Origin of the sequence: Alkalihalobacillus sp. R86527, from assembly GCF_042466185.1 — a bacterium.
In the GTDB taxonomy this organism is placed as follows: domain Bacteria; phylum Bacillota; class Bacilli; order Bacillales; family Guptibacillaceae; genus Guptibacillus.
Map to the genome: position 1 here is coordinate 1,093,608 of NZ_JAXHBW010000001.1, position 115,343 is coordinate 1,208,950.

115 protein-coding genes and 1 other annotated feature (2 of these 116 cut by a window edge) are annotated in these 115,343 nt (G+C 39.5%); of the genes, 88 read left to right on the forward strand and 27 right to left on the reverse strand.

The window, feature by feature from the left end; all coding sequences use genetic code 11:
- The 5 genes from leuS to SJY16_RS05545 all read left to right on the forward strand — a co-directional run.
- Positions 1 to 493, forward strand: the 3' end of a protein-coding gene (gene leuS, locus SJY16_RS05525; protein WP_377888098.1) for a leucine--tRNA ligase. It extends 1,922 nt beyond the left edge of the window; 493 of the gene's 2,415 nt are visible here — the last part of the coding sequence; its start codon lies off the left edge, out of view; the stop codon is at positions 491 to 493.
- A gap of 241 nt (positions 494 to 734) precedes the next feature.
- On the forward strand, positions 735 to 1,043 hold the full coding sequence (locus SJY16_RS05530) for a rhodanese-like domain-containing protein (RefSeq protein WP_377888099.1): 309 nt from the start codon (positions 735 to 737) through the stop codon (positions 1,041 to 1,043).
- Between the two features lie 27 nt (positions 1,044 to 1,070).
- Positions 1,071 to 1,415: a rhodanese-like domain-containing protein gene (locus SJY16_RS05535; RefSeq protein ID WP_377888100.1), complete on the forward strand. Its 345-nt coding sequence runs from the start codon at positions 1,071 to 1,073 to the stop codon at positions 1,413 to 1,415.
- A gap of 160 nt (positions 1,416 to 1,575) precedes the next feature.
- Complete coding sequence (locus SJY16_RS05540; protein WP_377888102.1) at positions 1,576 to 2,190, forward strand: lytic transglycosylase domain-containing protein; 615 nt, start codon at positions 1,576 to 1,578, stop codon at positions 2,188 to 2,190.
- A gap of 123 nt (positions 2,191 to 2,313) precedes the next feature.
- Positions 2,314 to 3,540 (forward strand): DEAD/DEAH box helicase, encoded by a 1,227-nt coding sequence (locus SJY16_RS05545; protein WP_377888103.1) that lies wholly within the window; start codon positions 2,314 to 2,316, stop codon positions 3,538 to 3,540.
- A 37-nt stretch (positions 3,541 to 3,577) separates the two neighbouring features.
- On the opposite strand, the gene SJY16_RS05550 is transcribed toward SJY16_RS05545, so the two are convergent.
- On the reverse strand, positions 3,578 to 4,834 hold the full coding sequence (locus SJY16_RS05550; RefSeq protein WP_377888104.1) for a BaiN/RdsA family NAD(P)/FAD-dependent oxidoreductase: 1,257 nt from the start codon (positions 4,832 to 4,834) through the stop codon (positions 3,578 to 3,580).
- A gap of 196 nt (positions 4,835 to 5,030) precedes the next feature.
- On the opposite strand from SJY16_RS05550, the gene SJY16_RS05555 reads away from it, so the two are divergent.
- Positions 5,031 to 6,668 (forward strand): putative polysaccharide biosynthesis protein, encoded by a 1,638-nt coding sequence (locus tag SJY16_RS05555; RefSeq protein WP_377888105.1) that lies wholly within the window; start codon positions 5,031 to 5,033, stop codon positions 6,666 to 6,668.
- Between the two features lie 55 nt (positions 6,669 to 6,723).
- Here SJY16_RS05555 and SJY16_RS05560 read toward each other — a convergent pair whose 3' ends face one another.
- Together SJY16_RS05560 and SJY16_RS05565 are read right to left on the reverse strand one after the other, a co-directional pair.
- Positions 6,724 to 6,978, reverse strand: coding sequence for a hypothetical protein (locus SJY16_RS05560; RefSeq protein ID WP_377888106.1), 255 nt, complete (start codon positions 6,976 to 6,978; stop codon positions 6,724 to 6,726).
- Positions 6,979 to 7,054: 76 nt separating this feature from the next.
- Complete coding sequence (locus SJY16_RS05565; RefSeq protein WP_377888107.1) at positions 7,055 to 7,480, reverse strand: DUF6884 domain-containing protein; 426 nt, start codon at positions 7,478 to 7,480, stop codon at positions 7,055 to 7,057.
- A gap of 115 nt (positions 7,481 to 7,595) precedes the next feature.
- Between SJY16_RS05565 and SJY16_RS05570 the strand changes: the two genes are divergently transcribed.
- Positions 7,596 to 8,300: a pseudouridine synthase gene (locus SJY16_RS05570; RefSeq protein WP_377888108.1), complete on the forward strand. Its 705-nt coding sequence runs from the start codon at positions 7,596 to 7,598 to the stop codon at positions 8,298 to 8,300.
- Positions 8,301 to 8,487: 187 nt separating this feature from the next.
- On the opposite strand, the gene SJY16_RS05575 is transcribed toward SJY16_RS05570, so the two are convergent.
- The gene (locus SJY16_RS05575) at positions 8,488 to 8,685 is read right to left on the reverse strand and encodes a DeoR family transcriptional regulator (RefSeq protein ID WP_377892074.1); all 198 of its coding nucleotides are present in this window, start codon (positions 8,683 to 8,685) and stop codon (positions 8,488 to 8,490) included.
- A 390-nt stretch (positions 8,686 to 9,075) separates the two neighbouring features.
- Here SJY16_RS05575 and SJY16_RS05580 point away from each other — a divergent pair, with 390 nt between their 5' ends.
- Both SJY16_RS05580 and pepV read left to right on the forward strand, forming a co-directional pair.
- A complete protein-coding gene (locus SJY16_RS05580; RefSeq protein ID WP_377888109.1) occupies positions 9,076 to 10,173 on the forward strand; it encodes a potassium channel family protein in 1,098 nt (365 codons plus the stop codon).
- A complete protein-coding gene (pepV, locus tag SJY16_RS05585; RefSeq protein ID WP_377888110.1) occupies positions 10,170 to 11,579 on the forward strand; it encodes a dipeptidase PepV in 1,410 nt (469 codons plus the stop codon). Before SJY16_RS05580 ends, pepV begins: the two co-directional genes overlap by 4 nt.
- A 42-nt stretch (positions 11,580 to 11,621) precedes the next feature.
- Here pepV and cysK read toward each other — a convergent pair whose 3' ends face one another.
- Positions 11,622 to 12,551 carry a cysteine synthase A gene (gene cysK / locus SJY16_RS05590; RefSeq protein WP_377888111.1) on the reverse strand — a complete coding sequence of 310 codons (930 nt, stop codon included), beginning with the start codon at positions 12,549 to 12,551 and terminating at the stop codon, positions 11,622 to 11,624.
- Between the two features lie 221 nt (positions 12,552 to 12,772).
- Here cysK and thpR point away from each other — a divergent pair, with 221 nt between their 5' ends.
- The 5 genes from thpR (at position 12,773) to SJY16_RS05615 (ending at position 17,508) form a co-directional block, all read left to right on the forward strand.
- On the forward strand, positions 12,773 to 13,315 hold the full coding sequence (thpR, locus tag SJY16_RS05595) for an RNA 2',3'-cyclic phosphodiesterase (RefSeq protein WP_377888112.1): 543 nt from the start codon (positions 12,773 to 12,775) through the stop codon (positions 13,313 to 13,315).
- A complete protein-coding gene (locus tag SJY16_RS05600; RefSeq protein ID WP_377892076.1) occupies positions 13,299 to 13,667 on the forward strand; it encodes a CidA/LrgA family protein in 369 nt (122 codons plus the stop codon). The genes thpR and SJY16_RS05600 overlap by 17 nt, the downstream gene beginning before the upstream one ends.
- A 4-nt stretch (positions 13,668 to 13,671) precedes the next feature.
- The gene (locus SJY16_RS05605) at positions 13,672 to 14,355 is read left to right on the forward strand and encodes an LrgB family protein (RefSeq protein ID WP_377888113.1); all 684 of its coding nucleotides are present in this window, start codon (positions 13,672 to 13,674) and stop codon (positions 14,353 to 14,355) included.
- A 78-nt stretch (positions 14,356 to 14,433) separates the two neighbouring features.
- Positions 14,434 to 16,572, forward strand: a complete 2,139-nt coding sequence (gene pulA / locus SJY16_RS05610; protein ID WP_377888115.1) for a type I pullulanase — start codon at positions 14,434 to 14,436, stop codon at positions 16,570 to 16,572.
- A gap of 138 nt (positions 16,573 to 16,710) precedes the next feature.
- Positions 16,711 to 17,508: a phosphotransferase gene (locus SJY16_RS05615; protein WP_377888116.1), complete on the forward strand. Its 798-nt coding sequence runs from the start codon at positions 16,711 to 16,713 to the stop codon at positions 17,506 to 17,508.
- Here the strand turns inward: SJY16_RS05615 and SJY16_RS05620 are convergent.
- A complete protein-coding gene (locus SJY16_RS05620; RefSeq protein ID WP_377888117.1) occupies positions 17,492 to 17,770 on the reverse strand; it encodes a YtzH-like family protein in 279 nt (92 codons plus the stop codon). The two genes, SJY16_RS05615 and SJY16_RS05620, sit on opposite strands and share 17 nt — an antisense overlap.
- Positions 17,771 to 18,168: 398 nt before the next feature.
- Positions 18,169 to 18,264 carry a cytochrome bd oxidase small subunit CydS family protein gene (gene cydS / locus SJY16_RS05625; protein WP_377888118.1) on the reverse strand — a complete coding sequence of 32 codons (96 nt, stop codon included), beginning with the start codon at positions 18,262 to 18,264 and terminating at the stop codon, positions 18,169 to 18,171.
- A 147-nt stretch (positions 18,265 to 18,411) separates the two neighbouring features.
- On the opposite strand from cydS, the gene trmB reads away from it, so the two are divergent.
- The 7 genes from trmB (at position 18,412) to SJY16_RS05660 (ending at position 25,631) form a co-directional block, all read left to right on the forward strand.
- Positions 18,412 to 19,050, forward strand: a complete 639-nt coding sequence (gene trmB, locus SJY16_RS05630) for a tRNA (guanosine(46)-N7)-methyltransferase TrmB (protein ID WP_377888119.1) — start codon at positions 18,412 to 18,414, stop codon at positions 19,048 to 19,050.
- A 101-nt stretch (positions 19,051 to 19,151) separates the two neighbouring features.
- Positions 19,152 to 19,994, forward strand: a complete 843-nt coding sequence (locus SJY16_RS05635; protein ID WP_377888120.1) for a YtnP family quorum-quenching lactonase — start codon at positions 19,152 to 19,154, stop codon at positions 19,992 to 19,994.
- A 173-nt stretch (positions 19,995 to 20,167) separates the two neighbouring features.
- Entirely contained in the window at positions 20,168 to 20,920 is a 753-nt protein-coding gene (locus tag SJY16_RS05640; RefSeq protein ID WP_377888122.1) for a DeoR/GlpR family DNA-binding transcription regulator, read from the forward strand.
- Positions 20,917 to 21,825 (forward strand): 1-phosphofructokinase, encoded by a 909-nt coding sequence (gene pfkB, locus SJY16_RS05645; RefSeq protein WP_377888123.1) that lies wholly within the window; start codon positions 20,917 to 20,919, stop codon positions 21,823 to 21,825. Before SJY16_RS05640 ends, pfkB begins: the two co-directional genes overlap by 4 nt.
- Positions 21,826 to 21,844: 19 nt before the next feature.
- Positions 21,845 to 23,746 (forward strand): PTS fructose transporter subunit IIABC, encoded by a 1,902-nt coding sequence (locus SJY16_RS05650; protein ID WP_377888124.1) that lies wholly within the window; start codon positions 21,845 to 21,847, stop codon positions 23,744 to 23,746.
- Positions 23,747 to 24,057: 311 nt separating this feature from the next.
- Positions 24,058 to 24,912, forward strand: a complete 855-nt coding sequence (gene proC / locus SJY16_RS05655) for a pyrroline-5-carboxylate reductase (RefSeq protein WP_377888125.1) — start codon at positions 24,058 to 24,060, stop codon at positions 24,910 to 24,912.
- A 176-nt stretch (positions 24,913 to 25,088) separates the two neighbouring features.
- A complete protein-coding gene (locus tag SJY16_RS05660) occupies positions 25,089 to 25,631 on the forward strand; it encodes a hypothetical protein (RefSeq protein WP_377888126.1) in 543 nt (180 codons plus the stop codon).
- A 47-nt stretch (positions 25,632 to 25,678) separates the two neighbouring features.
- On the opposite strand, the gene SJY16_RS05665 is transcribed toward SJY16_RS05660, so the two are convergent.
- Positions 25,679 to 25,993, reverse strand: coding sequence for a hypothetical protein (locus SJY16_RS05665; protein ID WP_377888127.1), 315 nt, complete (start codon positions 25,991 to 25,993; stop codon positions 25,679 to 25,681).
- 166 nt (positions 25,994 to 26,159) lie between these two features.
- Between SJY16_RS05665 and SJY16_RS05670 the strand changes: the two genes are divergently transcribed.
- Positions 26,160 to 27,233: a M42 family metallopeptidase gene (locus SJY16_RS05670; protein WP_377888128.1), complete on the forward strand. Its 1,074-nt coding sequence runs from the start codon at positions 26,160 to 26,162 to the stop codon at positions 27,231 to 27,233.
- A gap of 60 nt (positions 27,234 to 27,293) precedes the next feature.
- On the forward strand, positions 27,294 to 27,797 hold the full coding sequence (locus tag SJY16_RS05675) for a DUF84 family protein (protein WP_377888129.1): 504 nt from the start codon (positions 27,294 to 27,296) through the stop codon (positions 27,795 to 27,797).
- On the opposite strand, the gene SJY16_RS05680 is transcribed toward SJY16_RS05675, so the two are convergent.
- Positions 27,794 to 28,240 carry a YtoQ family protein gene (locus tag SJY16_RS05680; RefSeq protein WP_377888130.1) on the reverse strand — a complete coding sequence of 149 codons (447 nt, stop codon included), beginning with the start codon at positions 28,238 to 28,240 and terminating at the stop codon, positions 27,794 to 27,796. The two genes, SJY16_RS05675 and SJY16_RS05680, sit on opposite strands and share 4 nt — an antisense overlap.
- Before the next feature lie 155 nt (positions 28,241 to 28,395).
- Here SJY16_RS05680 and SJY16_RS05685 point away from each other — a divergent pair, with 155 nt between their 5' ends.
- The 12 genes from SJY16_RS05685 (at position 28,396) to ccpA (ending at position 41,615) form a co-directional block, all read left to right on the forward strand.
- Entirely contained in the window at positions 28,396 to 29,409 is a 1,014-nt protein-coding gene (locus SJY16_RS05685; RefSeq protein ID WP_377888131.1) for a PTS sugar transporter subunit IIC, read from the forward strand.
- A gap of 18 nt (positions 29,410 to 29,427) precedes the next feature.
- Positions 29,428 to 29,742: a thioredoxin family protein gene (locus SJY16_RS05690; protein ID WP_377888132.1), complete on the forward strand. Its 315-nt coding sequence runs from the start codon at positions 29,428 to 29,430 to the stop codon at positions 29,740 to 29,742.
- A 587-nt stretch (positions 29,743 to 30,329) separates the two neighbouring features.
- Positions 30,330 to 31,133, forward strand: a complete 804-nt coding sequence (locus SJY16_RS05695; protein ID WP_377888133.1) for a DUF1444 domain-containing protein — start codon at positions 30,330 to 30,332, stop codon at positions 31,131 to 31,133.
- Between the two features lie 20 nt (positions 31,134 to 31,153).
- Positions 31,154 to 31,762, forward strand: coding sequence for a YtpR family tRNA-binding protein (gene ytpR / locus SJY16_RS05700; RefSeq protein ID WP_377888134.1), 609 nt, complete (start codon positions 31,154 to 31,156; stop codon positions 31,760 to 31,762).
- A gap of 189 nt (positions 31,763 to 31,951) precedes the next feature.
- Positions 31,952 to 34,759 carry a DNA translocase FtsK gene (locus SJY16_RS05705; RefSeq protein WP_377888135.1) on the forward strand — a complete coding sequence of 936 codons (2,808 nt, stop codon included), beginning with the start codon at positions 31,952 to 31,954 and terminating at the stop codon, positions 34,757 to 34,759.
- Positions 34,760 to 34,906: 147 nt separating this feature from the next.
- Positions 34,907 to 36,004, forward strand: coding sequence for a nicotinate phosphoribosyltransferase (locus tag SJY16_RS05710; protein ID WP_377888136.1), 1,098 nt, complete (start codon positions 34,907 to 34,909; stop codon positions 36,002 to 36,004).
- A gap of 176 nt (positions 36,005 to 36,180) precedes the next feature.
- The gene (murC, locus tag SJY16_RS05715) at positions 36,181 to 37,485 is read left to right on the forward strand and encodes a UDP-N-acetylmuramate--L-alanine ligase (RefSeq protein ID WP_377888137.1); all 1,305 of its coding nucleotides are present in this window, start codon (positions 36,181 to 36,183) and stop codon (positions 37,483 to 37,485) included.
- Positions 37,486 to 37,731: 246 nt separating this feature from the next.
- Positions 37,732 to 38,175 (forward strand): DUF948 domain-containing protein, encoded by a 444-nt coding sequence (locus tag SJY16_RS05720; RefSeq protein ID WP_377888138.1) that lies wholly within the window; start codon positions 37,732 to 37,734, stop codon positions 38,173 to 38,175.
- A gap of 12 nt (positions 38,176 to 38,187) precedes the next feature.
- Positions 38,188 to 38,631 (forward strand): YtxH domain-containing protein, encoded by a 444-nt coding sequence (locus tag SJY16_RS05725; protein ID WP_377888139.1) that lies wholly within the window; start codon positions 38,188 to 38,190, stop codon positions 38,629 to 38,631.
- 93 nt (positions 38,632 to 38,724) lie between these two features.
- Entirely contained in the window at positions 38,725 to 39,054 is a 330-nt protein-coding gene (gene ytxJ / locus SJY16_RS05730; protein ID WP_377888140.1) for a bacillithiol system redox-active protein YtxJ, read from the forward strand.
- Positions 39,055 to 39,208: 154 nt separating this feature from the next.
- Positions 39,209 to 40,309: a bifunctional 3-deoxy-7-phosphoheptulonate synthase/chorismate mutase gene (locus SJY16_RS05735; protein ID WP_377888141.1), complete on the forward strand. Its 1,101-nt coding sequence runs from the start codon at positions 39,209 to 39,211 to the stop codon at positions 40,307 to 40,309.
- 301 nt (positions 40,310 to 40,610) lie between these two features.
- Positions 40,611 to 41,615, forward strand: a complete 1,005-nt coding sequence (gene ccpA, locus SJY16_RS05740; RefSeq protein WP_377888142.1) for a catabolite control protein A — start codon at positions 40,611 to 40,613, stop codon at positions 41,613 to 41,615.
- Between the two features lie 48 nt (positions 41,616 to 41,663).
- Here the strand turns inward: ccpA and SJY16_RS05745 are convergent, their stop codons facing one another.
- The 3 genes from SJY16_RS05745 to SJY16_RS05755 are packed head-to-tail and all read right to left on the reverse strand — an operon-like array spanning position 41,664 to position 44,110.
- Positions 41,664 to 42,812, reverse strand: coding sequence for an acetoin utilization protein AcuC (locus tag SJY16_RS05745; RefSeq protein ID WP_377888143.1), 1,149 nt, complete (start codon positions 42,810 to 42,812; stop codon positions 41,664 to 41,666).
- Positions 42,809 to 43,456 (reverse strand): acetoin utilization AcuB family protein, encoded by a 648-nt coding sequence (locus SJY16_RS05750; protein WP_377888144.1) that lies wholly within the window; start codon positions 43,454 to 43,456, stop codon positions 42,809 to 42,811. The genes SJY16_RS05745 and SJY16_RS05750 overlap by 4 nt, the downstream gene beginning before the upstream one ends.
- Before the next feature lie 21 nt (positions 43,457 to 43,477).
- On the reverse strand, positions 43,478 to 44,110 hold the full coding sequence (locus SJY16_RS05755) for a GNAT family N-acetyltransferase (protein WP_377888145.1): 633 nt from the start codon (positions 44,108 to 44,110) through the stop codon (positions 43,478 to 43,480).
- A gap of 170 nt (positions 44,111 to 44,280) precedes the next feature.
- Here SJY16_RS05755 and acsA point away from each other — a divergent pair, with 170 nt between their 5' ends.
- Positions 44,281 to 45,996 carry an acetate--CoA ligase gene (acsA, locus tag SJY16_RS05760; protein WP_377888146.1) on the forward strand — a complete coding sequence of 572 codons (1,716 nt, stop codon included), beginning with the start codon at positions 44,281 to 44,283 and terminating at the stop codon, positions 45,994 to 45,996.
- Between the two features lie 41 nt (positions 45,997 to 46,037).
- On the opposite strand, the gene SJY16_RS05765 is transcribed toward acsA, so the two are convergent.
- Complete coding sequence (locus SJY16_RS05765) at positions 46,038 to 49,178, reverse strand: transglycosylase domain-containing protein (protein ID WP_377888147.1); 3,141 nt, start codon at positions 49,176 to 49,178, stop codon at positions 46,038 to 46,040.
- Positions 49,179 to 49,314: 136 nt separating this feature from the next.
- Positions 49,315 to 49,545: a binding site (T-box leader), on the forward strand.
- A gap of 53 nt (positions 49,546 to 49,598) precedes the next feature.
- Here SJY16_RS05765 and tyrS point away from each other — a divergent pair.
- Entirely contained in the window at positions 49,599 to 50,870 is a 1,272-nt protein-coding gene (gene tyrS, locus SJY16_RS05770; protein ID WP_377888148.1) for a tyrosine--tRNA ligase, read from the forward strand.
- 121 nt (positions 50,871 to 50,991) lie between these two features.
- On the opposite strand, the gene rpsD is transcribed toward tyrS, so the two are convergent.
- Positions 50,992 to 51,594, reverse strand: a complete 603-nt coding sequence (gene rpsD / locus SJY16_RS05775) for a 30S ribosomal protein S4 (RefSeq protein WP_377888149.1) — start codon at positions 51,592 to 51,594, stop codon at positions 50,992 to 50,994.
- Positions 51,595 to 51,936: 342 nt separating this feature from the next.
- Between rpsD and megL the strand changes: the two genes are divergently transcribed.
- On the forward strand, positions 51,937 to 53,118 hold the full coding sequence (megL, locus tag SJY16_RS05780; RefSeq protein WP_377892077.1) for a methionine gamma-lyase: 1,182 nt from the start codon (positions 51,937 to 51,939) through the stop codon (positions 53,116 to 53,118).
- A gap of 56 nt (positions 53,119 to 53,174) precedes the next feature.
- On the opposite strand, the gene SJY16_RS05785 is transcribed toward megL, so the two are convergent.
- A complete protein-coding gene (locus SJY16_RS05785) occupies positions 53,175 to 53,660 on the reverse strand; it encodes a GAF domain-containing protein (RefSeq protein ID WP_377888150.1) in 486 nt (161 codons plus the stop codon).
- Positions 53,661 to 53,808: 148 nt separating this feature from the next.
- On the opposite strand from SJY16_RS05785, the gene refZ reads away from it, so the two are divergent.
- Complete coding sequence (refZ, locus tag SJY16_RS05790) at positions 53,809 to 54,462, forward strand: forespore capture DNA-binding protein RefZ (RefSeq protein WP_377888151.1); 654 nt, start codon at positions 53,809 to 53,811, stop codon at positions 54,460 to 54,462.
- Here refZ and hisJ read toward each other — a convergent pair.
- Complete coding sequence (gene hisJ / locus SJY16_RS05795) at positions 54,449 to 55,282, reverse strand: histidinol-phosphatase HisJ (protein ID WP_377888152.1); 834 nt, start codon at positions 55,280 to 55,282, stop codon at positions 54,449 to 54,451. The genes refZ and hisJ overlap by 14 nt on opposite strands.
- Before the next feature lie 213 nt (positions 55,283 to 55,495).
- Here hisJ and ezrA point away from each other — a divergent pair, with 213 nt between their 5' ends.
- Positions 55,496 to 57,193, forward strand: a complete 1,698-nt coding sequence (gene ezrA, locus SJY16_RS05800) for a septation ring formation regulator EzrA (protein ID WP_377888153.1) — start codon at positions 55,496 to 55,498, stop codon at positions 57,191 to 57,193.
- A gap of 87 nt (positions 57,194 to 57,280) precedes the next feature.
- On the opposite strand, the gene brnQ is transcribed toward ezrA, so the two are convergent.
- Positions 57,281 to 58,609 carry a branched-chain amino acid transport system II carrier protein gene (brnQ, locus tag SJY16_RS05805; protein ID WP_377888154.1) on the reverse strand — a complete coding sequence of 443 codons (1,329 nt, stop codon included), beginning with the start codon at positions 58,607 to 58,609 and terminating at the stop codon, positions 57,281 to 57,283.
- A gap of 280 nt (positions 58,610 to 58,889) precedes the next feature.
- On the opposite strand from brnQ, the gene SJY16_RS05810 reads away from it, so the two are divergent.
- The 4 genes from SJY16_RS05810 to mbcS all read left to right on the forward strand — a co-directional run bounded on the left by SJY16_RS05810 (position 58,890) and on the right by mbcS (position 63,240).
- Positions 58,890 to 60,026: a cysteine desulfurase family protein gene (locus SJY16_RS05810; protein ID WP_377888155.1), complete on the forward strand. Its 1,137-nt coding sequence runs from the start codon at positions 58,890 to 58,892 to the stop codon at positions 60,024 to 60,026.
- Positions 60,026 to 61,228 (forward strand): tRNA uracil 4-sulfurtransferase ThiI, encoded by a 1,203-nt coding sequence (gene thiI / locus SJY16_RS05815; protein ID WP_377892079.1) that lies wholly within the window; start codon positions 60,026 to 60,028, stop codon positions 61,226 to 61,228. Before SJY16_RS05810 ends, thiI begins: the two co-directional genes overlap by 1 nt.
- Positions 61,229 to 61,316: 88 nt before the next feature.
- Positions 61,317 to 61,505: an alpha/beta-type small acid-soluble spore protein gene (locus SJY16_RS05820; protein WP_377888156.1), complete on the forward strand. Its 189-nt coding sequence runs from the start codon at positions 61,317 to 61,319 to the stop codon at positions 61,503 to 61,505.
- A 154-nt stretch (positions 61,506 to 61,659) separates the two neighbouring features.
- The gene (gene mbcS / locus SJY16_RS05825; protein WP_377892081.1) at positions 61,660 to 63,240 is read left to right on the forward strand and encodes an acyl-CoA synthetase MbcS; all 1,581 of its coding nucleotides are present in this window, start codon (positions 61,660 to 61,662) and stop codon (positions 63,238 to 63,240) included.
- 91 nt (positions 63,241 to 63,331) lie between these two features.
- Here mbcS and SJY16_RS05830 read toward each other — a convergent pair whose 3' ends face one another.
- The gene (locus tag SJY16_RS05830; protein ID WP_377892083.1) at positions 63,332 to 64,399 is read right to left on the reverse strand and encodes an undecaprenyldiphospho-muramoylpentapeptide beta-N-acetylglucosaminyltransferase; all 1,068 of its coding nucleotides are present in this window, start codon (positions 64,397 to 64,399) and stop codon (positions 63,332 to 63,334) included.
- Between the two features lie 174 nt (positions 64,400 to 64,573).
- Between SJY16_RS05830 and SJY16_RS05835 the strand changes: the two genes are divergently transcribed.
- Positions 64,574 to 66,169, forward strand: a complete 1,596-nt coding sequence (locus SJY16_RS05835; protein ID WP_377888157.1) for an amidohydrolase — start codon at positions 64,574 to 64,576, stop codon at positions 66,167 to 66,169.
- Positions 66,170 to 66,306: 137 nt separating this feature from the next.
- On the opposite strand, the gene SJY16_RS05840 is transcribed toward SJY16_RS05835, so the two are convergent.
- Together SJY16_RS05840 and SJY16_RS05845 are read right to left on the reverse strand one after the other, a co-directional pair.
- The gene (locus SJY16_RS05840; RefSeq protein ID WP_377888055.1) at positions 66,307 to 67,659 is read right to left on the reverse strand and encodes an IS1182 family transposase; all 1,353 of its coding nucleotides are present in this window, start codon (positions 67,657 to 67,659) and stop codon (positions 66,307 to 66,309) included.
- 123 nt (positions 67,660 to 67,782) lie between these two features.
- Entirely contained in the window at positions 67,783 to 68,580 is a 798-nt protein-coding gene (locus SJY16_RS05845) for an NAD kinase (protein ID WP_377888158.1), read from the reverse strand.
- Between the two features lie 226 nt (positions 68,581 to 68,806).
- Between SJY16_RS05845 and sppA the strand changes: the two genes are divergently transcribed.
- From sppA to SJY16_RS05890, 9 genes are all read left to right on the forward strand, one after another.
- Entirely contained in the window at positions 68,807 to 69,802 is a 996-nt protein-coding gene (sppA, locus tag SJY16_RS05850; protein ID WP_377888159.1) for a signal peptide peptidase SppA, read from the forward strand.
- Positions 69,803 to 69,816: 14 nt separating this feature from the next.
- Entirely contained in the window at positions 69,817 to 70,290 is a 474-nt protein-coding gene (locus SJY16_RS05855; protein WP_377888160.1) for an RDD family protein, read from the forward strand.
- Between the two features lie 85 nt (positions 70,291 to 70,375).
- Complete coding sequence (locus tag SJY16_RS05860) at positions 70,376 to 70,981, forward strand: DUF2953 domain-containing protein (protein ID WP_377888161.1); 606 nt, start codon at positions 70,376 to 70,378, stop codon at positions 70,979 to 70,981.
- 25 nt (positions 70,982 to 71,006) lie between these two features.
- Complete coding sequence (gene ytfJ / locus SJY16_RS05865; protein ID WP_377888162.1) at positions 71,007 to 71,546, forward strand: GerW family sporulation protein; 540 nt, start codon at positions 71,007 to 71,009, stop codon at positions 71,544 to 71,546.
- 126 nt (positions 71,547 to 71,672) lie between these two features.
- Positions 71,673 to 72,170 carry a thiol peroxidase gene (tpx, locus tag SJY16_RS05870; RefSeq protein WP_377888163.1) on the forward strand — a complete coding sequence of 166 codons (498 nt, stop codon included), beginning with the start codon at positions 71,673 to 71,675 and terminating at the stop codon, positions 72,168 to 72,170.
- 148 nt (positions 72,171 to 72,318) lie between these two features.
- Positions 72,319 to 73,311 (forward strand): class I SAM-dependent methyltransferase, encoded by a 993-nt coding sequence (locus tag SJY16_RS05875; protein ID WP_377888164.1) that lies wholly within the window; start codon positions 72,319 to 72,321, stop codon positions 73,309 to 73,311.
- A gap of 177 nt (positions 73,312 to 73,488) precedes the next feature.
- Positions 73,489 to 74,676, forward strand: a complete 1,188-nt coding sequence (locus SJY16_RS05880) for an acetate kinase (RefSeq protein WP_377888165.1) — start codon at positions 73,489 to 73,491, stop codon at positions 74,674 to 74,676.
- Between the two features lie 119 nt (positions 74,677 to 74,795).
- Complete coding sequence (locus tag SJY16_RS05885; protein ID WP_377888166.1) at positions 74,796 to 75,644, forward strand: EcsC family protein; 849 nt, start codon at positions 74,796 to 74,798, stop codon at positions 75,642 to 75,644.
- A 1-nt stretch (position 75,645) separates the two neighbouring features.
- Positions 75,646 to 76,152: a MogA/MoaB family molybdenum cofactor biosynthesis protein gene (locus tag SJY16_RS05890; protein ID WP_377888168.1), complete on the forward strand. Its 507-nt coding sequence runs from the start codon at positions 75,646 to 75,648 to the stop codon at positions 76,150 to 76,152.
- 48 nt (positions 76,153 to 76,200) lie between these two features.
- Here SJY16_RS05890 and SJY16_RS05895 read toward each other — a convergent pair whose 3' ends face one another.
- Complete coding sequence (locus tag SJY16_RS05895; RefSeq protein ID WP_377888169.1) at positions 76,201 to 76,503, reverse strand: hypothetical protein; 303 nt, start codon at positions 76,501 to 76,503, stop codon at positions 76,201 to 76,203.
- A 104-nt stretch (positions 76,504 to 76,607) separates the two neighbouring features.
- Between SJY16_RS05895 and SJY16_RS05900 the strand changes: the two genes are divergently transcribed.
- Positions 76,608 to 76,775, forward strand: a complete 168-nt coding sequence (locus tag SJY16_RS05900; RefSeq protein ID WP_377888170.1) for a hypothetical protein — start codon at positions 76,608 to 76,610, stop codon at positions 76,773 to 76,775.
- A 19-nt stretch (positions 76,776 to 76,794) separates the two neighbouring features.
- Here SJY16_RS05900 and SJY16_RS05905 read toward each other — a convergent pair whose 3' ends face one another.
- Positions 76,795 to 78,141, reverse strand: coding sequence for a cytosine permease (locus tag SJY16_RS05905; protein WP_377888171.1), 1,347 nt, complete (start codon positions 78,139 to 78,141; stop codon positions 76,795 to 76,797).
- Between the two features lie 117 nt (positions 78,142 to 78,258).
- On the opposite strand from SJY16_RS05905, the gene SJY16_RS05910 reads away from it, so the two are divergent.
- The 13 genes from SJY16_RS05910 (at position 78,259) to SJY16_RS05970 (ending at position 87,570) form a co-directional block, all read left to right on the forward strand.
- The gene (locus SJY16_RS05910) at positions 78,259 to 78,630 is read left to right on the forward strand and encodes a hypothetical protein (protein ID WP_377888172.1); all 372 of its coding nucleotides are present in this window, start codon (positions 78,259 to 78,261) and stop codon (positions 78,628 to 78,630) included.
- Between the two features lie 55 nt (positions 78,631 to 78,685).
- Positions 78,686 to 79,051: a fluoride efflux transporter CrcB gene (gene crcB / locus SJY16_RS05915; protein WP_377888173.1), complete on the forward strand. Its 366-nt coding sequence runs from the start codon at positions 78,686 to 78,688 to the stop codon at positions 79,049 to 79,051.
- Between the two features lies 1 nt (position 79,052).
- Positions 79,053 to 79,394 (forward strand): fluoride efflux transporter FluC, encoded by a 342-nt coding sequence (locus SJY16_RS05920; RefSeq protein WP_377888174.1) that lies wholly within the window; start codon positions 79,053 to 79,055, stop codon positions 79,392 to 79,394.
- A 129-nt stretch (positions 79,395 to 79,523) separates the two neighbouring features.
- A complete protein-coding gene (ald, locus tag SJY16_RS05925; protein ID WP_377888175.1) occupies positions 79,524 to 80,645 on the forward strand; it encodes an alanine dehydrogenase in 1,122 nt (373 codons plus the stop codon).
- A 92-nt stretch (positions 80,646 to 80,737) separates the two neighbouring features.
- Positions 80,738 to 81,208, forward strand: a complete 471-nt coding sequence (locus SJY16_RS05930) for a DUF3939 domain-containing protein (protein ID WP_377888176.1) — start codon at positions 80,738 to 80,740, stop codon at positions 81,206 to 81,208.
- Between the two features lie 51 nt (positions 81,209 to 81,259).
- Positions 81,260 to 81,772 carry a DUF4178 domain-containing protein gene (locus tag SJY16_RS05935; protein WP_377888177.1) on the forward strand — a complete coding sequence of 171 codons (513 nt, stop codon included), beginning with the start codon at positions 81,260 to 81,262 and terminating at the stop codon, positions 81,770 to 81,772.
- A 13-nt stretch (positions 81,773 to 81,785) separates the two neighbouring features.
- A complete protein-coding gene (locus SJY16_RS05940; protein WP_224878735.1) occupies positions 81,786 to 82,457 on the forward strand; it encodes a PspA/IM30 family protein in 672 nt (223 codons plus the stop codon).
- 26 nt (positions 82,458 to 82,483) lie between these two features.
- A complete protein-coding gene (locus SJY16_RS05945) occupies positions 82,484 to 83,056 on the forward strand; it encodes a DUF4247 domain-containing protein (protein WP_377888178.1) in 573 nt (190 codons plus the stop codon).
- Positions 83,057 to 83,074: 18 nt separating this feature from the next.
- Entirely contained in the window at positions 83,075 to 83,470 is a 396-nt protein-coding gene (locus SJY16_RS05950; RefSeq protein WP_377888179.1) for a DUF350 domain-containing protein, read from the forward strand.
- Positions 83,471 to 83,496: 26 nt separating this feature from the next.
- Positions 83,497 to 85,041 carry a polyamine aminopropyltransferase gene (locus SJY16_RS05955; RefSeq protein ID WP_377888180.1) on the forward strand — a complete coding sequence of 515 codons (1,545 nt, stop codon included), beginning with the start codon at positions 83,497 to 83,499 and terminating at the stop codon, positions 85,039 to 85,041.
- Between the two features lie 70 nt (positions 85,042 to 85,111).
- Entirely contained in the window at positions 85,112 to 85,792 is a 681-nt protein-coding gene (locus tag SJY16_RS05960; RefSeq protein WP_377888181.1) for a metal-dependent hydrolase, read from the forward strand.
- A 114-nt stretch (positions 85,793 to 85,906) separates the two neighbouring features.
- Complete coding sequence (locus tag SJY16_RS05965) at positions 85,907 to 86,152, forward strand: hypothetical protein (protein WP_377888182.1); 246 nt, start codon at positions 85,907 to 85,909, stop codon at positions 86,150 to 86,152.
- 107 nt (positions 86,153 to 86,259) lie between these two features.
- Entirely contained in the window at positions 86,260 to 87,570 is a 1,311-nt protein-coding gene (locus SJY16_RS05970) for a DRTGG domain-containing protein (RefSeq protein WP_377888184.1), read from the forward strand.
- A gap of 38 nt (positions 87,571 to 87,608) precedes the next feature.
- Here the strand turns inward: SJY16_RS05970 and SJY16_RS05975 are convergent, their stop codons facing one another.
- Positions 87,609 to 87,911, reverse strand: coding sequence for a YtpI family protein (locus tag SJY16_RS05975; RefSeq protein ID WP_377888185.1), 303 nt, complete (start codon positions 87,909 to 87,911; stop codon positions 87,609 to 87,611).
- 108 nt (positions 87,912 to 88,019) lie between these two features.
- On the opposite strand from SJY16_RS05975, the gene SJY16_RS05980 reads away from it, so the two are divergent.
- The gene (locus SJY16_RS05980; RefSeq protein ID WP_377888187.1) at positions 88,020 to 88,958 is read left to right on the forward strand and encodes a DHH family phosphoesterase; all 939 of its coding nucleotides are present in this window, start codon (positions 88,020 to 88,022) and stop codon (positions 88,956 to 88,958) included.
- 57 nt (positions 88,959 to 89,015) lie between these two features.
- Here the strand turns inward: SJY16_RS05980 and SJY16_RS05985 are convergent, their stop codons facing one another.
- From SJY16_RS05985 to SJY16_RS05995, 3 genes are all read right to left on the reverse strand, one after another.
- On the reverse strand, positions 89,016 to 89,207 hold the full coding sequence (locus tag SJY16_RS05985) for a YtzJ family protein (protein ID WP_224878726.1): 192 nt from the start codon (positions 89,205 to 89,207) through the stop codon (positions 89,016 to 89,018).
- 98 nt (positions 89,208 to 89,305) lie between these two features.
- Positions 89,306 to 89,812, reverse strand: coding sequence for a sporulation membrane protein YtrI (gene ytrI, locus SJY16_RS05990; protein WP_377888188.1), 507 nt, complete (start codon positions 89,810 to 89,812; stop codon positions 89,306 to 89,308).
- Positions 89,812 to 90,144, reverse strand: coding sequence for a YtrH family sporulation protein (locus SJY16_RS05995; protein ID WP_377888190.1), 333 nt, complete (start codon positions 90,142 to 90,144; stop codon positions 89,812 to 89,814). Before SJY16_RS05995 ends, ytrI begins: the two co-directional genes overlap by 1 nt.
- 200 nt (positions 90,145 to 90,344) lie before the next feature.
- On the opposite strand from SJY16_RS05995, the gene SJY16_RS06000 reads away from it, so the two are divergent.
- The 8 genes from SJY16_RS06000 (at position 90,345) to SJY16_RS06035 (ending at position 101,163) form a co-directional block, all read left to right on the forward strand.
- Complete coding sequence (locus tag SJY16_RS06000; protein ID WP_377888191.1) at positions 90,345 to 93,716, forward strand: DNA polymerase III subunit alpha; 3,372 nt, start codon at positions 90,345 to 90,347, stop codon at positions 93,714 to 93,716.
- A 130-nt stretch (positions 93,717 to 93,846) separates the two neighbouring features.
- Positions 93,847 to 95,085, forward strand: a complete 1,239-nt coding sequence (ystJ, locus tag SJY16_RS06005; protein WP_377892085.1) for an NADP-dependent malic enzyme — start codon at positions 93,847 to 93,849, stop codon at positions 95,083 to 95,085.
- Between the two features lie 81 nt (positions 95,086 to 95,166).
- Entirely contained in the window at positions 95,167 to 95,820 is a 654-nt protein-coding gene (locus SJY16_RS06010) for a FadR/GntR family transcriptional regulator (RefSeq protein WP_377888192.1), read from the forward strand.
- A 20-nt stretch (positions 95,821 to 95,840) separates the two neighbouring features.
- Positions 95,841 to 96,698 carry an acetyl-CoA carboxylase, carboxyltransferase subunit beta gene (gene accD / locus SJY16_RS06015; RefSeq protein WP_377888194.1) on the forward strand — a complete coding sequence of 286 codons (858 nt, stop codon included), beginning with the start codon at positions 95,841 to 95,843 and terminating at the stop codon, positions 96,696 to 96,698.
- Positions 96,698 to 97,675: an acetyl-CoA carboxylase carboxyl transferase subunit alpha gene (accA, locus tag SJY16_RS06020; protein WP_377888195.1), complete on the forward strand. Its 978-nt coding sequence runs from the start codon at positions 96,698 to 96,700 to the stop codon at positions 97,673 to 97,675. The genes accD and accA overlap by 1 nt, the downstream gene beginning before the upstream one ends.
- Positions 97,676 to 97,790: 115 nt before the next feature.
- Entirely contained in the window at positions 97,791 to 98,750 is a 960-nt protein-coding gene (gene pfkA / locus SJY16_RS06025; protein ID WP_377888196.1) for a 6-phosphofructokinase, read from the forward strand.
- A gap of 104 nt (positions 98,751 to 98,854) precedes the next feature.
- A complete protein-coding gene (pyk, locus tag SJY16_RS06030; RefSeq protein ID WP_377888198.1) occupies positions 98,855 to 100,609 on the forward strand; it encodes a pyruvate kinase in 1,755 nt (584 codons plus the stop codon).
- 161 nt (positions 100,610 to 100,770) lie between these two features.
- Positions 100,771 to 101,163: an FxsA family protein gene (locus SJY16_RS06035; protein WP_377888199.1), complete on the forward strand. Its 393-nt coding sequence runs from the start codon at positions 100,771 to 100,773 to the stop codon at positions 101,161 to 101,163.
- A 93-nt stretch (positions 101,164 to 101,256) separates the two neighbouring features.
- On the opposite strand, the gene ytvI is transcribed toward SJY16_RS06035, so the two are convergent.
- On the reverse strand, positions 101,257 to 102,381 hold the full coding sequence (ytvI, locus tag SJY16_RS06040) for a sporulation integral membrane protein YtvI (RefSeq protein WP_377888200.1): 1,125 nt from the start codon (positions 102,379 to 102,381) through the stop codon (positions 101,257 to 101,259).
- A gap of 466 nt (positions 102,382 to 102,847) precedes the next feature.
- Between ytvI and citZ the strand changes: the two genes are divergently transcribed.
- The 11 genes from citZ to coaE all read left to right on the forward strand — a co-directional run.
- The gene (citZ, locus tag SJY16_RS06045) at positions 102,848 to 103,963 is read left to right on the forward strand and encodes a citrate synthase (protein WP_377888201.1); all 1,116 of its coding nucleotides are present in this window, start codon (positions 102,848 to 102,850) and stop codon (positions 103,961 to 103,963) included.
- A gap of 67 nt (positions 103,964 to 104,030) precedes the next feature.
- Complete coding sequence (gene icd / locus SJY16_RS06050) at positions 104,031 to 105,302, forward strand: NADP-dependent isocitrate dehydrogenase (RefSeq protein WP_377888202.1); 1,272 nt, start codon at positions 104,031 to 104,033, stop codon at positions 105,300 to 105,302.
- Positions 105,303 to 105,352: 50 nt separating this feature from the next.
- A complete protein-coding gene (gene mdh, locus SJY16_RS06055) occupies positions 105,353 to 106,291 on the forward strand; it encodes a malate dehydrogenase (protein WP_377888203.1) in 939 nt (312 codons plus the stop codon).
- 82 nt (positions 106,292 to 106,373) lie between these two features.
- A complete protein-coding gene (locus tag SJY16_RS06060) occupies positions 106,374 to 106,853 on the forward strand; it encodes a MaoC family dehydratase (protein ID WP_377888204.1) in 480 nt (159 codons plus the stop codon).
- 260 nt (positions 106,854 to 107,113) lie between these two features.
- Complete coding sequence (locus SJY16_RS06065; RefSeq protein WP_377888205.1) at positions 107,114 to 107,827, forward strand: response regulator; 714 nt, start codon at positions 107,114 to 107,116, stop codon at positions 107,825 to 107,827.
- Positions 107,827 to 109,245, forward strand: a complete 1,419-nt coding sequence (gene pnpS / locus SJY16_RS06070; protein ID WP_377888206.1) for a two-component system histidine kinase PnpS — start codon at positions 107,827 to 107,829, stop codon at positions 109,243 to 109,245. The genes SJY16_RS06065 and pnpS overlap by 1 nt, the downstream gene beginning before the upstream one ends.
- A gap of 211 nt (positions 109,246 to 109,456) precedes the next feature.
- Entirely contained in the window at positions 109,457 to 110,809 is a 1,353-nt protein-coding gene (locus tag SJY16_RS06075) for an IS1182 family transposase (RefSeq protein ID WP_377888055.1), read from the forward strand.
- 254 nt (positions 110,810 to 111,063) lie between these two features.
- Positions 111,064 to 113,706, forward strand: coding sequence for a DNA polymerase I (polA, locus tag SJY16_RS06080; protein WP_377888207.1), 2,643 nt, complete (start codon positions 111,064 to 111,066; stop codon positions 113,704 to 113,706).
- A gap of 23 nt (positions 113,707 to 113,729) precedes the next feature.
- Positions 113,730 to 114,560 carry a DNA-formamidopyrimidine glycosylase gene (gene mutM / locus SJY16_RS06085; RefSeq protein WP_377888208.1) on the forward strand — a complete coding sequence of 277 codons (831 nt, stop codon included), beginning with the start codon at positions 113,730 to 113,732 and terminating at the stop codon, positions 114,558 to 114,560.
- 65 nt (positions 114,561 to 114,625) lie between these two features.
- Positions 114,626 to 115,258, forward strand: a complete 633-nt coding sequence (gene ytaF / locus SJY16_RS06090; protein WP_377888209.1) for a sporulation membrane protein YtaF — start codon at positions 114,626 to 114,628, stop codon at positions 115,256 to 115,258.
- A gap of 13 nt (positions 115,259 to 115,271) precedes the next feature.
- On the forward strand, positions 115,272 to 115,343 hold the start of the coding sequence (gene coaE / locus SJY16_RS06095; RefSeq protein WP_377888210.1) for a dephospho-CoA kinase. The gene runs 522 nt beyond the window's last position; only the first 72 of its 594 coding nucleotides appear in the window; it begins with the start codon at positions 115,272 to 115,274; its stop codon lies beyond the right edge, outside the window.

Consider the following 115,343-nt stretch of genomic DNA (forward strand, 5'->3'; position numbering starts at 1 on the left):
GAGCGCAATAACGAAAGCTGAACCTGAAGAAGGTTTAGAACGTGTTTATCACGAGACAGTGAAGAAAGTTACGGAAGACTTCGAAGGCTTGCGCTTTAATACAGCTATCTCACAAATGATGGTTTTCGTAAATGAAGCGTACAAACAAGAATCTCTTCCAATCCATTTGATGGAAGGGTTTGTGAAGCTACTATCTCCAGTAGCTCCACATCTAACTGAAGAACTGTGGGGTGCGCTTGGACATACTGGAACACTTGCATATGTAAGCTGGCCAACGTACGATGAAAGCAAGTTAACAGTTGATGAAGTAGAAATCGTAGTACAAGTGAACGGAAAGCTACGTGCTAAGATTTCGATCCCTTCTGAAGCATCACGTGAAGAAATGCAAGAAATAGCTATGGACCATGAGAAAATCAAAGATCAGATTGAAGGGAAAACAATTCGCAAAGTTATTGCAGTTCCCGGAAAGCTTGTGAATATCGTAGCAAATTAACAAATGGGTCAGAGATCGAGTAGATCTCTGGCTTTTTTTATTGCGAATCAGGTGCTCTAAAACACTTTTTTGGAAAAGAATAATAGTATGAGGTAGGCAAAACAAACGGTCTTGATAAGAACGCTCGCTTAACAGGTACTCGCCGGATTGATTTCTTGAATTAAAGATAAAAATGATGTAGGATTGTTTTGGTGAAGAAACCATTTCAATGAAAACTATCGTTCAGGAAGGGGTATGTTATATGAGTAATGAAATTAAGACGATTACACCTGAAGAGGTTCAACAGCTACTAAATGAGGGAAAAAGTGTTTCGCTCATCGACGTTCGTGAGGATGAAGAGGTAGCAGAAGGGATAATCCCAGTTGCTAAACATATTCGTCTTGGTACTATTCCTGAACGACTTGATGAAATTAACAAAGATGAAGAGCATATCATGATTTGTCGCTCAGGAAGAAGAAGCGAGCATGCATGTGAGTATTTACAAGAAGCTGGCTATGAAGTGAAGAATATGGTAGGCGGTATGATGAAGTGGGAAGGTGAAGTAAAGTAACCCTCCTAAGAAAAGGAGAGAATCCAGATGACACTATGGGGTATGGCACTCGCTGCTGCTGCGGCTTTAACGATTGGGTTGTGGAAAGTCGTTCATCCCTATACGTATTTGAAGCCGATTAATGTCGATCCCTTTGATGACGATCGATACTGCTTAATAGATGTAAGAGATTACATTCTTTCGCACAGGATGCCGTATGAGAAAGCTAAGAATATTCCCCTTTCTTATCTCGGTAGACAGACCAGGGAAAATGATGTGTGTGATAAAGAAATCGTTGTGCTTGCAGAAGATCGCAAAGCCGCAAGAATGGCTGCGAAAATATTGTTAAAACAATCAAAACAGCCGATTTATTACATGACAGTCTCATCATAAAATAAAGCGCCTTTAGAAGAACCCTTTCTAAAGGCGTACCCTAATATCATTAATCCAACTAAAATTATAGGATTAATGATATTTACCCTTATAAAAAAAAGTCCAAACTACTTGGTGATCTTTGTTATAATAAGGAAAAAGATTACTTAGAGGTGTCGTAATGAGGGCAGAACTTATTCGCGCTATGATGGATTTGCAGGCGTTGCGTCAATTTCAACCTGGAAACGGAAGTCGAAATCAGCAGGTAGCCACTCCTTTTCTTGAAATGTTAGAACAGGCTATTTCTTACACTTCATACGATCAGTTTAATCATAATAGTAAAAGTAATAGTACTAGTACGGCTATTACAAAGCAAACACCGGTAGAGCAATTCAAACCAACAGGTCACTCAACAAAGGCATTTGAAATTGATGGTTATATTGAGGAACTGTCTGATCGCTATCAGGTAGATTCTAAGTTGGTTCATTCGATTATTAAGCAGGAGTCTGGATACGATCCATCAGCTGTCAGCCACGCTGGCGCAGTTGGACTTATGCAACTTATGCCTGCTACTGCAAGAGGTCTTGGAGTCGAAAATCCTTATGATGCAAAGCAAAATATCGAAGGTGGCGTAAAATATATTAAACAAATGTTGAGTAAGTATGGTGGAGATACTAAGCTTGCTCTAGCTGCTTATAATGCTGGACCGGGAAATGTTGATAAGTATGGAGGTATTCCTCCATTTGAAGAAACGCAAAATTACGTTTCTAAAGTAATGACTAATTATTTAGCATAAAGTAAAGCTGTCTCATGCGACCGCTCTTTAGCGGTTGTGTTTGGGGCAGTTTTTTTGTTTCAAAACGAATCGTGCGAGAAATATACAATTTTTTGTGAGATACTACATGAAGAGGTGAGCACTATGAAAGATTTTAATGCATTAGGATTAGATAAAAGACTTATAGAAGCACTTGAAGCGCAAGGAATCGAAACACCAACTGATATCCAGAATGAAACAATACCTGTTATGCTCAAGGGACAAGATGTTATGGCCCAGGCACAAACAGGAACAGGGAAGACTTTCGCTTTCTTATTACCAATCTTAGAAAAAATAGATTCTGAATCAGATCATGTTCAGGCATTGATCGTTACACCTACGCGTGAACTAGCCCTTCAAATCACAACTGAATTGATGAAGCTAGTCGAGGGGCGTTCAGATGTGAACGTTCTTGCAGTTTACGGTGGTCAGGATGTAGAGAAGCAAATATCAAGACTTAACAAACAGGTTGATATTGTGGTGGGTACTCCAGGGAGACTTCTAGATCATATTCGTAGAGAAACAATCGACCTTTCTCATACTGACTATCTCATTCTTGATGAAGCGGATCAAATGCTTCATATCGGATTTTTGCGAGAAGTAGAGGACATTATTTACGAAACGCCGGATACGAGACAAACAGCACTATTTTCAGCTACATTATCAAGTGATATTCGTAGCTTGGCAAAACGGTTTATGCGCTCTCCCCAAACCATTAAAGGGAAAGAAAAAGGAAAAACCGTGGAAGAGGTACAGCAGTACTTAATTGAGACAACAGATCGAAGAAAGTTTGGAGCTTTAACAGAGACGATTGATGAAGCCCGTCCGTTCTTAGGTATTATTTTCTGTCGTACGAAACGTAGAGTTAGTAAACTTTACGGTGATTTGCGGTCCAAAGGATATTTAGCTGATGAGCTTCACGGCGATTTGTCTCAGTCAAAACGGGAAGGAGTCATTAAGAAATTCCGTGATGCGAAAATACAGCTTCTTGTTGCCACAGATGTCGCGGCAAGGGGGCTAGACATTGAAGGGGTTACACATGTGTTTAATTATGATGTTCCTCAAGACGTGGAAAGCTACATTCATAGAATTGGAAGAACAGGTCGTGCAGGTGAAGGCGGTGCTGCCTATACGTTTATCGCTTCAAAAGATAAGCAAGCAGTTCCAATGATCGAGAAAGGCATTGGAAAGCGGATTGAACGTAAATCAGTAGAAAATGCGCTTCCTTCACATGATGAACGCGAATCTTCGCAAGGCAGGGAGAGAGGCAATCATTCCGAAGGCCGACGCAAAAACAACCGTAATGGTGGAAGAAACCGAAACAGAAGATAATAAATAAGGCTATCTGCATGCGCAGATAGCCTTATTTTTATCTTTCAGCAGCACTCTTTCCTGCAGTGAAACCTGTTACGAAAGCCGAAGTAATGTTATAGCCTCCAGTGTAGCCATGAATATCAAGCACCTCACCACAGAAGTAAAGGCCTTGTGTGAATTTAGAAGCCATCTCTTTTGGATGAATTTCTTTAAGGGAGACGCCCCCACCCGTCACAAAGGCTTTATCGATCGGTAGGGTACCATCAACAGCTACCCGGAACTGTTTTAAGGAGCGAACATACTCACGCACTTTTTCTTTCGATAGGTGAGCATACGTTGTATCAGGAGAAAGTTCAGCTCTTTCTAGTAGAAACAGCATGTATCGTTCCGGAACTTTCCCTTTCCAGATATTTTTGATCGCTTTTTTCGATTCATCTTTTGCAAGCTTCATATGTTCACGATACAGTTCTTCTTCATTTTGATCAGGCACTGCATCTATTTGAAGAGGAATAAATTGTGCATTGAATTTCTTAAGAGCTTTCACAACATACTGACTACAGCGTAATACTGCAGGGCCAGATAGACCGATATGAGTGAAGATCATATCCCAGCGATGGGTTTTTATTACTTTGCCTTTTGGGTTCAAAACAGATAATGCGACATCACGGAGAGAAAGCCCTTGAAGTTCTTTGTTTTGAATGAAGGGCTCATTCGAAGTTAGGGGCACTTCTGTTGGGTAAAGCTCTGTAATGGTGTGACCACCATCTTCTGCCCAAGCGTATCCATCTCCTGTTGAACCAGTATGTGGGACTGACTTTCCTCCAACGGCTACAATGACGTTCGATGACAGTATCTTCTCATTAGACTTAAGCAAGACACCTTGAACTACACCATCCTCATAAAGAACTTTCTCAACAGGTGTATTTACCTGAATATTTACGTTGAGTTCTTTCACCTTATTAAGTAGAGCGTTCACCACAGATTTTGCATCATCTGTAACTGGAAACATCCTGCCGTGGTCTTCTTCCTTTAACCTAATCCCAAGCCCTTCAAAGAATGAAATAATATCCTCATTATTAAAGATGTTAAATGCGCTATATAAGAATTTCCCATTACCAGGTATGAATTTAATCAATTCATCTAAGGGGAGCCTGTTTGTTACGTTACATCTGCCGCCACCAGAGATGGCCAGTTTTCTGCCGAGTTTATTCCCTTTATCAAGGAGTAGGACAGATGCTCCATGTTCAGCAGCAGCTACAGACGCCATGAGGCCAGACGGTCCACCGCCAATCACGATAACATCATATTTCATGCTTACACCTCTCTCATTTTGCTACAAACAAACATACCACAAATTATTTGAAATAGAAAAGTCACGAAAAACAGATAATGTTTGTTGTTCCATTATAAATAGCTTAAAATGGAGAAGTGTCCTTCATTGACTGTAGAAAAAAGGTTAATAGTGACGAATTGATATAGAGTAATGGTTAGAAGTAGGAGTTGGAGAAATGTCTGATTCAAATGTGATTAGAGGGACGATGCTATTAACAGCAGCTACCCTTTTTTCTAGAATATTGGGAATGATTTATATGTTCCCTTTCACTGCCCTAGTGGGTGCTCAAGGAATAGCGTTGTATCAATATGCTTATATTCCATACACAATCATGCTTAGTTTATCTACAGTAGGAATCCCTCTTGCGGTTTCGAAGTTTGTTTCAAAGTATCACACGCTCGGTGATTACCGAACAGGAAGACGGTTGTTCAAGTCCGGATTGTTACTTATGACATTCACCGGATTTATTGCATTTCTAATTTTATTTTTCCTTGCTGAACCGATTGCCCACTTGTTAATTAAGGAAGGTAGTGAAGGCAACACAATTGCAGACGTTACCCTTGTCATTCGAGTGGTCAGTCTTGCATTGTTAATCGTTCCGATTATGAGTTTAACGAGAGGTTTTTTTCAAGGACTACAATCTATGGGGCCAACAGCAGTATCTCAGGTTGTAGAACAGATTTTTCGTATCGTATTTATACTAGTATCTAGTGTGATCATTTTGCGTTTTATGGGTGGAAATGAAACGACAGCAGCTACCTTTGCGACATTTGGAGCTTTTGTAGGGGCTGTTGGAGGCTTATTGGTAGTCTTCTGGTACTACCGAAAGCGGAAACCAAGCTTGGATCGTCATTTAGAAGAAAGCACGGTTGACCACAATGTTTCTTTAGGCGACATGTACAAAGAAATCGTTACATATGCGCTTCCTTTTGTCATCGTTGGTCTTGCGATTCCGTTGTATCTTCAAATCGACACGTTATTTATAAATCCTGCTTTGCAAAGCATAGGTTATGATAAGACTACTTACGAAACTGTCTTTGCGATTATTACAGGACTTGCTCATAAACTGATCATGATTCCAGTTTCATTAGCTACTGCTCTTGCGATGACGATTATTCCAGCGATTACAAAATCGTTCACATCACAGAAAGAAGGAGCACTTCAGAAACAGCTTACTCAAACGTTTCAAATGTTGCTGTTTCTAACAGCGCCTGCCGCTATTGGTCTTGCAGTTCTTTCTGAACCGGTATTTCGTGTTCTTTATCCAACTGTGAACCAGGAATTAGGTAGCCACCTACTGATGTGGTATGCTCCTACGGCGATTTTGTTTGCTCTTTTCTCTGTTACAGCAGCGATTTTGCAAGGCATCAATAAGCAGAAGTTCGCAGTATATAGTTTGCTTTCGGGACTGATCTTAAAAGCGGCGTTAACCTATCCTTTAGTCGTTTTGTTTGAAGGAAAAGGAGCAATTATTGCTACGGATATCGGTCTAATAACATCCGTTATTGTTACGATTATCATTATCAAGAAATACACAGATTACCAGTTTGCATTTGTATTCAGGAGAATAATGCTGATTGGAATTTTTGTAATTCTTATGGCGGTTACTGCTAAATTAGCAACATTACCTTTAGAAAACGCTATGCCAAATCTTTACCAATCCAAAAGTGAAGGTGGAAGCATGTTGTTTTCCATCATTAATTTACTAATCGGTATAGGTGTAGGTGGCGTCTTATACCTCTATCTATCCTATCGTTCTAATCTTGCAGGACTTGTTCTTGGAGAACGTTTCAAATTCCTGAAAAGACACTAAAAAATGAAGGCCTTTGGGCCTTCATTTTTGTGAGTTAAGGTAGTTGGTTTTGTTCCTAGTAGTCGATCTCGTCAATTTCGTCTGCTCGAATTCCTAGATACTTTTCGATCCTGCTAACTCTTTTGCTTAATCGATCTAACCTTCTTCTAATCTGTTTGAATTGTTCTTCTGTATAGTTGTAGCCTGGATAACCTTGCCCGCCTCCAGGTCCACCGCCTGGTCCGCCACCAGGATATTGTGGGTACCCTCCACCTTGTGGTGGTCCACCACCATACCCAGGATATTGTTGCCCCTGCTGTCTATAATCCAACGTAGATGACCTCCTTAATAAGACTACGAGATAGTCTATGAAAGAGTTGGGCATAGTTGCTGGGCGATTGTCATGGTTACACGGAATTTTTTTGGTACCAGTTCAATTGTTCTCCTATTCCAAGACCTTTAAGGGGAACTTCATAATTGTATTCGTACTGCTGAAGCTGAGGTTCAATATGTTTTCTATACACAGAGCCACCGTGCAAATACACTGTAATCCTAGAAGGTGACTCTTGTTCTCTAAATTGAGTAATAAGTTTTTGTGCCCATTCCTCTCGTTGATGATGAGTCAGAGTTTTGATAGATAAATCATAAGGATCCATGATATCGTCTGGTAATAATAGCCCGTCTTTGGCATTATAGAAATACATTCTGTCGTAGTGATGCAATGCATATTCTAACGTTTTTTGAAATAATGGGCTTTGATAAAACTCCGTAACTGGAGCTGATTTTGTACTTTTCTTTCGTGCGGTTGCTAAGAGTCCAACTTTTTCAGTCATTCTATCACTCCAAACGTGCAAATTGGCATTTACCGGTTACTTACCCTAGATTCACAAAAGTTATGCTCAAAATTTATTTTTTTTGGAAAATACATGGAAAAAGGAGCGATTTAGCATGCGTATAGATAAATTACTCGCAAATATGGGATATGGAACGAGGAAAGAAGTAAAGAAAATCCTGAAAACAGGGACAGTTAGAGTAGATGAAGTAGTAATCAAAGATGCGAAACAGCATATTGATATCGAGGAAAATGTAATAACAGTTAATGGAGAGACCGTTGAATATAGAGAGTACATTTATATTATGATGAACAAACCCTCTGGCTTTCTTTCTGCAACTGAAGATGAAGAAGAAACCGTCATTGATCTGCTTATTCCAGATGACCAAATCTTTAGTCCGTTTCCTGTCGGTAGACTCGACAAAGATACTGAAGGGTTACTAGTTATTACGAATGACGGCAAACTAGCCCATCATTTGACTTCTCCAAAGCACCATGTTCCGAAAACATATTTTGCAAGAATTAATGGACGGGTTACTGAAAAGGATGTTGAAGCATTTAAAAAAGGCGTTACGTTGGATGATGATTATAAAACAAAACCAGGGGAACTAACGATTGTTGAAGAAGGTCCAATTTCTCAAATTGAATTGACGATTCATGAAGGGAAGTTTCATCAGGTGAAGAGAATGTTTGAAGCGGTTGATAAGAAGGTTATCTATTTGCAGCGTATAAGCATGGGAGATCTCGTTCTTGATGAAGACCTAGATGTTGGAGAATACCGTGAGTTGACTGAAGAAGAAGTAGAACTCTTAAGAAAATGACCTAGAGTTTCTTTTTTGCTGGAGAACTTAATTATGAAGGTGAATAAATCAGTGGAAATCGTAGGCGGAGATTTCATCGTTCCTGAGAACTTTCCAGAAGAATTAGTAAAATAACTATCAAAAAAGCCGTGGACTAGTCCATGGCTTTTTCATGTATTAACAATGTTTTATATTCCATATTAAATCTCTAACCGACTTTTACTTTCTTGCTTGTGGTGGTCCATATTCCTCGGTTTGGGCTTTTGACTAATTCATTATAGGCCAAGACATTTAAATCTCTTTGAACTGTTCGTTGGGTAATACCAAACTCTTCAACTAACTCCGTTGTACTGACGGTACCATGCTTGCTAATAAATAAATAGATAGACTTGATACGGGTCATCATGCGATCAGTTGAAGTAATACTCAAAGAACCACTCCCTAACGTGTAATCAATGCCATACTCTTAGGATAGTTTCTCACTATTAAAACAATATGAAGGAAACGTAAAGATATACTTAATTTTCTGATGATTCCTTCGTTAAAAGATGAAAGTTTGTTTGGTTTGAGTGCTTCGTATTAAACTGGAAGTGATTTCTAGGTGTTTTGGGCAAATCCCAACTTGGTGTAATGATAAATAAGGTTTGTCCTACTTTCATAAAAAGTGTTCATATCGGCATTGTTAGTATTATAGTTATTATTCCATCTCTATTGCCAATTCCCTTTAATTTACCTGCTTACACCTCCTCTTCAAAGTTTATTTTACAATATATCGTTAAATTCGGCAAAAAATTTCATGCTTTTGTCTACATCTTCCTTCTTCTTCCTTCATTTGCTATTCTTAAGGGAGCAGGAAATAGAAAGGAGGTTTACAATGATTGTTCGGCTTTTTATAAAAAATGCATTGAAATTAAATAACTGGTTTATGTTTTATACGACCTTTACGCTAATCCTCTTGAGCACGATTATCATGAGGGTGATCGAACCTGAAACGTTTCCTACACTTTTTGACTCATTATGGTGGGTGATGACCACAGTAACGACTGTTGGGTATGGTGATTACTTTCCAGTTACAGTTGGTGGTAGGCTATACGCCATGTTTCTTTATATCGTTGGTATAGGACTATTGGGTGTGGTCATTGGGAAATTGGTTGACGGAGTAGCTGAGCTTAAAAAGAGAAAGGAGGAAGGGAAATTGAAATACCATGGTCAGAATCACATCGTTATCATAGGTTGGTCACAGAAAGCTTCGTATGCAGTAGCAGAAATTATGGAATCTGATACTTGTGAAATTGTTCTTATCGATAAGTTACCTAAAGCACCTATCATTGAAGATCACATTCATTACATAAAGGGTGATGCAGCGGAAGAAGCTGTGCTCAATAAGGCTGCGATCAAAGATGCTAAAGCAGTTCTTGTTTTCTCGGATGACTCGATACATGATCCATTGTTAGCAGATGGCAAGTCTCTAATCGTCGCGAGCTCTATTGAAAGAATGTCAACTGAAATACATACGACGGTTGAAGTGATGAAGGAAGAACACATTAAGAATTTCGCACATGTACAGGTGGATGAATTTGTTCTTTCGAATGAAGCGATCTCACGTATGGCCGTAAGAGCAGCATTCACGAAAGGGATCTCTGGCGTATATTCTCAGCTGTTGAGTAGAGGGCACGGCGAGAACTTATATGAAATTCCATTGAGAAAAGATTGGAAAATATACAGAGAAGCATTTGATGACTTATTAATACAAGGTGCAACGCTTATTGCGGATGGAAATAGAATGGACATCAACAGAAGACTTGAAGAAAAAATACCTGCTAACGCGAAATTATTTGTGATTTGTGACAAGGCTGTTTATGAAAAATTGATCAGAAAGGAGAGAAATTCGTGATGGAAGTGAATTGGACAGAGGAAGTATTGAAAAGAAAAGAAGAGCTGCTATCTGACCTAACTGGTCTTCTTGAAATTGAAAGTGTATTGAACGAAGAAGAAAGCAATGAAGAAGCACCATTTGGTTATAAGGTACGGGAAGCACTAGATTACATGCTTAAACTAGGAGAGCGGGATGGCTATCAAACGAAAGATGTTCAACATGTAGCAGGGCATCTTGAGTTTGGAGATGGGAAAGAGTCTATAGGCATTCTATGTCATGTAGATGTTGTACCAGCTGGTAGTGGATGGACGAGCCCCCCTTTTAAACCTGAAACAAGAGAAGGAAAACTTTTCGCTCGAGGAGCGATCGATGACAAGGGTCCTACAATCGCGGCTTACTGGGCAATGAATATTGTTAAAGAGCTATGTCCATCGCTATCAAAGCGAGTCCGTATGATTATTGGAACGGATGAAGAAAGTTCATGGCGCTGTGTTGATACGTACTTTAAGAAAGAAGAAATGCCGTTGATGGGATTTGCACCAGATGCCGTCTTTCCAATCATCTATGCAGAAAAAGGAATTGCTGATTTTGAATGGGAATTTCCTACAATGGAAACAGAGAGACATGATCTTGTTCTTCAATCGTTCACTGCCGGTGAACGATTGAATATGGTGCCAGATCTAGCTAATGCAGTATTAGTTGGTGAGGGAAAAGTACTTTCGAAATTAAAAAGAGAATTTGAAGCACATATTTCACAAAAACAATTGAATGGTACTGCTTCACTTGGAGAGTCACTTGTACTCGAGTTAGAAGGTGTTTCCGTACATGGCTCGAAACCTGAGCAAGGAAATAATGCTGCATTCAGACTTGCGGAATTCCTTTCTGGTCTTGGCCTTGATTCAAGCGGGGCTAATTATCTTGATTTTATTACCAGGTGGTTGATCGATGACTTTTCTGGTAAGAAATTCGGGGTAGATGTTGAGGATGATATTACAGGTGCACTAACGATGAACGCGGGGACGTTCTCTTACAAAACTTCAGCCAGAGGTAAAATTGGAATCAACCTTCGCTATCCGGTTACATGTGACTTTGATGAGGTGAAATCTACCTTTGATAAAGTTACAGGTCCAGAGGATATAGAGATGAACATAATCGATCATATGACACCACATCATGTGCCTGAAAATCATGAATTGGTGAAGAAACTTCAAAGAGTATACGAAAAGCAAACTGGGGATGTTGCAGAGCTTCTTTCAATCGGTGGGGGCACTTATGCCCGTTCATTAGATGCGGGAGTAGCGTTTGGAGCGTTATTTAAAGGGAAGCCTCAACTCGCCCACCAAAAAGATGAATATGTAGAGATTGAAGATTTGTTAAGAGCAGCTGCGATTTATGCAGAAGCTATTTATGAACTAGCAAAATAATGAAGAAACGCCATGGCAGTCTTCCTGCCATGGCGTTTTGGTTTATAGCGAACTAAACAAGTCACTAGATAAATATCTTTCGCCGGAATCACATGTCATCGTCACGACAACTTGATCTGGCGAGAGACGTTCTGCTACTGTCATAGCTGCGTAAACCGCAGCACCAGATGAAGGTCCAACAAGAAGTCCTTCTTCGCTTGCAAGCTTACGGGTAACCTCGTATGCTTGCTCATCTTTGATCTGGATGATTTCATCATAGATTGATGTGTTAAGAATATCCGGAATGAAACCTGGACTCGTTCCAACAAGCTTATGCTTTCCAGGTTTCCCTCCAGACAGTACCGGAGACCCTTCTGGCTCAACCACATGAACAGTCATATCAGGGTAATGTTCTTTTAGAACTTCACCTGTGCCGGTTACAGTTCCACCTGTGCCTGCAGTAGAAACAAAAGCGGCAGGCTTAACTCCTAATTCTTTCATTGCTTCAATTATTTCTAATGCTGTCGATGTTCTATGGGCATCAGGATTAGCCGCATTTTCAAATTGCATCGGGATGAAGCTGTTTTCAATCGTTTCAGCTAACTCCTTAGCTTTTTGGATTGCGCCTGGCATTTTCTCAGATGATGGAGTAAGTACTACTTTTGCACCGTAAGCTTTAAGAAGCTTAATACGTTCTTCTGTAGCGTTGTCAGGCATAACGATGATGGCAGGATAACCACTAGCAGCTGCATTCATAGCAAGTCCAATTCCTGTATTACCTGATGTAGGTTCAATGATTGTAGACCCAGGTTTAAGGAGACCTTTTTCTTCCGCAGTTGCAATCATATTATGAGCCGCGCGGTCTTTTACGCTTCGGCTAGGGTTGAAATATTCAAGTTTGGCATAAATTTTGGCGCCATCTGGATTAGGAACCCTGTTTAACTTAAGAAGTGGCGTGTTTCCAATTAGTTCAGCCATATTTTCATAAATCATATGTCCACATCCTTTTCTAATTTCTATAAAAGTTTATCTTTATCCAATAAAAGGTTAAAGTATAATATAAACTTCTGTCGGTAATCTCACTCTGCTTTATACTGTTCCCTATTATACCAAATGATAAAGTATAGGAATAAGAAGTCGGCTCAAAAGATAAATGCAAGAAGATTCGGTTTTTTGGTAGAATAAAATCAAACCTAAAGGAGTGGGGTAGGTTTATGAGTACCCATTATTTCATAGCAATTTCAGTTGAGGGGCTCAATTCGGAATTGAAAACAGTACAACAAACGTTAGATACATCTCTATTTAAACATATTGTTCATCCAGAAGACTTCCATATTACGCTGATGTTCCTTGGAAAGGCTACTGAAGAACAGTTGAGTGATTTAGGTACACGTCTAAAGGAAATAACTAGAAATATAAAGCCATTTGAAATTATCCCTAAAGGAATCGGTGTATTTGGTAAACAATCACAGCCCAGGGTTTTGTATGTAGATGTTGAAAAGGGCAAGAGTCTCGAGCGGCTCCACGGTTTGGTTATCGAGTCCTGTGAAGCCGCTGGTTTTAAAAGAGATCCACGAGAGTATCGCCCACATATAACTATTGCTAAGAAGTGGAAAGATCCTGAAAAGCACATAGGACGTAATATGCCAGAGATCAAGAAGGAAACCCATGAGATTTCAAGTATCGAACTCTATCGAGTAGCTCCATTAGAGAAACCAAGGTATAAGTGTGTTGAACGTTATGAATTCCAAAAGTAATCTGTTAATCACGTGCCTACAGTTAGGATTATTGTTTGGATTTTACTTGGTGGGAGTTTTTATTCAAAAGTATTTTGACCTACTGATTCCAGGAAGTGTTTTAGGGATGGTGCTCCTATTAATTTGCCTTTATTCAAGGGTGCTACCTGAACAATGGATTTCAAAGGGGGCAACATTCTTGTTAAACCACCTTCCGCTTTTTTTTATACCTGTTACGGTAGGAATAATGAATCATCTCGGTTTCTTTACTGGAAAAAGTCTATGGTTAATTCCGATAGTACTAGTAAGCACCTGGTTTATTATGATCACAACTGGCTGGATTGGTCAGACTCTTGTTAATCGAAAGGGTTAACCTCATGTTTATTTTACAAGCAATATTTTGGTTTTTGTTTACAATCGTGATTTATGTTGTTTTGAATCGTATCTATCAAATAATGCCTTATCCATTTCTAATTCCCATCCTCACAGGGACTGCATTACTAGTGATCATACTTTCTACGATGAATATTTCTTATGATACATATTTTAGTGGTGGAAGGGTCATCGATGCATTTTTGGGTCCTGCAATCGTAGCTCTTGCTTATCCACTCTATAAACAAAGGGAACTTCTAAAGCGATACAAAAAAGAACTGCTTTCAACAGTGTTGTATGCTAGTTTATTAGGAATTCTATCTGGTTATTGGCTGACCATGTTGTTTGGATTTGAAGAAGTAATCACTTCTTCTTTTGTTCCGAAGAATGTGACAACACCTGTCGCTATGGAGGTAGCAAGAATGATTGGTGGAGAACCAGCACTTGCAGTGATTTTCGTCATGATTGCTGGAATAGGTGGGGCAGTAACAGGTCCGTGGGTCCTAAAGCAATTCAATATCTCCAACTTCCTTGGAATCGGAATGGCCTTAGGTGCTGCCTCACACGCTATTGGTACAGCAAAGGCACTTGAATATGGTCAAGAAGAAGCCGCGGTTAGTTCGATAGGTATGAGTCTTTGTGCATTATGTGTATCGATCATAGCTCCTATTTTAATAAATTGGCTATAAGAAGTTGTGCCTAAAACTGTCACGTTTCCTAAAGAGTAATAAGATATTGTGTAAACACCTTTGTAAAGGATGGGTTTGATGAGAAATCACTCTAATTATCATACAGATAGTCACGCATTTACAGCTTATTGGGATGATTTCAATGTCATAACGGTAATGGTCGAAGAAGGTATAAATAATCATCAAGCCTTCACTTTAACGGACGGTCACTTAGATATCAATCTAGAGATAAATGGCGATTTCAAGCTTGGGAAGAAACGAGTGGTCTCGCTATTGACAGATGTGGACTACATTCCAGGGACAGAATACTACCTCCGACATTCTAGTGGTGAGGAATCCCTAGTCCTAACAGGAAAAGTAGTTCGAACGAAAGGCTTTGATGAGAGGTATCATTATGAAGGAGAGCTTGGAAATTTCATAACGAAAAAAGGTACCTTATTCAAGGTTTGGGCGCCTACTGCATCAAACGTTGTCGTAAATATTTACAATGATTTGTTTCAAAAAGTGAATGAACTTCCAATGATTCATCAGGAAAGAGGACTCTGGGAGTGTGAAGCAGGTGGGCATGGAGAAGGGACGTTATACACGTATAGTGTGAGAGTGAACGGAAGCATGAAAGAAGTGGTCGATCCCTATGTGAAAGCAGCTACATCCAATTGCAAATTTGGAATGGTTGCTGACCTTGCGAAAACGAACCCTTCGAATTGGGATCCTACAATCAAACCGGCACATGCTAAATCCTCTGATTCGATTATTTATGAGTTACACGTAAGAGATTTTAGTATCCAATCGAAAAGTGCTTTGAAATACAAGGGGAAATACAAAGCATTCACTGAAGAGTTACCAGATAAGGAGGGGATTCCGCAAGGGCTTAACTATATTAAGTGGTTAGGGGCAACCCATGTAGAGTTATTGCCAATTATGGATTTTGGCAGTGTAGACGAGATGAAGGCAGATCCTCAATATAACTGGGGGTATGACCCTATCCATTACTTCGTGCCAGAAGGTAGTTACTCAACAGATTCACACCATCCCTATACGAGAATACGTGAAGTGAAAGAAATGATCAGAGCGATCCACAATAAAGGTCTACGAGTTGTTATGGATGTGGTTTACAATCACGTATACCACCTTGAGGCTTCAAACCTTGAGAAGCTCGTTCCTGGTTATTATTTCCGCTATGACCATGGGGGGAGACCATCTAATGGAACTGGTGTGGGGAACGATACAGCCTCAGAAAGAAGGATGATGAGAAAACTAATCCTCGATTCAGTCACATATTGGGCTAAAGAATTTGGAATTGATGGCTTCCGATTTGATTTAATGGGCATTCATGATAAAGAAACGATGAAAGAAGTGCGTTATGAAATCGACTGTATCGATCCAACAATTCTGCTATTTGGTGAGGGATGGCACTTAAACACGATCCTACCTGACTATCGCAAGGCTACAATTTCTCATGCAAAGGAATTACCGAGAATCGGTTTCTTTAATGACCGTTTCAGAGATTCAGTCAAAGGGAAGTTATTCGATACTCATTCATCTGGATTTGCAACTGGAAATTTCTCAGTTAAAGAAGATGTAAAGAAGTGTATAATGGGGAGTGTTGATGATTATTTTATTACGGCCTCTCAATCGATCAATTATGTAGAGTGTCATGATAATCACACGTTATGGGACCGTTTAAGTAGGAGTCACCCTCATTCAAGCGAGGAGAGTAAGCAACAGATGCATCGTCTCGCTTCAGCCATCACGATTCTTTCTCAAGGTATTCCATTCCTTCATGCTGGACAGGAGTTTTTCAGAACAAAGAACGGTGTTGAGAATAGTTATAAATCTCCAGACCGAGTCAATAAGTTTGACTGGAGAAGAATGAGGGCTGTGAAAGAGAATGTTACATATATAAAAGGACTTATCGAAATTAGAAAGTATTTTTCGGCACTACGAATGTCCGAGATTCATGAAATGCATAGCATTCAGTTTCTTGATTCACCGGACTCGACAATCGCTTATCGTATTTCTCAAGAAAATAGCGGAGAAACCATCGTCGTTGTTCATAACGCTGGTCATCATTCTGAATGGATTTATATCGGTGAAGGTGAGAAGTGGATACTAGCTGATGGCATTCAAGCAGGTGTCGATCCACTGGATAAAACGCACGATACCTCAATCTTTGTAGCTCCTCTAAATACTGTTGTATTAATTAAGGTCGAATAAAAACATGAAGAATTTATTAACCTGTGTTATAATTTTTTATTCGTAGGCGGTTTTGAACAACGTCCAGAGATTCTGCCGCCAAAGCAGAGATCAAAACTTCCAGAATCTACAAACTAACAGAAATCGAAGGTGAATTTGTTGGAGAACATTTTAGGCGAAGGTTGGCAGGTGACCCCTGCTGGCGGAGCGACAGGTGAAGCATACTTAGCTCAATATGGAGACGAGAAACTATTCCTTAAGAGGAACTCCTCGCCTTTTCTGGCTGTTTTGTCGGCGGAAGGAATTGTACCGAAGCTTCTCTGGACTAAGCGACTTGAGAATGGGGACGTCATTACAGCTCAGAAATGGCTTCCAGGAAGAGAACTGAAGGCATTTGAGATGAAAAAACCTCGAGTAGCAAAGCTGCTAAGGAAAATTCATCGTTCTTCAGAACTTCTTAGGATGTTACATCGTCTAGGGAAAAAGCCTCTGTCTCCGGATGTCATTTATAACGACTTGATACAGAAATTTGAGGGTCATTATAGAAATGATGTAGAAGTTGAGAGTGCTTTAACATACCTAGCTTCAAATAAAGATAATCTTGATCACGTAGAAAAAGTGGTATGTCATTGTGACGTTAATCATAATAATTGGATGTTCAGTGATGAAGGGAATTTATACTTGATCGATTGGGATGGTGCGGTTGTAGCGGACCCTGCTTTAGATATTGGAATGCTTCTTTATTGGTACGTACCAAAAAATGAATGGGGAGACTGGTTAAGCCATTACGGTTTGTCAGTAACCCAAGGGCTCAGAAAAAGAATGTATTGGTATGTTCTTGCTCAAACGCTCCTATCCATTTATTGGTACGACTACAAAGGTCTTTATGGTGAAGTAGAATATTGGAAAAGAGATCTATTGAATTTAAATAAAAATCGACTTATTGATAATGATTGATCGTTTCAACCCACTGGCTTAAGTTAGGCTGGTGGGTTTCTATATGATTTAATAAATCAACTTGCTGTGCTCCAGTTGAACTATACTCTTCGATTTGCTCTAAAATCTGTTTGATCTCCGGTGCGATACCCTGGTTTTGTTTCAACAATTTTGTAAGTCTCTGAACTTGTTCACACTCAGAAGCAGTGCCAGCACAATCAGTTTGGTGGTTAGTCAAAATGTCAGCTAAGATCGTGAGCTGATGTTGATGGGTAAGTGGCATGTTCATTCCTCCTAAATTAATTCTAATTAGTAGGATTACAATAACCACGCCTTATTATGTAAGAAAATAAAAAACACGGACCAGTATTGTCCGTGACAGCTTGTAGAGAAACGTTACTTTTGCGCTCCCAATAACGTAGGAATTTGAATACCGCTTGCTTTCCTGCGGACGAACGTCCAAGCCTACTCGGGAAAAAAAGGTTCACTCTGGGGTCTCGGTCGCGCGTTCTTCCGCGGGAGTAAAGCGGTATTCACTCCTACTAGATCGTGGTCCACACAAACGAAATACTCCGTCCATCAATCTAACTAGACAAGAAAAACTCATCTAAACTACGTAGATTGGAGCGGAAATCAACTCCCACTTTCAAGGAAGCAACACGAACCGATTCTGTCCGTGTGTTACTTTGTATCTCCTTTTGCTCCCCATCCGAATAGTGCAAGGACAGATAAGGTGATAACGATCCAGGGTGCCCACATAATTAGAAAGTGTTCCATGATACAACTCCTCCTGCTTATCAATATCTTTAGTACAAGATAACATAGATAGCGTGTAATTACCTTTTTGAGACCTTCCTATTCCCACAATTTCATGGTAAAATGTCGAATGTGTGAAATGCGATAGGGAATTAAGGAAGTGAAAGTATGCGTCAACGTAATAAACCTTGGGCAGAGGATATGTTTGCTGAAAACCCTGAGCTAGTACCATCCACTCCTACTGAGAGGAAAGGCAAATGGTGCGAGGTATTTGGAAACAATAACCCAATCCATTTGGAAGTTGGAACAGGTAAAGGGCAGTTTATCATTGGAATGGCAAAGCAGAATCCTGATATAAATTTTATTGGTATTGAATTATCGGCAAGTGTAATGGTTTCCGCTTTAGAAAAGCTAATTGAGGAAAACATCACAAATGTCCGTCTACTAAATGAGAATGCTCAGGATTTAACCGAACTATTCAATGAAAATGAATTGAATCGAATTTATTTGAATTTTTCTGATCCTTGGCCAAAAAACAGACATGAAAAAAGGCGCTTAATGTACCGGTTATTCTTAGATTTATACAAGACTGTTATGAAACCAAAGTGTGAGGTTCATTTCAAGACGGATAACCAGGGACTCTTTGAGTATGCACTTCACAGCTTTTCAAAATATGGAATGGTGCTTCATGAAGTGAGTCTGGATTTGCATAATAGCGACTTTGAAAAGAATGTCATGACTGAATATGAAGAGAAATTCTCATCAAAGGGCAGCAGGATTTACCGTTGTGTTGCTCAGTTTCGATAGAAGAACCGCATAGAAATCGGTTCTTTTTTTAATTTTCGTTTGAAAGCGCTTACTGTTAGTGAGAAAATAAATCAATAACATGTAGGTGAAAGGAGAGCGTCATGGAAAAGTTTCAGTTGGGATCATTAACGATTAGGTGGTTAAGAGGTGGAGTTACTCACATGGACGGGGGCGCAATGTTTGGCGTTGTACCAAGACCACTTTGGAGCAAAAAATATCCGGTTAATGAGCGAAACCAGATCGAGCTCAGAACCGATCCACTCTTAGTGCAATGGCAAGGAAAGAATATTCTAATTGAATCAGGTATAGGGTCTGGGAAACTGTCAGATAAGCAGAAAAGAAATTATGGTGTTAATGAAGAATCCGAAGTTAAAAGCTGTTTAGCTGAGCTTTCGCTGTCGGTGGAAGACATTGATATTATTTTGATGACGCATCTGCACTTCGATCATGCGTGCGGACTTACAGAGCCTGAAGGTGAAGGGTATAAATCCGTCTTTCCGAATGCGACCATCTACACATCAGAGGTTGAATGGAATGAAATGAAAAACCCGAATATTCGTTCCAAGAATACATATTGGAAAGAGAATTGGGAAGCTGTTGAGAATCAAGTCCGAACGTTTCAAGAAGCTTTGGAAGTGTTGCCTGGCTTAAAGATGCATCATACAGGGGGGCACAGCGATGGTCATTCAATCATTACGATGGTTGAAGACGGACAAATACTGATTCATATGGCAGATTTGATGCCAACACATGCACATGCTAATCCACTTTGGGTACTGGCTTATGATGATTATCCAATGACATCGATCTATGCGAAGGAAAAGTGGATCAAGGAAGCAGTTCATGACAAGGCGTGGTTTATCTTTTATCACGATGCAAGTTACCGTGCGCTTAAGTGGAATGAGGCTTATGAGATTGTAGATGAAGTTAAAAGAGAAAAGTAATAAGGAAATGGGCTGCAGCTTATGCAGTCTTTTTTTTAGTTTGAAACAACTATGCTGAACACTTACTGAACTTTTTTGGTTGTTTATGAATTTATTTGAATGAAAATGATTGATTTTTGAAAGTGCTTACAATATAATGAGTTTATAGAAAAGATCAGAGAGAAGGTGAACATGTGCTAACAGCGGAACGCCATTTCATCATATTACAAGTTTTAAAAGAGCAAGGTAATGCCACTGTTCACGAACTAAGCGAAGTAACGGGAGCATCGATCTCTACAATTCGGCGCGATCTTGTTCAGCTTGAGGAATCGGAGAAGCTAAAGCGAGTCCACGGAGGTGCAACTCAATATAGAACAAAATGGACTGAGCCTTCCCTTAACGAAAAGTCCTCGCAGAACTTAATCGAAAAAACGAGTATTGCAAGACATGCAGCAGGACTCGTTGAAGAGGGAGACTGCATCTTTCTTGATGCTGGTACTACTACTCAAAAGTTAGCAGAACACCTTACAAGCAAGAACCTTATAGCAGTTACAAATGGCTATCAAGTAGTGGATACACTTCTTTCTAAAGGAATCACCACCTATTTGATAGGGGGTAAACTCAAAGCTAATACAGGTGCAATGATCGGTGGGAAAGCACTTGAAAGTATTGCGACTTACCGTTTTGATAAAAGCTTTATCGGGATCAACGGTATACACGAATCTTTCGGTTACACAACTGCTGATCCTGAGGAAGCTATTATAAAGAAAACTGCGATTGAATTATCAAGAGAGTCTTATGTAATAGCAGACCATACAAAAATTGGAGAGACTGCTTTTAGTAAAGTAGCCGATCTGCACGAATGTACGATTATTACTAGTCATTTCACTGAACCGAATTTAACTAAAATCAGTGAACAAACAACAATAGAAGTGGTGAAGTTATGATTTATACCGTGACATTAAATCCGTCAGTTGATTATATAGTAGGCTTAGCTAATTTTGAGGCAGGTCAAGTTAACATTGTCGATCAAGACAAGAAATTCGCAGGAGGAAAAGGGGTCAATGTATCTAGGGTTCTCCATAAGTTGGGATACGAATCAAGAGCCCTAGGATTTGTTGGAGGTTTTACTGGAGAGTTTATCGAGACAGCACTGACAGAAGAAGGCTTATCTCCTCGTTTTATTAAAGTGGAAGGGGATACGAGAATCAACATAAAGTTGAAAGCAGATGTGGAAACAGAAATAAATGGACTTTCCCCGAATATTGATGAGTCGTCTCTTGCGACGTTGTATGGACAACTTTCTGAACTGAAATCTGGTGACATCGTTGTATTAGCTGGAAGCGTACCGTCGAGCATACCTTCTTCTATTTATTCAAGAATTATTGAATCACTTCCTCAAGGTGTCGAGACAATTGTTGATACAAAAGGAGCTGCTTTAAAAGAAGTCGTTGATTCAAAACCATTCTTAGTCAAACCGAATCATCATGAGCTCGGCGAATTCTTTGGAGTCCAGATTACTTCAATTGAAGAGGCGATTTCATACGGTAGACAGCTTCGGGAATTTGGTGCACAGAATGTCATCATTTCACTCGCTGAGAAAGGCGCTGTCTTCTTGTCATCACAAGGTGATTTTGTAGGAAATGCTCCTAAGGGGAAAGTCAGAAACTCTGTAGGAGCAGGTGATTCTGTAGTCGCTGGGTTTCTTAGCACATATCTGAGTACAAGAAATTTAAAGGATGCATTCCACACAGGTATCGCTGCTGGTAGCGCGAGTGCTTTTTCAAATGACTTTTGCTCTAAAGAAGATATTGAAACATTGAAGACACAAATAATTGTAAGTTCCATATAAGAAAGGGGAGAGTATTGGGATGAAGATAACAGAGCTATTAACAAAAGAAACGATGATTCTTAATCTTGCATCGAAATCGAAAGATGAGGTTATCGAGGAGCTGACTGAGAAGCTTGATCGTGCGGGGAATTTAAATGATGTAAAGGGATTTAAAGAAGCCATCCATAAGCGCGAAAAAGAAAGCACGACTGGTATTGGAGAAGGAATTGCGATTCCTCATGCGAAAACTTCCGCTGTGAAAAGACCTGCTATCGTATTTGGTCGCTCTGATGAAGGAATCAATTATGAATCTTTAGATGGTCAACCTGCTCATTTATTCTTTATGATTGCGGCTACTGAAGGCGCAAATCAAACTCATCTTGAGGCTCTTTCAAGACTTTCATCGTTTCTTATGGATAATGAATTTCGAAGCGTTCTAATCAACGCAAAATCTACTGATGAAATCTTGAGCGCTTTTGATTCCAAAGAGGAAGAGCAGGAAGAGGATGAAGTTGCTGAAGATCCAGCTCATAATACAAGATTATTAGCGGTTACAGCTTGTCCAACGGGTATCGCACATACTTATATGGCTGCTGATGCATTAAAATCTAAAGCTGCTGAGCTGGGTTATTCACTAAAAGTTGAAACCAATGGTTCAGGAGGCGTGAAAAACAAGTTAACCGACCAAGATATTAAAGAAGCGGATGGGATTATCGTTGCGGCTGATACAAAAGTTGAAATGGAACGTTTTAAAGGCAAGAAGGTTATCGAAGTACCTGTTGCAGAGGCAATAAGAAAACCTGAAGAACTTCTAAAACGTTCAGCTAATGGTGAGGCTGAAGTATATAATAGCTCCCGTTCATTTGAAGATGAAGTCAACGAGAAGAAGCAAGAGAAAAAAGGAAAACAACCAGTATTTTATAAACACTTGATGAACGGTGTATCGAACATGTTACCTCTTGTTGTTGGTGGTGGTATCTTAATCGCGCTATCGTTTATATTCGGAATCAATGCTGCAGATCCTGAGGATCCAAGTTACAATGCGTTTGCTGCTGCATTAAGTACGATTGGTGGAGGTAACGCGTTTGCCCTTATGATCCCAGTACTAGCAGGTTTCATTGCAATGAGTATTGCAGATCGACCTGGTCTAGCTCCTGGTCTAGTAGGTGGTTTGATGGCATCGACTAACGGAGCGGGCTTTCTTGGAGGGCTAATCGCTGGTTTCCTTGCAGGTTATGCTGTACTTTTACTAAAAAAACTATTTTCGGGTCTTCCACAATCTTTGGAAGGGATCAAACCTGTTCTGTTATATCCGCTTTTTGGTATCTTTATCACAGGCATGATTATGATGTATGTTGTCATTGAACCGGTACAAGCAATGAACACTGGGTTAGAAAGCTGGTTAGGTGGTCTTGGCACGACGAACAAGTTACTTCTAGGCTTAATCCTTGGTGGGATGATGGCTGTAGACATGGGGGGACCAATTAACAAAGCAGCATTTACTTTTGGAATCGCGATGATCGATGCAGGAAACCTCACTTATCACGCTGCAATCATGGCGGGGGGTATGACACCTCCATTAGGATTGGCACTAGCAACAACAATCTTTAAAAAGCGTTTTAACAAAACAGAAAGAGAAGCAGGGAAAGTTGCTTATGTAATGGGTGCATCGTTTATTACCGAGGGTGCTATTCCATTCGCCGCAGCTGATCCAGGACGCGTAATTCCTTCTATTATTGTAGGGTCATCAGTTGCAGGGGCGTTAACGATGCTCTTTAACATTGCGTTGCCAGCTCCCCACGGAGGCGCATTCGTTATGTGGTCTGTAAACAATATTTCTGTTCAGCATATTCTTCTTTATATTCTTGCCATTGTGATTGGTACGATCGTTACCGCACTGATGGTAGGTATCCTGAAAAAATCTAAACCACAGGTATCATAATAATGAGAAGCTTCTTAAGCTGTCGAGAAAATAAATCTCGACAGCTTTTCTTTGTTAGCAGCCGCTTTTATCCAGTTTTTGTAATAAAATGAGTTGGGATGAGGTCGTGTGAGAAGCGATGAGACTGCATATAAGCGCATCTCGTTCATGCAAATGCGTCCCAGGTGTGAATGATAGCGTTTTCACTAACTATCTTGTACAAATGCTTTTTAATTCCCTTATAACGGTTGAAGCGTATAAGAAGCAGTGTTAGTATAAATGACCGTAGACGAAATGTCAGATGATTTGTCGGAAATTCAAAGGAGGAAATCATGCTACAGAATAAAACCGTAACGTTTATCGGAGCGGGTTCAATGGCAGAAGCAATGGCAGCAGGAATGATCGAATCGGGTACAATTGAACCTGAACGAATTATTATGACGAATAGAAGCAATGAAGAAAGACGTCAGGAACTTATGGAAAATCACGGAGTTCTAGCGACGCAAAGTATAGAATTCGCTGTACGTGAAGCGGATGTTGTAATTTTGGCTATGAAACCTAAAGATATTGAAAAAGCACTTAAGGGAATTGAAGAATATATTACAAATGAACAGTTACTATTGTCTGTTTTAGCTGGTGTTCCATCGGCCTTTATCGAAGAAAGCTTAGAAGGCGAGCAACCAGTTATTCGTGTGATGCCTAATACTTCTAGCATGATTGGAAAATCAATTTCTGCACTTGCTGCAGGAGAATATGTGGATGAAGAGCAAATTACAATGGCAAGAGCTCTTATCCGCTCAATTGGAGATACAGTTGTCATTAAAGAGGAACAAATGGATGTATTTACTGGAGTTGCAGGGAGTGGACCAGCATATATCTATTATGTGATCGAAAGCCTAGAAAAAGCCGCTATTGAAGGTGGACTAGAGGAAGAAACGGCACGAAAGATGGCTGTTCAAACCGTACTAGGTGCTGGAATGATGGCAGAACAGTCGGAGAACTCTCCTTCTGAACTTAGAAAGAAAGTCACTTCACCAAACGGTACAACACAAGCAGGACTTGAAGCATTGTATGAGAATGGTGGAGGAGATGCATTTCTAGAAGCTGTTCGAAACGCTGCAGTACGTTCAAAAGAAATTAGCAGCCAATTTGATGAAGAAGATGAGAAAAAACCAGTTATGCAATAACCTAAAGAGGACCGGATTTTCCGGTTCTTTTTTTGTGAGAAACAGATTTCTTCTATTTGTTGTGGTTATTTTTGGGAGATGTTACAGTATGTTCATTTCTAAAAAATGTTAGTAGAATAATAGACAAAATATGATATGATAATAATTGGATGATTTGTAGTTGGAAGGAGGAAATAATGATGAAAAAAGGGATTTTTGCTCTTATTTTAGCTCTTTTAGTCGCATTTCCGTTTGCAGGTACAGCTGTTCATGCTGAAGCAAATGTCAGCGATAAGGTAGAGAAGGGTCTCACTAGTTATCTTGGTGAAGAACATTATGACTATCACAAAGGGTCTTTATCTATTGAAGAATCAGATAGCTTTGAAGTAAGTAGTTCAGCAGATAAGGAATTTAGTCAGGTAACGATGGTGCTTGTAGAATACCAAACTGTTCGTGATAATATCTTTTTTGAAGATCACACAGAGGTGCTTTTCTACGATACAGAGGCTAACGCTGTCATTCCTGATTCAAAGGTACTTGATTTAGACCAAGCGAAAGAATTTAAAGATGGTCATGCTGAAGAAACGGGTTCTCATTTGCATATGGGAGTTGTCTTGTTCCTTCACGCTCTTATGATCATAATCCCACTCCTTATTGTTCTAGTATTCATTAAAGGCTGGTATTCAACTCTTGGATTTAAATTACAGAACAATGTATACGATACGAACACAACATTTTAAGACGAAATAAAGTTAAGCCCTCTACTAAATTAGTAGAGGGCTTAATTTTATTGTTTTTGAAGTTCTACGATTGTACCTGTGTTTGCATCAACCATGAAATCCATCTGCTCTAGTCTTCCTTCTTTTTCGCAGGTTAACCCACCAGAATATACTGTGAAAGGTACATCGAACTTATTGATCGAATCAGTTTTCATGTGAATCCAAGATCCTTTGACAGCATATGAGTTTTTAACCGCTTCTTTAACAGATTTTAGAGCCTTTTCAGGCGGAATAGCTGATTTTTTGCATGTTGTCATGGAGGTAGCTACCATAGCAGCCCCTGCTCCGATAAGTGCGCCAAGTAGCACATCTCTCATTTTCATTATTTTTCATTCTCCTTTCTGTTCACGTCTAATATGTTTCCTCTTTCAGTATATCTGAAGATGATACATGTACCAACTACTTAAGCTGAAAATTCAAACGACTAGCAACACAATATGGAATTCGATACAATGAAAGAGGTACATATCGCAGAGAGGAGATACATATATGAATAAAGAAACGCTTTCCCTATTCAAAACGTTAACTGAGCTCCAAGGAGCTCCAGGATTTGAGCATGATATAAGGAAGTTTGTGAAAGGTGAAATTAACAAATACACAGATGAAGTGATTCAAGATAACCTTGGTAGTGTGTTTGGTGTGAAACGTAGTGAGAAAAAGGGACCGAAAATTATGGTTGCTGGGCACATGGATGAAGTTGGATTTATGGTGACTTCTATTACTGAGAATGGCATGTTGCGTTTTCAAACTCTTGGTGGATGGTGGAGTCAAGTCTTACTTGCTCAGCGCGTACAGGTAATGACTACAGATGGACCAATTCCAGGTGTTATTGGCTCGATCCCTCCACACCTTTTAGACGAAGCGAAGCGTCAAAAGCCAATGGCAGTGAAAGATATGTTAATCGATATCGGTGCTGATAATAAGGAAGATGCTGAAAGAATCGGAGTCCGCCCAGGTCAACAAATTGTTCCGGTTTGTCCATTTACTCCAATGGCTAATAACAAGAAAATTATGGCGAAAGCATGGGACAATCGTTATGGAGTTGGACTAGCCATTGAACTTTTAAAGGAAATGCAGCATGAAGAGTTACCGAATGAACTTTATTCTGGTGCTACAGTACAAGAAGAAGTAGGGCTTCGAGGAGCACAAACAGCAGCGAATCTCATTGCTCCAGACTTGTTCTATGCATTAGATGCAAGTCCGGCGAATGATATGACCGGCGATAAAAGTGAATTTGGTCAACTTGGAAAAGGAGCACTGCTTCGTATATACGACCGTTCAATGGTAACTCATCAAGGGCTACGAGATTTTGTTCTCGATACTGCTGAAAGTAACGACATACCTTATCAATATTTCATTTCTCAAGGTGGAACAGATGCAGGTAGAGTTCACTTATCGAATAATGGTGTACCTTCAGCGGTCGTTGGTATTTGCTCAAGATATATTCATACGTCTTCATCAATCATTCATGTTGATGATTATGCCGCTGCAAAAGAATTACTATTCAAGTTGGTAAGAACTACAGATCAAAATGCAGTTGATCAGATTAAAAGTAGAGTATGAAGAAAAGGAGCCGATGGGCTCCTTTTTCATTCGTAGTAATTACGATAAGGAGGATGTTTGATGAAGAAAGTTGCTGTAGGTTCTATGAATCCAGTAAAGGTAGATTCCGTTCAATCCTTAACTACATATGAAGTATTAGGATATAAGGTCCCCTCTGGCGTTTCAGAACAACCCTGGGGTGATAAAGAGACGATATTAGGTGCAAAGCAACGAGCCTTTGCAGCTTTAGAAAAAGGTGAGGCCGATATTGGAATAGGTTTAGAAGGCGGTGTGCACCAGATTGGTCAAGATCTATTCGTCTGTAATTGGGGTGTACTTGTTGACCGTGATGGAAACGAAGTTGTTGCGGGTGGAGCTCGCTTTCCTTTACCCGAGGAAATCAAGCGGAGGTTAATGAAAGGAGAAGAACTAGGCCCGGTAATGTCCGATTTTGCTAGCCGAGAAAATGTGAATCAAAAAGAAGGCGCCATCGGAATAGTCACGAAGGGCGCCATCTCAAGGACTGCCATGTATGAGCATATTGTAACGTTGCTTTTTGGACAATATAATTTTTATCGGAATTAATCAGTTTCAAATAGATAGGATAATGCCTGAAGAGCTTGTTCAGGAGTTTCTACAACAACCTGTGCTTTATTAGCCAGTTCTTTAAGGGGATGGTGTAGTGATTCGGGTCTGATAAGAATAAGAGGCTTTTGAAGTGCAACAGCTGTTGCTGCATCCATTGCGCTATTCCATTGCTTATATTTTTCACCAAATAATGCGATTACCACATCAGATTTACCGAGCAGTACCTGTGTTCGAAAGTTATTAATTTCTGAGGCTGCTTCGTCTTTGAAAATGGCATTCGGTTGTTCACCTTTAATTTCTTCTCCAATATTATCTGAGCGATCATGGTTTTCCATTGGTCCTACAAAAGAAATGGGGAGGTCCATTTTCTTTGATTTCACTTTCAACTCATCGCGCCAGTCATCGTGTATTTGTCCTGCTAAGTATACCGTAAGTTCCATTTGTAACGCCTCCTCTAGTTAGTAACGCTGTTATTGTAGCATAATCACCTTGTTTGTTCCCAATTATTTGAATTAAGAAACGATTCGATTTCACCAGCGTTATCCTTACGAAATTGTGTATACTAATGATTGAAGATTATTGGAGGGAGAAAGAAATGAAGAGATTATTGGAAAGAAAAGGTGTCTCACTTTCGCCACGAATCTATTTCGTTACTGCGCTTAGTTACATGGCTCTTGGTTTGTTTTCTTCACTTATTATTGGATTAATATTAAAAACGATTGGAGAACAAGTTGCTTGGGCCTCCTTTCTTATACCTATAGGAGAATTAGCAATGAGTCTGATGGGTCCTGCTATTGGAGTGGCTGTTGCTTATGGGTTAGGAGCACCCCCGCTTGTCTTATTTGCCTCGTTATTAGCTGGGGCAGCTGGTGCAGAACTTGGAGGTCCAGCTGGCAGTTATGTTTCTGCAATAATTGCTGCCGAGTTTGGTAAACTTGTATCGAAATCAACAAAGCTTGATATTATCATAACGCCTATGGTCACCATTTTTGCTGGATTTGGAACAGCAGCTTTGGCTGGTCCTGGCATAAATACATTCATGCAAAATTTCGGTTCACTAATTATGTGGGCTACTGAACAACGTCCGGTAATCATGGGAATTATCGTAGCGGTTTTGATGGGATTAGCGCTTACAGCCCCGATTTCTAGTGCTGCAATCGCCATCATGCTAGGCTTAGAAGGAATCGCAGCTGGTGCAGCCACAATCGGTTGTGCTGCACAGATGATTGGATTCGGTGTTAGTAGCTATAGGGAAAATGGCTTTGGAGGTTTTATTGCTCAGGGTATAGGAACGTCTATGCTTCAAGTAGCTAATATTGTAAAGAATCCATGGATACTACTTCCTCCAACTTTAGCGGGCGCGATTCTAGCACCTGTGGGAAGTGGCTGGATTGGCATGCTCAATAACCCTCCAGGAGCAGGTATGGGGACGAGTGGGTTTGTTGGCCAAATCATGACCATCAATGTAATGGGAGCGAGTTATGACATCTGGGGTGCAATCCTTCTTTTGCATATTATTGGACCAGCTTTGATTAGTTTGATAATATCCGAGTTAATGAGGAAAAAAGAATTAATTAAGTTCGGAGATATGACAATATCGACTGAGTGATTATAGGAGGATAAAGAAATGAAGACATTCGAAAAACATGAAGAGTATGTAAAAGCTATGAAAGAAGGAAAATCAGTTTTCTTATTTTCTGCTGACTGGTGTCCTGATTGCAGAGTAATCGAGCCATTTCTTCCAGAGCTCGAACAAGATCATAGTGAATTAACTTTTTACTATGTAGATCGAGATGAACATATCGAACTGTGTCAGGAATTAAACGTTTTTGGAATTCCTAGCTTTGTTGCATTTAACGAAGGCGAAGAAACAGGACGTTTTGTGAGCAAGCAACGAAAAACTCGTGACGAGATCGAGGAATTTCTATCTAGTGTTAAATAAGGAAGAACAGAGCTATGTTAATCATAGCTTCAGTTTGTAGAAAAACCTGATTATTGTGTTCCCTATGCCGTAGGAGTTTGAATACCACAAGATTCCTGTGGACGAACGCCCGAGCCTCCTCGCGGACAAAAAGCCGTCCACTCCGAGTCTCGAACGCCCGTTTTCCACGGGAGTCAAGTGGTCTTCACTCCTACTAGGTTGTAATCAATCAAAGCAAACTTTCCGAATGATTATTATTTAAGTTGTTCTCTGTTTTATTTCTCTAGAAGTAATTTAATTTGCTTTTGTCTTGTTTTCAAAACCACATATCAATGTTGATTGGAGCGGAAGGATGCTCGACTCCTGCGGGACGTGCGGGACAGGTGAGACCCCACAGGAGCGTTTTGAAAGCGACGAGGAGACTCACCGCCCGCCCCGCGGAAAGCGAGCATCCTGAAGCGGAAATCACTACCATATCCGTGGCGAATGGTCCTTAATACTTCCTCGACAACCTGGAGCTATGTTAATCATAGCTTTGTTTTTGTCTATAGAACTTTCGTGGTATCATAAAGTGACAACTCTTATTGAATTTGCAGGGTGGTGAAATAATGGAACCGAAAGATTTACGAAAATTGCTCGAAACGCGACTACAACATGATGACCGTGAACTTACATATAACCAAGAAGATGAAAAACTACGAATCGAAACGAAGACTTCAGGAAAAGGTATGAGTCTTTCATTGAATGGGCTAGCTGCAAAATATGATGAACGCAAAGAGACCCTCCTGGACGAAATTGTTCATCATGTAGAAGAAACGTTGAAAGCAATGAATGACAATCAGCAATTGAGTGGAAGTGAAAGTAACATTTTCCCTGTTATCAGATCTGCTTCATTCCCTTCAGAAACTGAAGCGGGTGTATCTCTCGTATATGATGAACACACAGCAGAAACGAGAATTTACTATGCTCTTGATCTTGGCAAATCCTATCGTTTGATCGACCAGGATTGGCTTGAAAAAGAAGGGATGACGAAAGAAACGCTTCAAGAAGTTTCGAAGTTTAACGTGCGTAGTCTATCGACTGATATGAAAACTGATTCAGTTGCAGGCTGTACCTTTTACTTTATAAATACAAATGATGGCTATGACGCAAGTCGTGTGCTAAACCATTCTTTATTGGAGCATATGTCTTCAAAAGCGAAAGGTGAATTAGCTGTAGCCATTCCACATCAGGATGTTTTGATCTTTGCTGATATTGAAAATGAGCGCGGCTATGATGCCCTTGCACAGCTAACGATGCACTTTTTCTCAAATGGACTTGTGCCTGTAACAGGACTACCTTTCATTTATGAAGATGGCAGGTTAGAACCAGTCTTTATCCTTGCTAAAAATAAACCTAAAGAAGATCAATAACCTAAAGGAGAACGCGGAATATGAACTTGTTTTATAACAATGAAGGTATCGGAGACACACTGATTGTAACGCTAGGGAGCACTGATCGTGAAGATCGCTCTGTTGAAAGAAAAGGAAGCGTTGCGCGTGTTTTCAGTAAAGAAACAAACCAAACAATAGGATACAACATTTTTGATATGTCTCGTACTTATACAATTAACACTGCTGGTGTGGTGGAAGAGAGCGAAGAACTTGTTTCTGCAGTAAACAACTTGCTAAAAGAAAATGGATTTGAAGATGAACTTGTTTACGATGCATCTCCGAAATTTGTAGTTGGTCTTGTTGAAGAAATGGAAAAGCATCCTAATGCTGACAAACTTAACATTTGTCAAGTTAATGTTGGAGAAGAGCGTTTGCAAATTGTATGTGGTGCTCCGAACGTTGATCAAGGCCAGAAGGTTGTAGTGGCTAAGGTGGGAGCAGTGATGCCGTCTGGGATGATTATTAAAGATGCGAATCTTCGTGGCATCGATTCTTCAGGAATGATTTGTTCAGCGAAAGAACTTGATCTTCCGGATGCACCAAAAGAAAAAGGTATTTTGGTTCTTTCGGAAAATCATGAAATTGGATCGGAATTTAAGACCTACTAGGAGATTCTCTAGTAGGTTTTTTCTTTTTGGTGTTTTTTGTATGGGGATATTGAACCGATTTTACTAATTTAGACTAAGAAGCACCTAAATTAACGAAAGATTTTAGAAAGAGCCTTACAATGACAGGGGAATTTCCGATAAAATAGAATAACAAAAGCGAAAAGGCTTAACTAGAAAAGGTGATTTTAATTGGCTAATAATTGGTTTAAAAAAGCAATGAATAAATTATTTGATGTAAACGAAGAAAAAGAATTGGACGAACCTACTGAGGAGAGAAAAGCACAAGCTCCTAAAGAATATCAGAAATTAGATCGAAGAAACTCAATTGGTAGAATTGAAAGCGGCAACCGAAAAAATGAAGCGAGAATTGTTCACCAATACCCTCGTGATGGTAATTTTCGTTTTCCTTTAATTCCTGATGAGTCTTATAAAAGCGGTAGAAAAGTTGAAAGTAAGAATAGTAATCATACTAATCCTACTAATTCAGAAAACCGCCCTTCAAAAAATAAAAAGGATCCATCAAAAAAGCAAACGATTTCTAAAACGAGCGTATCAAAAAACACTACTGAATCACAGAAAGAACCACCCAAAAAGTTTAGCGGTGTTAACTTTAAGCCTACTGATATCCCATCGCCAATCTACGGATTCAGTAAGCGCCCGGTAGCTGAAAAAGTTGAAAAAGCAATTCAAGAAACTGAAAACAGCAATAAATATACCCCTTTGAATGAACATAAAGTTATTGATCAACTCATACACAATCCGACTGATTATAGCGCTGAGGAACTTGAAATCAATTATCATTATTCTTCCGAGCTTAATGAAAAGCATGAAGAAAAAGGCTCTCTAACTAGCCAGGAACCTCCTGTATTCGAACGTGAAGCGCATGAAGTTGAAGAATTGGGAGAAGCGAGTGAACCTATCACTAAGAGTGACGTCTCTTCAATCACAGCTACTGAAGAGAACTCAAGTGAACAGGAAGAATTAAGTGCTACAACTGATCAACCTGAAGTCCATCGTCACCAAGAGAACTTCGGCCATGAAAAAGAAATAGAAGAAGAGAGCGTTTCAATTAAGGCTGTGGATGAAGAAGCTAGGATTGAGGAACAGTCACAAGGGGAAGAGCTTTCGCAACTTGAAGAATTACGTGTGGAACCTAGCGGCGATGAGGTTAGTGAAACAGATAACGACAATCGAACGGTTCAAACTTTTGAAGCGGAAGATCTTCCAATTGAATTAGAGACAGAAGTAGAAGAAAAACCAGAGGAAGAGCCAGAAAGAGAACAGGAAGTAAATGTTGATGTCTCTTCATTCATAGAGGAAGAGATAACCACTGAACCATTTAAATCTGAAGAGCCTTCTTCTGAGGAAGTTCAGCATGAGGCTAATGAGCTTGAAGAGAAAATGCTTGAATCTGAAGAGCAACAAGAAATCGAACGTCCTGCAAAGAAAGAAGAAAATAAAGTGGACCAAAAGAGAGAAGAGGGACGCCCTAAGCCTCAAGTTCCATACAATGTAATGATGCTTGCGAGCGACCGTAAACATCTTGTGAAAAAACCAGTCTCGAACGGTGAATACAAGCTACCGCCTATTTCACTATTAGATATTCCGCCACGTGACGAAGGCAACGATGAACAGTGGCTCGAGGAGCAACGTGAACTGCTCGAATCCACCTTAAAGAACTTTAATGTACAAGCAACTGTTATTGGAGCTACAATGGGGCCGACCGTGACACGTTTTGAAGTGCAGCCTAGTCCTGGTGTTAAAGTAAATAAAATCACAAACCTAAGTGATGATATCAAGTTGAGTCTAGCTGCTAGAGATATTCGGATGGAAGCTCCGATCCCAGGGCGGAACGCTATAGGAATTGAAGTTCCAAACCCAAGTAGTCGCCCCGTTTTCATACGTGAAATCGTTCGAAGTGGAGTTTTTCAAGCTAAAGACGCTGTATTGAACGCGGCGTTAGGATTTGATATCGGAGGAAACGCAAAAGTTACAGATATTCATAAAATGCCTCACGGTTTAATTGCAGGTGCTACTGGTTCAGGGAAAAGTGTGTGTATTAACTCTATTCTTGTGAGCTTATTATTAAATTCGAACCCAGCGGATGTGAAGATGCTCTTAATTGATCCGAAGATGGTTGAATTAGCGCCATACAATGGTTTACCACATCTTGTGACTCCTGTTATTAATGATGTTAAAGAAGCCACTACAGCATTGAAGTGGGCAGTGGACGAAATGGAAGAACGATATGAAAAGTTTGCAGCTGCTGGTGTTAGAGATATCAAGAGGTATAATGACAGAGCGATTGAACATGGGGAACCTCAGCACAAGTTACCTTATATCGTTGTTGTCATCGATGAGTTGGCTGACCTTATGATGGTATCTCCACAGGATGTAGAGGATGCGATTTGCAGAATAGCTCAAAAAGCAAGAGCATGCGGTATACATTTATTGGTAGCAACACAGCGCCCTTCTGTTGATGTTATTACTGGTCTCATAAAGGCCAATATTCCAACTCGTATTGCTTTCTCAGTATCTTCTCAAATTGATTCAAGAACGATTCTTGACACGGGTGGTGCAGAAAAGCTACTTGGAAAAGGAGATATGCTGTGTCTCGAAAATGGCTCCTCTAAACCAGTTCGACTACAAGGGAATTTTGTTTCAGATGAAGAAATCGAACGTGTAACATCGTATGTAAGAAAACAGAGAAAGCCAAACTATCTAATTGCCAAAGAGGATCTTGCTAAGAAGCAACAATACAATGAACAAGAAGATGACTTATTTGAAGAAGCTTGTATGTGGGCAATCGATCAAGGACAAGCATCATCTTCATCTCTACAGAGACGCTTTCGAATCGGATTTAATAGAGCGGCAAGATTGATTGAAATGATGGAAGAGAGAGGGCTAGTCTCTGAAGCAATGGGAAGTAAGCCAAGAAGCATTCTCATGAGTAAGGCTGATTTCGAAGAGACGTTCCTCAAAGATATGCGCGTATAGTGCATATCTTTTCTACTTGTTTTATCCAGGGTTGTTCTATATGATATAGAGTGTGTAAAAATTATGTTTTTTTACCCTCTTAATAAAGAATACTAGTAAATATAGAGCTCACATTCGAATGACGAAACTACTTGAAGGAGCCCCAGAATGAAAGAAATAGAACTGAAAATGCAAGGTGAAATAAAACGCTTAACAAATCGCACGTTTAAATTTGACGAAAGAGTCAAAGAAGGCTGGTTTTCAGCAGTCTACTTCCTGAAAACGTGTGAGATTGTCGAAGAGTATAAACCTGATAATCTAGTGACGATGCAGTTTTTTCAAAAGAATGATGCGGTCTTATGTGGTTCAGATGAGGCGATCGCCTTGATTAAAACATTTGCCAAAGATCCTAATTCCCTTGAAATCCACTCTTTAAAAGATGGAGATAAGATTTCACCATTCGAAACGGTATTGAAAATTAAAGGCCCATATCAGAATTTTGGTTTTCTAGAAGGGATTATTGACGGAATACTTGGCAGAAGAACCTCAGTAGCTACGAATGTATATCATGTTGTTAAAGCGGCAAGATCTTCTGGTATTCAAAAACCCGTTATTTTTATGGGTGACCGTGATGATCACTATACTCAGCAAGCCGGAGACGGTTATGCATCTTACATTGGTGGTTCTACTGCCCAAGCAACGCATGCCATGAATGAATGGTGGGGAAAAAGAGGCATGGGAACAATGCCTCATGCGCTGATACAATTGTTTAAAGGAGACGTTGTTGAAGCATCAAAAGCGTACCACTCTAAATATCCTGAAGATGATTTGATCGCCTTAGTTGATTATAATAACGATGTTATTACTGATTCTCTTAGTGTAGCAAGAGAGTTTGGTGATACGTTAAAAGGTGTTCGAGTTGATACGTCTAGAACAATGGTTGATCAATATTTCTGGCGAAACCCAGACGTGCTAGGAACCTTTGATCCAAGAGGAGTAAATGCCGAACTAATATTTGCATTAAGAGATGCTCTTAACCAAGAAGGTTACGACCATGTCAAAATTGTTGTTAGCGGTGGGTTTACAGAGGAAAGAATTCGAGAATTCGAAGGTCAAAACGTGCCTGTTGATATTTATGGCGTGGGTAGTAGTTTACTTAAAGTAAACATTGGCTTTACTGGAGATAATGTTATTATCGACGATGAGCCTGAAGCTAAAGCAGGTCGAAAATACCGCCCTAATCCAAGACTAGAACTCGTAGAGTAAAAAAGACAGGGAAGAGAACCTGTCTTTTTTAGCCAGAGAGAACCTTGTTGATATTGGAGCATACTTCCTATTTATGCTATAATGCAGTATTGTACAGAAATAGGGAGCATGAATGTAATGAAATCATATAATAAAGAAGATATTCGGTGTAGAAATGAAAGTGTGGAGGTTCTGAAATGACTATATATCACTTTGTTGGCATTAAGGGCTCCGGAATGAGCGCTCTTGCGCAAATCTTGAACGACATGGGATACAGTGTTCAGGGTTCAGATGTAGAGAAACGCTTTTTTACCCAGGAAGCCCTTGAGCAAAAAGGTATTACCATTCTTCCGTTCTCAGAAGAAAATATTGATGAGAACATGATAATAATCGCCGGCAATGCGTTTGATGATGAACATGAAGAGTTAGTTCGCGCTCGAGAGATGAACCTTCCTGTCTATCGTTATCATAAATTCCTTGGTGACTTTATTCAAAAGTTCACTAGTATTGCTGTTACAGGATCACATGGCAAAACATCAACGACTGGATTGCTTGCCCATGTCATTGGTGAAGCAGAGCCAACTTCCTTCTTGATTGGAGATGGAACTGGTAAAGGGGTAAAAGACAGCCAGTATTTCGTATTTGAAGCATGTGAATATCGTCGTCATTTCTTATCTTATCAACCTGATTATGCGATCATGACAAACATCGATTTTGATCATCCTGATTATTTTTCAGATGTCGAAGATGTTTTTTCAGCGTTTCAAGAGATGGCTATGCTTGTTAAAAAAGGAATCATTGCTTTTGGAGATGACGCATACTTGCAGCAGATTCAAACCAAAGTTCCAGTGGTGTTCTATGGCTTCGATGAGCAGAACGATTTTCAGGCAACAAATGTAAAAGTAGATGAAAATGGTACTACATTTGATGTTCATGTTCGAGACGATTACTATAGAACGTTCCAAATTCCTACCTATGGAAAGCACAATGTTCTTAACGCTCTTTCAGTAGTGGCTTTATGTCATTATGAGAACCTTCCAGGTGAAGCTGTGCAAAAGCAACTTCAAAACTTCAAAGGTGTGAAGCGTAGATTCACAGAGAAAGCAGTTGATGATCAGGTGCTTATCGATGATTATGCACATCATCCAACAGAGATAAAAGCAACGATTGAATCTGCTCAACAAAAGTATCCAGATCGTGAAGTGGTTGCCATATTCCAACCTCATACCTTCACAAGAACAAAGACGTTTTTAGATGATTTTGCTGATAGCTTAAAAGAAGCAGACGTTGTCTATCTTTGTGATATATTTGGATCAGCTAGAGAAGAATCAGGACAGCTAACGATCGATCAATTAATGGAAAAAGTTCCGAACTCTCATCTTATTACGGAAGAGTCGATCCAGAAACTGAATGATCATGATAGAGGCGTATTACTATTCATGGGAGCAGGAGATATTCAAAAATATCAGGCTGCTTATGAATCAGAGAAAGCGTCGTTATAAAAAAGAAAAGGCAAAGTGCCTTTTCTTTTTAATTTAGGACGGATGGTTCGAAAGCTATTTAATCTATAAAGATACAAAATATCCAATTTCTTCTTTGAAAAGAAAGTTTGTAAAAAAGGAATAATGGATACTCTAACGAATAATAGTAGTAAGGTTGACTCATTTTACTTCTTTATGTGAAGTGACAAACTAGTGTTTATGAGAGACAATTCAAGGGAACACAGTTAGAAAAGGAGGTGCCAGGAGATGGAGATTATTCTTTATTTGAGTGTAGCTATAATAGCTATAGCATTTGCAGTACTAGTATATTTTGTCGCGCAAACTTTGAAATCCTTAAAAGACACGCTTAGTAACACAGCAAAAACTCTTGATAGTCTTGAGAAACAGATGAATGGTCTTACTACAGAAACAACAGCATTGTTACATAAGACTAACCTTCTTGCAGAAGATATTCAGGGGAAATCAGAAGCTCTGGATACTGTGTTTGTACAAGTGAGAGAGGTTGGAACGTCACTTGGTAAGATGAACAGTTCACTGAAGAACATTTCATCGAAAGTAACTGATGAAGCTGAGCGCCAATCAGAACAAGTAACCAAGGTTGTCCAATGGGGTAACGCTGCAATGCAAATTTGGCAAAAGTGGCAAGTAAAGAAAAAGGCAACAGATCAATATATCGATTCAAAATCTTAGGAGGCTGATAACATGTCAAACGACAACAATAATAACAATAACATTAACACAAAGGATTTCATCATTGGATCATTAATCGGTGGTATCGTTGGTGCAGCAGCAGCTCTACTGTCTGCTCCAAAATCAGGTAAAGAACTTAGAAATGATCTAAATCAGCAAGCTGGAGTAGTTAAAGAGAGAACATCTCAGTTCCGCGATACGGCTGTTGAGAGAGGAACAGACATAGCAAACCGTGCAAAAGAAAGATCAAACACGATTTATAAGCAAGTATCTGATCAGTCAAACAATATTGTTTCAAAGATCAAAGAACGTAAAGCTAATTCTGAAGATCCTGACGTTCGTGCTCAGGCAGATGAAGATGTTGAGAGCTTTCAGCGTGATTTAAATGATCATTTTGTTGATGACGAGCCGGCTACTAGCGAAAACCCAACAAGACACCAATATCAGCAAGATTAATTTTAGAAGGAGAAGCTATAAACGCTTCTCCTTTTTGTATGACTTCTTTTCATCTATAATGGGTTTATGGAATAAAGAAAGGATGATGACGGTATGGGAATTAATAAACTTGCAACTCTTGATGATTTTTCAAAAGTGAAGGAAAAGACTAACCGACTTCTTTTATTTAAAAATAGTACTACATGTCCGGTCAGCGCACAGGCATTTGAGGAATTTGAGAAATTTGCTGAAGACCATGATCACGAGGTCTATTATTTAAATGTCCAGGAAGCTAGACCACTATCGAATGATATAGCTGAAACTTACGGCGTTAAACACCAATCGCCACAGGCCTTGCTCATCGATCGGGATCATGTTGTTTGGAATGATTCGCACTGGCGAATTACATACTCATCTTTGACTGATGCACTGAAAAAAAATTAATGTAGGCAAAACGGCTCTATGGAGCCGTTTTTAATTCACTGACATGATTTAATGCTTAAAAGCGTCTAAGAATTAAACTAAAAGTAGTGACATTTTATTTTTCTTCGTATATAATATCCCTAATCACTTAAATAGATAGGGAGTGGAACAAATTATGGCTAACATTCAGATAGACGAGTTGAGAGAAAAACTAGACGAGATTAACTTGCAGTTGCTCGATTTAATTAACGAGCGTGCAGAAGTAGCACAGGAAATAGGCAGAATTAAGAAATCTCAGGGGATTAATCGTTTTGACCCCGTGCGTGAGCGCAAGATGCTTGATCTGCTAGCAGAGAAGAATGACGGGCCGTTTGAAACGTCCACTCTGCAGCATATCTTTAAAGAGATTTTCAAAGCGAGTCTTGAACTACAAGAAGATGACCATCGAAAAGCTCTATTGGTTTCACGTAAGCGTCAGCCAGACAATACAGTGATCGACATCAAAGGTGAAAAAATTGGTGCAGGTGGTCAAGTATTGATTTCAGGACCTTGTGCAGTTGAAAGCTATGAACAAGTAGCTGAAGTTGCGAAAGCTGTTAAGAAGCAAGGATTCAAAATGCTTCGAGGTGGTGCATTTAAACCTCGGACTTCACCTTATGATTTCCAAGGTCTTGGTGAAGAAGGACTTAAGATCTTGAAAAAGGTTGCGGATGAATACGACCTTGCTGTTGTAAGTGAGATCGTTAATCCAGCGGACATCAAGATTGCTGAGAAGTACGTTGATGTTATTCAAATCGGTGCAAGAAACATGCAGAACTTTGAACTATTAAAAGCTGCCGGTTCTGTTGATAAGCCTGTTCTTCTTAAGAGAGGACTTTCAGCAACGATTCAGGAGTTTATCAACGCCGCTGAATATATTGTTTCAAAAGGAAATACTCAAGTAATGCTATGTGAGCGTGGTATTCGAACATACGAAAAGGCTACTCGAAACACACTTGACATTACTGCAGTACCAATCTTAAAGCAAGAAACTCACTTACCGGTATTTGTAGATGTTACTCATTCAACAGGTCGAAGAGATCTACTATTGCCAGCAGCTAAGGCAGGACTTGCTATTGGAGCAGATGGAATTATGGTAGAGGTTCACCCTGACCCTGCAGTAGCGCTTTCGGATGCGGCGCAACAGCTTGATATACCTCAATACGAGAAATTCGTAGATGACTTAAAATTAAGCGGACTTTTTAATCCTGGGAAAGCTGCACCTACTTCGTTATAAATGAATTCAGACTGTCGAAATCTACTTTCGGCAGTCTTTTTTTCGTTTTAAGGGATTTCTATATTCCTTGTGAAAATTTCGTCATATTAAAGCAAAAAAGGTATAAATGTGCTATCTTTAATACAGTTACTTTCTTGTGAAATAAAATACATACGCATATACCGTATAGGGTGATAGAATAATACCGAAACTTATAGGTAGGAGACTTACTTGATTGCGGAAGAATAATATTTGCAGTCAGAAGAATAGTATCGTATCATTAACTAAATCAAAGTCCGAAAGAGCATGAAGGAGGATTATCGTGAATACAACGATTTATGATGTAGCAAAAGAAGCAGGAGTATCAATGGCAACAGTTTCGAGGGTAGTAAACGGAAACCCTAATGTTAAGCCTGCTACAAGAAAAAAGGTCCACGAGGCAATTGAACGGTTGGGTTATCGTCCAAACGCAGTAGCACGTGGTCTTGCGAGTAAGAAAACGACTACAGTGGGCGTAATCATCCCTGATATATCCAGTATTTTCTTTGCAGAGCTTGCTAGAGGTATTGAGGATATTGCGACTATGTATAATTACAATATCATTCTAAGCAACTCAGATCAGAACAAAGAAAAGGAAATCCACCTATTGAACACAATGCTTGGTAAACAAGTAGATGGAATTGTTTTTATGGGTGGCCAAATTACTGAAGAGCACGTTGAAGAATTCAAACGCTCACCGGTACCGATCGTATTAGCTGCTACGCTAGAGAAAACAGAAGAAATTCCTTCTGTAAATATCGATTATCAACAAGCTGCATATGAGCTAGTTACAGAATTCATCGAAAAAGGCCATAAGAATATAGGTCTTGTTAGTGGTCCTTTAGAGGATCCTATCAATGGTGAAGAGAAGTTTCTAGGATATCGCAGAGCGTTAGAGGATGCAGGCTTAAAAGTGAATGAAGACATGGTAGCTATAGGTGATTACACTTATGATTCCGGTATTGAAGCTATGGCTGGATTTATCGAAAAAGATAACATGCCTACTGCAATCTTTGGTGGCACAGATGAAATGGCTCTTGGAATTATTCATGGTGCACAGGATAATGGCTACAAAGTACCAGAGGATCTTGAAGTTGTTGGATTTGATAATACAAGACTTGCTACAATGGTTAGACCAACGATGTCAACAGTAGTACAACCTATGTATGATATTGGAGCAGTGGCTATGCGACTTCTAACGAAGTTCATGAACAAAGAAACAGTTGAAGAACAAACTGTTGTATTGCCTCATCGCATTCAACATAGAGACTCTACAAACAACAAGTAATAACCATATCAATATGAAAAAGGGACCTGGTAGATTCCAGGTTCCTTTTTAGTGACTGATCTGATAGAGCGAACGTTCTAATGTTAGTTTGTTTTTTTCTGTGATTTCATTTTTTCGCGGAATTGGTTCATAAAGATCTTCAGGATCGTGCCATGTTTTCGGTAGCTCTAATGGTGATAGTGATTGCCAACGCTCAATCCATTTCCCTGGTAAGGCTCCAGTAGCAATCTTATTTTTCATTTCTAGCCAGATTCTAGACCATGCTCTCGGCACGACTCGCCATACATCATAGCCGCCTCCACCAACAGCAACCCATTTTCCATCACAGTATTCATGTGCAAGCTCATGAGCAAGTTTTGGAATAAACTCGAAGCTATTCATTGAAACTGAAAGGTGTGTGAGAGGGTCATAGTAATGAGCATCAGCACCATTTTGCGTGAGGATGATATCAGGTTTAAAGAATTCGATTACTTTTCGAAATGACGTTTCATAAACTTCTTGAAATGACTCATCTTCAGTAAATGCATCGATTGGAACGTTAAAAGAGAAGCCATAGCCTTTGCCATGACCTTTTTCGTTAATATTTCCTGTGCCAGGAAACAAATAACGACCCGTTTCATGAATGGAAAGTGTACATACATTTGGGTCATCATAAAAAGCCCATTGTACCCCATCTCCATGGTGGGCATCTGTATCGACATACAACACTCTTGCGTCATATTTCTGCTTCATATATTCAATTGCAATCGAACTATCATTGTAAATACAAAATCCAGATGCTTTCCCACGAAACCCGTGATGAAGTCCGCCGCCTATATTTAAAGCATGCTTGGCTTTTCCTGTCATCACAGCGTCTACTGCTGTCAAGGTGCCGCCTACTAATAACGCACTGGCTTCATGCATATTAGAAAAAATAGGCGTGTCTTCTGTTCCTAACCCATAGTTAGAAGCAACGGAAGAGGCTAGTGTTCCTTTGCCTGCATCTTTCACCGCTTTTATGTATGCTGGGTCGTGAATCAATGCAATTTCATCGTCACTTGCAATCCTCGGTGAAATGATTTCATCCTCTGATAATACACTCAGCTCTTTCAATAAATCATGAGTTAATTGGACTCTAATATGATTGAAAGGGTGATTATCACTAAATTTGTAGTTTAAGTAATCTGAGGAGTAAACGAATAAAGAGTCATTCTTCATCTTTGAACACCTGGCATACTTGGCCAAAGCACTTCATAACCCTCTGTAGTAATATCATTTACAACAGCTGTTGGATTCATCGTCTGAACTCTAAAAACAATATTTTTATACCTTTCGTTATGACTACAAGGATAGACCAGCACACTTATGATGTTTACATTTCGCTTTCGAATAATCTGTGTAATATCTGCAAGCTTCCCAGATACATTCTCGACTTGCACTTCGATATGAGAACTTGGTTGATGTGCACCTGTAAGAAGGATAAGAGTGTGCAGCATATCTGTCTCAGTAACGATCCCAATAACTTTTCTATTATCTATAATCGGGATGCAGGATATTCTGTGTTCATAAAACACAGTTGAGATTTCCTCAACGAAATCAAGAGGGTGTGCAGTGATAACATTCTTTTTCATAATAGAAGACAGTGAAGAGTCTAAAACTTCTCTGTTAGGATTAGCATCGAGTATCGATGGGCTAGCTTCTTTTACATCTCGATCTGAAACGATCCCTACTAATTCTCCATCGTTATTAACAATGGGGAGATGACGTATATTCTTTTCTCGCATCAATTTAATCGCATCTGCGATCGTTTGCGATTCATTCAGAGAAAATACATTCCTGTTCATTATTTCCTCAATGATCAAGTCCTCTCACTCCTTTAAATCTCAATACATGAAACGATTTTGAAAACGTAATGCGTCAAAAGCTTGTATCGACTCTCGATCGACTCTCGATCCGATCTTCGCCATTAAACAATTGGCTGGGTGAGAGCTTATTTCTGGGTCATCTGTGGCATACCATTCCAGACCACCTGCATTCATCATTTTCTCCATTACTTTTCGATAGTCCCATACTGACAATCCTGTACCTTTAAGGTCCCAATGCCAATAATATTCGGTTGTAATGACAATATAATCATTCATTGAATCATCCATAAAGGAGGTTCTCAACAAGCTTTTTCCTACTTTGGCGTTTCGATATTTAGGTATTACTTCAATAGCCCCAAGTTCAAGTAGGTTCTCCATCTTACCTTCTGACCATCTTTCCATTGGATCTGGATATAAAAACGTCACATAACCAACAATTGTTTCCCGTTCTCTTACTACGATAATTCTTCCTTCTGGAAGTCCAGCAATTTCTATTAAAGCCTTATGTTGCTGTTCAGGCGGGCGAAATGCTACCAGATCTTTATGTAAATGATAGGAGGCGAGGCGGTCGGGTGTAATCGGTCCCTCAATTATCAATTTGCCATGAGGTGTGTTCCATTCAACTGCATTGTATGTCTTTTGATGTTCCATCTAGTCACCACCTTTAATAACGATCTCAGCTCTTATTATACATGATTCTGTATAAATGTAAGGGGTTTCAGGTTGATTTTATTAACTTTTGTTATTTGTTAAAATATTACGAATTTATGTTATACTATCAGTGAAATCATTGAAAGATGTAGAAGAAGGAGGAGAATTACTTGGAATTGAAATCGCTTTCTGCCACTCGTGGAAATCACAACTTACAGGATTATGAAGCTACTTATGAGAATTTTGAATGGAAAGAAGCAGAAAAAGCATTTTCCTGGAATGAAACTGGGAATGTAAATATGGCTTATGAAGCAATCGATAAGCATGCTGAATCTGAACGAAAAAATAAAGTAGCCCTCTATTTTTCTGATCCAAAAAGGGATGAAAAGTATACGTATAGTGAAATGAAGACATTAAGTAACAAAGCCGGAAATGTTTTGAAGAAAGTGAATGTTGAAAAAGGTGATCGAGTATTCATCTTTATGCCTCGTTCTCCGGAACTCTATTTCATTTTGCTTGGAACATTGAAGTTAGGAGCTATTGCTGGTCCATTATTTGAAGCGTTTATGGAGGGGGCCGTTCGCGACCGCCTTGAAGATAGCGAAGCAAAGGTTCTTGTTACGACTCCTGAGTTACTCGATCGTGTACCTATAGATGAACTGCCTCATCTAGAGAGTATCGTGCTTGTTGGGGAAAACGTGAAAGAAGAAGGACCTTATATTGATTTTTATAATCATTTTGAATCAGCAGATAAGAACCTTAAGATCGAATGGGTCGACCGTGAAGATGGAATGATTCTCCATTATACGTCAGGTTCAACTGGAAAACCAAAAGGTGTTCTTCATGTACACAATGCTATGATTCAACATTATCAAACAGCACAGTGGGTACTAGATTTGAAAGAAGATGATGTGTATTGGTGCACAGCAGATCCAGGCTGGGTTACTGGTACTTCTTACGGAATTTTCGCTCCATGGCTAGCAGGGACATCTAACGTGATTCGTGGTGGTCGCTTTAGTCCGGAAGATTGGTATTCAACTATTGAGAAATATGGTGTAACGGTTTGGTATAGTGCTCCTACTGCGTTCCGTATGCTTATGGGAGCTGGAGATGAAATCCTGAAAAACTACGATTTATCTTCGCTACGTCATGTGCTGAGTGTCGGAGAACCATTAAATCCCGAAGTTATCAAATGGGGCAATAAAGTCTTAGATCAACGCATTCACGATAACTGGTGGATGACAGAGACAGGTGCTCAGCTAATCAGTAACTATCCTTCAATGGAGATTAAGCCCGGTTCTATGGGTAAACCAATTCCTGGCGTGCACGCGGCCATTGTGGATGATCAAGGTAATGAGTTACCGCCTAACCGTATGGGTAACTTGGCGATTAAAAAAGGTTGGCCTTCCATGATGCGCGCGATTTGGAATCGTCAAGAAAAGTATGAGAGTTACTTTATGAAAGGTGACTGGTATGTGTCAGGTGATTCCGCATATAAGGATGAAGATGGCTACTACTGGTTCCAGGGTCGTGTTGATGATGTAATTATGACTTCAGGTGAACGTGTTGGTCCGTTTGAAGTTGAAAGTAAACTTGTCGAGCATGCTGCAGTTGCAGAAGCTGGAGTTATTGGCAAACCTGATCCAGTCCGTGGTGAAATCATCAAAGCGTTCATTGCACTACGTTCTGGTTATGAGCCTACAGATGAGTTAATGGAAGAGATTCGCAATCACGTGAAGAAAGGGCTGGCTGCTCATGCAGCACCTAGAGAAATCGAATTTCGTGATAAACTTCCTAAAACGAGAAGTGGTAAGATTATGCGTCGCGTCTTAAAAGCATGGGAGCTTGACTTACCAACTGGTGATTTATCTACTATGGAAGATTAATAACGACAAAAATCCCCGCAGCTTCTGCTGCGGGGATTTTGTTATTCATCACTGTTTGAGTTGTTGGTTCCCTGATTATTGCTAGAGTTTGAACTATTGGAACCTGAACTATTTGAGCTTGAATTGCTACTAGAATTATTTGAACCTGAATTGCTATTTGAATCATTGGAGGTCGAATTATTGTTATTTCCATCTCCAGAATTCTCATTACCATTTCCAGCGTTCCCACCGTTTGATTCTCCTGAGTTTTCTTCGTCGCTCGAATCATCGTTGTTGTCACCGCCGGACTCATCATCACCATCATCTTCAGGTGGTTCTGGCTTTTCTTTTTCTTCTGGCTTATCAGACCAATCACCTGATGTAACTTTTGCAGAAGGAGAGGATTCATTTCCCGCAACGTCGACTGCTGTAACATAGTAAGCGTAAGGTCCCGATGGAATATTGAACGAGCTACCATCAGATGATTTTATGCTACCTAACTTAGTAAATGAATTACTTCCATTTCCAGCTCGGTAAATGCGGTATCCAACTATATCACTTTCTCCTGATTCGTTCCACGTGAGAGTAGAACCGCTAATGGAGACTCTTCCGACTGCTCCAGGTTTCTTACCGTTTTCTTTGGCAACAGTACCTTCTGAAACGATGTTTAAGTTACTGAATTTCGATGGAAGAAGTGTACTAAGGTCAATACCTTCAAAATAATCTTCTTTAATCATCACGCCACTTGTTACAAATTCTGCTGGCGTTGAAGAGAGTGCTTCATAGGTTTTTCCTTTGATAACAACGTATCTACCTTGAGTTAAACTGTCATCCACTTCTGTAGGTACGTACTTTGCATTAAATAGATCTGTTTGAACAAGTCCAGCTTGCTGACATAAATCAGAAGCAAGCTTCCCAGATATTCCACAGAAAGATCTTCTAACAATTCCGGTTGGCATATCGAATCGTTTTTGTGGATCCATTAGCTCTGGTTTCTGATCATAAGCTGCATTCGCAAACAGTGCCCATAAGTTTTTATTACGACTAGCATATTGAGAGTCCATTCTCATTTGCTTGTCATATCCTGTCCAAACGCCAAGAGATACATTAGGATTAACTGCTACAAACCAAGCATCCCTATAACCTTGACCAGTTCCAGTTTTACCTGCCCAATCGGCTGTGAATTTCAATTTACCTGGCACATCCTGTGCAGTACCCTGTCTAACTACGTCTCTCATCATATCGATTGTAAGGTAAGACGTTTGAGGGCTGAAGACTTGAACAGGGTCTGGCTTATGTTGGTAAACAACATTGCCATCTCTGTCGACAATCTTATCGATCATATAAGCGTCTACGAATTTACCACCGTTCGCAAATGTTCCAAAAGCATTGGTGTTTTCTTCAACGCTTACGCCTCGTGTTAAAGCACCGATTGACATGGATGGAGCATATCTATCATCGACAGTAAGAGTGCTAAAGCCCATTTTCACTAAATATTCCGTAGCTTCCACAGGGTTCATTTTGGAGTATACTCGAGCCGCCGGAACGTTATAGGACCGTTCAAGTGCCTTTCTGGCAGTTACTAGACCATGATAGTTTGAAGAATAGTTGCCCGGATTAAAGGCATTCTTTCCCTTAATAGGAAGGTCCGGGATAATATAGCCTGGCTGTACTTTTCCTATCTCCATTGCTGGAGCATAGTCGAGTAATGGCTTCATAGTAGAACCATTTGAGCGATAGGCATTCGTTGCATGGTTGAGTGCTTCTTGACCAAAATCTCTACCACCAACAAATGATAGGATTTTTCCAGACTTATTCTCGATTAAAATTCCGCCAACTTGCATGGGGTATTCTTTATCAACCATTTCACCCGTTTCAGGATCTTGAACGGATACTGTCTTAGGGCTTTGGAAATACCTTCCGTTATCAAGAACTTTATCTCTAGCTGCATTCATTGAATTATATACATTTTTGTCGATTGTAGTGTGAATCTTATATCCATTTTTCCTAAGTTCTTTTTCAGCGTTGCTCATAAACTCAATAAAGATTTTTGAGTCTTTTTCTACTTCTTCCCATTTGAGCCCCATCTTTTCTGCGCTTTCTTCTACTGTTCTTTTTGTGACGTTTGCATCATATGTGACTCTATTATATTGATTGATGCTTTCCGCAAGTTTCTTCCCATCATAGCCTTCCTCATTAGCAATTTGCTCTGCAAGAACTGTTTTGGCTCGATCTTCTATTTCGAACGTTAGATATGGGTATTGTTCAAAAGGTGAAGGAGAAGAGTCTGTTAAATTTTTCTCAATGTCGTATTCTATAGCTTTGTTATATTCTTCCTCGGTAATCGTACCTTCCGTATACATGCGGTAGAGGACGAACTTCATCCGCTCAATCCCTGGTGAAAGATCATCTTTCACAATTCCAGAGTTTGTAAAAGGTGTGTATGTATAAGGGTTTTTCGGTAGGCCGGCAATAAAAGCGGCTTGAGGCAGATTTAATTCACTAGCGTCTACACCAAAGATGCCTTTGGCCGCTGTTTGGACACCAGCGATATTTCTTCCAGAAGCATTTCGACCGAATGGTACGACATTCAGGTACGCTTCAAGTATTTCTTCTTTTTCAAAGAAGTTCTCAAGACGCAAAGCAAGTAACATTTCTTTCGCTTTTCGTTCAAAGGAAACTTCTCTTGTTAATATTTGGTTTTTGACTAGCTGCTGTGTGAGTGTACTACCACCTGTTCGATCTTCAGAGTTTGTGAGCTCTTGAAGAACGGCTCGTCCAATTGCTTTAGGAACAATCCCGTCGTGGTCATAAAAATATTCATCTTCAGTTGAAATGACTGCCTTCTGTACTAGAGGGGAGACGTCTTTTAAATCGACTTCCTTTCGCTCGATATCCGATCGAAAGTTACCGAGAAGAACATCGTCAGCAAAGTATATCTCACTAGTTTCTTCATAGTTATAGACGTCTCTCTTCATCTCATCATAGGAGCGGATCTGTTCATCCTTCACTAAAGATGCAAAATACCCTGCACCTACACCACCGGCAAACAAGCTACCCATAAGTCCGAGCACGAGAAAAATTAAGAATAAATTCCAAATGACTTTATAAGCAATTCTTGAGCCTGTTAAGATGTGATATTCTTGCAATCTATCGATGAACGCGTTCCACTTCGACCTGATAGAAGAAAAAAGCTCTCGCATTCCTATACCTCCTCAATTAATCCTAATTATTATAGCATATCTAGTCGATATTTGTATAAAGCGTTCGCCTATATATAGGGGCTAGAATTGACATTATAGGTCGAAGTATGATATTAATTTAGTTAGATTTTTAAACGTGTGTGCGAAGAATGGACTAAGTAGCGTTTTCCTCCCTTTTTCAGAGAGTTGGTGGTCGGTGTGAACCAATATAAAGGAAATGTGAATTACTTCCATGAGCATCTGGTGTGAAGAGCAAATGAAATTTGTTTGTGTAGCATCAAGACGGACCAGGCCGTTATCCTGATGAAGTGGGAGAAAGCTTACTTTCTTCAACAAGGGTGGTACCGCGATTAAACTCGTCCCTTACCAGGGGGCGAGTTTTTTATGTGTTCAATTTTAATTGGAAAAGGAGTCAGTATCATGCATATCTTAGATGAACTTGAAGCTAGAGGGCTTATTAATCAGGTGACTGATGAAAAAGGCCTTAAGAAAGAACTTTCAGAAAACAGTATTGGAATCTATTCTGGATTTGATCCAACAGCAGACAGCCTTCACATAGGCCACCTTCTTCCGGTGCTTGCTCTTAGAAGATTTCAGCTTGCGGGTCATACACCGATTGCACTTGTTGGAGGTGCAACGGGCCTAATTGGAGATCCTAGTGGTCGTGCTAACGAAAGAACGTTGAATTCAGAAGATATCGTTCAAGAATGGACAAACAAACTACAAGGACAACTCGCTCGTTTTCTCGATTTTGAGACTAGTGAAAACCCAGCAAAAGCTGTGAATAACTTTGATTGGATCGGTGGTTTAAACATTATTCCTTTCCTACGTGATATTGGAAAGAATTTTGGATTGAACTATATGCTTGCAAAAGACTCAGTTTCCTCACGTCTCGATGCAGGTATTTCGTTTACTGAGTTTACGTACATGATTCTCCAGTCCTATGACTTTCTTGAACTATATCGTAATGAGAACTGTCGTCTTCAAATCGGTGGAAGTGACCAGTGGGGAAATATCACTGCTGGACTTGAGTTAATCCGAAAAGAAGAAGGATCTGAAGAGGGAGAGCGTCCAAAAGCATTCGGAGCGACATTTCCACTCGTTACGAAGAGTGATGGTTCTAAATTCGGTAAGTCAGAAGGAGGCGCTATCTGGCTTGATGCAGACAAAACGTCACCTTATGAATTCTACCAATTCTGGATCAACACGGATGATCGCGATGTTGTGAAATTTCTTTATTACTTCACATTCTTAAGCACTGATGAGATTAAAGAGCTTGAAACTTTGAATGATAAGGCTCCCGAAAAGAGAGAAGCTCATCGTAAGTTAGCTGAAGAAGTTACAAGACTTGTGCATGGCGAAGAAAAACTTCAGCAAGCAATCAATATATCTCAAGCGCTTTTCAGTGGTGAGATTAAAGAATTAACAGCTGATGAAATACGCCAAGGCTTTAAAGATGTTCCTTCTTACCACGTTGAAGAGGATGACAAGGGATTGATCGATCTACTCGTTGAGGCAGGTATTTCATCTTCAAAACGTCAGGCGAGAGAAGATATTAAAAACGGAGCCATCTACATTAACGGTGAACGTAATCAGGAGATGAATAAAGTTGTCTCTTCTTCAGATCGCATCGAAGGACAATACGTTATTATTAGAAGAGGGAAGAAAAAATACTATCTCCTTACATTCTAATCAAAAAAAGCCGGTAATCATTTTTTATGATTACCGGCTTTTTTATCTTTGAACATGTTTTGTGATGCAATTTAGATAATAAAAAACCTCGGAACAAAGTCCGAGGTTTTTTAGAAACAGCTTAACGAGAGTAGTACTCAACGATAAGAGCTTCAGTGATTTCTGCAGGAAGTTCAGAACGCTCAGGAAGGCGAGAGTACGTACCTTCAAGCTTATCTGCATCAAAAGTAAGGTATTCTGGAACAAAGTTGTTCACTTCAATAGCTTCTTTGATGATGTCAAGGTTGTTAGACTTCTCACGAACACTTAGTACTTGACCAGTTGCTACGCGGTAAGAAGGAATGTCAACACGTTTGCCATCAACTGTGATGTGGCCGTGGTTAACTAGCTGACGAGCCTGACGGCGAGTACGAGCTAGACCCATACGATAAACAAGGTTATCAAGACGAGATTCAAGAAGAATCATGAAGTTCTCACCATGAACACCTTTCATTTTACCAGCATCATCGAAAAGACGACGGAATTGACGTTCAGTCATTCCATACATGTGACGAAGCTTTTGCTTCTCTTGAAGCTGAAGTCCATATTCAGAAAGCTTTCTACGCTGGTTAGGTCCATGTTGACCTGGAGCGTAAGGGCGCTTTTCCAATTCTTTACCTGTTCCACTTAGAGAAATACCAAGACGACGAGAAATTTTCCAACTTGGTCCTGTATAACGAGCCATAATTAGCTCCTCCTTTATCACTATTTTTATTGGTATAAAATAAAAACAGTGTCGTGATTCCGATTTGTGCACATTATGTTTTCACACACCTTCACCTCGACAGCCGGAGGTTACGCGGAGCACCTATTTAAAGGAACATAATGAAATCACAAGCCGTCACGCTGCTGCCCATTCTTATTTTACACAACTGTCATTGTAACCTTTCTATAGATTCATGTCAACATCAGTCGTTTTCTAGTATGATAGGTATTTCTATAAAAAATGAAATTCCTCTTCACCTTCTATAAGAAAGCGCTTACAATATAATTGAATGATACATAGATTTAAGATAGAGGGGGAGCTATATTGAAAAAGGAACGTCAATTCGAAACGAGAACAATCCATGAAGGCTATGATGCTGAATCACATCATAACAGTCTTGCGTCGCCTATATATCAAACATCCACGTTTACCTTTGAAACTGCTGAAGCCGGTGAAAAAAGGTTTGCAGGTGAGGAACCAGGATATATATATTCTAGATTAGGAAATCCAACAGTCAAAATGTTAGAGGAACGTATAGCATCTCTAGAAGGAGCAGATGGAGGGTTAGCGTTTGGATCCGGGATGGCTGCTGTATCAGCAGTCTTGTTTCACCTCGTTCGATCAGGTGACCATATCTTATGTTCTGAAGGCGTATATGGATGTACCTTCGGTTTATTACAATTAATGAAAGAGAAGTTCTCAGTTGAGCATGACTTGCTTCCGCTTGATTCAAAAGAGCAAATTATAGAAGCGATTCGACCAAATACAAGTGTTATCTATATTGAAACACCGATCAATCCGACTTTGAAGTTAATCGATTTACAGATGATCTCTTCGATAGCCAAGGAAAGAGGAATCACAGTTGTTGTCGATAATACGTTTTCCACGCCATATCTACAACGACCATTGGAATTTGGTTGCGATATCGTTTTGCATAGTGCAACAAAATACATCGGAGGACATGGTGACGTAGTGGCCGGTCTCGTAGTCGGAAATCAGGAAACGATTTCTTCGATCGCTAAATCCACACAAAAAGATATTGGAGGTATATTATCTCCTTTTGATGCATGGCTTCTATTACGAGGGTTAAAAACTTTGCCAATTCGTATGGATCGGCATTGTGCAAACTCTGAGTCCATCGTTGAGAAACTTAAAGATCATCCAAGAATTAAGAGAGTCATGTACCCAGGATTGGAAGAATCTCCGTCTTACTCTATTGCAAGTAGACAAATGAAAAAGCCAGGAGGACTCATAAGTTTTGAGTTGGATGGTGGGAAGGCTGAGGCGCAAGCATTCATGAATCGACTTGAAATGATAAAGATTGCTGTAAGTCTAGGTGATGCTGAAACGCTAATCCAACATCCAGCTACTATGACGCATGCTGTGGTGCCCGTGGAAGAAAGAATGAGGATGGGAATCAATGAATCACTTATACGAATTTCAATCGGATTAGAAGCATGGGAAGACGTTTGGGCAGATCTAGAGCAAGCGTTAGATTCTTGACCAAGGTCGTCAATAACGATAGAAAACAGCCGCGGAAATCAGCGGCTGTTTTTCCATTACATATGTTCTTCTAGAGTAGCAACAAACTTTTCTAAATATTTTTCATCTGTTTCATCAAAACGACCAACGCTAGGGCTGTCGATATCAAGTACGCCAATAATCGAGTTAGAAGATCGGATTGGGATAACGATTTCAGACTGTGAAGCAGCGTCACATGCAATATGGCCAGCGAACTCATGAACATTTTCAATTCTCATGGTTTTTCCTTCTTTAAAAGCCGAGCCACATACGCCCCGTCCGTTAGGAATACGAACACAAGCTGGCAACCCTTGGAATGGCCCAAGTACTAGCTGATCACTTTTTTCTTCGTATAAATAAAACCCAACCCAGTTAACGTTGTTTAGAAATTGATTCAATAATGCCGATGCATTTGATAAATTGGCGATTTGGTTTGTTTCACCATCCAATAGTGCTTTTAGTTGCTTAATGACCATTTCATAATCTTTTTCCCTCTTGCCTGAATAGGATTCGACTTCAAACAAGTTACTTCACCTCAACTTTGTATCGAAATTATGCTAATCATATCAAAACTTGTGGAGTAACACACATATTTTGTCGCACGATTATTAAAGGATAGCTTCAAGGCGTAACGAAAACGTATACTATGAAAGAAACTGGGGGTGGTTCCAAATGAAGCAGGAGCGAGATACAGTATCGAAGCGAAACGTCATCCAGGCCGCCATTCAACTCTTTAATACGAAAGGATACAACGGAACTTCAGTTCGTGATATTGCCAATAAAGCCGGAGTTAACGTCTCTTTGATCTCATACTATTTTGATGGTAAGAAGGGACTTGCGGAGTTTTTGATGACTACGTTTTTGGAAGGCTATGTGAACGAACTCGAGAAAGTTCATAAGATGTTGGAGAAAAAAACAGCGAAAGCTTGCTTAGTTGAAGCATTGCAAACAATCATGACGTATCAACATCAAAATAGACAGTTAGCAAGGTTCGTTCATAGAGAAATTACATTTGATTCCGTTCTAGTTCGCGAAATCATGACCACATATCTATCAAAAGAAAAGTTTTATTTATCAAAAATATTCGAGGCAGGTTTTTCTAGGAAGGAATTCCGTCCTCAGTCGGTCGATTATGTTGTGATGCAACTAAGGGGGATGTTATCGATGCCTTTCCTACAGCCTCAATATATTCTAGAGGTTCATCATATTCAACCTAATGAATCTTACTTTATTGAGCGGTATACGAAGCAGCTATTACAGTGGGTTGAACTTTATGTATGTAGAGAGCTCCATGTGCAAAAAAAGCCGTTCGTTATGAACGGCTGAGTGGGAGTGGAGAAGATAATAAAGTAGATGAAAGCTGATCGAAACCTTGACCAATCCCTTTGGAACTATGGGCATCTGATCCATAGATGAGAGGGATTTTTCTGCTTTCTGCTTCTTCGATTACCCAAGAAGGTGGGTATGGTTCCTTACAAAGTGGTTTTACGGTTCCTGCTCCGTTATAGTCTAGTGAAAGTCCTTGCTTTTTCACTTCATCCAATATTGTCGTCACAAGATGAGATGAGGAGATATCAAGCTGAAACTTTTTCTGAAACTTATTCACCAAACTTATATGACCTAATCGTTTAGGCTTATAATCCCCTAAATCTGCAGTTAACGACCGATAGACAGTTTCATAGTATTTCTTATGCACATTCTCAACTGAACCTAATGCGTTCACTAGTTCTTCAAATGACTCTGGACTATAGTCGAGGCATGTGTATTGGTTGTTATGATGAATAAAATGAACGGATAAGATCGCATCATCTAACTTTGAACCTACTTTATCTAAAAAAGCCCTCGTTTCTTCTTCAAATCCTTCTATGTAATCAACCTCAAGACCACATTTTATTTCGAACTTACCATGGTAGGAATCTTTAATCTTTTCTACAGCATTAAAGTATTCATCTAATTGTTGATGAGACATCCCGCTGTCATTAAGAGGGACTGGGTCTATGAAGTTCGCTGGGAGTGGGGCATGCTCTGTAAACGTAAGACCAGTAAAACCTAGTTTTATTGCTTTTTCAACATAGCTTTCTAGGGAGTCAGAAGTTCCATGGGGGCAAAATGGAGAATGGACGTGGCCATCGTATTTTTCACTCATTTATAAGCACCTCTTTCGATAAATCAAAAAAATTAAAACATTATCAAGGAATTTGGCTGTCGAATATTGAATTTATTTAGTCAAACAGGTAATTACATGGTATCATAATACCGTTACCAAATTTCAAACACATATAATTAATCATGTACATATTAAGTAGTTTATTCGTATACATTTACATAAATTGATGATGTGGAAGAAGGGGTGCTTCCGTTGGAGTATATTGTCATTGCCATTATTCTGATGATAGCCGTTTTTATTTACGGTGCTTATGCGAGAAGAAAAATATTCAATGAAATAGATAGACTTGAAGAGTGGAAGATCGATATTTTAAATAGGCCTGTAACTGACGAAATTTCGAAAGTAAAAGGGCTGGTAATGTCTGGTCAAACAGAAGAAAAGTTTGAGAAATGGCGTGAAGAGTGGGATGAAATTGTTGCTGTGAAGCTCCCGAATCTTGAGGAGCAGCTCATGGATACAGAAGAAGCCGCTGAGAGATATCGCTTCAGGAAAGCAAGGGAAAAGCTAGAAGAAACTCAACACCGTTTAGAACACGCTGAAAAGAGAATTGAATTGTTATTGAAAGATATCGATGAGTTAGTGTCGAGTGAGGAACAAAATCGGATCGAAATCACTTCTGTTCAAGAAGACTTTAGAGAAGCTAAACAGCGTTTGTTGTCTCAGAATCGCTCACTCGGAGAAGCATTTCCTGTTCTCGATGAGGAGATCGAGGAACTTCGCGATATGCTCAAGAACTATGAACAATTGACTGAAGAAGGTAATTATCTTGAAGCAAGAGAAGTCCTCGTTCAAGTACAAGACCGATTAGATGTTGTTCAAGAAAAGATATCGATTACACCTGAAGTGATTGTCCTTGTGAATAATCAAATACCTTCACAGCTTAAAGAGCTAGAAGATGGCACGTCAGCCATGGAATCTGAAGGTTATGTTCTTGACCATTTAGAAATCGATGAAAAAATCGAAGAAGTCTCCTCTGAATTAGAGAAATGGAAGACTGCAATTGAAACCACTGAGGTTCAATCGATCAAAACAGAAATCGATGCTGTTCGGTTGAAAATTGAAGAGGTATATGACCAATTAGAAAACGAAGTAGAAGCAAGACACTTCGTTACTTTAAAAGTAGAAGAGCTCGAACATGAAATGATGAAAACGAACAAGCATCTTCAGGAGTTGCAAGAAGAAAGTAATGTGGTTCAATTAAGTTATCGACTAGAGGAACAGGAACTAAAGGCGATCAAAGAGCTTGAATTGAAGCTATCTGACTTTTATGTAAGGTTCCAAGCTGTACAGGAAGCGGTCGATCATAATAAACAGGCTTACTCGTTGCTTGCGGAAAGTGCGATTAAACTAAAAGAAGATTTAAATGTTGTAGACGAAGAATTGAAAGTTCAAAAAGAAAATCTACACATGCTTCGTAAAGATGAGTTAAGAGCTTTAGAAACGATAAAGGATTTGAAGCGCAAGCTGATCGAATCGAAGCGACTGATGAAATTAAGTAATATACCAGGGATTCCTGAATCGTATTTAGAAGGTTATGAGCGTGCAGAAGATATCATCGTGGAGCTAAATGAGAGATTATCTGATGTACCTTTGGATATCTATCAAATTAACCAAGTCCTTTCTGAGGCTGAACATACTGTTAATGAAAGCTGTGAATCGACTCGGATGTTAGTTGAAGATTCTGTCTTAACGGAGAAGCTAATCCAATATGGGAATCGGTACCGTGGTAAGTATAGAAGTGTAGATGATCTGTTGTTAAAGGCGGAAGAACACTTCAGGAATTATGAATATGAAGAAGCCCTTTCAACCGCAGAAGCTGCGATTGAGAAGGTAGACCCACAAGTTCTCGCATCATTAAAAGAAGATGTGAGAGAGCCGGTCAACCTATAGTAAATAAAGCCTTCCTCAAACTGGGGAGGGCTTTTTACTGAATGAAAATTTCATATAGCATTCTTACGAAAGAAAAACGCAGGCTGGTTAGCCTGCGTTTGTTGATTGACGGTCTGTTGAAGCTGTGATGACACCGATTAGAATTCCTACTAATGCAGGAATTAGCCATCCAATTCCTTCACTGTACAATGGCAAATAATTTAAGAATTCTAAACCAGGAATTGGTAGTTTAGCATCTTCTAGTGCTTTAGGAATACTAACTAGAATCGTAAGAAAGATCGCCCACTTGTAAATATAGTGATGCAGAGGAATGATGTAGTTTATAAAAGTTAAAAAGATTAATATTATCGCAATCGGATAGATGGCGATTAAGACAGGAACAGTAAAGGCAATGAGTTGAGTCAATCCAAGGTTTGCTATAAATGCACTAAAAATGGTAACAATTAAAATAACCATTTTATATGAAAGTTTTGGATATGCATTTGAAAAGTACTCTCCACATGCTGTTACAAGACCAATAGACGTTGTTAAGCAAGCGAATGTAATAGCTGCTCCAAGAAGTACAGTTCCAAATGTTCCATAAAGGTAATTAGCAACATTAGATAAGAGCACTCCACCATTTTCTGCTGAAGCGACGACATTTAGATTAGATGCACCAATGAATGCGAGTGATAAATAAATGATCGTTAAACCTAATGCAGCTAGCAAACCAGCTTTTAAGACTGAAAAAGCTACCACTTTCTTATTTGTGACCCCGCGGTCATTAACTGCTTTTATAATCACAATTCCGAAGACGAGAGCGGCAATCGCGTCCATCGTTAAGTATCCATCTAAGAACCCTTTAAAAAATACACCGTTTTGATACCCTTCTGCAGGCGTTGAAAGTTCTTCAGGCAAGCTAACGAATGCTCCAATAATCAAACTACCAAGTACTACAATTAATATAGGAGTTAGAATATTTCCGATTCGATCTACAAGTTGAGTTGGGTTAAGTGCAAACCAGAAAGTAAATCCAAAAAAGATTAAGGTGTATATGACTAACGGTAAACCGGTTGTATTAACTGATTCATTTAAGAATGGCACTACCCCAATTTCAAATGCAACTGTGCCTGTTCGTGGTATTCCAAAAAATGGGCCGATGGCTAAATAAAGTATTGCTGTAAACAGTAACCCAAAAGTTGGATGAACTCTTGAAGCTATATCTTTCAGGCTTCCACCGGTCAAACCGACTGCAGTAACACCTAGTAAGGGCAGTCCGACACCAGTGATTAAGAAACCGATGATGGCTTCGCCAATATTCTCTCCAGCTCCTTGACCAAGTGCAGGGGGGAAAATCATATTTCCAGCACCAAGGAAAAGAGCAAAGAGCATTAATCCGATTGTAAACGTTTCCTTTTTAGATAATTTCGCTACCATAACTTGTCCTCCCGAGTATTCAACAGCTTGTCCTAATTTTCGGACTTTATATTAACACAATTTATCGACAAAACATAACAAAGTCGTAAATGTTTTAAAATTCTAACAATAATTAATCAATGTTGATAAGGGTTGTCGCGTGTTGGAAATATTGACCAACAGTGAGTGTTTCTCATTCTGAAAAATAATACAATAATTAAACTGAAATTTGTTTGGCTAATGGTTTAGCCTATGGTAAGATTATTAGTTGGAAATTAATAACGACTGAGGGTGTCAAAATATGATTTATCTGGATAATAGTGCCACAACACAACCCTATAATGAAGTTATCGAAGCTTTCAAGAAAACTGCGCATGATTTTTATGCAAATCCTTCATCTCTCCATAGAAAAGGTGGAGAAGTGGAACGATTAGTAAGACAGGCAAGAGAAAGTATTGCGTCATTGCTTCATGTTGATTCTGATGAGATAGTTTTCACATCAGGTGGGACTGAGAGTAATAATCTAGCGATCAAGGGTGCGGCATTCGAGCATATGAACCGTGGAAAGCACTTGATCACATCACAAATAGAACATGCTTCTAGTATGGAGTCGTTTCGCCAACTTGAAAAAATGGGTTTTCATGTTACGTATCTCCCTGTTGGAAGTGATGGTCACGTCTCTAAAGATGATCTTGCTGATGCACTTACCAAAGAGACGATCCTTGTTTCCCTCATGCACGTTAACAATGAGGTTGGTTCGGTTCAACCGATAAAAGAACTAGGAATGGTAATTAAAGAGAACTCTCGCGCATTGTTCCATGTAGATGATGTTCAGGGAATTGGCAAGGTTCCATTAAAGAGTCATGGTACAGCAGATCTCATCTCTTATTCAGCACATAAATTTCATGGGTTGAAAGGTAATGGGGTGTTGTATAAACGAAGAAATGTTTCTTTATTTCCTCTTCTTTCAGGTGGGGGACAAGAAAGTGAAGTGCGTTCAGGTACGGAGAATGTTCCAGGAATTGTAGCAACTGCAAAAGCGCTCAGATTGTATTTACAACAGGCTCAATCTAATAGTGAGAAAATAAATTATTTGAAAACGAAGCTGCTCAACGAGATTGGAGCAATTAATGAGGTGGTTATTAACACCCCAAGAAATAGCGCACCTCACATTATTAATTTCTCAGTACCAGGCATAAAACCAGAAGTATTGATACACGCTCTAGAAGAAAAAGATATATTCGTCTCCACACGCTCTGCATGTTCCTCTAGAACCGCAGAGCCGAGTCACGTCCTAACCGCACTCGGTGTATCTAATGCAAGAGCACAATCAGCAATTCGCATTAGTTTATCTTTTCAAACAACCGAGAAAGATAGTGATGTTTTTCTTGTCGAGTTAAAAAAGGCAATTCATAAACTAAAACAAGTAATGAGGTAATAGTAATGTATGATCATATAATTCTTAGATATGGAGAAATTGCATTAAAAGGTAAAAATAGAAAAGGCTTTGTTAATTCTCTTAAGAAGCGAGTTAAAAAAGTCACTACAGATTTTCAAGATCTCATTGTAACGCAATCATTTGACAGAATGGTAATTAAACTTAATGGTCATGAGCCTGAGCCTGTTTTAGCAAAGCTTAAAACCGTTTTTGGTATTCACAAGCTAAGTGTAGCTATAAGGGCTGACCATGATCTTGAAGAAATTAAAGAAAAGTCGTTAGAACTTATCCGTAATCAACAAATGAATGGAATCAAAACATTTAAAGTAACTGTTAAGCGACCGTATAAGCAGTTTCCTCATCGCTCTCAAGACATGAATAGGGAAATTGGAGGGTACGTCCTTCGCAACACGGAAGATTTAACAGTAGATGTACACAATCCTGATAGTGAACTACGAGTTGAAATTAAAAGCGATGGTGCATTTATTAGCTGTGACCATTCAGAAGGTGCTGGAGGTCTGCCTACGAATCAAGATAACAAAGTGATGCTTATGTTATCTGGTGGAATCGACAGTCCTGTAGCCGGTTACCTAACGATGAAAAGAGGCGTGAAGGTAGAGGCTGTCCATTTCCATAGTCCTCCTTTCACGAGTGAACGATCTAGACAAAAAGTGGAAGACCTTACAAGGGTTCTTGCTCAATATGGTGGAGATATACGCCTTCATATCGTACCTTTCACTAACATACAAAAAATGATTCATAAAGAAATGCCAGATAACTATAGCATGACGATCATGAGAAGAATGATGATGCGTATTACTGAAAGAATCGCTGAACAAACAGGGGCTTTAGCTATTACGACCGGGGAGAGCCTCGGTCAAGTAGCGAGTCAGACAATTCAAAGTATGAATACGATTAATGAAGTGACAAATTATCCCGTTCTCCGTCCATTAATTTCAATGGATAAAATTGAAATTATGGATATTTCCAGAGCAATTGATACCTATGATATTTCAATCCGGCCGTATGAGGATTGTTGTACTGTCTTTTTACCAGAGGCACCTAAAACAAGACCTAAACGAGAGCATGCAAATAAATTTGAGAAGTACATGCCTGTGGATGAATTAGTAGAAGAAGCCGTTGCAGGAGTTGAAACCATCATCATTAAAGAAAAAGAAGATGAGTTCAACGACCTTCTGTAGATTTCCAGCTTTTAGCGTTACTACCATAACTTAATGAGGATAGCACCCCCTTTTCTATCACAGGATAGTGTCAAGGAGGTGAATTACCTTGGCAAATACAAACAAACTTATCGTACCTGGAGTAAAGCAAGCTCTTGATCAAATGAAGTATGAAATTGCTTCTGAATTTGGTGTAAACCTTGGACCAGACAGCTCTTCTCGTCAGAACGGATCTGTTGGTGGTGAGATTACAAAGCGTCTTGTTCAACAATCAGAACAGCAATACACTGGTAAATAATTTCATATAACTGGCTAACGGAAGAAGCACAATGCTTCTTCCGTTTTTTCTTTATGGTTGAGCGGGCTATCTGGAAGCATATAGAAAGATCGTTGTAAATATTCAAAACCTTTAAACTTTTGTGTATAATGGAACTATTGATATTAAAGGAGGAATAAGTTTGCATAACTTAATCGCACCAGAAATTTACAACCTTACAAGTGATATTGAGAAATTTTCATCAGATGATTCAAAGCTTGCCTTAAGGTGGCGAAGTGATGAAGGAGAGTATCATGAAATTACATATAAAAAACTAATTGAAAAAGCAAATAGAATTGCTAGTGCATTAACCACTCAAGGTCTCACTAGCCAGGACCGCGTATTAATCATGATGCCAAGACAGATCGATACGTATGCTGTATATATTGCTTGTTTGAAAGCGGGACTTGTCGTTATCCCTTCATCTGAAATGTTACGTCAAAAAGACTTAGTCTATCGTATTAATCATGCTGAAGCAAAGGCGGTAATATGTGATTCAAATCTTTATAAAGCTTTCGAGGGCATTGAGAAAGAAGCTCCGTCACTTAAGTTGAAATTTACAGTCGGTCAAGAGGTGAACGGTTGGACTTCGCTTCTAAACGCTTCGCAAAATGAAAGCGCTTCTTTTGAAGCTGCTAAGACTGCACGTGACGATATGGCCTTTCTATCCTATACATCTGGAACCACAGGAAATCCAAAGGGTGTTGTACATAGCCACGGTTGGGCCTATGCACACCTGAGAACTTCTTCAAAGTCGTGGCTTGATATTCAAGAAGGAGATAACGTTTGGGCAACTGCTGGTCCTGGTTGGCAGAAGTGGATTTGGAGCCCGTTTGTTGCGACGTTGTGTAGTGGAGCTACTGGGTTCTTATATAGCGGTAAATTTGAGCCAGAGACGTATTTGAATTTCCTAAGTGAATATGAGATTAATGTTCTCTGTTGTACTCCGACTGAATATCGTTTAATGGCAAAAGTCGATGAGTTAGAGAAATACAATCTACCTGCATTAAGAAGTGCAGTATCAGCTGGGGAACCACTCAACCGAGAAGTGATCGACACATTCAGAAGATGTTTTGACATCGATGTGCGAGATGGATATGGACAAACAGAGAATACTCTACTTGTTGGTATTCTTAAAGGGATGGAAGTGAAAGCTGGTTCAATGGGTAAACCGACTCCAGGGAATCAAGTTGAAATCATTAATGAAGATGGAAACCCAGTTCAAGTAGGAGAAGTTGGTGATATAGCCGTTCACAAAGATGTGCCAGCTTTATTTAAACGGTATTACAAAGACGAAGAGCGGACGCAAATGGCATTTAGAGGCGAATACTACCTTACGGGTGATAAAGCTTCAAAGGACGAAGATGGCTACTTCTGGTTCGAAGGAAGAGGAGATGACATCATCATTAGCTCTGGTTATACAATTGGGCCGTTCGAAGTTGAAGATGCTCTTGTGAAGCATCCAGCTGTTAGAGAATGTGCGGTGGTCGCAAGTCCAGACGAAATACGTGGTAATATTGTTAAAGCTTATATCGTTCTGAAAGACAATACACAGGCTGGAGATGAGCTTGTTCAAACGCTTCAACAGCACGTAAAGGACTTAACAGCTCCTTATAAATATCCACGTCAAATCGAATTCATTGAAGAACTTCCAAAAACAACGTCAGGAAAAATACGTAGGATTGAACTGCGCCAGAAAGAAAAACAAAGCGTATAACGTTAACGAAGAGGACCTATAGGTCCTCTTCGATTTTTGAGATAGGATTCATTATGATGGAAAAGGGTGGTTCGTCTTTAAAGTCCCTTTTTTATTTAGCGTTAGATTTAATCAATTGTTCAATTTTGCTTGCTTGATCGCCGGCGTTATCTTCTTCCATTGCGATGATGTATTTATTTTTGTTTGAATATGTTTCTTCAACAGCTGTCATAAATGATTTAGGTGTTAGGTCCTCTTCAAGGAGTACATTCGCATAGCCAGACTTTTGAAATGATTGTGCGTTTAGTATTTGGTCGCCTCGGCTAGCTGCTCTTGATAGTGGGATTAGTAACATAGGTTTCTTTAGTGCTAGAAACTCAAAGATCGAATTGGACCCCGCTCGCGAAATAATCAAATCTGCCATTTTCAACAAATCAGGTAGTTCGTCAGAGACATACTCATATTGTTTATATCCCTTTTTTTGGATCGAATCATCTACCTGTCCTTTTCCTGAAAGATGAATAATATCGAATGTACGAAGTAAATCATCGAGCTTACTTCTAACTGCTTCATTAATTTTCTTCGCTCCGAGGCTTCCTCCCATGATTAACATGACAGGCTTTCTACCATCAAAACCAGCAAATGATAATCCTGCATCCCTTTTGCCTTGTTTTAACTCATCTCTAACAACGGCTCCGATATACTCGGCTTTGCTCTCTGGTAGATGATTAACTGTTTCTGGAAAAGTGGTACATACCTTCGATGCAAAAGGAATTGCTATTTTGTTTGCGAGCCCAGGTGTTAGGTCGGATTCATGAATAATTACAGGTACTCTGTTCAACTTAGCGGCGATTACAACTGGGACTGAAACAAATCCACCTTTTGAAAAAATAATAGATGGTTTTTCTCGCTTGATAATAGCGAATGCTTCTCCTACTCCTTTAACTACTTTGAAAGGATCTTTAAAGTTCTTCCAATCAAAATAGCGTCGCAACTTTCCTGTCGCCACATGATGATAGGTTACGCCAGTCACCGGTTCAATTAGCTCACGTTCTATACCATTTATAGACCCAATATAATGAACATCCCAATTTTCCTTAAGAAAACGAGGAATTAATGCCAAGTTTACCGTAACGTGACCTGCAGAGCCTCCGCCGGTAAATAAGATTTTCTTCTTCAAAGTGTTGCCCTCACTTTCACAATTGTTCTTAAGCATAATCGTACTCCTTATTGTATCATGAGAAAAATTCATACAAAGAGTAGAGTATGAAAATCCAGAAGATTCACAGTATAGGAGTGGAATGATACAATTAATGCACAATTGTTATCTTACATAAAGAAGGGAAGAATTTCAGTGGGGAAGCTTTGGTTTGGTGGAAAGATCTACACCCTCATCAATGAGGTAGATACAGTTGAAGCTGTTTATACAGAAGGTGGCCAGGTCGTAAAAACGGGAGCCTTCTCAGAGCTTACCAACGAATTTGGGGAAGACATCCATTCCTGGCATGATTTAAAAGGAAATGTTATGATTCCAGGCTTTGTAGATAGTCATCTTCATATGATCGGTCATGGTGAGAAGCTCCTTCGTCTTGATTTGTCTCAAGTTGAATCTGCGGAAGAGATGAAACGATTGCTTATCCAAAAAGCAAGTGAGTCAGCTCCTGACGAGTGGATCATTGGAGAAGGGTGGAACGAGAATAACTTTAGCGATCGAAAAATCTTTCATAGAGATGAATTAGATCGCATTGCACCTAATAACCCTATGATGCTTACGAGAGTATGTCGACATGCCATACTTGCGAATTCGATTGCAATGAACCTAGCAGGTATTTCCGATCAAACCTCTGACCCTGAGGGTGGTGTTATCATGAGGGACAATGATGGTCGAGCGACTGGTTACCTTCTTGATAAGGCTCAAGAGCTAGTGAAAGATGCTATGCCAGAAGTAAGCCTTTCTTTCCTAGAGAAAGCGCTAACGTCTTCCGTTGACGATCTTGTATCCAAAGGTGTAACAGGCGGTCATAGTGAAGATTTAAATTATTATGGTGGCTTTACTCGTACATACAAAACGTTTCTAAATGTTATCAATGGTACGCGTAAGTTCCGAGCAAATTTACTCGTGCACCATGAAGTCATCGAAGAGATGAGAAAGCAGGGGCTTGGGTTTGGAGACGGGACAGAATACGTCGAGTTAGGTGCGATGAAATTGTTTGCTGATGGTGCGTTAGGTGGTCGTACAGCCTTACTAAGCCTCCCATACAATGACTCACCGGATACGTCTGGTGTTGCCATCCATAGTGTAGAGGGCTTGGAGAAACTTGTTCAAAAGGCAAGAACGCATCATATGCCAGTAGCCATTCATGTTATCGGCGACCTAGCTTTGAAATATGCGATTGAGGCGATAGAGAAATACCCACCGTATCAAGGGCTTAGAGATCGATTAATTCATACTCAAGTCATAAACCAGGATTTGGTCAACAGACTAAAACAAATTCCAGTTATATTAGATATCCAACCAAGGTTTGTTGCTTCCGATTTCCCGTGGGTGATGGAGCGGTTGGGTGAAGAACGGATGGAGTGGTCTTTTGCATGGAAGACGTTAATCGATAGTAATATAGCGGTTGCAGGGGGCTCAGATGCCCCGATAGAGCCTGTTGATCCTCTTTTAGGCATACATGCTGCCGTAACGCGAAAGCGTCCAAATGACACCCATAACGGATACTATCCCGAGCAAAAGCTTTCCGTGTATGAAGCTGTATGCTTGTTCACAAAAGGAAGCGCATTTGCAATTGGTAAAGAAAAAGAACGTGGTGAAATCAAAGTAGGTATGGATGCAGATTTCACAGTGCTAAACCGTGATATCTTCACATGTGATGCTGACCTTCTTCTTAAGACAAAAGCAGTCATGACAGTCATCGATGAAACCATTCAATATCGCGATTTAGATTAAAAGAAGCACCGCATATGCGGTGCTTTCAGCTTGTAGAGGAACCCCAGGTTCTTCTACAAGCTTTTTTTGTTGGTTTGTATTTTGAGGTCGTTTTTTTAAATTTTAATGTTAGTACTATGAAAAAAACTCTCCTTCACCTAGCTCACCCGGTCTAAGTGAAGGGCAATCTTCTTCATATTCTGACAGGCGGCAGTCAGTAACGCTTGTTCTCTTACTTTTTGTTTTCCACGCAAGCGACAATAACGCAGCCCATGCAGTTCTTTTGAATCTGCGAAGCTACGCTCAACCTTCTCTTTTCTCATGCGATAAATCCACTTTCCCTCATTGGAAAGTCGGTTCTGACGAACCTTTTCTTTTGCCCCTTCCCACACATGGCGTGTGATGGTTTTCTGGTGCTTCTGGTTCTCAGTGCAATGTGCCAGAAGAGGACAAGTCTTACATTTCGTGGGGTCCGACTTATAGTGACGATACCCTTCTCGGTCCGTCGTCGCGTACGCCAGTGCCTCACCCTGAGGACAAACATATCGATCGAGGTTTTCATCATATTTGTATTTCCATTTCGGAAGAAATCCTTTTTTACTTTGGTAGCGACGATGAGCGATAACGCCAAATACGTTTCGTTGTTCGAGTCCGTGACAAATAGGGGCTGTTAAGTATCCTGCATCTAGACCGACTGCTTCTACTTTAAAACCGAAGCGTTTTACCTGGCGGTCTAACCGTTGTAAATAAGGTTTGGAGTCGTGAATATTACCTGGAGTAATATGGACGTCGGTAATGATGTTGAATTTCATATCTGTGGTGCGATGATCTAAGTAAAAGAAACCTTCAGGTTTATGTTCTCGATATAAATAACCACTCTCAGGATCAGTATGACTGACTTTGATTTCCTTCGTCTTATTCACCTCCTTCTTTTCTTTTAGAGGCTTTTTTCCATGATCAGACCTGTCCTGTTCCACTGCTTCATTGAGTTCATCTATATAGTCGGCCGTTTCTACATGAACGTCTTTCCTGGAGAACTTTTTCTTATTCGCGCTCGCTTTTAGATGTGTGGAATCGGTGTAGAGAACTCGTCCTGACACCATTCGATGGTTCATAGCCTGGTGGACGACCTCATCAAAAACCTCTTGGAAAATATCTGTTTCATTAAAACGCATTCTGCGATTCCAGCTGATCGTAGAGTGATGGGGTACGGCGTCGGTTAAATTCAATCCGAGGAACCACCGGTACGCGACATTCGTTTGAATTTGACGCTCTAATTCGCGTTCAGAGCGAATGCCGTAAATATATCCAATAAACATCATCTTAAATAATACTAGGGGATCAAGGGATGGACGGCCGTTGTCTTCACAATAATAAGGACGGACTTTTTCAGGGATAAAGGAGAAATCTATGTAGTGGTCGATCTTACGTAATAAGTGGTTATCAGGGACAAGTTCATCAATCGTTACCATTTCTAATTCATTCTGCCGATCTTTCTTAGATTGAAACATTACATCACCGCCTAAAAAGAATCTATCTCTAGCTTAACAAAAGGGTGAAATAAAAAAAGGCAAAAAAAATAGGTTGTCGAGACTTTCTCGACAACCTGGAAGCACCGCATATGCGGTGCTTTTTTAGAGGAAACTTCTTTGTACTTTGTGCCAAAAAGAGTTGTCCTTTAATTTTACGGTTTTAATCCGCTTTTCTGGGATACGAATGGTGAGTTTCTTTGCATGTTGAATACTTAATGCTTCGTTGTCTATTCCGATAATCGGATAATCGTTACCATCTTGGACTACTTCAAGTGAGAGCGTTCGCTCTTCGCTTAATAGGAACGGGGAGCCGAGCGTTCTATAGTGATTATTGTTGAGAGAAGCAATCTCACTAACCTGCATACAAGCAAGCTTAGGATCGACTACTGCTCCGTTTACTGACTTACTATACGCTGTGCTACCTGTAGGAGTTGAAACGATTAAACCATCGCCCCTGAATGTTTCAAAATGAAAATCTTCTACATGAACATTCATAACAAGTGTTTTAATAATAGATGATCGAATAGTACATTCATTTAAACAAAAGAAAGAAGATTCTTCATTCACATTAACTTCAATTGTAGGATAACGGCGAACTTCAATACCTTCAGATAGCGTGTTTTCAACCATTTCTGGCAGATTATCTATGTGGAAATCACAATAAAAACCTAGCTCTCCAGTGGAGATTCCAACGTACAGACAGTCTTCACGAAAACCTGTTTTCCTCACAGCTTGAAGAAAAGACCCATCGCCTCCAATACTTGCGATAATACTAGCCTCTTTTGGATCTTCAACGACGTGGAAATCATATTTACCTGCAAGTTCTTTTAATGGTTCCACTTTGTTTCGAAGTTCTTCTGTTTCTTTATAGAAGAAAAATAAATTACGACGGTTTGGCATGTGGATTCCTCCTCCAACGATTTTCCTCTTAACTTTATCATTCTCTCAATTTAGAAAAAAGAAAAAATTAAGTGTTTTAATCATTGCTTAGATTTTTCTTTACCACAAAATTCATACAATGGTATCAAAAGTCGTGCAGTTCCTTATTCTGTATGATATTCTCGAAATTATGAAACAAATAGACGGGCAACGACGTACATAAGGTAGAATACAGAGGAGGTTTACTATGAATGGAAAAAGATGGCTAGCACTTGGCATTGCAGTTGTACTAATTATTGTTTCGATAGGATTCAATGTTGTTTCAAGTCTTGCCTTTGGAAATTGGCAAGAAGAATTGAACTCTTCGGATGAATTTGCGGAAACTGTTATTGAAGAGGGCAAGAGTCTGAATAAGATTGTTGTTTTAAATGTAGAAGGAGTTATTCAAGATACTCCACAAGGCTCAAGCATTTTGCCTCAGGCAGGTTACAACCATGATGTGTTTCTAAAGAGATTAGAGCACGCCGGTGAAGACAAAAACGTAAAAGGTATTATTCTGAGGCTTAATACTCCTGGTGGTGGAGTGGTGGAAAGTGATGAAATCTATAACGAAATTCTTGAATTAAAAGAGAAAACCGAAAAGCCAATTTACGTGTCAATGGGGAGCATGGCAGCTTCTGCCGGTTACTACATATCAGCACCTGCAGATAAAATTTATGCGAGCCCCTCTACCATAACTGGTTCGATCGGTGTAATCATGCAATCGATGAATTATTCGGAACTCGCTGAAAAAGTAGGCGTAAAATGGGAGACAATCAAAAGCGGTCCTTATAAAGATATCATGTCTCCAAATCGTGAAATGACAGAAGAGGAACGTGACATTCTACAATCAATGATCGACAATTCATATGACGAATTCGTTCGAGTAATTAGCGAAGGAAGAGATATGGATGAGAACCAAGTAAGGGAACTTGCTGATGGTAGAATATATGACGGAAGGCAAGCGAAAGACGTAAACCTAGTTGATGGATTAGGAAATCTTGAAGATACAATAACAGGTATGAGGAAAGACCTTGGAGATAGCAAACTTAAAGTCGTTCAGTATAAACAGAGTTTTGGCTTTAATTCTTTGTTTGAGATGACGGCGGCTAAACTAATGGGACCGGAAAAAGATTTGCTAGGTATCCAGCAGTTACTATCAACTCCGCCATCACCAAAGCTCATGTATTTATATTCTGAATAAGGAGGTAGGCAGAAATGGATGAAACGATGCACTTACATACTGCCCCTCCAGCATCTTCTGAGGAAACAAATATAAGATATGCAGGTTTCTGGATGCGTTTTTGGGCATATTTAGTTGACGTGATTGTAATTGCGAGCTTAAATGGCATTCTTATCACTCCCTTCGTTAAATGGCTAGAGATTCCACCAGGAGAGCCGGGGTTTCTGCCATTACAAGGGGTGTTAACGGGTATCGTCTTCTACGCATATTTTATTTTGATGACGAAATTTCTTTCGCAAACTCTCGGAAAGATGCTCTTTGGTTTAGTCGTGAGAAAAGAAGGAACAAACGATTTAACATGGGGTACAGTTATTTTTAGAGAAGGAATCGGTAGATTTATTAGTAAGACCATCTTATTTGTTGGGTATATCATGGTGGGCTTTACTAAGCAAAAGAAAGGTCTTCATGACATCTTCGCAGATACAATCGTTATTCATGAAGAAAAATAGCTTTATTGAATAAACCTGCCCCGTTTGGGCAGGTTTATTCTATAGTTATTTTCTTTTTGCAAGCTAAGAGGGTGGAGGAGCGAACATGTTTATCGCAGTCAGCATCGTATTATTGCTACTTCTGTTTTTGGTCATGCTTATCTTATTTTCTACAGTGAAAGTAACGGTGATGATTGAGCATTCTAGAGCAGTGGAGGAAGTAGTTGTTGATCTTTCAGCATTATTTGGGCTTATTTCCCATACTGCAACCATCCCGTTAATAGATCTTCTTGAACAAAAAGAAGAAGATTTGAAAGAAAAAGTCAAAGAGAAGAAAAACTTCTCTCCTCTAAAGGGCATTAAAAATACAAAGAAATGGATTAGAAGAGGTATTGAAGCGAAGCCCGCTGCTTCGTTTATGCTCAGGAAAACAACTTTTAAGACCGTGCAATGGGAAACAAATATTGGGATAGGGAACGCAGCAACGACAGCAGTTGGAGCAGATGTCCTTCTAAATACAAAAATAGCGCTGTTTGGCATTCTTTCCCACTACACGAATTTGTTAGCTGTTCCTCAGCTGATCGTTACACCAATATATGAAATGAAAACGATCCAGACCTATATAAGATGCATGATATCTTTCAAACTGGGGCATGCTATGATCGCGGTAATTAAATTATTGAAGTCTCAAAAAAAGCTTCAAGAGGCTTAACGGTTTAAGCGAAGGAGGCATTAATATGGCTGGGCATCCGATAGAAGGATTAATGCAGACAGCAATGGAAAATTTGAAAGATATGATCGATGTTAATACGATCATTGGCGACCCGGTAGAAACTCCCGATGGTAGTGTAATATTAACTGTTTCGAAAGTAGGCTTTGGTTTTGCAGCAGGTGGTAGTGAATTTACGCTCAAATCCCAATCTCAATCTTCACAGAAAGACCAAAGCAAGGGAGAACCTTTTGGTGGAGGAAGTGGTGGAGGGGTGTCGATCACGCCTATTGCCTTTTTGATTGTAAGCGGAAGTGATATTAAAATGATTCATCTTGATAACACAACTCATCTTTACGAACGGCTATTGGATCTTGCACCTCAAGCAATAGAAAAGATCCAAAGTATGCTTCAGAACATGGGTAATCATGGATCTGGAAAAGATGATCATAAGAATGGTCAAAACAATCAATCAGAGCATTCCCAATCAAGAAATCATTCACAAAGTAAGTATCGCTCACAAAGAGGTCAACAACAAAATGATGAAAAACAGGATCTCGGATTCTAAACCCGGTATATTTACCGGGTTTTATTTGTGTCTTAGTTAGCACATCACATTCCTTGAAATAATACCGTGTCATAGATATGATGAAAATAGTCGTACATACGACCAACTAATAAAGGAGGTTTTAACATGGCTAATATTACATTTAAAGGAACGCCAATGACACTTCTTGGTGAAGAAGTAAAACAAGGTGACAAAGCACCTGATTTTACTGTGCTTGCAAATGATCTTTCAGAGAAAACTCTTGAAGATTATTTTGGTGTACGCCTTATCAGTGTTGTTCCATCACTTGATACTGGGGTTTGCGATGCTCAAACTCGTAAATTCAATGAACAGGCTGCAGGGCTTGAAAATGTATCAGTATTAACGATTAGTGCCGACCTCCCATTTGCTCAAAAGCGCTGGTGTGGAGCTGCAGGAATTGAAGATGCAATTACACTTTCCGATCATCGTGATTTATCGTTCGGTAAAGGTTATGGTGTTGCGATTCAAGAGCTTCGCTTGCTTACAAGAGCGGTATTCGTTGTAAATAGTAAGAATGAAGTTGTTTACACAGAGTACGTTAGTGAAGCAACGGATCATCCAGATTACGAAAAAGCACTAGAGGCTGCAAAACAAGCCGACTAACTTGGAAAGGACTTCGATGATAAGCATCGGAGTCCTTTTTTAGGTAAGACCTTCATTCGTTTTTAATCTCAACAACTATGACATTTGCGAAACAGTTCCTTACTGTTTACAATAGAGTCGGCGAACTAATAGGCAGGAGGCCAAAAAAATGAACGAATTAACTGTAGAAAACTTATTTAGCACACTCGATGAATCGACGTTGGTCATTCAAAATAAATTGAACATGACATATTTAGAAGCACTTGTAGAAACGGGATTAAACATATTTGAAGAATCCGTGCTTCAGGAAGAATTAGATGCTGAAACAATCACACGTCTAGAGAAACTATATGAACCACTTACTTTAGAAGAAGCAGATAAAGAAACGGTTCGAAAAGGTATTCAGCTTGCTATATTAAAAGGGATGAAGAAAGGAATTCAACCTCATCACGCGATGACACCTGATAGCGTAGCTCATCTAATTGGTTTTCTTGTGAATAAATACAAAGAAGTTTTACAGCTTGAAGAGGTCAAAATTCTTGACCCTGCAGTTGGAACTGGAAATCTCTTAACTGCTGTTTTAAATCAGTTGAAAGGAGAAAAGGTTCTTTCGTATGGAGCTGATGCAGATGACTTGTTACTACACATTGGATTTATCAATGCAAACTTACAAAAGCATCAAGTTGAATTTCTACATCAAGACAGCATTAAGGATTTGTATGTTCCGCAAGTTAATACAGTCGTTACGGATCTACCTGTAGGTTATTATCCTCACGAGGAAGTTGCAGCGAATTATACTCTAAAAGCTGATGAAGGAATGTCTTACGTTCATCACTTGTTAATTGAACAGAGTCTTAATATGACTGAGGAATCAGGGATGTTATTCTTCATGATTCCTAACTTCTTGTTTAATGATGAAAAAGGCCACCGCATCCAAAATTTAATCAATGAACGCTCACACATTCACGGAATTATTCAGCTACCAACGAGTCTCTTTGCAAATGAAGCGCAAGCCAAAAGTATTCTTGTCGTTCAGAAAAAGGGAGATAAAGCCTTAAAACCTAAACAGGTTATGATGGCAAAGCTTCCATCATTTTCGAATAGAGAAGCAATGATGAACATGATGCAACAAATAAATGGATGGTTTCAACAGCTTTCTTAATATCAGTTATGAAACGTTTACAAATCTGAATTGGCGGAATACTTTTATGTAAGCGGTTTTCATCTTGAATAAAGTTATTCAGGGTGTTTAAATAAGAAAGGTGTGAAAAGATAGAAGGGTAACCCCCTTCTATTTTCGTGTAGTACGCTAATTACAGTATAAAAGGAGCTGTCACATATGGCGAAAGTAATAGCTATCAACGCCGGTAGTTCTTCTTTAAAATTTCAACTTTTAAATATGCCGGAAGAAACTGTTATCACTAAAGGAATTGTAGAACGTATCGGACTTGATGACGCCATTTTTACAATTGAAGTGAACGGTGAAAAAGATAAAGACATTACTGACATTCCCGATCATGGGGTCGCAGTAAAAATGCTTTTGGAGAAATTATTCGAACACTCCATCATCTCTTCTTACGAAGAAATTGAAGGTGTTGGTCACAGAGTCGTGCACGGAGGAGAGAAATTTAATGATTCTGCTTTGATTACTGACGAAGTACTTCAAGGTATTGAAGAAGTATCAGAATTAGCTCCTTTACACAACCCTGCAAACTTAGTTGGAATCCGTGCATTCCAAGAAATTCTGCCTGAGGTTCCAGCAGTTGCGGTATTTGATACTGCTTTCCACCAATCTATGCCAGAGCAATCTTTCTTATATAGCCTTCCTTATGAGTACTATGAGGATTTCGGAATTCGTAAATACGGATTTCATGGTACATCACATAAGTATGTTTCCGAACGTGCGGCTGAACTATTAGGACGTCCCTTAGAGGAGCTTCGACTTCTTTCTTGTCATCTTGGAAATGGCGCTTCTATTGCTGCTATTGAAGGTGGGGATTCAATCGACACATCTATGGGCTTTACTCCACTAGCTGGTGTTACAATGGGAACTCGTTCAGGGAACATTGACCCTGCTTTAATTCCATTTATTATGGAGAAAACAGGTCAAAATGCTGAAGAAGTACTGAATACGTTGAATAAGAAAAGTGGACTTCTAGGAGTATCCGGATTTTCTAGTGATCTTCGTGACATTACTACTGAAGCTGAAGCTGGGAACGAACGTGCTGAACTTGCTCTAGAAGTGTTTACATCAAGAATTCATAAATACATCGGTTCTTATGCTGCGCGCATGTCAGGCCTAGATGCAATAATATTCACAGCAGGTATCGGAGAAAATAGTGATACTGTTCGTGCGAGAGTTCTTCGAGGACTAGAGTTCATGGGTGTTTATTGGGATCCTGCTCTTAACAAAGTTAGAGGAAAAGAAGCGTTCATTAGCTATCCGCATTCTCCGGTTAAAGTTATTATCATCCCTACAAATGAAGAAGTTGTTATTGCGAGAGACACGGTTCGTCTTTCAAAATAAGAAATCAAGAGCATCTGACTATCAGGTGCTCTTTTCTTATCTTTTTCAGTAATATTGGAAGTTTCACCCGGAAAAAGCTACAATATAGACATAATAGCAACTGAGGGGAGCGATTGTGTTTGGTATGGACGGAACGTGAAGAAAGAAGACTGGAAGAAATTAAACAGTGGGAGCAAGAACATTTTGCTCAGCATGCTACTGATATTGAGCGTACTTTTCAAAAGTGGTACGAATACCAAATCAACACTGTTGATTCGTCAACAAGAAATAAGATGTATTCCATTATCGATTCTGCATTATTTCATATGCATGCATTTATCCAAAATTCCCAGTCTCAAGTTGATGCAAGCAATCGATTATTAACCGACGCACGGTTATTTAACCCTGAAATTGAACAAATACAAGATATGAAGAAATTATCAGTCGATCAACTTGCTTACATAGCTGATCAACAAGTTGCTCGCCAAAAAATGGTCTCTCTCGCTCAAGGTGGTTTAGCCGGTACTGGAAGTTTACTTTTACTTGGCCTTGATATACCAGCTGTTTTGGCAATTAATTTACGTACCGTTCAATTAATTGCTATGACATATGGTTATCCAGTTAGTTACCCGTCTGAAATGATGATTGCTTTAAAAGTATTCCATATGGCAACGTTACCAAAAGGTCTTCAAAAGCAAGGGTGGGTAGCTCTCGAAGAAGAAATATCAAAAGGACATGAACATCCTTACTTTTATGAAGGAAGTGAGGAGATAGCTGATTTAAATTGGTTACAGGGTCCTATGAAACAAATGGTGAAGGGCACAGTATTAATGATGTTAAGAAAGAAGATTATCCAGGGTATTCCATTGTTTGGTATTGCTATTGGAGCTAGCTTGAATTATAGGTTTACTAGATCGGTGAGCGAAGCAGCTCATAAGTTTTATCAGAAACGATTCTTGATGGAGCTTCAATCGAAGCGAGGTGTTTGAAATGAGTTATATGGAACATAAGGGTGCGGCTCCTTCTAGCGTTCGAGTCCAAATTATAACTGTAAGTGACACGAGAACGCTTGAAACGGATAAAAGCGGGATGCTTATATCCGAGTTGCTAGCTGACAATAACCACCAAATTAGTGAGCGTATTGTTATTAAAGATGATCAAGAAACGATCAAAAACACGGTACAACAAGGCGTTGCTAATAGAGAGGTCGATGCAATTTTACTCAATGGGGGAACAGGAATCTCAAAAAGAGATGTTACATATGAAGTGATCGAAAGCATGCTTGAAAAGGAGCTAACTGGGTTTGGAGAGCTTTTTCGGATGTTAAGCTTTACAGAGGATATCGGATCACCAGCAATGTTATCGCGCGCTGTTGGTGGAGTATTGGAGAATACAGCTATTTTTGCGTTACCAGGTTCTTCAGGAGCGGTTAAACTAGGTATGTCGAGACTGATCTTGCCTGAATTACCTCACGTCGTTCGAGAGATCAATAAGTGACAAAGTTGTATATCAAAAGGCTGCTGGGTAATCTCAGCAGCCTTTTGTTTACCGAGAAGTGATCAACAAACTCTTTCTGTACCAGAGCCATAAATCATTAATGATTGAAGCAAGTTCAGCAATTTGTGAATTCAAATAACATGAGTTTTCAAAGTTTTCTTCATCGCTTAATTGAAATTGTTTATCCATGATAATCTTCTCAAGTTCAATGATTCGATCAGGGATAGTGCTTCTTATCTGTTCCCATCTGTGTAGTAGTTCTTCTTGCTTATCTAGGCTAAGGTCTTCCCAAAAAAGTTCAAGAACAGGGATATCGATTTGTAAACGGTCGTCTCGATAAAATGTGAACATTTTCTTCCCTCCTAATGAATTGGTAAAGGCTTCTTCCTTCAATATTTAAAAGTGGTTAGGGAACACTATAAGGGCAAGACTGAATCGACAGGAGGTTTTCTGAGTTGAATAAGAATAAAGATGAATTGTTTTATGATGAGAGTGGTGAAATGGCAGTCCATCAACAATTAAGTGAATCATATCAAAGCGGTGTGATTGATCAAGAAGAGGTAGTAAAGCAAGAAAAGAAGAAAAAGTTTCCCCCTAAACAAGATCGTAAGAGCTACTATTAGGATTCAGAAAGTTCATGTTTTAAACATGAACTTTCTTGCTTTTTATAGAGGGGACTTTTATTTTCTTAATGACTAGGTAAAGGATAGAAGTGAATAAAAACGATAAGAATCCTGGCGAAAATGAAACGGGTAAGAGTAGGTAAAAACACATTCCGGAAACGATTGCTATAAATCCAGCGTAGTTGATTACATTCTGCCTGCTATTCATCTTAGAGTACAGTTCGGAAGTGAAGCGTGTTTTTTTTATGATGATGAAATCAGTAATGATAATAGCTGATAATGGGATAACAAAAGCCCCAAGCAATGAAATAAATTGATCTGCTTCATTAACGAGTGCCGGGAAACCACTCAGCATAATAGCAAAGCATCCGAGAATAATAGCGCTCTTCACTCTTCCTAAAGAAGGAAACGTGTTAAGGAGGCTATATCCTCCTGTATAAGCATTGCTAATATTGATTGTGAACATCGAACAGAGAGCTGCAATAAAGATAAAGGTCAGCAATACGGTAGAGTCAGTATAGCGGCTTGTTATTAAAAATGGGTTCCATGATGCTGCTACAGAAGCTGTATAAGCGCCTAGGATTGCAGTAAAAAGAAATCCGAAAGAATTCCCTAAAAACAACCCGAAAAACGCGTGTTTTGTTGAGCGGGCATATCTTGCCATATCGGAAGAACTACTCACTCCTGATACATATTGTACAAAGGCAAGGCTTGCATAGAAGAAAAACGTTGTGTACCCAGGGGCTTCAGTGCTTGATATGATTGAAGGAAACGTGTTGCCATTAATGCTTGAAGTGAAGAATACAATCATCATTGAGACAGTACCTGCAAACAGCAAAGGCAGTAAAAAAACGGTGGCTTTTTTTACGGCATTAAATCCTACTAATGCAAGTGTAGCCATTAAGGTTGCTAATAGAAGTGATACTGGGAGAAACGGTAGTGTGATTGAGAAGGCGCGTTTGATTAACTCTACAACCATATAAGTTCCACCAATTGTTTGGACTGCAAACCAATAGAGAGAAGTAATGCTTCGAACTGGCGATGCAAAATATTGTGCTCCTTTTTGTCCTAGAAAAGATCGCACTGCGTATTGTGAAGGAATTCCTTTTCTTGCACCAGGAAAAGAAAGAAAAGAGACAAATATAAAAGCGAGCATTGCACCTAATACAGTTGAAATTACAGCCCACATAAAAGATAGTCCGCCTTCAAGAACAGCAAGTGCTGGTACTAGGAAATTACCAGCATTAACAGAGATTGTCATTTGAATCATAGCGTATTCGTACCAGGACGTTGTACGTAAATCTTTGGGTACAGATTCTAGGCCGAATCGTTCGATTTTTGTAATCGGTTTGTTAGTTGAATTCATGGAGGCTCCTTTTTAACGTGCTTACCTCTATTTTAATTTGCTAAAGAAGATGTTGCAATCTAGAAATAAAGGAATAATTATGAAGGGTTTTTCTCAGCCTAAAGAAGAGGTGATTGAATGATAAAGGTAGGAATAATACTAGCAATTTTATTTTGTGTTCCTTTTCATGCTGAAGCTTCAACGTTACAAAATAGCTTTATGTTTAAGTGTACAGTTGTAGCTGATGGGATCGAGAATGAATGGGAATTCTCAAGTCCTAATGAATACGAAGTTGAGAGAGGAAACATAGTGAGAAAAGGATCAACTGCAAAAGAAGATGTAAAGTCACTTTATGATTATCTTCAAGTTACGGAGCTTTCGAAAGTAGAGGATTTAGTGGACAAAATGAAGCAGTATGGATACTCAGATGCAGATCGCTTTGAATTAAAGTGGATGGATGCGAACGGGAGACTTTTCACCTGGGTATGGGATAAAAAGGCCAGTGAGTAGACTTTAAAGAATGGTTCCGATAAGATGAAAAAAGATTGATTAAAGGAGCCATGTAATGAAGTATAGTCTCGCTGTAGCAGTTGGTGGAGCGCTTGGAGCATTGCTTCGAAGTACTGTTGGCACATTAATGAACGGTATACCTCTTTCAACTTTGCTCGTTAATATCGTCGGATCGTTTTTCTTAGGTTTTTTTTATCGCTACATCGAGAGTAGACATCTTGCAACATGGATGAAAAAGCTGATTGCAACAGGTCTTCTGGGATCGTTCACAACATTCTCTACATATTCTCTCGACCTATTTATTTATTTAAAAGCAGGTCAGTATATGTCTGCTTTTCTTTATGGTTTTAGCAGTGTTTTGGTAGGGTTTAGTGCAGCAGTGATAGGAACGATAATTGCAAAACGTGTTAGGGGGAAGTAGTTTGCAGTGGGTTTTCATCGCAGTTGGTGGAGCTGTAGGAGCGCTTTTGAGATATGCTATATCACTGTTTTTCGATAAGTTGAATATGAAACATCGCTTCCCGTTTGCCACGCTATTAGTGAATCTTCTAGGAAGCTTCCTTCTTGGGATGGCTTATGGATCAGGTGATTTTGGGCCGGCAGTATCTACTGGTTTTCTCGGGGCGTTAACCACCTTTTCAACTTTTATATTTGAAACTTTAGAGCTCTCTTCAAATCATAAATATCTTGCGTTGTTCTACATGATAGTAAGTACGGGTGGCGGGTTGTTTATGGCGGCAATAGGTTATATGCTTGTAGTATAATAGTTGCTTTGAAAAGGGTTTCAAGATTTTTTGGAGTAAAGGTTCCTTATTGGTAATCGGAATGTTATGATGATAGAGGTTTTGAGAAAAACCCTTCAATTATAGTTGAAAGTCGAAGGAGGATTATATATGCGTATCGGAGTACCTTTAGAAATTAAAAATAATGAAAATAGAGTGGCAATGACTCCTGCTGGAGTTCTGAGTCTAACTAATTTTGGCCACGAAGTACATATTGAAAAGGGTGCAGGAATCGGTTCAGGTTTTACTGACGAGCAGTATATTGAAGCTGGTGCTCATCTTGTAGATACTGCAAGCGAAGCTTGGAGTATGGAAATGGTGATGAAAGTAAAAGAACCATTGCCTGAGGAATACGGTTATTTCCGTGAAGGTCTTATTTTATTTACATATTTACACCTAGCAGCAGAACCAGAGCTAACGCGCGCGCTTGTTGAAAATAAGGTGATTGGTATTGCTTATGAAACCGTTCAATCACCGAATGGTTCGTTACCTCTTCTAACACCAATGAGTGAAGTAGCAGGTAGAATGTCAGCCCAAATCGGTGCGCAGTTCCTAGAAAAGCCTAAAGGCGGTCTTGGCATCCTTCTTAGTGGTGTTCCAGGTGTTAAGCGTGGGAAAGTCACAGTTATTGGCGGCGGAGTTGTAGGAACTAACGCAGCCAAAATAGCAATGGGTCTTGGAGCAGATGTTACTATCATGGATCTTAGCCCTGAGCGTATGCGTCAGCTAGATGACATTTTTGGAACAGAAATCAATACGATGATGTCTAATCCACTTAACATAGCGGAAGCTGTAAAAGAATCCGATCTTGTTATCGGTGCAGTATTGATTCCAGGTGCAAAAGCTCCTAAACTTGTGACAGAAGATATGATTAAGAATATGAAGCCAGGATCTGTGATCGTAGACGTTGCGATTGACCAGGGTGGAATTTTCGAAACAACTGACAAAATTACGACTCATGATAACCCAACGTATACGAAGCACGGCGTTGTGCATTATGCAGTAGCAAACATGCCTGGAGCGGTTCCGCGTACGTCGACAATTGCTTTGACGAACGTTACAGTTCCTTATGCAATCCAACTTGCAAACAAAGGTTACAAAAACGCTTGTCTACAAAATGAACCTTTACTTAAAGGAATCAATACGCTGGATGGCTTTGTAACATATGAAGCAGTGGCAGAAGCGCACGGTTTAGAATACAATAGTTCTCAGAAAATGCTAGGAAATAACTAACATCTAATGAAGCAGCTGATTTCAGCTGCTTTTTTCTTCTACAACGAAAGGAAAATGAAAGTCCTAGTCGAAAAAGAAGGAGGGGAATAACAATGAGTTTCTGGAGGAAAAAAGAGAAAGAAAAGCATATTTCTGAAGAATACGACGTGATCGATGTCACTCTTGATGATATTCGCAGGGCTGTTGGTGAATTTGCAGATCAAAAAAGGGAGGGGATCTCTCTTAAAGTTCTTGTCCTTGAGGATAATCGAATAGATATGACTCTTCTCACTCCGTTTTTGGATGGTCTTCCCTCCACCCCTTTTTATATGTCCAAGGAAACATTCGAGCTTTTTTCAGAACAAGACTGTGAGATTCCTTTTTGGATCGATCGGATGCAAAAAGCTGTCGATGCATATGTAAGATTAGAAGAAGACTTTCCTATTATAGAAGGTGATCCTTATCGTAAAGTTAGCTACTATAAGTTAGAGAAAAAAGCGCTGTTAACGGAGAGGCCGCCTTTTAACTTTTATTTAACGACTGAGGAACATATGGTAAGTCATCGCAAACCTGAAAAAAAGTGAAACTTTTAATGAGTTTACTCGTAAATGAGATATAGGATAGGAGGTGCAACCGTGAGTTTTCTTTCAAAGTTATTTGGTAAAAAAGAAAAGGATCAACCAAAGGTAGAAGATCGAACTGTTTTCAACATTCAGGTTGGAGATATAATCACGTATGATCTTGAAGACTACGAAGTTGTTGGAACGCTAACGTATAACAATCAGGGTTACAAATGGTATGCTTATCAATTACAAGCAGCAACTTCATCGATTTGGTTAAGTGCTGAGATGGATGATGAGTTGGAGCTTGGAATATACAAAACAGTTAAAGAGAAACTCTCTAAACCTATTCCTAAAGAAGTGATGATCGAAGGCATTAAATTCCACCTAGATGAGAGTGGAAAAGCTCTTGTATCAGGTACAGGTAGAGGGAGTAACCTCAATGGTCAACATGTTGAGTACTATGATTTCTCAGATGAGAAAGAAGAGGAATTTCTGTCTGTCGAAGTTTGGGGTACTGAAGTAGAAGTTAGTAAAGGATATGAAATTGAAGAATATGAAATTAAAATTCTTGCAGGAAGCAAATAAGGGGATGAAATAAATGTTTAAAATGTTTAAAAGAGTTAAGACACTCATGTCATCAGAATTGAATGCTGCGCTTGATAAAGCAGAAGATCCGGTTAAGATGCTAGAACAGTTCATGAGAGATATGGAAGCAGACATTCGCGAGGCTGAAACAGCTGTAGCAAAGCAAATTGCTAACGAAAAAATGCTTAAGAAAAAGTGGGATGACGCTAATGCTATGGTTGAAAAACGCCAGGAGCAAGCAGTCAAAGCACTTGAAGCCGATAATGATGAACTTGCGAAAAGAGCACTTGAAGATAAGAAAGATCATCAAGCGAAAGCTGAAACAATGAAAGAATCGTATGAACGTGCAAAAGCAGATGCAGATACGTTACGTAGTAAACTCGATGAAATGAAAGAAGAACATCGTCAGATGAAGCTGAAGAAGGATAGTCTTAAAGCACGTGCTGAGTCTGCAAAAACAAAGACGAAAATCAATCGAGCAATGTCCTCAGTTGGTAGCGATGACTCCAAACGAGGTTTTGAGAGAATGGAAGAAAAGGTACTTCAATATGAAGCAGAAGCAGAGACAAGTGAAGATATGCGTTCTGACAATCGTTCTCTAGATGATGAGCTTGATGCACTCGATAAAGGTAATGGGATTGATGATGAATTAGCAGAACTTAAGAAAAAAATGGGGAAAGAATAACTCTTTCCCCTTCAAGGGGTGGAAGAATGAAAAGGCTGACAGGATTAATTCTGTTGACAGCATTCGTTCTACTCGTATCCGCTTGCGGCATCACGAAAGATATTCAGGAAGTCGTAGAGGATCGGTATCAGCTTGAAGACGTTGTGGAGAGTAGCGTAGACTCCGGGGATATCTCGAAGATTTACACAGCAGAAGGAAAGGATATTCCCGCGGTCTCCTCCTATCTTCAAGAACAAATAAAACCGAATGAAGTCAGCGAATTAAAAGATGGTAAACAAGTCCTTGTGTATGACGATTTCATAGTATCGTTGACAGAGGGCGACAGTGACTCGGACACACTCGTAGAAGTAGCAACGGTTGGATTCGTTAGGGACAATTATCAGCCAAGTTTCTTTGATGGGTTATTGGCTTATTACATACTTGATGAAATCCTTGATGTTGATGATTGGGGTAAAAAACAAAAATCTCGATGTAAGAATAGTCTTGGAAATTGTTATGGAGGCTACAAATCAACGGGTGGAACGTATAAAGGACCTTCAGGCACTCCCTCATTTAGAGGTTCAGGAAGTCGCGGTGGAGGACCAGGGACAGGAAAATAAGTAAAGGAGAGTAATAAAATGGGTCCATTTTTGTTAACTTTTGTATATTTTATTGCAGCGATCGTAGTTGTTGCAGTTGGGTTAGTGATCTTTGAATTAATCACGACTAAGTATAAGGATTGGCAAGAGATTGAAAAAGGGAATAATGCAGTTGCACTGTCGATAGGTGGTAAAATAATAGGAATATGCTTAATTTTAGCTTTCTCAATCTATCATAGTTCTGATGTCCTAGATACTGTAATCTGGGGTGGCTATGGAGTTGTATTACAGCTTATTGCTTACTATATTTTTGATTTTCTAACTAGACGTTTTTCAGTCGAGCAAAAGCTGCACGAAGGTGTGGTAGCTGTAGGAATCGTATCGATGTGTGTTTCGATCGGACTAGGCTTTGTAGTGGGCGCATCCATTACATAAGAATATGACAGCTGAAGGTGAAAGGCATGAGTAAGATTACAAATAAGAGCAGTCAGCTGTATTGGGCTTCAGGGATCGTCTCGATCTGTGGAATCATTTTTGAAGTGCTGTTTGGTGCTCTAGGTTCATATATCCTTGGGGATGGTGTGAAGCAATATACCATTACAATCTCCTTGTTTCTTACTGGAATGGGAATCGGTGCTTCGTTGAGTGAAAGGGTAGTCAAACACCTTATCACACGATTTATTGTGATCGAGCTAATGATTGGTATCATTGGTGGTATATCGAGCTTTGCTGTCTTTGGAATCACATCCATAGCAGGCGAAGAGTCTACCGCAATATTCCTATACAGTATCATTCTAATAGTGGGTGGTCTAACCGGTCTAGAATTGCCTATTTTGATTAGAAAAGCAAATGAAATAGGCGTAGAAATGAACAAAAGTACCGCTCGGGTACTTTTTTCAGATTATGCAGGTGGGCTAGTCGGCGGTTTATTGTTTGCATTTTATCTTAGACCAGAATTTGGACTAGTTAAATCAGCTTTTCTTGTAGCGTTAATCAACATTCTAGTTGCGTTTTGGATGATTATATCTTTCAGAAAAGAAATTGTGAGAAGAAGCATTTATATTGGTGCTGCTTCTTTTGCATTGATCTTAATGATTGTAGGAGTATTGTTCGGTGAGGAAATCGCTTTTTCATTCGAACAACGCCTTTATAAAGATCCGATCATCTTTTCTGAAGAAACCGCTTATCAGAGAATTGTCCTTACGAAGGAACAGGGAGATCTCAGACTCTATTTAAATGGACAGCTTCAATTTAGTTCAAGCGATGAACACCGCTATCATGAAACGCTTGTACATGTTCCGATGGCGGCCAGTCGTGATCGGAATAACGTCCTTATCTTAGGTGGTGGAGACGGTCTTGCTGTTCGAGAGTTACTAAAATACGATGAGGTTGATTCCATTACAGTAGTGGATCTCGATCCTCGAATGGTTGATATTGCGAGAACGAATCACATGGTAGTAGAACTGAATCAACATGCATTTGAGGACAAGCGAGTACAAGTCGTGAACGCGGACGCGTTTAAATTCATGGAAAATGAATCGGAACGATTTGATGTCATTATAAGTGACCTACCTGACCCCAATAATGAATCATTAAACAAGCTATATACATGGGAGTTCTATTCTATGTTGAGAAATCATTTAAAGAGTGATGGTGCAATGATGGTGCAGGCTACTAGTCCTGTGTTTGCAACGGAAGCTTACTGGACGATTTCAAAAACAATAGGTGAAACAGGTCTTTATACGACAAACATGCATGTTGATATCCCTAGTTTTGGTAATTGGGGGTTTGTTTTAGCTACAAGGACTAAAATAGATAGTGAAGATCTCAAAATTCGAGTGAAAACGGACTATTTAACATCCGCAATGATTCCCTCACTAACTGCGTTTGGTAAAGATGAGGATTCTACGATTACACAAGATGGGGAAAAGATTAAGTTAGAACCAAATACGTTAATTCGTCCTAATCTTATCGAGAAATATGAAAATGCATGGCAACAGTATTAGTTTAGTAAATTCATGATAGGGAAAAAAGACAGGGGAATCCAATAATAAGCATGTAAAGGAGCGAATTTAGATGCAAGTAACATTTCATGGTCATTCCGTAGTTGAAATCGTAACAGAGAAGGCGAAAATACTAATCGATCCGTTCATTACCGGTAATGAACAATGCGACCTTGATGCTAACGAGGTCACATGTGATGTGATTTTACTAACTCATGGTCATAACGACCACGTAGGCGACACTGTTGAGATTGCTAAGCGAAATGATGCGCTTGTTGTTGCACCTTTTGAACTTGCCACATACTTAGGTTGGAAAGAATTGAATACTCATCCAATGCATATTGGAGGAGCACATGAATTTGATTTTGGTACAGTGAAGTTAACACAAGCTTTTCATGGTTCAAGCTATATGGATGAAGAGAACAAACAGATCATTTATACGGGAATGCCTGCTGGTATTCTGTTTACTGCTGAAGATAAGACAGTCTATCATGCTGGTGATACCGCACTATATTCAGATATGAAGCTGCTTTCAGATGTGAAGATTGACCTGGCGTTTATTCCAATCGGTGATAATTTCACAATGGGACCAGATGATGCTGTGATTGCTACAGAATGGATCAATGCTGATGTAACCGTACCGGTTCACTATAATACGTTTCCTGTCATTGAACAAAACCCTGAAACATTTGTAGACAAGTTGAAAAACAATAAAGGGAAAGTGATGAAACCGGGCGATTCAATCAAATTATAATTGAAACAGTTACAAAGAACCGATGCTAAGGCAGAGGTTCTTCTTTTTTTTGGCGTGTTAAAAGGCCATGCCCTCTCATATCCTTTGTATAAGAAGGATTGGGGAGGAATGACAATGAAACAACGTCTTTTTTTGTCAGTATTATGTATCTTATTTCTAGTATATGATGCGGTGCCAAGGTTTCAATTCGATCTAACGTTGGAAGGCGCATTTTTTGGCATGTGGTTGGTATTTGCTTTAATGGCATTGGGAGGTAATTTCGTTGGATTGTACTTCGGTAGAAGTGAAAAAAAGAGGAATCTCACTCATCAATTTGAAGAATCTGAAGTGGAATCGAGAAAAAAGCTTTACAGCCGTTGAAGTTGCATCCAATAGTTATGTATAATGAAGTCAATTCAAACACCACTATAACAGATGGAAATTAAATATTGATACAGATGTGGCCATAGAAAGCATGGTGAAAGCAATTGACAACGAAACATGAACAGATACTTGATTATATTGAAACGCTCGAGGTAGGAAGTAAAATTTCAGTCAGACAAATTGCTAGAGAGCTCAAAGTAAGTGAAGGAACAGCATACAGAGCGATTAAAGATGCTGAAAATAAAGGGACTGTTAGCACAATCGAACGTGTGGGCACGATTCGTATCACAAAAAAAGAAAAAGAAAACATTGAAAAACTTACTTATGCTGAAGTTGTGAATATAGTAGATGGACAAGTGCTAGGTGGGAAAAATGGACTTCACAAGACGTTGCATAAATTTGTCATTGGGGCAATGAAGCTAGAAGCGATGATGCGTTACGTTGACCCTGGTAGTCTTCTCATAGTAGGAAATCGTGATAACGTCCATAAAATCGCGCTTGAAGCAGGTGCAGCTGTCTTAATCACAGGAGGATTTGACGCAGAAGATGAAGTGAAAGCAATGGCGGATGCATATGATCTTCCAATCATCTCGACCTCATATGATTCATTTACCGTTGCGACGATGATCAATCGTGCGATTTATGACCAATTGATAAAAAAAGAAATCGTCCTTGTAAGTGACATTCTAACACCGTTAACAAAGACAAGCTTTCTTGTATCGACTGAGAACGTTGGCCGGTGGCATGAATTAAATGAAGCAACCCTTCATAGCAGATATCCGGTTGTCGATCCCAACATGAAAGTTCAAGGCATCGTTACATCTAAAGATGTCTTGGGAGAGCAATATCAAACGCCAATTACGAAAGTAATGACGAAGCAGCCATTAACGGTAAATGAGCAAACGTCAGTTGCATCAGCGGCACACACGATGATATGGGAAGGTATCGAGATGCTACCTGTACTTGATCAATATCAAAGGTTGATCGGTATCGTAAGTAGGCAAGATGTTTTAAAAGCCTTGCAATTGATTCAACAACAACCACAAATTGGTGAAACGTTTGACGATTTAATTACAAGTCGGTTTAATGATGTATCGACAAGTAATGAGAGTAGATATGTTTGTGAAGTAACTCCGCAGATGACGAGTCTACTAGGAACACTTTCGTATGGAGTTTTCACTACGCTTGTTACTGAAGCAGGTAGCAGAGTGTTGAAGAAGTATAAAAAGGGCGATCTTGTCGTAGAAAACATCACATTATATTTTATTAAACCTGTTCAAATCGATAATACGATTGAAATCATCCCTAAAGTTCTTGAAGTCTCCCGAAAATTCGGGAAAGTAGATGTTGAGATCTATCATGACGGGACTGTAGTTGGTAAAGCATTGATGATGGCACAATTAATCGATCGATAAACCAAAAACGCCATGAGAAGACTCATGGCGCTTTGTTGTTACTTATTCATATTATCGAACTCTTCAATGGCAAATGGTCGATAATGCTTTTGTTTCTTATATCCGACAATCACGTTGACGAGACCAAGTAAGATGAATACACCACCAACGATATACGTTACAGTAGTGATGTAGACAGTGAATGAATTGATCGCAAAGGAAATTAGAAATAACCCAAGTGCAATGCTAGCTTTAGAATTTAACCATTCTTTCGTAGCCACTCCAGTAGATCTGAACGACTTCACGCGATAAAACAAATAAAATACTATTGAAAAAACAATTATTATAATAAAGATAGGCATGTATGCTTTCCTCCAAATGTAAGGTTCGTCTCTATTGTATAGAACTTAAGGTTGAAAATCTATGACGAACCTTTAACAAATCGGAAAGTGTACGAAAGGAGTATTAAAATGAAAGAACAAATATTGGATGCAATAGAAAAATTCGAGACAATCATAATCCATCGCCATGTACGACCTGACCCTGATGCGCTCGGTTCACAAGGAGGGCTAGCTTCATTGATCAAAGGGACATTTCCGCAAAAAAACGTACTAGTCGTTGGAGAAGAAGAACCATCTCTTATGTTCTTGAACAGAATGGATGAGGTCTCAGATGAAGATTATGAAAATGCCCTTGTAATTGTATGTGACACGGCGAATCAGCCTAGAATTAGTGACGATCGCTATCACCGAGGAAATTTGCTCGTGAAAATTGATCACCATCCAAATGAAGATCCATATGGAGATATTTTATGGGTAGATACTTCTTCGAGTTCTGTTAGTGAAATGATCGTGGACCTTTACATACATGCGAAACAACGCGGATATGTGCTTCCGGATGAAGGGGCTTTTCTTCTTTATGCAGGTATTGTTGGAGATACAGGAAGGTTTATGTTCTCAAATACGACGCAACGTACGTTTGAATACGCGGGAGAGCTACTTAAACATGGATTTGACACAGGATCTCTATATAAAGAACTTTACAAAACAGAGCAGCATATAGCGAGGCTGAATGGGCTTGTTCTTCAACAGTTTGAAGTAAGTCAGAATGGAGCAGGATGGATTAAGTTATCGAATGAAACACTTTCTTCCTATGGTGTTAGCGCAAGTGAGGCATCACAACTCGTTAATTCATTCTCAAATGTTGCTGGGCTAAAAGCATGGGTGTTTTTCATAGAAGAAGAAGATCAAATTCGAGTTCGTCTCCGTTCAAAAGGACCAGTTGTGAACAGTATTGCTACAAGGTATAACGGAGGAGGCCACCCGATGGCTGCAGGAGCAACCGTTTATACATGGGAAGAGGCAGATCAAGTGTTAGAAGAGCTTGAGAAAGCGTGTGAAGATTTCTAAATAATACAAATAAAGACCGGCAATCCTCAAATAATTGAGAGCGTCGGTCTTTACTAATTAAACTTGTTCTTGTGGCATCGGAATGAACCAGGAACCAAAGTTCGTCACGTCCTCATGCACATCAATGTTAAGCGATTGTAATTCTTTCTTGATAAGAGTAGCTAATTCTTTTGTTTCCGCATAAGCTGAACGTCCGTTCATCAAATCGGCTACCTTGGATTTGGCTAGCTGCTTACGGTTGATAACCATCGCTACACCTCCTGAAATTTTGCTGTACTTCTATCATATACCACAAATTATAAAAATGCGACTTTTCTGACAAAAAGTCACAAAATAGTAGTATCTTTTTATTGAATTAATCGAATCGATAGAACGACTTCGACAGTTGTATAAACGATCATTTGTTTTACTTCGAAGCCATATTCAATGTCATTGATCATTAAAGTTTTATTCTCGAGGGATTTGATAATAAAAGACCTGGTATGTGCAACAGATCCAAGGTCTTTGTTCAATAAATCATTTAATTCGTCTTGAACAGCTTTTTTTAACTCATGCTTAGTCAATGAGTTGAGGGATAGGTCCTGCTCCTTGTCGAACGTCACTACAATGCCTTTAATGAGAAGGGTTTTTTCGATATCTTCATTGTCGTAGTTTTCTTGATCATCTAATAATGTACGGTTTTGTGTTTTGAGATCTGAGATTTTTATTTTCTGTTCTTTGATTGTTGTAATTTGCTTTTCATACATAATTCCAAAAAGCATCAAGAAGAACAACCATCCAAAAATGACTCCTACCGATAGCCCAGCGAGGAATTTCTGCCATCCTTTTCTGGAGTATACTTGAGGAACTCTCATTAGTGGGCACGTCCTTGTGTAAACCAGTTAATGACTTCCATGCCCGCTTGGGCCCCTCCTAATGCACAAAATATCCATAAAAATTGGCGCATAATTTCATCAGGAGATCCGCTCAGGAAGCTCCTCTCCATATTATTGATTGTATCGAACGTTCCTCCAATCGCAGCTGCGATGGCCCAAATTTTCAACCTTTGAGCCACTACATATATCCAGTGCAATGGTGGTTCCCCTGACAGAAATGCACCAATCCCACCGATGATTGATCCACCAACGATAACTCCAAAAGCAACAAAAAAAGCAATAATTAATGTGACGAGCGTAACTCTCTCCATTGGTAACTCCTTCTTTCATTATTTCAGAATGATGAACACAATAAGAAAAATCCCTACATTCACAATAGGTCCGAGCAAATCTAGTCCACCTTTAATAAAGACTATGCGAAAAGGAAGGGTGGTTATGCTTGATAATGTTTGTTTGAGAAGGTAACAGTATCTATAATAGAGGTAATCGTTCAGTGAAAGTGGGATTACAAATGGAATTTGTGCATCTGCGTGTTTATAGCGAATATAGCCTTTTAGATAGCCCGAGCCGAATAGAGAAACTAGTGGGAGCAGCCAAAAGAATGGGCTATGCGTCACTTGCTTTAACGGATAAGGGGACAATGTACGGAACAATTCCATTCTATAAAGCTTGTCTAGAAAACGGAATTAAACCAATCATTGGACTAGAAGTAGAGGTATCAGTAGGAACATCTCATTCTTACCCTGATCCTAACCAGTACGACACATTGGTTCTTCTAGCGGAATCTAACGAGGGTTATCATAACTTATTGAAAATATCTACGATTGTAAAGCACTCTTCTAATAGAAAAGCTTATATTGAGAAACAAGAACTTTTAGCTCTCTCTGAGGGAATCGTTGCGCTGACAGGTGCAAGAGGAACTGTCATAGGTGAATTGCTTTTAAAAGGTGAGGAGACTGCAGCGTTGCAGCATGCGGTTGAGTACAAGAAAGCATTTTCGTCAGGTTTTTACCTAGAAATGCAAGACCACTTCATACGTGAAGAAAGGCAACTTAACCAGTTGGTTTACAGATTTGCAAAAAAAGCGGACTTACCTCTCACCGTTACTAATGCTGTTCACTACATATCAAAAGGTGATGGAGAAGCGCATGATTGTTTGAAGTGCATCGATAATGGGGTCCGCTATGAAGATAAAGATCATGTTAGTCTTCCGAATCATGAATTCTATTTAACAGGTAAAGAGGAGATGAAAGAACGCTTCGAAGGATATGAAGAGGCGATTGAAGCAACCGGAAGAATAGCATCGCAATGTAATGTGAGCTTATCTTTTGAAGATACGCATCTTCCTGAATACCCTGTGCCTGAAGAAAGGTCAGCCGACGAATACCTTAAAAGTCTATGTCTTGAAGGTGTGACTGCTCGTTATGGATCGAGTAGTTCTATTATTGATGATAGGCTAGATTATGAATTATCTATCATTAGTAAAATGGGTTTCAGTGATTACTTTTTAATTGTTTGGGATTTCATGAAATATGCTCATGAGAAAGGAATGATTACAGGACCAGGAAGAGGATCTGCAGCGGGATCATTGGTTGCTTACTTACTGAACATAACCGATGTAGATCCAATTCAACATAACCTGCTCTTCGAACGATTCTTAAATCCGGAGCGAGTCACGATGCCAGATATTGATATCGATTTCCCAGATGTACGTCGTGATGAAGTTATCGAATACGTTCATAATAAATATGGGCATAATCACGTGGCGCAAATTGTTACTTTTGGGACGCTTGCTGCCAAAGCTGCGATTCGAGATGTTGGGAAAGTACTTGAAGTAGATACAAAATTACTCGATGCAATGTCAAAGGCAATTCCATCCCAGCCAGGGATTACTTTGCAAAAGGCTAAAGAAGAATCTCCTGAGCTTAAAAAGGTTCTTTCTACTTCTGAAGAATGCATGAGAGTATTCGAAATCGCAAGCACGATTGAAGGTTTGCCAAGACATACTTCTACACACGCAGCTGGCGTAGTCATTTCCGCCGCCCCTCTAACGAAGTACGTACCGCTTCAAGAGGGACATCATATCAGTTTGACTCAATTTCCAATGAATGACCTTGAAGAAATCGGGTTATTGAAGATGGATTTCCTTGGACTTCGAAACCTTACCCTCATTGAGGGGATTCTTAAAAATATTGAGTTAAATACAGGTGAGAAGCTTTCATTATCAACTATACCAGCGGACGATCAAGCTACATTTTCGATGCTTACAGAAGGAGATACCACCGGTGTTTTCCAACTGGAATCTGATGGGATGAGACAGGTTTTACGTAAGCTTAAACCTACAGAATTTGAAGATATTGTGGCTGTTAACGCTCTTTATCGACCGGGGCCGATGGAAAACATTCCATTATTCATATCAGGTAAACATAATGAACGTCCTGTTCACTATCCACATCCTGATTTGAAGTCAATTCTTCAATCTACCTATGGTGTCATTGTATATCAGGAACAAATTATGCAGATTGCGTCTAAATTAGCGGGGTTCTCTTTAGGAGAAGCTGATTTATTAAGAAGAGCTGTTTCGAAAAAGAAGCGGGAAGTGCTCGAATCGGAGAGAGAGCATTTCGTGAAAGGCTGTCTAGCAAAAGGATATTCGAAAGAAACTGCTGAAGAGGTATATGAGTATATCGTACGATTTGCTAACTATGGATTTAATCGTAGTCACGCAGTAGCATACAGCATTATTGCGTACCAGCTTGCATATTTGAAAGCTAATTATCCCAGGTATTTCTTTTCGAGTTTATTAACATCTGCGATTGGAAACCAAGATCGGTTATCAAAATACTTAACGGAATGTCATCAAAAAGGATTGTCTGTACTTCCTCCTTCTATTAACAAAAGTGAAAGTACATTTATAGTAGATGCTGAGTCCATACGTTTTGGACTATTACCAGTAAAGAATGTTGGAAAAAATGCGATTGAGGAAATTGTTTCGAGGAGGGGCGATAAAGCCTACAAGAGCTTATTCGATTTCTGTACTAGGGTTTCACTCCGGGTGGTAAACAAAAGAGCGATTGAATCGTTGGTTTTTGCAGGAGCGATGGATGATTTCAAAGTCAGTCGATCATCGTTACTTGCAACACTTGAAACTGCTATGAATTTTGCTTCTGAACAAGGGGATGAGAATCAACCAGGCTTGTTCAATAGTAATGATTCTGAGCCACCCTACGAAAGTGTACCACCTTTTGAAGAAAAGGACCTCCTCGCTTTTGAGAAGGAAGCGATTGGCTTTTATTTAACTGCTAATCCAATCGAGCCTTATTTGAAGAATATTCAAGGTTATCAACGTACTGTTATATCTGAAGGAATCTCGTTTGCTGACCGTCGTCCACTTCGAATTGCAGCGGAAGTGATTAAGACGAGAAGTATTCGAACTAAGAAAGGACAAATGATGGCTTTTATAACATTAGAAGATGAAACTTCTGAAATTGAGGGAGTTGTCTTTCCTGATATTTGGGAACAAACTTCAGGTATTCTTCAGCAGGGTGAATTTGTGTATATAGATGGCGTTGTTCAAAAAAGAGAAGAAAGTACAAATATAATCGTTTCGAGAGCAAAAAGACTAAAAGATATTACTCCTAAAAAAAACTCAGGTACACTATTCTTAAAAATCGATCACCCTCATCTCAACGATGATACGTTAGATAATGTAAAAAAAGTGTTGAGTGAAAATAAGGGTGAGTCTGCTGTTGTGCTGTACTATAGCCATTCTGAAAAGACTGTAAAACTAGGGGAAGAATGGTTTGTTAAACTCTCAGACACTTGTATAAAAAGGTTAAAAAACCTATTAGGTGAGAACAATGTAGTTAAAAAGACTCGATGAAATTCTTTACAGCAATTGGTGATTTGTTATAATGGTGAAAATAGAGTGGTCTGACCACTGTCTTCATAATCGATGAAATCATAATACTAGAACATATAGCTTCCTAAGAAGGAGAGTGGGTTAATTGTCTATCACAAGAGAAGAAGCATTACATATTCACAGAGTTAACCAAGGAAAACTTGAATCTAAATCCAAAGTTCCGGTGAGAAATGCAACTGACTTGAGCCTTGCATATTCACCAGGTGTCGCGGAGCCGTGTAAAGAAATATACGACGATAAGAATAAGGTATATGAGTACACGATGAAAGGGAACATGGTAGCTGTCGTTTCTGATGGTACGGCTGTGCTTGGTTTAGGGAACATTGGACCTGAAGCGTCATTACCTGTCATGGAAGGAAAGGCCGTTCTTTTCAAAAGTTTTGCTGGCGTAGATGCTTTCCCAATTTGTTTAAATACGACAGATGTTGACCAAATAGTTCAGACCGTTAAATTAATGGAACCGACATTTGGTGGTATAAACCTTGAAGACATAGCGGCTCCGAATTGTTTTGTGATTGAAGAAAGACTAAAGAAAGAAACCAATATTCCGATTTTTCATGATGACCAGCATGGAACTGCAATCGTGACAGTAGCGGGTCTTGTAAATGCATTGAAATTATCTGGCAAATCAATGAGTGAGATCAAAGTCGTGATCAATGGTGCGGGTGCAGCTGGTATTGCTATTATTAAGCTATTAAACCGCTTTGGTGTGAAAGACATCATCATGTGTGATTCCAAAGGAGCAATCTTTGAAGGTCGCCCTTATGGAATGAATGATGTGAAAGCATCTGTAGCGAAATATACGAATAGAGATCAAGCGGAAGGCTCTCTAAAAGAAGTTATTTCAAATACTGATGTGTTTATCGGAGTGTCAGTTGAAGGAGCATTAACGAAAGAAATGGTTGCATCCATGAATGAGGATCCGATTATTTTTGCGATGGCAAACCCTGTACCTGAAATTATGCCTGAAGATGCTAGAGATGCTGGTGCGAGTGTGATTGGTACAGGTCGTTCGGATTTCCCTAATCAGATTAACAACGTTTTGGCGTTTCCTGGGATTTTCAGAGGTGCTTTAGACGTACGTGCTACTCATATCAATGAAGACATGAAGGTAGCTGCGGTTCAGGCGATTGCGGAACTTGTAAGTAGCGACGATTTAAATGCAGATTATGTTATTCCTGCTCCATTTGATCCGAGAGTTGCCCCAGCAGTGGCAGCAAGTGTTGCAAAGGCTGCGATGGAAACAGGTGTAGCACGTATTAATGTAGATCCTGAGGTCGTTAAAGAAAAAACACGTTCTCTTGCAATCATTGCTGAAGAAGAAAAGTAAGTGGGAAAGAACGTTACTTTCTCACTTTTTTCTTGGATAAGGGGATGACCAGGATTGAAGAAGGGGTGTTGATTTTCCAACATGGAACCACAGGGGAAAGTCTACCAGAATATCTTAGATAAAATAAAAGCAATTATATATAATGATGGTTTACAAACCGGTGACAAGCTCCCTTCCGAAAGGGAGCTTTCTGAGCGGTTAAATGCAGGAAGGTCGTCAGTAAGAGAAGCCTTAAGGTCAATGGAAATGCTAGGACTTATCGAAACGAGACGTGGAGAAGGTACCTTTATTTCAAATGTGAAAAATCATCGTCTAGTTGAGGTTATTGCTTCATTTATTCTTAAAGATACAAAGTCTAGACGAGATTTGTTAGAAACGCGACATTTAATCGAGATGGACATCTTAAGGTTAGCTTGTGATCGTATAACCGAAGATGAATTAGAGCAACTGAAAACGATGCTTTATCATAAAGAACCTGCTTCTGAGGAAGATATTTACTCAACAGAGTTTGATATAGCATTCTTTCGAGTTATCACTTCATCAACAAAGAATCATTTACTCATGAGGTTATGGGGTGAGCTTTCCGACTATCATCAGACAATTTGGCACCATCTTACTTACCGTCCTGTTACTTATTATGAAGCATTAATTGAAGCATTAACTGCTCGTAACCAGGAGAAGGCCATTCGTCTGTTGTCCGAGAATGACAAAGATTACAATCAGCAAGATATTTAAGGTGAAAGGGATGGTCACAATTGTTAAAAGATATATTTAATAAGAAGAAGAAATACGCAACTGTTCCTTCTGAAAAAATAAAACAAGATGTGCCAGAGGGCATAATGACCAAGTGTCCTGGCTGCAAAAGTATTATTTATTCCAAGGAACTTGAGAAGTCTAACAAAGTATGTGTGAAATGCGGATATCATCATCAGATGAACGCTTTTGAGCGTATAAAAAATACGCTTGATGCAGGTAGTTTTGAAGAGTTTAATGCAGGGATGATTTCTGAAAATCCGCTCTCATTCCCTGATTATGTTGAAAGACTCGAAAAGGATCGTAAGAAATCTTCTCTTAACGAAGCAGTGGTAACTGGAGAAGGAACGATCAACAGTCAACGTACAGCGATTGCTGTTATGGATGCTCGTTTTCGTATGGGAAGTATGGGATCGGTTGTTGGCGAGAAAATCACAAGAACCATCGAGCATGCTGATAAAGAAAAGATTCCTTTTATTATCTTTACTGCCTCTGGTGGAGCAAGAATGCAAGAGGGTGTATTAAGCTTAATGCAGATGGCTAAATCGAGCGTGGCACTGAAACGCTTTTCTGATAATGGAGGTTTATTCATTTCTGTTATGACCCATCCTACTACTGGGGGAGTTTCTGCTAGTTTCGCTTCGGTAGGTGACTATAATTTCGCTGAACCAAAGGCAATGATCGGATTTGCTGGCAGAAGAATTATAGAACAAACCATTAGGGAAGATCTTCCTGAAGATTTCCAAACTGCTGAATTTCTACTTAATCATGGGCAACTTGATTCAGTCATCCATCGTGCTGATATGAAGAAAACACTCTCAACAGTACTCATGATTCATAGTAATGGAGGTGATCAATAGTGGCAAATAGACTTGATTTTGAACGACCGGTTCAAGAGCTTGAAGATAAAATCGAAGAATTAAGATCGTTTATGGATGAGAAAAACATCGACCTATCAGATGAGATCTCGCGACTTCAAAAGCGTCTTGCATATATGGAAGACGAGATTTATGGGAACATGACGGCCTGGAATAGAGTTCAACTTGCACGTCATCCCGAACGTCCAACTACGCTAGACTACATTGGTCGCATCTTTGATGACTTTATTGAGCTGCATGGAGACCGAGCTTTTGGTGACGATGAAGCAATTGTTGGCGGTATAGCAACATTTGAAGAAAAGCCTGTGACGGTTGTAGGGCATCAGCGCGGAAAAGATACGAAAGAGAATTTACGAAGAAATTTTGGTATGCCTCACCCTGAAGGGTACCGCAAAGCTCTTCGTCTTATGAAACAAGCTGAAAAGTTCAATAGACCTGTTGTCTTTTTATTAGACACAAAAGGAGCCTTTCCAGGTAAAGCAGCAGAAGAACGTGGGCAGAGTGAAGCGATTGCTCGAAATCTCATTGAAATGGCAGGTCTAACCGTTCCAATCGTTTGTATCGTAATTGGTGAAGGCGCTAGTGGGGGTGCTCTTGCAATCGGAGTAGGAAACCACGTACACATGCTCGAAAACTCCTGGTATTCTGTTATCTCTCCAGAAGGTGCAGCAGCTCTTCTTTGGAAAGATGCTAGTCTCGCGCAACAGGCTGCAGATACAATGAAAATTACAGCACCTGATTTGAAAGAACTAGGTGTGATCGATGAAATCGTACCAGAAGCAAAAGGTGGCGCCCATAGAAATGTGGAAGAACAGGCTGCTTCTATCCAGAAAGTGTTAATGAAATCTTTGGAAGAACTTTCTAAACTTACCAAATCAGAGCTTGTCGAGCAGCGCTATGAAAAATACAGAAATATTGGACAATATACGTTTGTAACCGATACCATTGGCTTAAAATAAGGAAAGTGCTTTCTCTGTGCGGGGAAAGCACTTTTTTATGGATGTGCTTTGCTATTGTGTTCAACGGGTGTATTTGATATTTTAATAACACAAAGAACTAATGAGGTGAACAGGTATGAAGCGTATTGGTGTATTGACCAGCGGGGGAGACTCACCTGGAATGAATGCGGCAATTCGTGCTGTAGTTCGTAAAGCGATTTACCACGATATTGAGGTTTACGGAATCTACCACGGATATACCGGATTGATTAATGGTGAAATCAAAAAAATGGAAATTGGCTCTGTAGCTGATATTATTCATAGAGGCGGCACAATGCTTTATTCTGCTCGTTGTCCAGAATTCAAAACGATTGAAGGGCAATTAAAAGGGGTAGAGAACCTTAAGAAACATGGAATTGAAGGGCTAGTGGTCATTGGAGGAGATGGTTCCTACCGTGGAGCTCAAAAGCTTACGGGACACGGATTCCCTACGATTGGAATTCCAGGAACAATTGATAATGATATTCCAGGTACAGATTTTACTATTGGCTTCGATACTGCGCTGAATACTGTTATTCAGGCTATTGATAAGATTCGTGATACAGCAACTTCTCACGAGCGTACATACGTGATCGAAGTAATGGGCCGTAATGCTGGAGATATCGCTCTCTGGTCAGGTCTTGCTGACGGTGCAGAATCTATTCTTATCCCTGAAGAGAAATATGAAATGTCTGATATTCTTGCTCGTTTAAAACGAGGGCATGATCGTGGAAAGCGCCATAGCATCATTGTAGTTGCTGAGGGCGTTGGAAGCGGAGTTGAAATTGGGAAAGAAATTCAGGAAGCAATGAATATGGAAACTCGTGTTACTGTTCTTGGTCACGTACAGCGAGGGGGTTCACCTACTGCAACAGATCGTGTGCTAGCAAGTCGTCTAGGCGCACGTTCAGTAGAACTCTTGCTTGAAGGTGCACAAGATCGAACTGTAGGCATTCACAATAACCAAATCATTGATCTGGATATTAATGAAGCACTTGATATGCCTCATACTGTTAATCAAAAAATGGTGCAGCTTGCAAGAGAACTTTCAATCTAAACTAGTATTCATCCACGACTAATGGATGAATAATGGTGTTTACTGGATAAATATTACCCAGAGTTGGATAAAATTAATTAAGAAGAGCTTTTAGGAGGAGACCTATGCGTAAAACCAAAATTGTCTGTACAATTGGGCCTGCAAGTGAGGACCAACAAACGTTAGAAAAATTGATGCAGGCTGGAATGAATGTTGCCCGTCTTAACTTTTCTCACGGAGATTTTGAAGAGCACGGCAACCGTATTAAAAATATTCGTGCAGTATCCGAGAAGATTGGCAAGAATGTTGCAATTCTACTTGATACAAAAGGACCTGAGATTCGTACGCACAACATGGAAAATGGTGCGATCGATCTTGAAGCAGGACAACAGCTTATCGTATCAATGGAAGAAGTAGCTGGTACTACAGAGAAGATTTCTGTAACGTATCCTGATCTTGTTAATGATGTTCATCCAGGTTCAAAGATTCTTCTTGACGATGGTTTGATCGAGCTTGAAGTGAAAAGCATTGAGGAAAATGAGCTTTACACAGAAGTATTAAACAACGGCACGTTGAAGAATAAAAAAGGCGTTAACGTACCAAACGTAAGTGTAAACTTGCCTGGTATCACTGATAAGGACGCTGCTGATATTGAATTTGGTATTGAGCAAGGCGTAGACTTTATCGCTGCTTCATTTGTTCGTCGTGTATCTGATGTGTTGGATATCCGTAAACTTCTTGAGAAACATGATGCAACAGATATTCAAATCGTACCTAAGATCGAAAACCGTGAGGGTGTAGATAACATTGATTCTATCCTTGAAGTGTCTGATGGTCTTATGGTAGCTCGTGGTGATCTAGGTGTTGAAATCCCAGCTGAGGAAGTACCACTCGTACAGAAGCAACTGATCAAAAAGTGTAATGCGCTTGGTAAACCAGTCATTACAGCAACACAAATGCTCGATTCTATGCAGCGTAACCCTCGCCCAACTCGTGCTGAAGCAAGTGATGTTGCCAATGCAATCCTTGATGGTACGGATGCAATCATGCTATCAGGTGAAACTGCAGCAGGATCTTACCCTGTAGAAGCTGTTCAAACAATGCATAATATTGCTTCTTATACTGAAAAGTCTCTGAACTACCGTGAATTGCTTTCAATAAGAAGTAAGGAAATTGAAACAAATACTACAAATGCGATCAGTGAATCTGTAGCACACACGGCATACAACTTGAACGTACCAGCTATTCTAACTGCTACTGAGAGTGGTCACACTGCACGGATGATTTCAAAATATCGTCCAAAAGCACCGATTGTTGCTGTTACAAATACAGCAAGTGTGTGTCGTAAACTTGCTCTCGTATGGGGCGTACATGCTCAAGAAGGACGCAAGGTGAAAACAACTGATGAGATGCTAGAAGTAGCGGTTGAGGCTTCTATCCGCTCAGAAATCGTTAACCATGGCGACACTGTTGTCATCACAGCAGGCGTTCCTGTAGGTGAATCTGGAACAACAAACTTGATGAAAGTGCACGTTATCGGAGATATCCTTGCTAAAGCACAAGGTATTGGTAAAACATCCGTATCTGGTCGAGTAGCGATTGCAAAAAACGCTGACGAGGCAATTAGTAAAGCGGATGAAAACACAATCATCGTTGCGATTGGTTCTGATAAAGATATGGTTCCAGCACTTGAAAAAGCAGCAGGTTTGATTACAGAAGAAGGCGGTCTAACTAGTCATGCGGCAGTTGTAGGACTAAGTCTTGGTCTTCCTGTCGTAGTTGGCCTTGATGATGCTACGACCCTGTTTGAAGATGGTCAAGAAATCACTCTTGATGCAACTACTGGAATTATCTACAATGGTAAAGCAAGCATTCTGTAAGCTTTGACTTTTGATGAAAGACTGTCGTATATTCGGCAGTCTTTTCCTTTTTCATATAGAAAGGTTTCGAAATCGGTATATTACGAAATGCGGTATAAATCATATATAATAGAGAGTAACGGGAACATCATTCTCGAATATAATCAAAGGGGCCCTGAAACATGTTTCGTATCATGCTTCTTTTTATCATTATCGTTCCAGCTCTTGAAATAGGTCTGTTGCTTTTGTCAGGGCGGACATTAGGGTTGATTCCTACGATATTATTAATTATTGGGACTGGTGTACTTGGAGCCTGGCTTGCTAGGAAAGAAGGTTCTGAAGCTATACAAAAGGTTAATCGTCAGATGCAAACAGGTCAGATGCCAGGAGATGCAATTCTTGATGGATTGTGTATTTTAGTAGGTGGAGTGGTATTGCTTACGCCTGGTTTTATTACGGATGCGATTGGTTTTGCACTTCTACTACCAGCAACTAGAAGACCTTTCAAGCGTTGGCTACGAAAGTTTCTTGAGAAAAGAATGAATAATGGTCAATTCGTGTTTATTAAGAGATGATACTATTAAGAAAAGGCGTGGGTTTATTCACACACGTTAAGATAAAAACTTCGGGGATTTTCTCGAAAGTTTGAAGCTGAAGGAGAGATACCTTCAGCTTTTTCTTTTGTTCTCGCCGATAATATAATGCCAAATATCTTTAAATACATTTGCATGATACAACGTTTTGATAACGACAAGGAACACGGGACCGATAATTAACCCGATGAATCCAAAGATTTGAAAACCTACAAAAAGTGCAATCAATGTTGCCAGGGGATCGAGGCCAATATTTGAGGATAATACTTTAGGTTCTACTAATTGACGTTGAATTACTACAATTCCATACAGTATAGCTAACCCGATCGTTAACCCATAATTTCCAGCTAGAAATGAATAGATTAACCATGGCACAAACACTGCGCCTGTACCCAGGTATGGAAGAAGATCTACAATTCCAATGATGATCGAAATTGTTACAGCATATTCAACACGAAGAATCAGTAGTCCCACAAGCACGATCGCAGCTGTCATAGAAATCAGAGTGAGCTGAGCTTTTATAAAACCGAAGAGTGCTTTTCTTAAGTCTTTGTATACAGAACCGATACTTCGTTGGATATCACTAGATATCTTTTTCTTAACCCATCGAATAAACTTATACCAGTCTTTGCTTATAAAGAAAGTAGCCAGCAATGAAAAGACTAATACTGTAATAATTGTTGGTAAGCTAATGATGATAGAACGTATCCCTTCGACAAGTGCTTGAAGAATATCAGTAACAGCAGTAGTCACTGTCGTACCGATCGATTGTATATTGTCCATAATCGTAGTTTGTTGGTCTTTATTTAAATCTTTAAAAAGGTCCTCCAGCTGATTATATAAAGGCAAAACATGAGAAACGAAAAGCTCTTCAGTAAAGGTGACGATTTCTCTGAAGTTCTCGGGCAGTACGTCAGCTAAATAAACGACTCCTTGTACGATCTCGTTTACAAGAAGAGTTAAAAAGGCTGCCAGTACACCGATTAGAAATAAGATTGATAGTGCAACAGCAGCTGGTCTAGGCATTTTAACTTTCGCTACTAAAATATCGACGAGCGGATTGATCAAAAAAGCAAGGAGCAAGGCGATCACAAATGGATAAGCAAAGTGCCAAATATAATAAAGTATAAACAAACCGAACACTACAGCTGCAATCACGAGTAAGAATCGGAGAATGCTGTGTATATAATGCCAGTTCAATAAAGGGCCTCCTCCAAAATTATTCTACTTTAATAATACACTTGTTCGATTGAGCCAATCAAATGCATTTTGGCTGATTTCGTGAAAAAATTTGAAATGTTTGTTATGCTTAGATAAGTGTTCTGTTTATTCAGAAGGAATTTTCCTTTTACAAGTGCATCAGACCTGTGGAAGTGTAATGGAATGGATGTGTTTTTTGTCGAGTTTTTGAACTGAACTACCGTTCAGAGCGAGAAAGTTACGACGAATTTTCTTGAAAACACTTAATCAACAGGCTTTTAAGAAAAAAAAGGAAGTCGCCAAATCTTGCATATTCATTCACAAATGTCAGATTTTTGTTTATAATGGAGACGGACGCACCTTCTTTGTACATAAGATTCCTTTTTTTTTTGGAGCGTTTGTAAAGCGTTATCAAAGCAGAATTTTTAGAAAAAAGAATGTTAATATGGAAAAGGAGAGGGAAAGTATGACGACTACTCGCGGTTTAGAAGGCGTTGTTGCTACTACATCATCTATAAGTTCAATTGTAAACGATGTCTTAACATACAGAGGTTACAACATTGATGACCTAGCAGAGAATGCTAGTTTTGAAGAAGTGATTTATTTGCTGTGGAATGATAAATTACCAAATAAACAAGAATTGGATCAGTTCTCTGCAAAGCTTGCGGAAGATGCTGTAATTCCTGAAGAAATTATTAATCAAATAAAATCTTATCCAAGTGATAAGGTATCTCCTATGGCTGCACTTCGTACAGCAGTTTCAACACTAGCACTTTATGACGAAGAAGCAGATGATATGAGTGAAGAAGCGAATTATCGTAAGGCAATTCGTCTTCAGGCGAAAATTCCTACGGTTGTTACAACGTTTTCACGCATTCGTGAAGGGAAAGAGCCAATCAGTCCTAAGAAAGACCTTAGTTTCGCAGCAAACTTTTTATATACACTGAACGGTGAGATGCCAGAAGAAGTAGCCGTTACTGCGGTCAATAAAGCCTTGGTTCTTCATGCTGACCATGAGTTGAATGCTTCAACATTTACAGGTCGTGTATGTGTAGCAACGCTTTCGGATATTTACTCAGGTGTTACTTCTGCAATTGGAGCTCTTAAAGGCCCACTTCACGGTGGAGCAAATGAAAGAGTTATGAAAATGCTAAGTGAAATCGGTAGTGAAGAGAACGTTGAGTCTTATCTTCACAACGCTTTTGAGAAGAAAGAAAAAATCATGGGCTTTGGTCACAGGGTGTACAAAACTGGAGACCCTCGTGCGAAGCATCTTAAAGAAATGTCACGTAAGCTCACTGAATTAACTGGCGAAACAAAATGGTATGAAATGTCCGTTAAGATGGAACAGGTTGTTAGAGACGAAAAAGGCTTACCGCCAAACGTAGATTTCTATTCTGCTTCTGTCTATCATAGTCTTGGCATTGCACATGATTTGTTCACACCGCTATTTGCTGTAAGTCGTGTGTCGGGTTGGATCGCTCATATTCTTGAGCAATATAGCAATAACCGCTTGATCCGTCCTCGTGCAGAGTACGTAGGAGCGACAAACCAATCATATGTTAGCGTAGAAAATCGATAAAACAAAATAGGGAAGGCGAAACGCCTTCCTTTTTAATAAAATGTAGATTCAATAGGAGGAATATAAAATGGCTAATGGAGAAAAAATCACCGTAAATAATGGGGTACTAAACGTTCCAAATCATGCAATTATTCCATATATTGAAGGCGATGGAACTGGTCCAGATATCTGGGCAGCAGCATCTCGTGTTCTAGAAGCGGCAGTTGATAAAGCTTATTCTGGAGAAAAGAGTATTACTTGGAAAGAAATTTATGCAGGAGCTAAGGCTCATGACAAAACAGGTGAATGGCTTCCTGCTGATACGCTTGATGCGATTCGCGAATACATAATTGCGATTAAGGGGCCACTTACGACTCCAGTAGGCGGCGGAATTCGTTCCCTTAATGTTGCTCTTAGACAAGAACTAGACTTGTTTACTTGTCTTCGTCCGGTTCGTTACTTCAAAGGTGTACCTTCACCTGTAAAGAGACCTGAAGACACAGACATGGTTATCTTCCGTGAGAACACTGAAGATATTTATGCTGGTATCGAGTTCCAGAAGGGCTCTGATGAAGTTAAGAAAGTCATTTCTTTCTTAAGAGAAGAAATGGGTGCGAAAAACATTCGCTTCCCTGAAACATCTGGAATTGGTATTAAGCCAGTTTCTGAAGAAGGTACAAAGCGTCTTGTAAGAGCAGCGATTCAATATGCTCTTGATGAAGGCCGTAAGAATGTAACGCTCGTTCACAAAGGAAACATCATGAAATTCACTGAAGGTGCTTTCAAGACATGGGGTTATGAAGTCGCTGAACAAGAATTTGGAGATAAAGTATTCACATGGGCTGAATATGATCAAATCGTTGAAGATAAAGGCAGAGACGCTGCTAACGAAGCACAATCTAAAGCTGAAGCAGAAGGTAAGCTTATTGTTAAAGACGCAATCGCAGATATTTTCCTACAACAGATCTTAACTCGCCCAGCAGAATTTGATGTAGTTGCTACGATGAACTTAAACGGTGACTATGTTTCAGACGCACTTGCAGCTCAAGTTGGTGGGATAGGAATTGCTCCTGGAGCTAACATTAACTATGAGAGTGGACATGCAATCTTTGAAGCTACTCATGGTACTGCTCCTAAGTATGCTGGATTAGACAAAGTTAATCCTTCTTCTGTTCTTCTTTCTGGCGTATTGATGCTTGAACATATCGGATGGAATGAAGCTGCTAAGCTTGTTTTAGATTCTATGGAGAAAACGATCGCAAGCAAGGTTGTAACGTATGATTTCGCCCGTTTAATGGAAGGTGCAACTGAAGTGAAAACTTCTGAATTCGGTGACGAACTTATTAAGAATATGAATTAATTTTACGCAAACTATTTCGTACTATTTTCCTTTAAAGGAGTGGCGTTCATATGACAATAAAACGCAAAAAAGTGTCCGTGATTGGTGCGGGGTTTACAGGTGCAACAACTGCTTTTTTACTAGCTCAAAAAGAGCTTTCTGATGTAGTGCTTGTAGATATACCAAACCAGGAAGGTCCTACGAAAGGAAAAGCGCTGGATATGTTTGAAGCAAGTCCCGTTCAAGGATTTGATTCAAAAATCACCGGTACATCTAATTACGAGGATACGGCGGATTCCGATATCGTAGTTATCACAGCTGGAATTGCAAGAAAGCCTGGTATGAGTAGAGACGATCTCGTTAATACAAATGCTAAGATTATGAAGAGTGTTACTCATGAAATCGTGAAACACTCTCCAAATACGCTTATTGTGGTTCTTACAAATCCGGTAGATGCGATGACTTACACCGTATTTAAAGAGTCGGGTTTACCTAAAAACCGTGTGATTGGTCAATCAGGTATTCTTGATACAGCTCGCTTCCGCTCATTTATTGCTGAAGAGCTTAATATTTCGGTGAAAGATATCACTGGGTTTGTACTAGGTGGTCATGGCGACGATATGGTCCCTCTAGTCCGTTACTCCTTTGCAGGTGGAATACCGTTAAATAACCTCATTTCTGACGAACGTCTCGAGGAGATTGTAGAACGCACTCGTAAAGGTGGCGGAGAAATAGTAAGCCTTCTTGGGAACGGTAGCGCCTATTATGCTCCGGCGGCTTCTTTAGTTGAAATGGTCGAAGCCATTCTTAAAGATCAACGGCGTGTTCTGCCAACAATTGCTTATCTTGAAGGCGAATATGGTTATGATGGATTATATCTCGGGGTTCCTACTATTATCGGTGGAAATGGAATCGAAGAAATCATTGAGCTAGAATTGAAAGAAGATGAAAAACAGCAATTAGATAAATCTGCTGAATCTGTTCGTAAAGTTATGACAGTGTTAAATTAAAAAAGACGATCCGGTTTATACCGGATCTCTTTTACTAAAAGAAAGAAAGCGCTTTCTCAATGTGGTTAAAGGGGGATGGATAATGTTATTAGGAAAAAAACGTAAAATCGGACGAATGATTGAAGAAATTTCAGTTGGTGAGAAATTGGAAGTGACCGAAAAAATAGATGATCGAGAACTCTTATTATATCTAGGGATCTCTAACGATAATAATCCTCTTTTTATTCAACATGATTATGCATCACTAACACCATTCAAGAAGCCTATTGTTCCGCAGATTATGCTGTTAGCCATCGTTACTGGTGCAATCTCAAAATATCTCCCCGGTCCTGGTAGTAGCATAAAGAAACAGGAAGTTACCTTTCTGAATCCTGTTTACCATTATGAATCTCTTCATTTTGCTTTTGAAGTAAGTGATGTGAATAAACAAGATCATGAAATCACTGTAAAGGTAGAAGGTGAAAATGAAGAGGGAACCGTTATTTTGAACGGACAATTTGTTGTTTGTCCTCCATATCCAACAAAGCCATTAACGAAAACAACTTCATTTGAGAATTTTTAAGAGCCGATAAAGGCTCTTTTTTTTGTTCTTCTGCAAAGCGTTGTTATAAGCTGATCAACTAGTAATAGAACGACTGATAATTTCATTTTAAATTAATACTTTACCTGTACAATGCTTCATTATTATCGCCAACTCGATAAGTATCTCTTTTTCCATCGTGAAAAGAATAGTATTATGTAGATATTCAGGAAAAAATAATAAAAGCCTGAGAGATCGGTTCTGGCATAGATGATTGGGGAAAATGCTTAGGGGGTAATACAATGGCTCAGAAAATACTTGTTGTTGAAGATGAGATGTCTATTCAGACGCTGCTTCAATTCAATCTTGAACAAGCCGGTTATGAAGTTGTAACTGCAGATGATGGAGCTGAAGCTCTTGAAAAGGTTGAATTAGAAAAACCAAATTGCATCATTCTTGATTTAATGTTGCCTGAGATGGACGGACTTGAGGTTTGCAAAGAAATGAGAAGCAGACATATCTATACACCTGTCCTCATGCTGACTGCTAAGGATGATGAGTTTGATAAAGTATTAGGGCTTGAGCTTGGTGCTGATGATTATATGACCAAACCGTTTAGTCCACGAGAAGTAGTGGCACGTGTTAAAGCGATTCTTAGGAGAATAAAACAGTTAGAAGATATGAAGTCGTCGACTACAGAAGAGGGAGAAAAAATACAGGTTGGCGAGTTAGATGTCTACCCGAATAATTATGAAGCATACTTCCGGGGAGAACTGATGGAAGTCACGCCAAAAGAGTTTGAGCTACTCGTTTATTTAGTTCGACATAAAGGAAGAGTTCTTACACGGGAGCAGCTATTAAGTGCTGTCTGGGATTACGACTTTGTAGGGGATACTCGAATTGTTGATGTTCATGTTAGTCATTTAAGAGAGAAGATTGAACAAAATACTCGCAAACCTGAGTATATTAAGACGATACGAGGTCTTGGTTATAAGTTAGAAGGGCCATCAGCCTGATGAAGCGATTCCAGTCGCGCTTTCTAAATGGGCAATTTATTGTACTATTTTTAGTATTCATTATGATGGTCGTGATTCTTGGAAACATATTCGAAGGAATCTTGTTTGCAGAAGCTAGTAATGAAAAACTGAGGAATATGTGGTTGGTGCTTAGTATTACTTTTGGAGTTGCTTTTTTGCTTTTTGTATATATAAGCATTGGAATTTCGAGTAGGCTGACAAAGCCTCTCGAAGGTGCGCTGAAAGTTGCGAATGAACTTGCGTCAGGTAATTTTAAAGCACGCACGTATGAATATAAGTTAGATGAAACTGGACAATTTAGCCATGCTCTAAATATCCTTGCTAGAAATTTAGAGAGTATGACTAACTCGTATGAAATTCAGCAGAATCGATTAATGACGTTAATTGAAAATATGAATAGCGGGTTGATCCTAATCGATGTAAAAGGTCATATCAATTTGGTGAATCGCTTTTACAAAGATACGTTCGGCATCGATACCAATGATTACATAGACGAACTTTATTATGACTCTATTCCATACAATGAAATTGTTCAACTAGTGGAAGAAACGTTAATGATTGAAGGCACCGTTCGTAAACAAGTTGAACTTCCAGTAGGATTAGAATTTCGTCATTTCGATGTTTCTGGTGCTCCTATTCTTGCTCATGATGATCAGATGAAAGGCGTTGTGCTGGTATTTCATGATATTACAGATTTGAAGAAACTTGAGCAAATGAGAAAGGATTTTGTAGCGAATGTCTCACATGAACTCAAAACTCCTGTCACCTCGTTAAAAGGGTTTGCCGAAACGTTATTGGATGGCGCGATGGAAAATAAGGAGTTTCGTACGAGGTTTCTTACAATCATTCACGATGAAAGTGATCGCTTGCAAACCTTGATACAAGATTTGCTTGATTTATCTAAGATGGAACAGAAACACTTTTCGTTAAATTGGCAGGACGCTAATCTTCAAGAAATTGTTGACGATTGTGTGCTCATGACAAAAAACAAAGCCGATCAGAAGGCGATTGAAGTGCTGGTTTCATATGAAGGGAATACAGAAATCAAAGGGGACGTTCATCGTCTAAAACAAGTGTTTTTGAACTTGATATCCAATAGTTTAACGTACACACACGAGAATGGAAAAGTAAGGATTAACGTAAAAGAACACGACGATACAGTAGAATTCACGATTGCTGATAATGGCATTGGTATAAAAAAAGAAGCCCTACCGAGAATCTTTGAGCGCTTTTATCGTGTTGATAAGGCTAGAAGTAGAAATCTAGGTGGAACTGGTCTTGGTCTTGCGATTGTGAAACATCTCGTGGAAGCACATAATGGTAAAATATCTGTTAATAGTGAGCCGGGAGAAGGGGCGACCTTCACAATAACGCTTCTAAAAGAACGAATTTATTAATGTTTACGTTAATTTTACACTTTGTTTATACGCCCTTAAAATTATTTCTGTAAAGTAACAATTGACCCCTTCATCATGACTAGAGCATGATCTTAGACGAGTTCTACTCGTCTCAGGTTGTCGAGAAAGTCTCGACAACCTATTTTTTTTGCCTTTTTTTATTTCACCCTTTTGTTAAGCTAGAGATAGATTCTTTTTAGGCGGTGATGTAATGTTTCAATCTAAGAAAGATCGGCAGAATGAATTAGAAATGGTAACGATTGATGAACTTGTCCCTGATAACCACTTATTACGTAAGATCGACCACTACATAGATTTCTCCTTTATCCCTGAAAAAGTCCGTCCTTATTATTGTGAAGACAACGGCCGTCCATCCCTTGATCCCCTAGTATTATTTAAGATGATGTTTATTGGATATATTTACGGCATTCGCTCTGAACGCGAATTAGAGCGTCAAATTCAAACGAATGTCGCGTACCGGTGGTTCCTCGGATTGAATTTAACCGACGCCGTACCCCATCACTCTACGATCAGCTGGAATCGCAGAATGCGTTTTAATGAAACAGATATTTTCCAAGAGGTTTTTGATGAGGTCGTCCACCAGGCTATGAACCATCGAATGGTGTCAGGACGAGTTCTCTACACCGATTCCACACATCTAAAAGCGAGCGCGAATAAGAAAAAGTTCTCCAGGAAAGACGTTCATGTAGAAACGGCCGACTATATAGATGAACTCAATGAAGCAGTGGAACAGGACAGGTCTGATCATGGAAAAAAGCCTCTAAAAGAAAAGAAGGAGGTGAATAAGACGAAGGAAATCAAAGTCAGTCATACTGATCCTGAGAGTGGTTATTTATATCGAGAACATAAACCTGAAGGTTTCTTTTACTTAGATCATCGCACCACAGATATGAAATTCAACATCATTACCGACGTCCATATTACTCCAGGTAATATTCACGACTCCAAACCTTATTTACAACGGTTAGACCGCCAGGTAAAACGCTTCGGTTTTAAAGTAGAAGCAGTCGGTCTAGATGCAGGATACTTAACAGCCCCTATTTGTCACGGACTCGAACAACGAAACGTATTTGGCGTTATCGCTCATCGTCGCTACCAAAGTAAAAAAGGATTTCTTCCGAAATGGAAATACAAATATGATGAAAACCTCGATCGATATGTTTGTCCTCAGGGTGAGGCACTGGCGTACGCGACGACGGACCGAGAAGGGTATCGTCACTATAAGTCGGACCCCACGAAATGTAAGACTTGTCCTCTTCTGGCACATTGCACTGAGAACCAGAAGCACCAGAAAACCATCACACGCCATGTGTGGGAAGGGGCAAAAGAAAAGGTTCGTCAGAACCGACTTTCCAATGAGGGAAAGTGGATTTATCGCATGAGAAAAGAGAAGGTTGAGCGTAGCTTCGCAGATTCAAAAGAACTGCATGGGCTGCGTTATTGTCGCTTGCGTGGAAAACAAAAAGTAAGAGAACAAGCGTTACTGACTGCCGCCTGTCAGAATATGAAGAAGATTGCCCTTCACTTAGACCGGGTGAGCTAGGTGAAGGAGAGTTTTTTTCATAGTACTAACATTAAAATTTAAAAAAACGACCTCAAAATACAAACCAACAAAAAAAGCTTGTAGAAGAACCTGGGGTTCCTCTACAAGCTGAGACGAGTTCTACTCGTCTCTTTTTTTTGGAAACGAACGCAATCACACCTGTTTTTCATTCTTGATGCCGTCATGGTAAAATGAGTGAACAGGTGTTTTTGTAGTGATTAATGAAAAACATACTTAAAGGTTAATTGAATAGAATGGGAGGCTTACCATTGAAGAATAAACTTGTGCTGATAGATGGTAACAGTATAGCGTATAGAGCTTTTTTTGCATTGCCCCTTTTAAATAATGATAAAGGTGTATATACAAACGCAGTTTATGGATTTACAACGATGCTTTTGAAAATTATTGAGAACGAATCACCTACTCATATGCTGGTCGCTTTTGATGCAGGTAAAACTACTTTTAGACATAAGACCTATACAGAATATAAGGGTGGAAGACAGAAAACACCATCTGAATTGAGTGAGCAATTTCCTGTTATCCGTGAAATGCTAGATGCGTTTAATATAAAGCGATTTGAAATAGAGAATTATGAAGCGGATGATATTATCGGTACAGTTGCTGGAATGGCTAGTAAAGAAGACTGGGATGTCAAAATCTACTCCGGTGATAAAGACCTTCTTCAACTCGTTTCTGATAAAGTGCATGTAGCTTTGACTAGAAAAGGAATAACAGATATCGATACATACGACCCAGCATTTTTGAATGAGAAATATGGAATAACGCCAGAACAAATCATTGACATGAAAGCGTTGATGGGAGATAACTCAGATAATATTCCGGGAGTTCCAGGTGTTGGTGAGAAAACTGCGCTTAAACTCTTAAAAGAATATAGCACCCTAGAAGGCGTCTATGATTCAATCGATCGCGTATCAGGGAAGAAGTTAAAAGAAAAATTAGAAGATAATAAAGATAAGGCGATGATGAGTAAAGAACTTGTTACCATCTTCAAAGAAACCCCTTTGTCAATCGGAATTAGCGATATGGTGTATGAGGGGTTTAAAACTGAAGCAGTAAGTGAATTTTTTCGTGATTTAGGTTTTAAAACACTTCTTGATCGTATTGGTGGAGAGAGTGAAGAGGAAGAGGTAATGGATGAGCTTAAAGTCGAATTTCTAGAAGAAATCGAAGAAAGTCATCTTGCAAATCCATCTGCATTAATTGTGGAGGTAATGGAAGAGAATTACCATAATGCGGAAATCCAAGGTTTTTCACTTGTTAATGAGAAAGGGAATTTTTATATTCCTAGAGATACAGCATTGGAATCCGAACTGTTTCAATCTTTTCTTCAAGATGAGTCCAAAAAGAAATGGGTGTTCGATGCGAAGCGAGCAGTCGTAGCTCTTGGCTGGAAAGGAATTCACCTTAAAGGGATTACATTTGACCTTGTTATCGCGTCATACCTTCTGAACCCATCAGAATCGACACATGATCTATCCGCTATTTCAAAACGTGAAGGCTTTTCGGTGGTTTCTTCAGATGAAGCGGTTTATGGTAAGGGTGCGAAACGCGCTGTTCCAGGTGAAGAAGACCTTGCCGATCATTTAGTGCGGAAAGGGTATGCAGTTTATCAGCTGAAAGAGACGCTGGAAGAGCAATTAAACAAGAATAACCAAATTGAACTATTCCATGATTTAGAGATGCCTCTGACCATAGTGTTAGGTGAAATGGAGACGCAGGGTGTTAGTGTCGATGTCGAACGCTTAGAAAAGATGGGGAAAGATCTAAATAAGAAGCTGAAAGAAATTGAAGAACGTATCTTCGATTTAGCACAGACTGAATTTAATATAAATTCTCCAAAGCAACTTGGAGAAGTACTCTTTGAAAAGCTAGAGTTACCTGTTATAAAAAAAACTAAGACTGGTTACTCTACCTCTGCAGATATCCTTGAAAAACTAGAAAGTAAGCATGACATTATTCCTGAAATCTTACATTATAGGCAGTTAGGGAAATTGAATTCAACATATATTGAAGGTTTATTGAAAGTAACATTTAGGGAAACTGGCAAAATCCATACGCGATTTAACCAAGCTCTTACTCAAACCGGAAGACTTAGCTCTACTGATCCGAACCTACAAAATATCCCGATTCGTTTAGAAGAAGGAAGGAAAATCCGTCAGGCATTTATTCCTACTACAAAGAATTGGGTAATGTTTGCGGCAGATTATTCTCAGATTGAATTGAGGGTTCTTGCTCACATTGCACAGGATGAAAACCTGATTGAGGCTTTTCAAAATGGTGAAGATATCCATACGAAAACGGCAATGAACGTATTTAGCGTATCCAAAGAAGATGTTACATCGGAGATGAGAAGACACGCAAAAGCTGTGAATTTTGGTATCGTCTACGGTATTAGTGATTATGGACTCTCACAGAGTCTAAGCATTACGAGGAAAGAGGCTTCCGAATTTATTGAACGATATCTTGAAAGTTTTCCAGGTGTAAAGCAGTATATGGAAGATGTCGTTTCTAAAGCAAAAGAGGACGGGTATGTTTCTACTCTTATGAATAGAAGACGTTACTTGCCGGAGATCAATGCAAGAAACTTTAATCAAAGAAGTTTTGCAGAACGAACGGCTATGAATACCCCTATTCAAGGGACAGCTGCCGACATTATCAAAAAAGCCATGGTCGAAATGGATAAACGTTTGAAAGACGAAAAACTTGAAACTAGAATGCTACTGCAGGTACACGATGAACTTATTTTCGAGGCGCCTGAAGAAGAAATCGAAACATTGAAACGCATTGTACCCGATGTTATGGAAACTGCTATTGAACTAGTCGTTCCTTTAAAGGTTGATTATGAGTATGGCTCCACTTGGTATGATGCAAAGTAATTCGCATCAAAGGAGAGAGAAATATGCCGGAGTTACCGGAAGTAGAAACGGTTAAACAAACACTACAGGATTTAATTATTGGGAAGAAAATAACAGATGTTGTGATCAAGTGGCCGAAGATTATAAAGTCGCCTGATGATAGTGAAGAGTTCAGAATGAAAGTAATCGGTCAGACGTTTACTGGAGTAAAGAGAAGAGGGAAGTTTCTAAAACTTTTATTAACAGAAGATGTCATCGTGTCTCACCTTCGTATGGAAGGAAAATATCGTGTGGCGAGAAGTGATGAAGAATTCGACCATCATACTCATGTTTTCTTTAAATTTGAGGATGGAACAGAGCTTCGTTATCATGATGTGCGAAAGTTTGGTACGATGCATCTGTTCCCTTTAGGTACAGAAGAAGAGCTTCTACCGCTAGCTCAGCTAGGTCTCGAGCCGTTTTCTGAGCAATTTACACCAGAAGTGTTAAAAAGTGGATTTCGAAAAACAAGGCGGCATGTGAAAACAGTTTTACTTGATCAAACGATTGTCGTTGGACTTGGAAATATTTATGTAGATGAAGCGCTATTCAAAGCAGGGATTCATCCTGAACGAGTAGCCTCTACGTTAACAAATAACGAATTGGTTCCACTTCATGAAGAGATTATTGTAACCCTTAAAGAAGCTGTGGAAAAAGGCGGTAGCACGATAAGGTCGTATGTTAATAGCCAAGGCAAAATCGGTACTTATCAAGACAGCCTTTTTGTTTACGGTAGAGTGGGATTATCGTGCAAAAGGTGTGATCACCTCCTTGAGAAAAAAGTTGTGGGGGGTAGAGGGACAACTTATTGTCCTAACTGTCAGAAGAAAAGTTGATTCGTAGCGTTGGAAGGGCTCTGTTCATATACTATCAAAGATTTTAGTATGGAAGGAGCTCGCCAATGTACTGGGTTTCACTATTCTTTCTCGCTTTTGCTGTAAGTGTCGATGGGTTTGGAGCTGGCTTAACATACGGATTACGAAAGATGAAAATTCCGTTTAAATCGATTATTATTTTAACGATTTGTTCTGCAGTTTCCATGCTTGTCGCGATGGGCATGGGATCTATTCTACAATTATGGATATCTGATACGCTCGCTCAGAGAATTGGAGGAGGCATCCTCATTGCTCTTGGTGGCTGGGTATTGTATCAAATGATTCGCGGTGGAAGTGATGCTGAGAAAACGGTATCTGAACGAATCTTACTTCATTTTGAAATAAGATCACTCGGAGTTGTAATCAGCATTTTACGAAAACCAACTACAGCGGACTTCGATGATTCAGGAACAATAACCGGTATTGAGGCCGTGATGCTTGGGGCTGCACTTTCGCTTGATGCTTTCGGTGCGGGTATCGGGGCGTCGATGATAGGATATGCACCTGTTCAAACCGCTCTATTGATCGCGTGTATGAGCTCGCTTTTTGTATTTTTAGGGTTGAAATGTGGAAATTTAGCTTCGGGAATGAAATGGGTGGATAAACTTTCTTATCTTCCCGGTTGTTTACTGATTATTATTGGTTTTATGAAGATGTGAGAGGAGGTAACGTATGAATATTGGACTTACCGGAGGAATTGCTAGTGGAAAAAGTACAGTGGCAGAAATGATGAGATCTCTTTCT

Excerpts from the sequence above, each read along its gene's own strand:
- SJY16_RS05530 (WP_377888099.1), top strand. The coding sequence starts at position 735 with ATGAGTAATGAAATTAAGACGATTACACCTGAAGAGGTTCAACAGCTA.
- SJY16_RS05535 (WP_377888100.1), top strand. The coding sequence starts at position 1,071 with ATGACACTATGGGGTATGGCACTCGCTGCTGCTGCGGCTTTAACGATT.
- SJY16_RS05540 (WP_377888102.1), top strand. The coding sequence starts at position 1,576 with ATGAGGGCAGAACTTATTCGCGCTATGATGGATTTGCAGGCGTTGCGT.
- SJY16_RS05545 (WP_377888103.1), top strand. The coding sequence starts at position 2,314 with ATGAAAGATTTTAATGCATTAGGATTAGATAAAAGACTTATAGAAGCA.
- SJY16_RS05550 (WP_377888104.1), bottom strand. The coding sequence starts at position 4,834 with ATGAAATATGATGTTATCGTGATTGGCGGTGGACCGTCTGGCCTCATG.
- SJY16_RS05555 (WP_377888105.1), top strand. The coding sequence starts at position 5,031 with ATGTCTGATTCAAATGTGATTAGAGGGACGATGCTATTAACAGCAGCT.
- SJY16_RS05565 (WP_377888107.1), bottom strand. The coding sequence starts at position 7,480 with ATGACTGAAAAAGTTGGACTCTTAGCAACCGCACGAAAGAAAAGTACA.
- SJY16_RS05570 (WP_377888108.1), top strand. The coding sequence starts at position 7,596 with ATGCGTATAGATAAATTACTCGCAAATATGGGATATGGAACGAGGAAA.
- SJY16_RS05575 (WP_377892074.1), bottom strand. The coding sequence starts at position 8,685 with ATGATGACCCGTATCAAGTCTATCTATTTATTTATTAGCAAGCATGGT.
- SJY16_RS05580 (WP_377888109.1), top strand. The coding sequence starts at position 9,076 with ATGCTTTTGTCTACATCTTCCTTCTTCTTCCTTCATTTGCTATTCTTA.
- cysK (WP_377888111.1), bottom strand. The coding sequence starts at position 12,551 with ATGATTTATGAAAATATGGCTGAACTAATTGGAAACACGCCACTTCTT.
- thpR (WP_377888112.1), top strand. The coding sequence starts at position 12,773 with ATGAGTACCCATTATTTCATAGCAATTTCAGTTGAGGGGCTCAATTCG.
- SJY16_RS05600 (WP_377892076.1), top strand. The coding sequence starts at position 13,299 with ATGAATTCCAAAAGTAATCTGTTAATCACGTGCCTACAGTTAGGATTA.
- SJY16_RS05605 (WP_377888113.1), top strand. The coding sequence starts at position 13,672 with ATGTTTATTTTACAAGCAATATTTTGGTTTTTGTTTACAATCGTGATT.
- pulA (WP_377888115.1), top strand. The coding sequence starts at position 14,434 with ATGAGAAATCACTCTAATTATCATACAGATAGTCACGCATTTACAGCT.
- SJY16_RS05620 (WP_377888117.1), bottom strand. The coding sequence starts at position 17,770 with ATGCCACTTACCCATCAACATCAGCTCACGATCTTAGCTGACATTTTG.
- cydS (WP_377888118.1), bottom strand. The coding sequence starts at position 18,264 with ATGGAACACTTTCTAATTATGTGGGCACCCTGGATCGTTATCACCTTA.
- trmB (WP_377888119.1), top strand. The coding sequence starts at position 18,412 with ATGCGTCAACGTAATAAACCTTGGGCAGAGGATATGTTTGCTGAAAAC.
- SJY16_RS05635 (WP_377888120.1), top strand. The coding sequence starts at position 19,152 with ATGGAAAAGTTTCAGTTGGGATCATTAACGATTAGGTGGTTAAGAGGT.
- pfkB (WP_377888123.1), top strand. The coding sequence starts at position 20,917 with ATGATTTATACCGTGACATTAAATCCGTCAGTTGATTATATAGTAGGC.
- SJY16_RS05650 (WP_377888124.1), top strand. The coding sequence starts at position 21,845 with ATGAAGATAACAGAGCTATTAACAAAAGAAACGATGATTCTTAATCTT.
- proC (WP_377888125.1), top strand. The coding sequence starts at position 24,058 with ATGCTACAGAATAAAACCGTAACGTTTATCGGAGCGGGTTCAATGGCA.
- SJY16_RS05660 (WP_377888126.1), top strand. The coding sequence starts at position 25,089 with ATGATGAAAAAAGGGATTTTTGCTCTTATTTTAGCTCTTTTAGTCGCA.
- SJY16_RS05665 (WP_377888127.1), bottom strand. The coding sequence starts at position 25,993 with ATGAAAATGAGAGATGTGCTACTTGGCGCACTTATCGGAGCAGGGGCT.
- SJY16_RS05670 (WP_377888128.1), top strand. The coding sequence starts at position 26,160 with ATGAATAAAGAAACGCTTTCCCTATTCAAAACGTTAACTGAGCTCCAA.
- SJY16_RS05675 (WP_377888129.1), top strand. The coding sequence starts at position 27,294 with ATGAAGAAAGTTGCTGTAGGTTCTATGAATCCAGTAAAGGTAGATTCC.
- SJY16_RS05680 (WP_377888130.1), bottom strand. The coding sequence starts at position 28,240 with ATGGAACTTACGGTATACTTAGCAGGACAAATACACGATGACTGGCGC.
- SJY16_RS05685 (WP_377888131.1), top strand. The coding sequence starts at position 28,396 with ATGAAGAGATTATTGGAAAGAAAAGGTGTCTCACTTTCGCCACGAATC.
- SJY16_RS05690 (WP_377888132.1), top strand. The coding sequence starts at position 29,428 with ATGAAGACATTCGAAAAACATGAAGAGTATGTAAAAGCTATGAAAGAA.
- SJY16_RS05695 (WP_377888133.1), top strand. The coding sequence starts at position 30,330 with ATGGAACCGAAAGATTTACGAAAATTGCTCGAAACGCGACTACAACAT.
- ytpR (WP_377888134.1), top strand. The coding sequence starts at position 31,154 with ATGAACTTGTTTTATAACAATGAAGGTATCGGAGACACACTGATTGTA.
- SJY16_RS05710 (WP_377888136.1), top strand. The coding sequence starts at position 34,907 with ATGAAAGAAATAGAACTGAAAATGCAAGGTGAAATAAAACGCTTAACA.
- murC (WP_377888137.1), top strand. The coding sequence starts at position 36,181 with ATGACTATATATCACTTTGTTGGCATTAAGGGCTCCGGAATGAGCGCT.
- SJY16_RS05720 (WP_377888138.1), top strand. The coding sequence starts at position 37,732 with ATGGAGATTATTCTTTATTTGAGTGTAGCTATAATAGCTATAGCATTT.
- SJY16_RS05725 (WP_377888139.1), top strand. The coding sequence starts at position 38,188 with ATGTCAAACGACAACAATAATAACAATAACATTAACACAAAGGATTTC.
- ytxJ (WP_377888140.1), top strand. The coding sequence starts at position 38,725 with ATGGGAATTAATAAACTTGCAACTCTTGATGATTTTTCAAAAGTGAAG.
- SJY16_RS05735 (WP_377888141.1), top strand. The coding sequence starts at position 39,209 with ATGGCTAACATTCAGATAGACGAGTTGAGAGAAAAACTAGACGAGATT.
- SJY16_RS05745 (WP_377888143.1), bottom strand. The coding sequence starts at position 42,812 with ATGAAGAATGACTCTTTATTCGTTTACTCCTCAGATTACTTAAACTAC.
- SJY16_RS05755 (WP_377888145.1), bottom strand. The coding sequence starts at position 44,110 with ATGGAACATCAAAAGACATACAATGCAGTTGAATGGAACACACCTCAT.
- SJY16_RS05765 (WP_377888147.1), bottom strand. The coding sequence starts at position 49,178 with ATGCGAGAGCTTTTTTCTTCTATCAGGTCGAAGTGGAACGCGTTCATC.
- tyrS (WP_377888148.1), top strand. The coding sequence starts at position 49,599 with ATGCATATCTTAGATGAACTTGAAGCTAGAGGGCTTATTAATCAGGTG.
- rpsD (WP_377888149.1), bottom strand. The coding sequence starts at position 51,594 with ATGGCTCGTTATACAGGACCAAGTTGGAAAATTTCTCGTCGTCTTGGT.
- refZ (WP_377888151.1), top strand. The coding sequence starts at position 53,809 with ATGAAGCAGGAGCGAGATACAGTATCGAAGCGAAACGTCATCCAGGCC.
- hisJ (WP_377888152.1), bottom strand. The coding sequence starts at position 55,282 with ATGAGTGAAAAATACGATGGCCACGTCCATTCTCCATTTTGCCCCCAT.
- brnQ (WP_377888154.1), bottom strand. The coding sequence starts at position 58,609 with ATGGTAGCGAAATTATCTAAAAAGGAAACGTTTACAATCGGATTAATG.
- SJY16_RS05810 (WP_377888155.1), top strand. The coding sequence starts at position 58,890 with ATGATTTATCTGGATAATAGTGCCACAACACAACCCTATAATGAAGTT.
- SJY16_RS05840 (WP_377888055.1), bottom strand. The coding sequence starts at position 67,659 with ATGTTTCAATCTAAGAAAGATCGGCAGAATGAATTAGAAATGGTAACG.
- SJY16_RS05845 (WP_377888158.1), bottom strand. The coding sequence starts at position 68,580 with ATGCCAAACCGTCGTAATTTATTTTTCTTCTATAAAGAAACAGAAGAA.
- sppA (WP_377888159.1), top strand. The coding sequence starts at position 68,807 with ATGAATGGAAAAAGATGGCTAGCACTTGGCATTGCAGTTGTACTAATT.
- SJY16_RS05855 (WP_377888160.1), top strand. The coding sequence starts at position 69,817 with ATGGATGAAACGATGCACTTACATACTGCCCCTCCAGCATCTTCTGAG.
- SJY16_RS05860 (WP_377888161.1), top strand. The coding sequence starts at position 70,376 with ATGTTTATCGCAGTCAGCATCGTATTATTGCTACTTCTGTTTTTGGTC.
- ytfJ (WP_377888162.1), top strand. The coding sequence starts at position 71,007 with ATGGCTGGGCATCCGATAGAAGGATTAATGCAGACAGCAATGGAAAAT.
- tpx (WP_377888163.1), top strand. The coding sequence starts at position 71,673 with ATGGCTAATATTACATTTAAAGGAACGCCAATGACACTTCTTGGTGAA.
- SJY16_RS05875 (WP_377888164.1), top strand. The coding sequence starts at position 72,319 with ATGAACGAATTAACTGTAGAAAACTTATTTAGCACACTCGATGAATCG.
- SJY16_RS05880 (WP_377888165.1), top strand. The coding sequence starts at position 73,489 with ATGGCGAAAGTAATAGCTATCAACGCCGGTAGTTCTTCTTTAAAATTT.
- SJY16_RS05890 (WP_377888168.1), top strand. The coding sequence starts at position 75,646 with ATGAGTTATATGGAACATAAGGGTGCGGCTCCTTCTAGCGTTCGAGTC.
- SJY16_RS05895 (WP_377888169.1), bottom strand. The coding sequence starts at position 76,503 with ATGTTCACATTTTATCGAGACGACCGTTTACAAATCGATATCCCTGTT.
- SJY16_RS05905 (WP_377888171.1), bottom strand. The coding sequence starts at position 78,141 with ATGAATTCAACTAACAAACCGATTACAAAAATCGAACGATTCGGCCTA.
- SJY16_RS05910 (WP_377888172.1), top strand. The coding sequence starts at position 78,259 with ATGATAAAGGTAGGAATAATACTAGCAATTTTATTTTGTGTTCCTTTT.
- crcB (WP_377888173.1), top strand. The coding sequence starts at position 78,686 with ATGAAGTATAGTCTCGCTGTAGCAGTTGGTGGAGCGCTTGGAGCATTG.
- ald (WP_377888175.1), top strand. The coding sequence starts at position 79,524 with ATGCGTATCGGAGTACCTTTAGAAATTAAAAATAATGAAAATAGAGTG.
- SJY16_RS05930 (WP_377888176.1), top strand. The coding sequence starts at position 80,738 with ATGAGTTTCTGGAGGAAAAAAGAGAAAGAAAAGCATATTTCTGAAGAA.
- SJY16_RS05940 (WP_224878735.1), top strand. The coding sequence starts at position 81,786 with ATGTTTAAAATGTTTAAAAGAGTTAAGACACTCATGTCATCAGAATTG.
- SJY16_RS05945 (WP_377888178.1), top strand. The coding sequence starts at position 82,484 with ATGAAAAGGCTGACAGGATTAATTCTGTTGACAGCATTCGTTCTACTC.
- SJY16_RS05950 (WP_377888179.1), top strand. The coding sequence starts at position 83,075 with ATGGGTCCATTTTTGTTAACTTTTGTATATTTTATTGCAGCGATCGTA.
- SJY16_RS05955 (WP_377888180.1), top strand. The coding sequence starts at position 83,497 with ATGAGTAAGATTACAAATAAGAGCAGTCAGCTGTATTGGGCTTCAGGG.
- SJY16_RS05960 (WP_377888181.1), top strand. The coding sequence starts at position 85,112 with ATGCAAGTAACATTTCATGGTCATTCCGTAGTTGAAATCGTAACAGAG.
- SJY16_RS05965 (WP_377888182.1), top strand. The coding sequence starts at position 85,907 with ATGAAACAACGTCTTTTTTTGTCAGTATTATGTATCTTATTTCTAGTA.
- SJY16_RS05975 (WP_377888185.1), bottom strand. The coding sequence starts at position 87,911 with ATGCCTATCTTTATTATAATAATTGTTTTTTCAATAGTATTTTATTTG.
- SJY16_RS05980 (WP_377888187.1), top strand. The coding sequence starts at position 88,020 with ATGAAAGAACAAATATTGGATGCAATAGAAAAATTCGAGACAATCATA.
- SJY16_RS05985 (WP_224878726.1), bottom strand. The coding sequence starts at position 89,207 with ATGGTTATCAACCGTAAGCAGCTAGCCAAATCCAAGGTAGCCGATTTG.
- ytrI (WP_377888188.1), bottom strand. The coding sequence starts at position 89,812 with ATGAGAGTTCCTCAAGTATACTCCAGAAAAGGATGGCAGAAATTCCTC.
- SJY16_RS05995 (WP_377888190.1), bottom strand. The coding sequence starts at position 90,144 with ATGGAGAGAGTTACGCTCGTCACATTAATTATTGCTTTTTTTGTTGCT.
- SJY16_RS06000 (WP_377888191.1), top strand. The coding sequence starts at position 90,345 with ATGGAATTTGTGCATCTGCGTGTTTATAGCGAATATAGCCTTTTAGAT.
- SJY16_RS06010 (WP_377888192.1), top strand. The coding sequence starts at position 95,167 with ATGGAACCACAGGGGAAAGTCTACCAGAATATCTTAGATAAAATAAAA.
- pfkA (WP_377888196.1), top strand. The coding sequence starts at position 97,791 with ATGAAGCGTATTGGTGTATTGACCAGCGGGGGAGACTCACCTGGAATG.
- pyk (WP_377888198.1), top strand. The coding sequence starts at position 98,855 with ATGCGTAAAACCAAAATTGTCTGTACAATTGGGCCTGCAAGTGAGGAC.
- SJY16_RS06035 (WP_377888199.1), top strand. The coding sequence starts at position 100,771 with ATGTTTCGTATCATGCTTCTTTTTATCATTATCGTTCCAGCTCTTGAA.
- citZ (WP_377888201.1), top strand. The coding sequence starts at position 102,848 with ATGACGACTACTCGCGGTTTAGAAGGCGTTGTTGCTACTACATCATCT.
- icd (WP_377888202.1), top strand. The coding sequence starts at position 104,031 with ATGGCTAATGGAGAAAAAATCACCGTAAATAATGGGGTACTAAACGTT.
- mdh (WP_377888203.1), top strand. The coding sequence starts at position 105,353 with ATGACAATAAAACGCAAAAAAGTGTCCGTGATTGGTGCGGGGTTTACA.
- SJY16_RS06060 (WP_377888204.1), top strand. The coding sequence starts at position 106,374 with ATGTTATTAGGAAAAAAACGTAAAATCGGACGAATGATTGAAGAAATT.
- SJY16_RS06065 (WP_377888205.1), top strand. The coding sequence starts at position 107,114 with ATGGCTCAGAAAATACTTGTTGTTGAAGATGAGATGTCTATTCAGACG.
- pnpS (WP_377888206.1), top strand. The coding sequence starts at position 107,827 with ATGAAGCGATTCCAGTCGCGCTTTCTAAATGGGCAATTTATTGTACTA.
- SJY16_RS06075 (WP_377888055.1), top strand. The coding sequence starts at position 109,457 with ATGTTTCAATCTAAGAAAGATCGGCAGAATGAATTAGAAATGGTAACG.
- polA (WP_377888207.1), top strand. The coding sequence starts at position 111,064 with ATGGGAGGCTTACCATTGAAGAATAAACTTGTGCTGATAGATGGTAAC.
- mutM (WP_377888208.1), top strand. The coding sequence starts at position 113,730 with ATGCCGGAGTTACCGGAAGTAGAAACGGTTAAACAAACACTACAGGAT.
- ytaF (WP_377888209.1), top strand. The coding sequence starts at position 114,626 with ATGTACTGGGTTTCACTATTCTTTCTCGCTTTTGCTGTAAGTGTCGAT.